Raw genomic sequence first — 115,343 nt, forward strand, 5'->3', positions numbered from 1 at the left:
CCGCGGCGCGCACGTACGCGCGGTCGCTGCCGGTGGTGCCGGTCCGGGCCCGCGGTATGACCGTCGAGGGCGCCGACGGCCGCCGCTACCTGGACTGCCTGTCAGGTGCCGGCACCCTGGCGCTCGGCCACAACCACCCGGTCGTCCTGGAGGCCGTGCGGCGCGTGCTGGACTCCGGGGCGCCGCTGCACGTGCTGGACCTCGCGACGCCCGTGAAGGACGACTTCACCACCGCGCTGTTCGACACGCTGCCGCCCGGGCTCGCCGACCGCGGCCGCATCCAGTTCTGCGGCCCCGCCGGCACCGACGCGGTCGAGGCGGCCATCAAGCTCGTCCGGATCGCCACCGGCCGCAGCGGCCTGGTCGCCTTCTCCGGCGCCTACCACGGCATGACCGCGGCGGCCCTCGCGGCGACCGGCGACACCGCCGCACGGGCCACCGTCGAGGCCGACACCCGCGTCACCCGGCTGCCCTACCCGTACGACTACCGCTGCCCGTTCGGGACCGGCGGCGAGCAGGGCGCGGAGCTGTCCGCGCGGCTGACCGCCAGCCTCCTCGACGACCCCAAGGGCGGCGTACGGCAGCCCGCGGCAATGCTGCTGGAGCCGGTGCAGGGCGAGGGCGGCGTCATCCCCGCTCCAGGCAGCTGGCTGCGCCGGATGCGGGAGATCACCGCGGACCGCGGCATCCCGCTGATCGCCGACGAGGTGCAGACCGGAGTCGGCCGCACCGGGACGTTCTGGGCGGTCGAGCGCAGCGGGATCGTGCCCGACGTCATGGTGCTGTCCAAAGCCATCGGCGGCAGCCTCCCGCTCGCGGTGATCGTCTACCGCGAGGAGCTGGATGCCTGGCACCCTGGTGCCCATGCCGGCACCTTCCGCGGCAACCAACTCGCCATGGCGGCAGGCGCCGCCACGATCCGCTACGTGGCGCGCAACGCGCTGCACCGGCGCGCCGAGGAGGTCGGGTCCCTGATGCTGCGTCGACTGCGCGCGCTGGCCGGCGACCACGCCTGCATCGGCGACGTACGCGGCCGCGGCCTGATGATCGGCGTCGAACTCGTCGACACCGCAGCCGAACCCGACGACCGCGGAACGCTTCCGGCCGCGCCGCGCCTGGCCGCCCGCGTCCAGCAGGAGGCCCTGCGTCGCGGTCTGATCATCGAACTGGGCGGGCGGCACTCCAGCGTCGTCCGCCTCCTCCCACCGCTGACGATCACCGACGAGCAGGCCGACGCCGTACTGGACCGGCTCGCCGACGCCATCGCCGCGGCCGACCAGGCCGAAGGAAGCGGCCCCGCCGGGACCCGCCCTGCCGGGACCCGCGGCTCCGACCGAGGCGCCCGCACCGCCCGCGCCGACGCCTGGACGGCGGGTGCCTCGTGAGAGCCGGCCCCGGCGCCTGCCCGACGCGCCACCGAGCCGCCCCGGCGCGCGCCGCCGCGGTGCCGGAGCACCCCGACAGACCGGCGCGCACCCCCACCGCCGTACTTCCCCGCCGTACCGCCGCAGCGCCGTACCGACAAGTGAGGCCCCAGGCATGACCGCACCCGTGGACCCCGCCGGCATCGACCGCCACGACACCGCCACCTCAGTGCCCCAGCAGCGGGCACGCACCCCCTGGAACCCGACCGGTACCGACCCGCTGGCACGCGACGAGCCGTACGCCGTGGCCGACGCGGCCGGCACCGAGGCGCTGCTGCGCTGCTGGACCCGTGAGAAGGGCCTGCCACAACCGTCCGACGGGATGCTGCGCGTGCCGCTGCCCGCGGCCGGCACCGCCGTCGGCGCGGTCGTCCACCACTGGTCCGCCACCGGCCACCACCGCTTCGGGCCCGCCCGGCTCGCCGCCGCCGACCACCGGCCGCTGACCGCCGTCGAACTCGCCGCGCTGCTGACCCGGGAGAGCGGCGCGGACCCCGAGGAGGGCGCCGACCTGGTCGCCAGGGTGGCCGACTCGGTACGGCGCACCGCCGTCTTCGTCGCCGACCGGCGCCGGCACCCCGGCAGCAGCGAGCCCGAACTGCCCTTCCTCGACTCCGAGCAGGCGCTGATCCTCGGGCACCCGCTGCACCCCACGCCCAAGAGCCGCGACGGCCTCGGTGACGCGGAGGCGGCCGCCTACTCACCCGAACTGCGCGGCTCCTTCCCGCTGCACTGGTTCGCGGTCGACCGGTCGCTGCTCGCCACCGACTCGGCGTGGACCGAGCGCGGCCGGCCGGTGCCGGCACCCGACCTGCTCACGGCGCTGGCCGGCCCCGACCTGGCGCTGCCCGCCGGGACCGCGCCGCTGCCGCTGCACCCGTGGCAGGCCCGGGAGGTGGGCCACCGGCCCGCCGTGCGGGCGCTGTTCGAGGCGGGCCTGCTGCACGACCTCGGCCCCGTCGGCGAGCAGTGGCACCCCACCTCCTCGGTACGCACCGTCTACCGGCCGGGTACGCAGATCATGCTCAAGCTGTCCCTGGCGCTGCGCATCACCAACTCCCGCCGGGAGAACCTCCGCAAGGAACTGCAGCGCGGTGCCGAGGTGCACCGGCTGCTGCGCAGCGGGCTGGCCACCCGCTGGTACGAGGCGCACCCCCGCTTCGACATCGTCCGCGACCCCGCCTGGCTCGCCGTGGACGACCCGGACGGCCGCCCGGTGGCCGGCCTGGACGTCGCCTTGCGGCACAGCCCGTTCGGCCCCGGGGCGCAGGCGCACTGCGTCGCCGGGCTGACTTCGCCCCGGCCCTGGCCCGGCATGCCCGCACCCGCCCTCGCCTCCCGGCTCGCGGTCATCGTCGGCCGCCTCGCCGAGCGCACCGGCCGGCCCGCGACCGCGGTCGCCACCGAATGGTTCCTGCGCTACCTCGACGAGGTGGTCCGGCCCGTGCTGTGGCTGGACGGCGAGGCCGGCATCGCCCTCGAAGCGCACCAGCAGAACACGCTCGTGCTGCTCGACGCCGACGGCTGGCCGAACGGCGGACACTACCGCGACAACCAGGGCTACTACTTCCGCGAGTCGCACCGGGACGCGCTGGAGCGCCAACTGCCCGGCATCGGCGCCCAGAGCGACACCTTCGTCACCGACGAGGTGGCCGACGAGCGCTTCGCCTACTACCTCGGCATCAACAACGTCCTCGGCCTGATCGGCGCGTTCGGCGCCCAGCGGCTCGCCGACGAGGAGGTCCTGCTCGCCGCCTTCCGCCGCTTCCTCACCGACTCCGCCGGCGGCTCCAGCAGCCTGCCCGAGCGCCTGCTGCACAGTCCGCACCTGCGCTGCAAGGCCAACCTGCTGACCCGGCTGCACGGCATGGACGAACTCGTCGGGCCGGTGGACACCCAGTCCGTGTACGTCACCCTGCCCAATCCGCTGGCCCGCTGACCGGCGGCGCCCCGACCCCTCCTACCGCCCGCCATGTCCCGGCCGCGCGCCCGTCTCGCGTCCGGTCGGGACAGGAAGGAGCACCGTTGCCGAACGCCGACTCCAGCACCGAGGACACCCTCGACCTGAAACTGCCCCCGGAAGTCCTCGCGCTGTTCGCGGAAGGAGCGGCGACGGCAGCGCCGCCCGGCGGGGAGGCGGGGGCGGCAGGCGGCGGCGCGAGCGGGCTGCTCGACCGCATCGCGACCTGGCGGGCGGCCGAGACGGCAGTGGGCACCTTCCGACTGGTCCCGGTCGACCTCGAGCGGGACCTCGCGACCCTCACCGTGTGGATGAACGATCCGGCAGTCGCGGAGTTCTGGGAGCTGGCCGGCGACCAGCAGGTCACCGCAGACCACGTGCGGGCCCAACTCGACGCCGACGGCCGCAGCGTGCCCTGCCTCGGCGTCCTCGACGGCACCCCGATGAGCTACTGGGAGATCTACCGCGCCGACCTCGACCCGGTCGCGCGCTACTACCCGGCCCGGCCGCACGACACCGGGGTCCACCTGCTCATCGGCGGTGTCGCCGACCGGGCCCGCGGCCTGGGCGGCACCCTGCTGCGCGCCGTCTCCGACCTCGTCCTCGACCACCGTCCCGCCTGCGGCCGGGTGATCGCCGAACCCGATCTGCGCAACACCCCGTCCGTGGCGGCCTTCCTCGCCGCCGGCTTCCGACTGTCCGAGGAGGTGGACCTGCCGGACAAACGTGCCGCCCTGATGATCCGTGACCGAGCCCTGCGCCATCGCATCTGACACAGTGGCCGGCCGCGCCCGACCGCGGCCGGCCACCTGCCATGTGCACGTGGCCGCGCCGGCCGTCCGACCGGTGACGGCCGCCTCGCCAGCAGCCCTCTTGTCCCTCCCGTCCGCAGGAGCACCCCGTGACGATCACACCCCTGACCGAGTCCGGCGCCGCCTGGGAGCGCGCGGCCCGGCGGTTGCTCGCCAAGATGCTCGCCGAGTTCGCCTACGAAGACGTGATCGCGCCCCTACCCGACCCGGCGTCGGGCCCCGACACCTACCGGGTCGACCTCACCCCCGACGTGACCTACCGCTTCCGAGCGCGCCGCGGCTCGTACGGCAGCTGGTACGTGGACGCGGGCAGCATCACCCCGACCGGTGACCCGATGCACTTCCTGGCGCACGGCCACGACAGCGTGCTCGGCCTCAGCGGCGACACCACCGGCCACCTGATCAGAGAACTGCTCACCACGCTCCGCGCCGACCTGCGGCTGGACGCCACCGCGCTGCCGGTCGCCGAACTCGCCGACCTCGGCTACGCGGAACTCGAAGGGCACCAGACCGGGCACCCCTGGCTCGTGGCCAACAAGGGCCGTATCGGGTTCTCGGACGCCGACGCGGCGCACTGGGCGCCCGAGGCCCGCAGACGCCACCTGCTGCCCTGGATCGCGGTCCACCGCGACCTCGCCGAATACCGCGGCACCGGCACCCTGACCACCTCCGACCAGCTCTACGCCGAGGAACTCGCCCCCGACGTCCTCGACACCTTCCACCGCACCCTCGCCGAGCACGGCCGCGAACCCGCCGACTACCTGCTGCTGCCCGTGCACCCCTGGCAGTGGGAACAGGTCGTCGCCCCGCTCTTCGCACCCGCGATCGCCGACGGGTCCATCATCCACCTCACCACTGACAACGACCTCCGGCTGCCGCAGCAGTCCGTCCGCACCTTCCTCAACACCAGTCGCCCGCACCGGCGAACGGTCAAGCTCCCGCTGGCAGTGCTCAACACCCTGGTCTGGCGCGGTCTGCCCACCGAACGCACGCTGGCCGCCCCCGCCGTCACCGCCTGGGTGCACACCCTGCGCGACCACGACCGCTTCCTGCGCGACGAGACCCGGGTGATCCTCCTCGGCGAGGTGGCATCCGTCACCGTCGCCCACCCCCAGTACGACAAGATGCCGCAGGTGCCGTACCAGTACCGCGAACTGCTCGGCTGCATCTGGCGTGAGCCGCTGACGGCGTACCTCGCACCCGGGGAGCGCGCCCGCACCCTCGCCGCGCTTCTGCACACCGACCCCGACGGCCGCGCCTTCACCGCCGAGCTGGTCGCCCGTTCCGGGCTTTCCCCCCGCGTGTGGCTGCGGCACCTGTTCGCCGCGCTTCTCCCGCCCCTGCTGCATTTCCTCTACCGGTACGGCACGGTCTTCTCCCCGCACGGGGAGAACGCGATCGTCGTCTACGACGAGCACGACGTTCCGGTGCGGCTGGCGGTCAAGGACTTCGTCGACGACGTGAACGTCTCCGCGCACCGGCTGCCGGAACACGCCACCATGCCGGCGGACGTCCGCGCCGTGCTGCTCACCGAGGCGCCGGAATTCCTCACCCAGTTCATCCACTCCGGTCTGTTCATCGGAGTGTTCCGCTATCTCGCGCCGCTGTGCGAACAGCAGCTCGGTGTGCCCGAGAACGAGTTCTGGACCCTGGTGCGCGACGAGATCATCCGCCACCAGGACCGCTTCCCGGAACTCAAGGAGCGGTTCGCGCTGTTCGACCTGTTCACCCCGCGGATCGCCCGGCTGTGCCTGAACCGCAACCGCCTGCACCTCGACGGCTACCGCGACCGGCCCAGCCGCCCCCACGCGGCCGTGCACGGAACCGTGGCCAACCCGCTCTGCGGACCCTGACCGCACCGCTACGATCGGTCCGACGAGGGCCGCACCGGCGAACGGCCCGACGGCGGGAGTGGGATGGGCGAGGAGACTGGCGGCGGCAGGTGCCCGGCGTGCGGCACCACCGGCGCCCAGCCCGGGCAACTCGTCTGCCAGGGCTGCTACGTGCCCTTCGCACTCATGGCGGCCCCCGCCGGGCCGGACGCCATGGCGCCGGCCGGCGCGGTCGACGCCATGGCGTCCGCGCAGCCCGCGGACGCCCGTCCGGCCGCCGACCCGCACACCGAGCACACCCGTGTCATCGGCCGAAGGGGCGACGCCGGTGCGGGCAGCGACAGCACCCGCAGGGACGCGCCGGCGCTCGCGCTGCGGCTGGGCTTCCCGGGCGGACAGGTCGTCGCGGTCGAGCCCGGCCGGCACATCCGGCTCGGCCGCGAGCGGCGCCTGTGCCCCGCCGTGGCCTTCCTCGCCGCCCACGACAACCTGTCGCGGCTGCACGCCACCGTCGCGGTGGAGCCGGACGGATCGGCGTCCATCACCGACGAGGGCTCCATGAACGGCACCTTCCTGCACGGCTACCGGCTCCCGCCCAACGAGCCGGCGGTCCTCAACCCGGGCGACGTGGTCCGGCTCGCCGCGGACGTCACGGTCCGGGTACTGCCCTGACCGCCGCATAGGAGGCCACACACCTGGCGAGCGGGTGCTCGGCACCCAGGGTGGCGGACGTCTCGCGCGCCAGCTCCGCCAGACGCGTGGCGGCCGTCGGCGCGCCGCCCAGCCCCTCCAGCGCCCGCGCCCGCCCGAACCGGGCGGCGAAGGCCGCCGGTGCCCGGTCGGCGTCCTGCCGGGCCAGGTGCTGGAGCACCTGCCAGTACCGGCGGTCCGCGTCGGCGAAGTGCCCCGCCGTCAGGAGCCCTTCGCCCTCCTCCAGCAGGGTCCACACCACGTGCTGCGTCCCCCGGTCCAACGAGGTCGGCGTCCGCGGCACACGCCGCGGGCGCCGCATGGCCCGCAGCCGGGAGGCCACCAACTCCGCGGTCGGGGGCCGGTCGGCGGGGTCCTTGGCGAGGAGCTCGTGCACCAGGTGCGCCAGCTCGGGCGGCACCTCCGGCCGGCGCCGCTCGATCCGCTCGGGCGTCTCGTGCACATGCGCGTAGGCGTACCCGATGACATTGCCCGCGGAGAAGGGCGGGCCCTCCGCGAGGAGCGCGTACAGCACGCAGCCCAGGGAGTACAGGTCGGACCGGGCGGTGACCTCCCGTCCGTGCGCCTGCTCGGGCGAGAAGTACGGCGGGGAGCCCAGCACCGCCTGCGGGTCGGTGTGGCGCACGCGCCGCGGGTCGCTCTGCACCACGAGGCCGAAGTCGCAGATCTTGACGGTGCCGTCCGGCAGCAGCATCAGGTTCTCCGGCTTGATGTCGCGGTGCACGAGCCCGTGTTCGTGGGCGTGCTGGAGGCCCGCGGCGATCTGGGCGCCGTAGCCGAGGACATCGTCGACCGGCAGGCCGCCCCGGTCCAGCAGCACCGCGCCGAAGTCCTGGCCGGTCAGCAGCTCCATCACCAGGAAGGGGCGGCCGTCGTGCTCGCCAGCGTCATGGACGGTCGCCACGTTCGGATGGCCGAGCGCCGCGGCGGCGACGGCCTCCCGGCGGAAACGGCCCTGCCGCTCCTTGCGCTCGTCCTCGGCCCACTCGGCACGCAAGGTCAGCACCTTTACCGCCACCCGGCGTCCCAAACCCTGGTCGACGGCCGCGTAGACCTGGCCGAAGCCGCCCCCGCCCAGCCGGTCCGCCAGCAGGAAGCGCCCACCGAGCAGCGTCCCGGCGCCGATCCCGTCCGGCGGCCCGCCACTCCCGCCGACCATGTTCCCGCTCACCCGCGCGCCCTCCCGTGCGTACACCGCCGCTGCCCGGCGCTCACCCCTGCGGGGGCGGTTCGCCGGCCAACCGCCACAGGTCCGACGGCAGGCCGACCATCGTCGGTTCCGCGGCCGCGGCGGCCTGCTGCGCTCCGACCGTACCGTCGGTGGCGTCGTCCTCGAACACGAACTGGCGGCCGCTGGGCAGCAGTTCCAGCCGCTCGTGCAGCACGACCGCGTCCCCGCGGCGCAACTGCCAGCGCGTGCCGTGGAACAGCGGCAGCATCTCGTCACCGGACGGGCGGCGGCGCCGGATACGGGTGCCGTTGGCACTGCGCTCGTCGACGACGGTCAGCCCGGTCCCGTCGTACTCCAGCACCACATGGGTGCGGCTGACGGAGTCCACCGCCTTGTCGTCGATCCAGGCGCCCAGGGCGACCCCGCCACCCGCCGGTGCCCGCCCGACCGTCAGCGGCTGCCCGGCCGTCACCATGAAGCGGCCGCGCACGGTGCCGTCCATGAGCACCTTCATCTGGGCGCGGCGCGGCCGCGGCCCGGCATCCTCCAGCGGCACCCCGTGGGTCGGGCACAGCACCCGCCTGCCCCGCCGGCGGGGGAGCGCGGCGCTCGGGTGCTCGCCCGCCCCGAACAGCGGGCAGTCCGCCTCCGGGCAGCGCCACTCCCGGCTGAGCACATCGCGGTGCGCCGACGGCGCCCAGCGCCTGAGCACCCCCGCCTCCAGCAGCAGGCCCTCCTCCTCCTTGCGCGAGATCTGCCACTCCGGGGGCACCGGCATGATCCGGGGGCGCACCACCAGCACCCCGTCCGGCCCGAGCAGCGGGCGCAGGAAGTGGTCCCGGTCACCGGGTATCCAGGGATAGGCGCGGTGGAAGTCCAGGAAGTTGTCCGCGCTGACCACGTGCAGTTCGAGGGTGTCGGCGAGCTCCAGGATGCGGTCGTCGGCGCGGGGCAGGACCTCCAGCAGCCGGTCGCGGTACCAGCGGTCGAGCCGGGCGCGCTCCTGCGGGGTGAGCCGTCCGTCGGTCAGCAGCGAGCGGTCGGTGATCGGATAGACCTGCACCGCCGGGTCGCGGGCGAACTCCGCCAGAGCGTCCAGCAGCGCCTCGAAGCGGCCGAGGTCCGCGGCCCGGTCCCCGCCCAGGGCCGGCGCCCGTACGACGTTCGCCACGTCGATCACATATTCCGCGGCCGAGGCATCAAGCGTCATACGGCTCTCGCACTGCATGTGACCAGAAGCTAGCACCGCCTGACCGGGACGGTGCGGCGAAGGCCCGCGCGGTGACCGGACCGGTCTCACCCGGACGGCGTTGTCGGTGCGGCGCCGTAGGCTGGCCCTCCTATGACTGCCACCACCCCACCCGCTCTCACCGACCTGCTGCACGCCGCCGTCACCGCCGTCGGCGGCGTGGAGCGGGAAGGCCAGGTCGCCATGGCGCAGGCCGTACACGACGCCGTGGAAGACCAGTCCCATCTGCTCGTCCAGGCCGGCACCGGCACCGGCAAGTCGCTCGGCTACCTGGTGCCCGCCCTGGCGCACGGCGAGCCCGTGGTGGTGGCCACTGCCACCCTCGCCCTCCAGCGGCAGCTGGTGGAGCGGGACCTGCCGCGCACGGTCCAGGCGCTGAAGCCGCTGCTGCGCCGCGAGCCGCAGTTCGCGATGCTCAAGGGCCGGTCCAACTACCTGTGCCTGCACCGCCTGCACGAAGGAGTGCCGCAGGACGAGGAGGACGGCCTCTTCGACCCCTTCGAGGCCGCCGCGCCCACGAGCAAGCTCGGCAAGGACCTGCTGCGGCTGCGGGACTGGGCCGACGAGACCGAGACCGGGGACCGGGACGGGCTCAGCCCCGGCGTCTCCGACCGCGCCTGGAGCCAGGTCTCGGTCACCTCCCGCGAGTGCCTGGGCGCCTCCAAGTGCGCCTACGGTGCCGAGTGCTTCGCCGAGGCGGCCCGCGAGCGCGCCAAGGTCGCCGAGGTCGTCGTGACCAACCACGCCCTGCTGGCCATCGACGCCATCGAGGGCGCCCCGGTGCTGCCCAGCCATGAGGTGCTGATCGTCGACGAGGCGCACGAACTGGTCTCGCGGGTGACCGGTGTCGCCACCGGCGAGCTGAGCCCCCTCGGGGTCAACCGCGCCGTCAAGCGCGCCGCCAGACTCGTCAACGAGAAGGCGGCGGACGCCCTGATGAGCGCGGGGGAGGGCTTCGAGCGGGTGATGGAGCTCGCCCAGCCCGGGCGGCTGGAGGAGATCCCGGAGGACCTCGCGTACGCGCTCGCGGCGCTCCGGGACGCCTGCCGCCTGGTGATCACCGCGCTCGGCGAGACCCGCGACCGCTCCGTGCAGGACGAGGATGTCGTCCGCAAGCAGGCCCTCGCCTCCGTCGAGCACGTCCACGAGGTCGCCGAACGCCTGGTGCAGGGCTCGGAGTACGACGTGGTGTGGTGCGAGCGGCACGACCGGTTCGGCGCGTCGCTGCGGGTCGCGCCGCTGAGCGTGTCGGGCCTGCTGCGCGAGAAGCTCTTCACCGACCGCTCGGTGGTGCTCACCTCCGCCACGCTCAAGCTGGGCGGCGACTTCAACGGTGTCGCCGCCTCGCTGGGCCTGTCGCCCGAGGGCGTGACGGCCGCGGAGGGCGAGGACGAGGTGCCGCAGTGGAAGGGCGTCGATGTCGGCTCGCCCTTCGACTACCGCCGCCAGGGCATCCTGTACGTCGCCCGCCATCTCGCGCAGCCCGGCCGCGACTCGGGCCGCGAGGACATGCTCGACGAACTGGCCGAGCTGATCGAAGCAGCCGGCGGGCGCACCCTCGGGCTCTTCTCGTCGATGCGCGGCGCCCAGGCGGCCGCGGAGGCGCTGCGCGGAAGGCTGGAGCACCCGGTGCTGCTCCAGGGCGAGGAGACGCTGGGCGAGCTGATCCGCACCTTCTCCGAGGACGCCAGGACCTGCCTGTTCGGCACGCTGTCGCTGTGGCAGGGCGTGGATGTGCCGGGCGCGAACTGCCAGTTGGTGGTGATGGACCGCATCCCCTTCCCCCGGCCGGACGATCCGCTGATGAGCGCGCGCCAGAAGTCGGTGGAGGAGCACGGGGGGAACGGCTTCATGGCGGTGGCCGCCACCCATGCGGCACTGCTGATGGCCCAGGGTGCCGGGCGGCTGATCCGGGCCACCGGCGACCGGGGTGTCGTGGCGGTGCTCGACCCGCGCCTGGCCACCGCCCGCTACGGGGGCTTCCTGCGGTCCTCGATGCCCGAGTTCTGGTACACCAACGACCGCAACCAGGTGCGGAAGTCCCTGGCGGCGATCGACGCGGCCGCCGGGGCGGCGGAGACGGCCGCAGCAGACGCGTAGCGGGCCCGTCACGGCCGTGTGCGGGCCCTGGGAGCCCGTACGGGCGGCCGCTGCTACAAGGTGCCCGAGGCGTGGGAAAGGCCCGGAGAACCGCGGTGGCGGTCTCCCGGGCCTTGGTCGCGTCCCAGGTCGGCCGATGTCCGGCCGTGCCCCGTGGTCGGGGACCCTGCGTCAGATCCGGCGCAGCACGGCGACGACCTTGCCGAGGATCGTGGCCTCGTCGCCGGGGATGGGCTGGTAGGCGGCGTTGTGCGGCAGCAGCCAGACGTGGCCGTTGTCCCGCTTGAAGCGCTTGACGGTCGCCTCTCCGTCCAGCATCGCCGCCACGATGTCGCCGTTCTCGGCGACGGGCTGGCGTCGTACGGTGACCCAGTCGCCGTCACAGATCGCCGCCTCGATCATCGAGTCGCCGACCACCTTGAGCACGAACAGCTCGCCGTCCCCGACGAGTTGGCGCGGCAGCGGGAAGACGTCCTCGACCGACTCCTCGGCGAGGATGGGGCCGCCGGCCGCGATCCGGCCGACCAGCGGCACATAGGACGCGGACGGCTTGCCGGTGGTGTCGGTGGGCTGCGCGTGGCCGGCGTCGGACGCGCGGACCTCGTAGGCGCGCGGCCGGTGCGGGTCGCGGCGCAGGAAGCCCTTGCGCTCCAGCGCCATGAGCTGGTGGGCGACCGAGGACGTGCTCGACAGGCCGACGGCCTGGCCGATCTCGCGCATGGACGGCGGATAACCGCGGCGCTGCACCGAGTCCCTGATCACCTCGATGACGCGGCGCTGACGCTCGGTCAACCCCGAGCTGTCGGCGCGAATTCCCGGGGGCCGTCCGGGCAGCGCGCGTGCCGGCTTGGGGCTGCTGTCTTCGTTCGCGACGTCCAACGGGCCGATTCCGTCCGGGGAGCGGTCATGGGCGGGCAATGTGCCGGTGGCGCTCTCTGCGGTGGTGGTCACGGCGGCCCCTTTCGAGTTGTTCTCCACCGCATGGACTGCGGTCGGCCCGTCTCCGCGTGCGGGCAGTTAGTACAACGGTAGTGGGTTTCGAAAGGTTGCGCCAAACACACGTTCGAGTGAATTAGCAAAAATCCGCTGACGTGATCAAGGTACCGGGTGTATTGATCGAATGGAAGTTCGAATCCGACTCCGCTGCCGCCATGCCGACTCGAAGGCTCGCGAGATCTGGCCGAGACGACGACCGAACGTCGTTCGATAGCGGGTCGGGTCCGCGGATTCCGGCCGGCCCAGTCTCGCACCGTGTCCTGGAAAGCGCCCCGCGGATTCGTCCCCCGTACGCTCCGGCGCGCCGCGAACGCCCTCCGTGGCCGCCGGCCCCGGCGCGACACGCGGATGGCACCCCTTGGTGCGGTGCCACCAGATCTAGTGGTTGGATAGGGCCCGGCCACCACAAGTTGTGGTTTCCAAGCAGGCCCCGTGGCTCCCATGCCACCGCCATCGCCTATGCTTGAGGCTGCTCTCGCAGGTTCCGGCAGGAACCCGTCGGAGCTTGTTCGCCATGCGCTCACCGCGGGTGAGGGAGGGAGTGGAAGACCGTGCACTGCCCCTTCTGCAGACACCCCGACAGCCGCGTCGTCGACAGCCGGACCACCGATGACGGTGCCGCGATCCGACGCCGGCGTCAGTGTCCCGACTGCGGGAGGCGCTTCACCACCGTCGAGTCGGCCTCGCTGATGGTGATCAAGCGCAGCGGCGTCACGGAGCCCTTCAGTCGCACCAAGGTGATCGCGGGCGTGCGCAAGGCGTGCCAGGGCCGCCCGGTGACCGAGGACGCCCTCGCGCTGCTCGGCCAGCGGGTCGAGGAGGCGGTCCGGGCCACCGGCAGCGCCGAGCTGTCGACGCACGACGTGGGACTGGCCATACTCGGCCCGCTCCAGGAGCTCGATCTCGTCGCCTACCTGCGCTTCGCGAGCGTCTACCGGGCCTTCGACTCGCTCGACGACTTCGAGCGGGCCATCACGGAGCTGCGCGAGCAGCTCCCACCCACCACTCCCGGCGGGCTTGACGAGGACCTCGGGGTCCCCGCGCCCGCGGCCGCCGACTGACCGGCGCCGGGACACGGATTTGCCGAGGCGCCGCCAGCGCGCCGAGGCGGCAGACAACACACGGTGCTGCGGGGAAGAACCGCGCACATCAGGGCGTTTGCCCATATTGGGAGGCGGAATGACAGAGACGACGAGCGGCCCGGCACGCGGTTCACGCACCAAGGGGTCGAAGGCGAGCAAGGGCCTGCGTATCGAGCGCATCCACACCACCCCCGGCGTGCACCCGTACGACGAGGTGGTGTGGGAGCACCGTGACGTCGTCATGACGAACTGGCGCGACGGATCGATCAACTTCGAGCAGCGCGGTGTCGAGTTCCCCGACTTCTGGTCGGTGAACGCGGTGAACATCGTGACGAGCAAGTACTTCCGCGGCGCGGTGGGCAGCCCGAAGCGCGAGAAGAGCCTCAAGCAGCTGATCGACCGGGTCGTGCTCACCTACCGCAAGGCGGGCGAGGAGCACGGCTACTTCACCGGCCCCGCGGACGCGGAGATCTTCGAGCACGAACTGACGTACGCGCTGCTGCACCAGGTGTTCAGCTTCAACTCCCCGGTGTGGTTCAACGTGGGCACCGCCCAGCCGCAGCAGGTCTCCGCCTGCTTCATCCTGTCCGTCGACGACTCGATGGACTCGATCCTCGACTGGTACAAGGAAGAGGGGATGATCTTCAAGGGCGGCTCCGGCGCCGGCCTGAACCTCTCCCGCATCCGCTCCTCCAAGGAACTGCTCTCCTCCGGCGGCAACGCCTCGGGGCCGGTCTCCTTCATGCGCGGCGCCGACGCGTCCGCCGGCACCATCAAGTCGGGCGGCGCCACCCGCCGCGCCGCCAAGATGGTGGTCCTGGACGTCGACCACCCCGACGTCGAGGCGTTCATCGAGACCAAGGTCAAGGAAGAGCAGAAGATCCGCGCGCTGCGCGACGCCGGCTTCGACATGGACCTCGGCGGGGACGACATCACCTCCGTCCAGTATCAGAACGCGAACAACTCCGTCCGCGTCAACGACGAGTTCATGAAGGCCGTCGAGGAGGGCGGGCAGTTCGGCCTGCGCGCCCGGATGACCGGTGAGGTCATCGAGCAGGTCGACGCCAAGTCGCTGTTCCGGAAGATGGCCGAGGCCGCATGGGCCTGCGCCGACCCCGGCATCCAGTACGACGACACGATCAACCACTGGCACACCTCGCCCGAGAGCGGCCGCATCACCGCGTCCAACCCGTGCAGCGAGTACATGCACCTGGACAACTCGAGCTGCAACCTCGCCTCGCTCAACCTGCTGAAGTTCCTGCGCCACGACGACGAGGGCCGCCAGACCTTCGACGCGGAGCGCTTCGCCAAGGTCGTCGAGCTGGTCATCACCGCGATGGACATCTCGATCTGCTTCGCGGACTTCCCGACGGAGAAGATCGGCGAGACCACCCGCGCCTTCCGCCAGCTCGGCATCGGCTACGCGAACCTGGGCGCGCTGCTCATGGCGACCGGCCACGCGTACGACTCGGACGGCGGCCGCGCGCTCGCCGGAGCGATCACCTCGCTGATGACCGGCACCTCCTACAAGCGGTCCGCCGAACTGGCCGCGGTCGTGGGCCCGTACGAGGGCTACGCCCGGAACTCCGACGCCCACAAGCGCGTCATGAAGCAGCACTCCGACGCCAACTCCGTCGCCAAGCGCATGGACGACCTCGACACCCCGGTGTGGGCCGCGGCGACCGAGGCGTGGCAGGACGTCATCCGCCTCGGCGAGAAGAACGGTTTCCGCAACGCCCAGGCCTCGGTGCTCGCCCCCACCGGCACCATCGGCCTGATGATGGACTGCGACACCACGGGCGTGGAGCCCGACCTGGCGCTGGTGAAGTTCAAGAAGCTGGTCGGCGGCGGCTCGATGCAGATCGTGAACAACACCGTCCCGGTCGCGCTCAAGCGCCTGGGGTACCAGGAAGAGCAGATCGAGGCGATCGTCGCCCACATCTCCGAGCACGGCAACGTGATCGACGCGCCCGGCCTGAAGACCGAGCACTACGAGGTCTTCGACTGCGCCATGGGCGACCGCGCGATCTCGGCCATGGGCCACGTCCGGATGATGGCCGCGGCGCAGCCCTTCCTGTCGGGTGCCATCTCCAAGACGGTCAACCTGCCGGAGTCCGCGACCGTCGAGGAGGTCGAGGAGGTCTACTACGAAGGCTGGAAGCTCGGCCTGAAGGCGCTGGCGATCTACCGCGACAACTGCAAGGTCGGCCAGCCGCTGTCGGCGAAGAAGAAGCCGGACACCACGGCCGACGCCGGCACCGAGGAAGCACTTCCCGCGCAGATCGAGAAGGTCGTCGAGTACCGCCCGGTCCGCAAGCGCCTGCCCAAGGGCCGCCCGGGGATCACCACCTCCTTCACCGTCGGCGGCGCCGAGGGTTACATGACGGCCAACTCCTACCCGGACGACGGGCTCGGCGAGGTCTTCCTGAAGATGTCCAAGCAGGGCTCGACCCTCGCGGGCATGATGGACGCCTTCTCCATCGCCGTCTCCGTCGGCATGCAGTACGGCGTCCCGCTGGAGACCTACGTCTCGAAGTTCACCAACATGCGCTTCGAGCCGGCCGGCCTGACCGACGACCCGGACGTGCGGATGGCGCAGTCCATCGTGGACTACATCTTCCGCCGCCTGGCGCTGGACTTCCTGCCCTTCGAGACCCGCTCGGCGCTCGGCATCCACTCGGCCGAGGAGCGTCAGCGGCACCTGGACACCGGCTCCTACGAAGCCGGTGAGGACGACGTCGACGTCGAGGGCCTGGCGCAGTCCGCGCCGCGCCACGTGGAGGCCCCCAAGCCCTTGTCGGCGGCCAAGCCCGCGGCTCCCGCGGCGGCCCCGGCGCCCAAGGAGGCGCACAACTCCACGGAGCTGCTGGAGATCCAGCTCGGTCTGAACGCCGACGCTCCGCTGTGCTTCTCCTGCGGCACCAAGATGCGCCGCGCCGGCAGCTGCTACCTCTGCGAGGGCTGCGGCTCCACCAGCGGCTGCAGCTGAGCTGGAAGGCGGATCTGCCGATCTGCCGGGACCTCCCGTAGGGACGGCTGAGCCGCGCTGAGAGCAGCGCGAAGGGGCGCCGACATTCCGTCGGCGCCCCTTCGCGTGTCGTTCGCGGCCCCGGGGGCGGACCAGCAGGGACACCGCCGGCATGTACGCAGCCGGAATACGACGGCTGGGGCGCCCGGCGCGACTACGATGGCGCGGTGTTGGTCAAGTGGATACGCTGCGGGGTCGTCGATCGGCCCGGATTCGACCGGGGGCAACGGCGGTGGGCGGCGCTGCGGCAGCAGCCCGGGTTCCTCGGCCAGGGCGGCGGCTGGAGCCGTGCCCAGCCGGGAGTGGCGCACATCTTCGGGTTCTGGGACGGCCGGAGCGCGTACGACGCCTTCATGGCCGGCCCGCACGGCGGCTTCGTCGCCGGGCAGCAGGGCACGTACGAAATGCTCGCGGTGCGGCTGTTCGAACACCAGCTGGATGTGAAGGTCGGTTTCGAGCCGCTCTTCGCCGACACCGATCTGCTCAGGGTCGCGCTGTGCAAGGTGCGGCCGGAGCGGGTCGAGCACTTCACGCAGATGCAGGAGCGGGTGTGGAACCCGGCCATGGCCGGATCACCCGGGATGCTGCGCGGCGCCTTCGGCCGGGGGGAGTCGGACGACTTCCTGGTGCTGTCGATGTGGGATTCGGCCACGGAGCACGGCAAGTACCGGGAAGGGGCCGTCGAGCGGCTGTCCGAGCGCGCCGGGCTGGACGCCGACGTGCTGTCCGTGGCCGGCGACGTGGTGGACGTGGTGCCGGAGTGGACGGTCTGAGCGCGAGGGCCCGCTCGGACCGGTCCGGGCGGTCCGGGCGGTCCGGGGGGCGGAAAGGCGCCGGGCCGGCGGGCGCAATAGGCTGGCCGGTATGGGACGTCCTCAACGCATCGTGCTCATCCGGCACGGAGAGTCCCAGGGCAACGCGGACGACAGCATCTACGAACGGGTGCCCGACCACGCCCTGGAGCTGACCGCCAACGGCCGCCGGCAGGCCGCGCGGGCCGGCGCCCGTCTGCGCGAGGTGTTCGGCGGGGAGCGGGTGCAGGCGTTCGTCTCCCCGTACCGGCGCACCTGGCACACCTACGAGGAGCTGGGCCTGGACCCGGCGCTGGCGCAGGCGCGCGAGGAGCCGCGGCTGCGCGAACAGGACTGGGGCAACTGGCAGGACCAGGAGGACATCCAGCGCCAGCGCAAGGCCCGCGACGCCTACGGCCACTTCTTCTACCGTTTCGCGATGGGGGAGAGCGGCGCCGACGTCCACGACCGGGTGGGAGCGTTCCTGGAGACCCTCTACCGGGCCTTCGACAAGCCGGACTTCCCGCCGAACGTACTGCTGGTCACGCACGGGCTGACGATGCGGCTGTTCTGCATGCGCTGGTTCCACTGGACGGTCGAGGAGTTCGAGACCCTGTCCAACCCGTCCAACGCCGAGACCCGGATGCTCCTGCGGCAGCCCTCGGGCCGCTACATCCTGGACCGGCCGTTCGAGCGCTGGGGCACCCCCTGCCCGCCCGGCGGCGGCCTGCAGTGACGGCGGCGGCGAAGACCGCCTCCGCCCCGCGCCCTGTGTGCCTGGGCGCCACCACCCGGAGCTGCTTCGTGCCGCACCCTGGCGTCGGACGGGCACACCAGTACCATGCCTCGGATGACTCCCAAGGCTCCAGCACGATGATGCCCGATTCCACCCCCGAGCAGGACCCGCCCGCTTCCGATTCCGGCCCGGCTGCCGCCTCCTACGCGGGCATGGACGCCGAACGCCTGGCACGGGCGAGTGCCGGCCTGCGCGGCCTCGCGGTCGGCGACGCGCTCGGCTCGCAGTTCTTCGTACCGGCCAACCGCCCCGCCCTCCAAAGCGGCGAACTGCCACCCGGACCCTGGGCATGGACGGACGACACCGAGATGGCCTGCTCGGTGCTGGCCGTGCTCATGGCGCACGGCCGGATCGACCAGGATGCGCTCGCCCGGTCCTTCGCCGAGCACCACGACTTCGACCGGGGCTACGGCCCGGCCGTGAACCGGATGCTGCGGCTGATCCGGCAGGAGAACGGCGACTGGCGCGAACTCGCCGCCGGGCTGTTCGACGGGCAGGGCTCCTGGGGAAACGGAGCGGCGATGCGGATAGCGCCCCTGGGCGCCTGGTACGCCGACGACCCCGAGCAGGCGGCCCGGCAGGCCGCGGCCTCCGCCGTCACCACCCATCGGCACCAGGAGGCCGTGGCCGGCGCCGTGGCCGTGGCCGTCGCCGCCGCACTGGCCGCGGGACCGGCGGGTCCCGGCACCCCGGACGCGTTCCTGGGCGCGGTGCTCGACCTGCTGCCCCGCAGCGCCGTGCGCGCAGGGGTGGAACGCGCCCGCACCATGCTGGACTACGACGACGCGGCGACCGTCGCCGCGGTCCTCGGCTGCGGCCGCCGCACCAGCGCCCCCGACACGGTGCCCTTCGCCCTGTGGGCCGCCGCGCGCCATTTCGACGACTACGAGCGGGCGTTCTGGACCACCGCGCGGGTGGGCGGCGACGTGGACACCAACTGCGCGATCGTCGGCGGCATCGTCGCCGCCCGCCCCGGTGGTGCGCCGCCCGCGACCTGGACACGGCGTACCGAACCGCTACCGCAGTGGGCCGGAGTGTCCTGAGGGATACGTGGGACCATGCGTTCATTGCCGGCCGATCACCCCTCTATGGGCGGGACGTTGCCGAGAGGTACGCTGACTGCGTCATGCCGTACGTACCACCCACCCACACCGTCGAGCGTTCGATGCGCGCCACCCTCGGCGTACGCACCGTCGCAGGTGTGGACGAGGTGGGCCGCGGCGCCTGGGCCGGACCCGTCACCGTGTGCGCGGCGGTCACCGGACTGCGGCGGCCGCCCGAGGGGCTGACCGACTCCAAGCTGATCACGCCCAAGCGCCGGACCAAGCTCGCGGCTCTGCTCGCCGACTGGGTGACGTCCTACGCGCTCGGCCAGGCGTCCCCCGAGGAGATCGACGGCCTCGGGATGACGGCGGCACTGCGGCTGGCGGCGGAACGCGCCCTGGAGGCGCTACCCGAGCGGCCGGAGGCGGTCATCCTGGACGGCAAGCACAACTACCTGGGCGGGTCCTGGAAGGTGCGGACCGTCATCAAAGGCGACCAGTCATGTGTCGCGGTGGCGGCCGCGTCCGTGATCGCCAAGGTGCGGCGTGACACCGCGATGGCCGAACTCGGCGTGGAATACACCCCGTTCGCGTTCGCGGACAACGCCGGTTATCCGTCACCGGTGCACCGTGCGGCACTGGAGGAACTGGGCCCGACCTCCCAGCACCGGCTGTCCTGGTCGTACCTGGACACGATGCCGCGCTGGCAGCACCTCAAGAAGGTGCGGAACGACGCCGACACAGGGGAACAACTCGGTTTCGATTTCTGATTCGGGCGCCACCCCCCGCTGCGCATCCACAGCGCGTTTGATAGACATCAACTCATGCCTCTCACCCCCGAGGAGCCTCAGATTCACGAGAGCGTCCCGGGTCCCCGCACTGCTCCGGCCGCCGGCCGGAGTGCGTCGACCCCCCGTCCAGTCCCCGGCCCGCCGCGACCCGCGGCTCCGCGCCCCACGCCGTCCAGGGAATCCGCGGCCGCGGGTGTCGGTCCGGGCCGTCCCGGACCCAACCGGCCCGCGGGCAAGAGCGGACCGGTGACCCCGGCCGCGCCGCCCGCCGCCCCCTCCGCACAACAGCCCGCCGCCAAGAGCGCGTCCGCCCAGATCCAGCTCATCCCCGCGCCGGAGTCCGGTGCGGTCGACGCGGCCGACGAAACGGTTGACCTGCTGCTGGACACCGGGCGTCCGCCCGGCGAGATCCTGGTGCTGACCGCGGGCGAGCAGCACCCGTGGGCCGCGCACGAGCTGTCCTTCGGCGAGGCGTCCTACTGGGCGCAGCACGAAGCAGCCGACGACGTGTTCTACGCCGACATCCGCGCCGACCGGGCCACCGGTCGCCCCGTCGTGGTCGTCGCGCTCAACGGCGGTGACGACGAGGGCATGTCGCGTGCGCTGGCGGGGGCACTGGCCCGCGCCGGTGTGCTGCTGATCGTGTGCGGCGACCCCGCCCGGATCAACGGACTGCTCGGCGCCAGCGCCTGAACGGGCGCTCGGCCGGGCCGCGGTGGGAAGGCCCCGCGCCTTTCCGGCCGGGTCCCTGCCGCGGTCTCGCCCTGTCGCGGGAGCTTTCCGCCGGGCTCAGCGCACGGCCGCCCGGCGCCCGGCCATCGGCGCGTCCTGCGGCAGCGGGGCGTGCGCCGGCGGGTTCGCCGACCGGGCGGGTGCGGAGTGGGCGTTGGGGGTACGGCCGGCGCGGCTCTCGCCGATGACGTTCCAGCCGTCGTCGGTGAGGGTGACGTACGACCCGCAGCGCAGCCCGTGCAGCGTGCAGGCGTCGCGCAGCCCCCACATCCAGGCGCCGTCCTCCGCGGTCCACCCGGGACCGCCCTCCCGGCACACCATGAGGACCGCGACCCGTACGGGGTGGCGGAGCCGCAGGTCGTGCGGGATGACCCGGCGCAGGTGGGAGAGCAGGGCGTTGCGGCGCTCCCACCCGTCGAGCACCCCGTCGCGGCCGGTGAACGAGGCGCTGGCCCTGATCCTGCCGTCCGGGTCGTAGACCGCGACGACCGCGGTCGACGGCGTGGGCAGGTGTCTGGCGTGCAGGTCCTTGATGACATCGCGCGGGCTCGCCAGCATCGGCACACCGCTGCCGGCCCACTCGGCCGGCTCCATGCTGCGCGACACCCGGGGGGAACCGGCGGACGAGGTCTCAGGAACGAACCCGATGGTCACGGTCCTCCCTTCGCGGATGCACCCGTGGACCGGGCGCGGGCGCACGCCGGTCAAGGGGCTCGGAGAGCCGATCGGGAATCCACGGCCAATTCTTCCTCTCGTACTGCCGTGCGGCAACGGGCAATTGGCGGCAACGACCGGTATGGCAACGTCCGCCGGATAGATCCCACCCGGATGATCGACTCGGCCGCGCACTGCCGGGACCAGCGGGAACGCGGCGGAAACCGGGGGCGGCACCCCCGTCGCCCGCCGTGGCCGCCTCCGGACCCGCGGTGTCGGACGGTCCGTCCCTGGGGGTGGGGATTGGGACGATGACAGTGCTGTGGGGTTGCATGGGGGCATGAGCAACCAGGAGCTGCGCGCGGAGGCCGATCTGATCCTTGCCGAGCTGGTGGGCGCCGCGGAGGGCGCCGCGCGGCTGCGGGAGGACCAGTGGCAGGCGGTGGCCGCGCTGGTGCAGGAGCGCCGGCGCGCGCTCGTGGTCCAGCGCACCGGCTGGGGCAAGTCGGCGGTGTACTTCGTCGCCACGGCGCTGCTGCGGCGACGCGGCGCCGGTCCCACGGTGATCATCTCCCCGCTGCTGGCTCTGATGCGCAACCAGGTCGAGGCGGCGGCCCGCGCCGGCATCCGGGCGCGGACGATCAACTCGGCCAACCCGGAGGAGTGGGAGACGATCTACGGGGAGGTGGAGCGGGGGGAGACGGACGTGCTGCTGGTCAGCCCCGAACGCCTCAACTCCGTCGACTTCCGCGACCAGGTGCTGCCCGAGCTCGCGGCCACGACCGGTCTGCTGGTGGTCGACGAGGCGCACTGCATCTCCGACTGGGGCCACGACTTCCGGCCCGACTACCGCCGGCTGCGGGCGATGCTCGCCGAGCTGCCGACCGGCGTACCGGTGCTGGCCACCACCGCGACCGCCAACGCGCGCGTCACCGCCGACGTGGCCGAGCAACTGGGCACCGGTGCCGGCGAGGCGCTGGTGCTCAGGGGCACGCTCGAACGGGAGAGCCTGCGGCTGGGCGTGATCCGGCTCCCCGACGCCGCGCACCGCCTGGCCTGGCTCGCGGAGCACCTCGAGGAGCTGCCGGGCTCCGGGATCGTCTACACCCTCACGGTCGCCGCGGCCGAGGAGGCGACCGCGTTCCTGCGCCAGCGCGGTTTCGAGGTGGCCTCGTACACCGGGAAGACGGAGAACGCCGAGCGGCTGCAGGCCGAGATGGACCTGCAGGAGAACCGGGTCAAGGCGCTGGTCGCGACATCGGCACTGGGCATGGGGTACGACAAGCCGGACCTGGGCTTCGTGGTCCACCTCGGCTCTCCGTCCTCGCCGATCGCCTACTACCAGCAGGTGGGCCGTGCCGGGCGCGGTGTCGCGCACGCCGACGTGCTGCTGCTGCCCGGCAGGGAGGACGAGGCGATCTGGCGCTACTTCGCCGACACCGCCTTCCCCCCCGAAGGACAGGTCCGGCAGACCCTCGCGACCCTCGCCGACGCGGGCCGGCCGCTGTCCGTACCTGCTCTGGAGGCGGCGGTGGACCTCCGGCGCGGCCGGCTGGAGACGATGCTGAAGGTGCTGGACGTCGACGGCGCGGTCCGGCGCGTGAAGGGCGGCTGGGCGTCGACTGGCGCCGAGTGGGTCTACGACGCGGAGCGCTACGCCTGGGTGGCCCGGCAGCGCGCGGCCGAGCAGCAGGCCATGCGCGACTACGTCGGCACCACCCAGTGCCGGATGGAGTTCCTGCGGCAGCAGCTCGACGACGAGGGCGCGGTTCCCTGCGGCCGCTGCGACAACTGCGCGGGCGCGTGGATCGAGTCGGCCGTCTCGGCGGGCGCGTTGACCGGTGCGGCCAAAGAACTGGACCGGCCCGGAGTGGAGGTCGAGCCGCGGCGGATGTGGCCCACCGGGATGGCCGCGCTCGGCATCGACCTCAAGGGCCGCATCCCGGCCCAGGAGCAGTGTTCGACGGGGCGGGCCCTGGGCAGGCTGTCGGACATCGGGTGGGGCAACCGGCTGCGGCCGCTGCTGGCCGAGGACGCGCCCGACGGCGCGGTGCCCGACGAGGTCCTGCGTGCCGCCGTGGCGGTGCTGGCCGACTGGGCCCGCTCCGCCGGGGGATGGTCATCCGGTGCGCCGGACGCCCCGGCGCGGCCGGTCGGCGTCGTCGCCGTTCCGTCCCTCACCCGCCCCCAGCTGGTCGGTTCACTGGCCCAGGGGATCGCGTCGGTCGGCCGCATGCCGTTCCTGGGCAGCCTGACGTACACCGGCGGGAACGGGGCGCACGCCGCACGCCGGAGCAACTCCGCGCAGCGGCTGAAGGCACTGTCCGGAGCGTTCACGGTCTCCGAGGAGTTGGCGGGCGCCTTGGCGGCGTCGCCGGGTTCCGTCCTGCTGGTGGACGACTCGACCGACTCCGGGTGGACCCTCGCGGTCTGCGCGCGGCTGCTGCGGCAGGCGGGCAGCGGGCCGGTCCTTCCGCTGGTCCTCGCCGCGGCGGGCTGATCGCCGGGCCCGAAGGACGGATGGTCCGGGCGCCGGGCGGACGTCCTGCCCGGAAGTTGTCCACAGCCGAACGGGTGGTCGGCCGCGGGAAGGCCGGGCGATGCGTCATCGTCGAGTCATGACACAGAGCGACGAAATTCAGCACGGAGAGTCATCGGATCGCCCGACGGAGGTCAAGGTCACGCTGCGCGGCCCCGGAGAACTGGCGGACGCGCTGCCCTATCTGCTCGGTTTCCAACCGACCGACAGCCTGGTCCTCGTGGCCCTGCACGGCGAGCACGGCCGCTTCGGCGGGAGGCTGCGGGTGGCCCTGCCCGAGGGGCCGGAGGAGTGGCCGGTCTGCGCCGGCCGCCTCGCCGAGTGCCTGGTGCGGAACAGCACCCGCCGGACCGGGCGCCCCGACGCGGCCGTGGTCTTCCTCTGCCAGGACCCGGCCGAGGGCGAGCGGCCGTCGGACGTGGTGGAGCGGCTGCGCCCGCTCGCCCAGCGGCTGCGGGTCGCCTGCGGGGAACTGGACGTGCCGGTGATCGAGGCGCTGTGCGTGTCGGCCGGCCGCTGGTGGTCCTACTGCCTGCCAGACCGCACGCCGTCGCCCGCCGAGGGCACCGCCCTCCCACCGCCGGGCAGCACCGAAATGGCCGTCACCGCCGCGTCCGTCGGGCTGCCGGTGCCCGGCCCGCTGCGGGACATCGAGGCGCGGCTGCGGCCGTCGGCGGCCGACGACCACCACAAGCAGGAGGTCGCGCTCGACATCGCGTGCGCCGAACTGCTGCCGCGGATGCTGACCGGCGACCGCGTCGAGGAAGCCCGCCGCCGCACACTCGGGCTGGCCCGTGCGGCGCTGGAGAGGTTCCGGGCCGCGCCGCGGCTCGACGAACCGGTCCGGGCCGACGAGCAGGACGACGCTCTCCTCGATGAGGACGAGGCGGCGGTCATGATCCTCGGCCTCCAGGACAAGGCCGTCCGCGACCGTGCCGCGGAGTGGGCGGAGCCCGGGCAGGCCGACGCGGCGGTGCGGCTGTGGCGTGCGCTGGCCCGGCGCTGCGTCGGCCCCTACCAGGACCATGCGGCCACTCCGCTCACCCTCGCCGGCTGGGTCGCCTGGTCCACCGGGGACGAGACCGAGGCCCGGGTCGCCCTGCGGATGGCGCTGGACCTCGACCCGGACTACACCTTCGCCCGGCTGCTGCACACCTCCGTCAACGAGGGCCTGGACCCCGAGCTGCTGCGGCGCAGCATGCGCCAGGAGCGGCGCAAACGGGTGCTCGGAAGGGCCGCGCTGCACCGCGGCCCGATCGGTCCGGCCGGCCGCGGCCCCGCCCACCGCGCGCCCAAGGGCCGCCGCAGCAGGACCCGCCGGTGAGCAGCCGCACAGCGCGTGTGCTTCCGGCGGGCTCGCGGCGCGCGGACACCGCGCCGCACGCCACCGGGAAGCCGTCGGGCGCAGGCGGCGGCGGGCGGAGCGGGGGAGGCGCGACGGGCGGCGGACGGGAATCTCCGCCGGCCGGCTGTCAAGATCGCCGATCCGGCTGTTTATCGTCAGGGAGACGACTAGGATCGCGTCATGTCGCCCTACGACCCGTCGGCCTTCCCGCCCTTTGCCGTCACCGTCGACCTGGTGGTGCTCACGGTTCGGCATCACGCGCTGTGCGCGCTCACGGTGCGCAGGGGAGAGGCTCCGTTCCAGGGCCGATGGGCGCTGCCGGGTGGTTTCGTCCGCGACGAGGAGGACCTCTCGCAGGCGGCGGCCCGCGAGTTGGCCGAGGAGACGGGTCTGCGGGCTCAAAGCGGCGCCCACCTGGAGCAACTCGCCACGTACGGCGATCCGCAGCGCGACCCGCGGATGCGGGTGGTCAGCGTCGCGCATCTGGTGCTGGCCCCGGACCTGCCGGCGCCCCGTGCCGGTGGCGACGCGCGCAGCGCCCGCTGGGCGCCGGTCGACACGCTCCTGACGGACAACGGCCAGGACCTGGGAGAGGCGGCGCCGCTCGCTTTCGACCATGGGCGCATCCTCGCCGACGGGGTGGAGCGGGCCCGGTCGAAGATCGAGTACTCCTCGCTGGCCACGGCGTTCTGCCCGCCGGAGTTCACCGTCGGCGAGCTGCGGCGGGTCTACGAGGCGGTCTGGGGCGTGGCGCTCGACCCGCGCAACTTCCACCGGAAGGTGACGGGGACGGTCGGGTTCCTGGTGCCGACCGGGGGCACGACGACACGTCAGGGTGGGCGCCCGGCGCAGCTGTTCAGGGCCGGTGGGGCCGCGCTGCTGAATCCGCCGATGCTCCGACCAGAGGTGTAGTTTCGGGGGTTTTGTCCATTTTGATGGTCATTTCGGCGCTATGGTGCTGGGGTGATCCAGGCCATCGGACTGACCAGCTTGTCCCGCCGCAACACCCCGCCCGCCGTCGCCGACCTGACCTTCGAGGTGCGGGAGGGCGAGGTGACCGGCCTGCTCGGACCGGCAGGTGCGGGCAAGTCCACCGCGCTCCGGCTCCTGCTCGGGGTGCAGCAGGGCCGTGGCGCCACTCTCGTCGACGGCCGCCCCCTGCACGAACTGGCCCGCCCCACCGACGAGATCGGCGCGGTGCTGGGGGACGTCCCCGGCCACCCCCGCCGCAGCGCCCGCGGACACCTGCGCATGCTCTGCTCCGCCTACGGGCTGCCGCTCTCGCGCGCCGACGAGGTCCTGGAACTGGTCGGGTTGGACGCGGTCGCGGACGAACGGCTCGACACGCAGTCGCTCGCCATGGACCGCCGGCTCGGCTTCGCCGTCGCGCTGCTCTCCCGCCCGAGGGCCCTGATCCTGGACGACCCCGCGCACGAGTTGCCGCCGCGCGAGGCCGCCTGGGTCCACCAACTGGTGCGCGGGCACGCGGCCGAAGGCGGCGCCGTGCTGCTCGCGGGCCGGGACGCGGGCGCGCTGGCCCGCACGGCGGACCGCGTACTCGCGCTGGACGGCGGCCGGCTCGTCGCCGACGAGGCGGCGGCGCAGTTCGCGCGCAGCCGCATGCGGCCGTACGTGGCGGTCCGGTCGCCGTACGCCCAGCGGCTGGCGGCACTGCTCAGCGACGACGGCGCCGAAGTGGTCAGCGCGAGCGGCAGCCGTATCGCCGTGTACGGCACGACCTCCGCGGCGGTGGGCGAGACTGCCTACCGGCACGGCATCCTGCTGCACGAGTTGGCCGACACCTCGGCGGACCGGCTCGACCGGACCCGGGCCGAGGCCGAGCCGCCGCAGCCCGCGGTGCCGCAGTCCGCCCTGCCGCGGCAGCGCGGCGAGCGCCGCAGGCCCCGGCGGGTCGGGCGCCGCCCGGGTCCGGTCCGGCCGATCCGCTACGAGGTCCGGCGCGCGTTCGGGGTGCGCACGCCCTGGCCCACCGTGTTCGGCGCGCTGCTGTGCTCGGCGCTCGCCGGCGTGCTGATCGCCCGGGCCGGTGTGGCGCACACCTCGGTGCTGCGGGTGCTGTCGGGCTGGGCCCCCGAACTGCCGCTGCCTGCCGGGGCGATCGGGTCCGGACTGCTCGGTGCGCTCAGCTACGGCCAGGAGTTCCGCTATCCCGCTCTCGCGCCCGGTCATGGTCCCGAGCCGCGCAGTTCCCGGTTGCTCGGCGCCAAACTTGTCGTAGGGGCGGCGTCCGCCCTGCTGCTCACCGCCGCGGCCACGGCCGTCGACGTCGGCGTACTGAGGCTGCTCACCGCCCGCGGCCGCGTGCCCGACCCCTGGGCCCATCCCGCCGCGCTGGCCGGGAGCGCCGCGCTGGCGGTCGGGTGCTGCTGGGCCGGTGTGCTGGCCGCTGCGGTCTTCCGTACTACCGCGCTCGGTGTGTCCGCGGTACTCGCGGTGCCGCTGCTCGCCGTACCGGCCGTACGCGCGCTGCTCGGTGGGCCGCAGCTGAAGGAACTCGGCGACGCCGGCGGGGCGTTGTGGTCGGTGGTGTGCGGAGTGTCGCAGGGCGGCGGTGGGGGCGTGGCCAAGGCGCTGCGCTTCGCCGGGCAACCCCTCTTCCTGGGGTTGGTGTTGCTGCTGGTGGTGCTTGTTGCGGCCTTCGCGGCAAGCGCGTTGCGCGGGCGGCGGCAAGGGCGGCGGTCAACTGCGGTGCCCACCGGAGGAAGTGCGCCGCTTCCCGGGGACGAGGGGTGATTCCTCCAGAAAAGACGTCAATGATCAGGTGATGAGTGCTCACCCTTTCGTGTGCTTTTCAGCAAAGCCCTCAAGGCCGGGTTCGGCATCGCCGACAAAGGATGCGTGAGTACCCTTGCGCATTCCATGATGACCGCGGCCCGTTCTGCCGACTCCGGCATTGCCGGTTCGGGCGAGCTCGATCGCTATCCGTACCCCGAAGCCCCCGGTGGAGACCGTCCCGGGCTCAACGCCTGGGAAGGGGTCGAGCCCGACATGGGCCGGGTCGGCCGCCGTGCCGGAGGCAGCCGCGGCCGGGGTCTGCACGGCCAACTCGTCCAGCAACTCGGTCAGATGATCGTCTCCGGTGACCTGGGCGCCGATCGCCCGCTGGTCCCCGAGGAGATCGGCCAGCGTTTCGAGGTCTCCCGCACTGTGGTGCGCGAGTCCTTGCGCGTGCTGGAGGCCAAGGGCCTGGTCAGCGCCCGGCCGAACGTCGGCACCCGGGTCCGTCCGGTCAGCGACTGGAACCTGCTCGACCCCGACATCATCGAATGGCGCGCCTTCGGACCCCATCGGGACGACCAGCGCCGCGAACTGCTCGAACTGCGCGCGACCATCGAGCCGGTCGCCGCCCGGCTCGCGGCCGGCCACGGCCGGGAGGACGTGCAGCAGCGGCTCGCCGACATGGCCGAGATCATGGCGCACGCCAGCTCCCAGGGTGACGCTCTCACCTTCTCCCGTGCCGACGCCGAGTTCCACACCCTGGTGCTCCAGGTCGCCGGCAACCGGATGCTGGAGCACCTGTCCGGCATCGTGTCCGCCGCCCTGCACGTCTCCGGCGGCCTCGCCACCGGGTGCGAGCGTCCGGGGGACACCTCGGTCGGTCTGCACCAGCGGATCGTCGAGGCGCTCGCGGAGGGCGACGGGGGCACCGCCGAGGCGGCGATGCGCGAACTGCTGGCCGCCTCGACCGAGCCGGCCCCGGCGCCCGCCGCCGACCATGTCGTCCCGGCGCCGCGAGAGAAGAACTGACCTGCATCTGGCGCCGCCGCGGACCCCGATCCGGGAGTCGGCGGCGGCTCCACGTGTATGTGATGTCCCACTCTGGTATGTATAAGCGTGTTATGGGGTGTGACTCGGGCCACGTAAGCTTGGCGTAACGCTTGGCGAGGCAGTGCGATGACTTAAGAGGTGGCCGCCGCACACGCAATGTTCAACCGAATATTCGGCATCAGGACTGACGCCGAGTCGCTGTGCGGTACCACTCAGTCGTTCCCATCGTTCCGAGAGGTTGTTCGTGTCGGCCAGCACATCCCGTACGCTCCCGTCCGAGATCGCCGAATCCGAGTCTCTGATGGCGCTCATCGAGCAGGGTAAGGCCCAGGGCCAGATCGCCGGCGACGATGTGCGTCGGGCGTTCGAAGCGGACCAGATTCCGGCAACCCAGTGGAAGAACGTTCTGCGCAGCCTCAACCAGGTCCTCGACGAGGAGGGGGTGACGCTCATGGTGACCGCGGCAGAGGCGCCCAAGCGCACCCGCAAGAGCGTCGCAGCCAAGAGTCCGGCGAAGCGTACTGCCACCAAGACGGTCGCCACCAAGACGGCGGCCCCTGTCAAGAAGACCGTAGCGCCCAAGGCCCCCGCCCCGGAGGCGGTGACCGAGGCCGAGACCACGGTGGAGCCATCGGTGGAGGCGGAGAACCCAGCCAAGAAGGCGCCCGCGAAGAAGACCGCGGCGAAGAAGACGGCTGCCAAGAAGGCACCGGCCAAGAAGGCGACGGCGAAGAAGTCCGCCGGGTCCGGTGACGAGGCGGTCGAGCCGGACGAGGCACTCGAGGACGTCGCGCCCGGCAAGGGCGACGAGGACGCCGAGAAGCCGGAGTCCGAGAGCTTCGTGCTCTCCGACGACGACGAGGACGACGCGCCTGCCCAGCAGGTCGCGGTCGCCGGCGCCACCGCCGACCCGGTCAAGGACTACCTGAAGCAGATCGGCAAGGTCCCGCTGCTCAACGCCGAGCAGGAGGTCGAGCTCGCCAAGCGGATCGAGGCCGGCCTCTTCGCCGAGGACAAGCTCGCGGCCGCCGACAAGCTCGCGCCCAAGCTCAAGCGCGAGCTGGAGATCATCGCCGAGGACGGCCGCTGGGCGAAGAACCACCTGCTGGAGGCCAACCTCCGCCTCGTGGTCTCGCTGGCCAAGCGCTACACCGGCCGCGGCATGCTCTTCCTCGACCTGATCCAGGAGGGCAACCTCGGTCTGATCCGGGCGGTCGAGAAGTTCGACTACACCAAGGGCTTCAAGTTCTCCACGTACGCGACCTGGTGGATCCGGCAGGCGATCACCCGCGCCATGGCCGACCAGGCCCGCACCATCCGCATCCCGGTGCACATGGTCGAGGTCATCAACAAGCTGGCCCGCGTCCAGCGCCAGATGCTCCAGGACCTGGGCCGCGAGCCCACCCCGGAGGAGCTGGCCAAGGAACTCGACATGACCCCCGAGAAGGTCATCGAGGTCCAGAAGTACGGCCGTGAGCCCATCTCGCTGCACACCCCGCTCGGCGAGGACGGCGACAGCGAGTTCGGTGACCTGATCGAGGACTCCGAGGCGGTCGTGCCGGCCGACGCGGTGAGCTTCACCCTCCTCCAGGAGCAGCTCCACTCCGTCCTGGACACCCTGTCGGAGCGCGAGGCGGGCGTGGTCTCCATGCGCTTCGGCCTCACCGATGGGCAGCCCAAGACGCTGGACGAGATCGGCAAGGTCTACGGGGTGACGCGTGAGCGCATCCGCCAGATCGAGTCGAAGACGATGTCCAAGCTGCGCCACCCGTCGCGCTCGCAGGTGCTGCGCGACTACCTGGACTGATCACCACATCACCACCCAGCCGCGGGGGCGAGCCGACCTTCGGCCCGCCCCCGCGGCTGTTCTCTGCGGATGCGGCCTCCCGACCTGTCCATGACTCTGGGTGTGCAGAGTGATTCACAGCGTCAGGAGGCCGTATGCGTTTCCGTGTTCGTACCGTCATCGCGTCGATAGTCGCGCTGCTGCCGGCTTTGGCGGTGCCCCTCGCACTGCCCGCCACGTCGGCGGCGGCCCATGAAGTCGTCGTGGGCGGTACTCCGACCACGACCCAGCAGGAGCCCTGGGTGGTCGCGCTGTCCAGCCGTTCGCGCTTCGGCAGTGACCGTTCCGGCCAGTTCTGCGGCGGCGTCGCGGTCGGCCCACGCACCGTGGTGACCGCCGCGCACTGCTTCGGCGAGGAAGCGCTCGGCGTGTCCGACTGGCAGCAGCTGCCGGACCTCCGGGTCATCGCGGACCGCACCGACCTGACCAGCGACAGTGGCGAGGAGCTACAGCTGTCCAAGGTGTGGGTGAACCCGGATTTCGACCAGGCCACCAACGCCAACGATGTCGCGGTGATCACCCTGGCCGAGCCGCTGCCGAGCGGGGCGGCCATCCCGATGGCGGATTCCTCCGACACGGATTCCTACCGCCCCGGCACCCAGGCCGAGGTCTATGGCTGGGGCGACACCACCGGAGACGGCGACTACGCGACCACACTGCGTACCGCCGACATCTCGGTCCTTGACGACTCGGCGTGCGAACAGGCGTATCCCGGCGGGAGCGTCGGCACCTACGTGCCCGCGTCGATGATGTGCGCGGGGGAGAAGCAGGGCGGGCGGGACGCCTGCCAGGGCGACAGCGGTGGACCGCTGGTGGTCGCCGGCCGGCTGGTCGGCCTGGTGTCGTGGGGGAACGGCTGCGCGCTGGCGAACTACCCGGGCGTGTACACGCGGGTCTCCGCGATGGAAGCGCTGATCGCGCAGCACATGTGAGTCGTGACGTGGAGTGATCCACGGCAGGAGCGCGCCGCTGTCACGGGCCGCAGTGCAGGACACCGTCGGCCTGGTGGGGCGGTCGGCGCGGGGGAGCGATGGTACAGAACAGCCGACGGGGCCTGGAGATCGGTGAAAATCCGCGGGCGGACACCCCCTCAAGGGGTCTGTCCGCCCGCGGCTCCGATTCGTCGCTGGTGCGAAGGCTCAGCGCTCGTCGTCTCCCGATGACGCCGGGGTCTCGGTCAGCCGACCGGTCTCGTCCTGTATCTCGGCTGCGATCTTCTTCAGTTCAGGCTCGAACTTGCGGCCGTGATGGGCGCAGAAGAGCAGCTCTCCACCGCTGATGAGTGTGACGCGCAGGTAGGCCTGAGCGCCGCAGCGGTCGCAGCGGTCGCCCGCTGTCAGCGGACTCGCGGGGGTCAGAACAGTAGTCACGTCGCCTCTTCTCTAGCTCGACGAGCTGTCGTACCAGGGTCAACATCCAACCAGGCCGAAAACGTTCCCGCTGACGGCATTTTCTCGGAACCGTCCTCGGTGTGACCGGGTGTTACCGATTGGCGGCGAATAGGAGTCAGTTGCGTCGGATGTCGGGTGTGGAGCTGTTGTCCGGATCGTCCCCCGGCTGGCAACCGGGTTGTTGGAGAGGACGTGCCCGGAGCCTAAATGGTTCATGCCTCTTTGGGAACGTGACATGTGTATCACTCGTGCGGGTTATCGAACGCGCGATCGAAAACGGCTAAGATGGATCATCCGGATACCGGGTCGCGTCGGTGCCCGCCCACCCCGCATCGGTACCCTCTCACCGACACGCCTGAATATCTTGACCGAGGAGCTGCCCGCGTGACCGCCGAAACCTCCGTGCCGCCCGCCTCGATGCTGACGGGCGCAGATCGTGACGGTTCCAACTACACCGCGCGGCACCTCCTCGTCCTCGAAGGCCTCGAAGCGGTTCGCAAGCGGCCCGGTATGTACATCGGGTCCACGGACAGCCGCGGCCTCATGCACTGCATCTGGGAGATCATCGACAACGCCGTCGACGAGGCGCTGGCCGGCCACGGCGACCGGATCGAGGTGGTCCTCGGCGCCGACGGGTCCATCGAGGTCCGCGACAACGCCCGCGGCATCCCGGTGGACGTGGAGCCGAAGACGGGCCTGTCCGGCGTCGAGGTCGTCATGACGAAGCTGCACGCCGGCGGCAAGTTCGGAGGCGGCTCCTATGCCGCCTCCGGCGGTCTGCACGGCGTCGGCGCCTCGGTGGTCAACGCCCTCTCCTCGCGCCTTGACGTCGAGGTGGACCGCGGCGGCCACACGCACACCATCAGCTTCCGCCGCGGTGTGCCCGGGATCTTCACCGAGTCCGGCCCCGACGCTCCCTTCGAGCCGGCCAGCGGCGTGGTCCGCACCAAGAAGATCCCCCGCACCCGCACCGGCACCCGCGTGCGGTACTGGGCGGACCGGCAGATCTTCCTCAAGGACGCCAAGCTCTCCCTGGACACCCTCCACCAGCGTGCCCGGCAGACCGCGTTCCTCGTCCCCGGCCTCACCATCGTGGTGCGCGACGAGCGCGGCATCGAGGAGGACAAGCCGGTCGAGGACGTCTTCCACTTCGACGGCGGGATCAGCGAGTTCTGCGAGTACCTCGCCCCCGACAAGCCGATCAGCGACGTGCAGCGGCTCACCGGCAGCGGCACCTTCAAGGAGACCGTCCCCGTACTCGACGACCGCGGCCACATGACCCCCACCGAGGTCACCCGCGAACTCGGCGTCGACATCGCGCTGCGCTGGGGCACCGGATACGACACGACGCTCAAGTCCTTCGTCAACATCATCGCCACGCCCAAGGGCGGCACCCATGTGACCGGCTTCGAGCGGTCGGTCGCCAAGACGGTCAACGAGGTGCTGCGCGCCACCAAGTTGCTGCGCGTCGCCGAGGACGACATCGTCAAGGACGACGCGATGGAGGGGCTGACGGCGGTGGTCACCGTCCGGCTGGCCGAGCCGCAGTTCGAGGGGCAGACCAAGGAGGTGCTGGGCACCTCCGCCGCCAACCGGATCGTGGCCGCCGTGGTGGCCAAGGAGCTCAAGGAGTTCCTGACCTCCACCCGGCGGGACACCAAGGGCCAGGCCCGGGCGGTCCTGGAGAAGGCCGTCGCGGCCGCCAGGACCCGGATCGCCGCCCGGCAGCACAAGGAGGCCCAGCGCAGGAAGACCGCGCTGGAGACCTCCTCGCTGCCCGCGAAGCTCGCCGACTGCCGCAGCGACAACGTGGAGCGCAGCGAACTGTTCATCGTCGAGGGCGACTCGGCGCTCGGCACCGCCAAGCTGGCCCGCAACTCCGAGTTCCAGGCCCTGCTGCCGATCCGCGGCAAGATCCTCAACGTGCAGAAGTCCTCCGTCTCGGACATGCTCAAGAACGCCGAGTGCGGTGCGATCATCCAGGTCATAGGGGCCGGCTCCGGGCGCACCTTCGACATCGACCAGGCGCGCTACGGCAAGGTGATCTTCCTCGCCGACGCCGATGTCGACGGCGCCCACATCCGCTGCCTCCTGCTGACCCTCTTCCAGCGCTACATGCGCGCCATGGTCGAGGAGGGCCGGGTCTTCTCCGCGGTCCCGCCGCTGCACCGGATCGAGCTCGTCCAGCCCAAGAAGGGCCAGGACAAGTACCTGTACACCTACTCCGACGCCGAGCTGCGCCAGACCCTCCAGGACCTCAACCGGCGCAACGTCCGCTACAAGGACAGCATCCAGCGGTACAAGGGCCTCGGCGAGATGGACGCCAACCAGCTGGCCGAGACGACCATGGACCCGCGCCACCGCACCCTGCGACGGATCAACATCAGCGACCTCGAAGCCGCGGAGCAGGCGTTCGACCTCCTGATGGGCAACGAGGTGGCGCCGCGCAAGGAGTTCATCTCCAGTTCCGCCTCCACCCTGGACCGCGCGCGGATCGACGTCTGACCGGCGGCCGGCCACCAGCTGTACCCGACTCAACCCGGCTTCGCCGGTCTCCGCCCGTCTCGAACGGGCCGAAACGCTCTCCACCTCCGGGTGGAGAGCGTTTTTCCACCCCTGGCTTGATCAATTGACCAGCGATTTTCCGTAGATTCGAGGCATAGCAACATCGTCGAATCGTCTACGGAGGCACGTGCCATGTCCGGTCCGGTCCATGCGTCGGTGGTTGTCGCAGCCGTCGCGTCTGTCGCGTCCGTCGCCGGCCCCGCGATGTCCCCGATAAGCGGGCGGGCGCTCTTCGGGCGGGGCCGGCCCCGCACACCGTTGCGGCGCACGGTCTCATGAGCACCTGGACGGCCTGGCCGTCACGCGAGGCGCTCTCCCGCGACCTGCGGCCGCAGGCGCGGCGGCAGGTCGGTCGGGGCATCAGGGTCGCGCTGATGGCCGCGGCGCTGTGGGCCGTGGTCGCCAAAGGCGGGCTGCGCCCGTGGGCCGCCGTGGGCGCGTGCCTCGGTTTGCTGGTGCTGTACGGGGTGGTGTGGGCCTACTTCCGGACCACGCTGCGGCACCGCCTGTGGCCCGCGCTCGGTATGGCCGCGCTGCTGCTCGCGGGGGGCGCCATCGCGACGGCGGTGGACGCGCCGCTGCCCGCGGTGCTGCTGTGGTGCGGGTCCGCGGTGCTGGCACTGGAGCGGCTGCCCCTGGCAGCGGGGATACCGGTGGCAGCGGCCTCGCTCACCCTGTTCGTGGTGCTCGACCGGGCGGACAGTTGGTTGGTGACGATGCTGACCGCGCTCGGGGTGGCACTCGTGGGCTACACCGTGCGGCTGGACGCGGAAGCACGGGGGCACACCCAGCGGCTGCTGGCCCAGGAGCGGGCCGCGCGGAAGGCCGAGGCGGAGACGGCCGCGCTCGCCGAACGGGCCAGGATCGCCCGGGAGATCCACGACGTGCTCGCACACAGCCTGTCCGCGCAGACCGTCCATCTGGAGGCGACCCGGCTGCTGATCGAGCGGGGCGAGGACCGGGAGGTGGTGCTGGAGCGGGTGGTGGCGGCCCGGCGGATGGCCCGGGAGGGGCTGGCGGAGACCCGGCAGGCACTGTCCGCGCTGCGCGGGGAGATGGCGCCGGTGGAGGAGTTCCTGCGGGAGTTGGTGGCGTCGGAGGGAGCGCGGTTGGAGGTGGACGGGCAGCCGCGGCGGCTGCCGGCCGAGGCGGGGCTGACGGTGCGGCGGGTCGCCCAGGAGGCGATGACGAACGTGCGGAAACACGCGCCGGGTGCGGACGTCGTGCTGCGGCTGGAGTACCGGCCGGACGAGGTGGAGTTGGAGTTCCGGGACTTCGGCGGCAGATCGCCTGTGGATAACTCTCTGGGCGTTTCCGGATCGGGCTACGGTCTTCGTGGAATGAGGGAGCGCGCCGAACTGCTGGGCGGCGCGCTGGATGCCGGACCGGTGGAGGAGGGCTTCGTGGTGCGCTTGCGGGTGCCCGCATGACGCGGGTGGTGGTCGCGGACGACCAGACGGTGGTGCGCGAGGGGATCGTGATGCTGCTGGGGCTGCTGCCCGGGATCGAGGTGGTGGGAGCGGCGGGCGACGGGGAGGAGGCGGTGCGGCTGGTGGCGCAGCAGCATCCGGACGTGGTGCTGATGGATCTGCGGATGCCGCGGTGCGACGGAGTCGAGGCGACCCGGAGGATTCGGGTCGGGTATCCGGGCACGCAGGTGGTGGTGCTGACGACGTACGCGGACGACGACTCGTTGTTCCCGGCGCTGCGGGCCGGAGCACGGGGCTATCTGACGAAGGATGCGGGCGGTGAGGAGATCGCGAGGGTGATTGCCGATGTGACGGCAGGGCGGGCGGGATTGTCGTCGTCGGTGCAGCGCCGGGTGCTGGATGTGCTCGCACAGGGTGAGCCCGCGGCGGCGAGGCTGGTGCGGCGTGAGGGAGAGGAGTTGCCTGACGGGCTGACGATACGGGAGGCAGAAGTGTTGGCGCTGGTTGCCGAGGGGCTGTCCAACGCGGAGATCGCCGAGCGGTTGCACGTCAGCATGGCCACCGTGAAGACGCACATCAACAACCTGTTTGCCAAGACCGGGGCACGCGATCGGGCTCAGGCCGTGGGATACGCCTACCGGCACGGGATCACCTGATGGTGTGAAGGTTTGGGCATGTTGGTTCTGGATCTTCCCGGTCTGCCCATGATGGGCCGCACGACCGACCGGTCGGCGGATCGAGGAGATTTCGGTGGACGAGCACGGCGGGGGAGACCCGGGGACGCTGGGGGTGGACAGCCCGTGGCGACAGGCCGCGGTGGCACGGCAGTGGACGCCGGAGCCGGATACGGATGCGGGGTCGGGCGCGGTCAGAGAGCAGGTGACACCGCCTGTGGTGCTGCCGAGGGCGCGTTCGGCGGACGAGGCGGACGCGCGGGCGGCGGTGTACCTGGAGGTGCAGCACAGCGCGGCGTTCAGCCAGGTGCGGGACCGCTACCGGGGGTTCGCGTTTCCGGCGGCGGCGGCGTTCGTCACCTGGTACCTGGTCTACGTGGTGGCAGCGACCACCGCACCGGGTGTGATGGCCCGCCGGGTGGTGGGCGAGTTGAACGTGGCGCTGGTTGCGGGGCTGGCGCAGTTCGCGACGACCTTCCTGCTGACCTGGGCGTATGCGCGGCATGCGCGGCTGCGGCGGGACCAGGCGGCGCTTGACCTTCGGTGGACGCTGGCCACCAGGACCGGGCAGGAGCGGGTGCGGTGACAGGGCAGTTGACGGGGCAGTTGGCGGGGCAGCTGGTGGGGCAGCGGGCCGAGGTGGCGTACCTGGCCGATACGACCGGGGACCACCAGGGGCTGGCGATCGTCCTGTTCACGGTGTTCGTGTCGGTGACGCTGGCGATCACGGCGTGGGCCGGGCGGCGGCGCAGTTCGTCGGAGGAGTTCTTCGCCGGCGGGCGGCTGTTCACCCCGGCGGAGAACGGGTTCGCGATCGCCGGGGACTACATGTCGGCGGCGTCGTTCCTCGGGATCTCCGGGCTGATCGCGCTGTTCGGCTATGACGGGCTGCTGTACTCGGTCGGGTTCTTCGTGGCGTGGCTGATCGTGCTGATGCTCGTCGCCGAACTGGTGCGGAACGTCGGCCGGTACACGCTGGCCGATGTGCTGTCGGCGCGGCTGCGGCACCGGCCGGTGCGGATCGCGGCGGGGACGGCGTCGGTGACGGTGTCGATCCTGTACCTGGTGGCGCAGATGGTCGGGGCGGGCAGCCTGGTCGGGCTACTGCTCGGCGGTACCGGGGCGGCCAGGACCTGGACGGTCATCGGGGTCGGGGCGCTGATGGTGGTCTACGTGTCGTTCGGCGGGATGCGGGCGACCACGTGGATCCAGATCGTCAAGACCGTGCTGCTGATGGGCGGGACGGTGGCGCTGACGGTGATGGTGCTGGTCAAGTACCACGGCAACGTGGACGGGTTGCTGCGCTCGGCGGTGACGGGGAGCGGGCAGGGCGACGCGTTCCTGGCGCCGGGGCTGAAGTACGGGATCAGCGGGACGTCGCGGCTGGACTTCATCAGCCTGGGACTGGCGCTGGTGCTGGGCACGGCCGGGCTGCCGCACATCCTGTCGCGGTTCTACACGGTGCCGACGGCGCGTTCGGCGCGGCGCTCGGTGGTGTGGGCGATCGGGCTGATCGGGGCGTTCTACCTGATGACGATCGTGCTGGGCTTCGGGGCGGCGGCGATGGTCGGTTCGGACACCGTGCGGGCGTCGAACGAGGCGGGCAACACCGCGGTGCCGCTGCTGGCGGAGGCCCTGGGCGGTGGGTCGGGCACGACCGGCGGCGCGGTGCTCTTCGCGGTGGTCGGGTCGGTGGCGTTCGCGACGATCCTGGCGGTGGTGGCGGGGATCACCCTCGCGTCCTCCGCCTCGGTGGCGCACGACCTGTATGCGACGGTGCGGCGCGCACCGCGCCATGCCGCGGCCCGGAGCGACGCCGGGAACCCGGGCGGCCGGATGGAGGAGGACGAGGTACGGGTGGCGCGGTTCTCGGCGGTCGGCATCGGTGCGGTGGCGATCGCGCTGAGTCTGCTGGCGCAGGATCAGAACATCGCGTTCCTGGTGGGGCTGGCGTTCGCGGTGGCGGCGTCGGCGAACCTGCCGTCGTTGCTCTACTCGCTGTTCTGGCGGCGGTTCACCACCAAGGGCGCCGTGTGGTCGATCTACGGCGGGCTGCTTCCGGCGCTGACCTTGGTGGTGCTGTCGCCGGTGACGTCCGGACGGGCCGACTCGCTCTTCCCGGGGGTGGACTTCCACCTCTTCCCGCTGGAGAACCCCGGGTTGGTGTCGATCCCGCTCGGGTTCTTCGCCGGCTGGCTGGGCACGGTGCTGACCCGGGAGCCGGCGGACGAGGCCGCGTTCGCGGAGACCGAGGTGCGGTCGCTGACGGGAGCGGGCGCGGTGTAGGGCGCCCACGGGGTTACGGGGCCGGCGTTCCCGGGGCGGTCTGCTCGATGGACTCGACGTCCATCCGGGCGGGCGTGCCGAGGGCGGCCCCGCAGCTTTCGGGGCGCGGGGGAGTGGCGGCGTGCTGGGCGACCAGCGCCCGCCACTCCCGTCCGTCGGTGTGCCGCACGTGCACCGACCAGGCGGCGGACTCCGCTGCCGGGTTGCCCGGGTTGCCCGGGTTGCCCGGGCGGACAGCGTGGACCGGATCGGCGGAGTGCACCGCCAGCGCATCCGCGCTGTCCTCGCCGATGAGCGCGCGCACCGCCAGGTCAGCGGCCTGCCCCGGCCGGGACCAGCTGGAGCGGCCTCGGCATCCTTCGAGGGCGATACGGCCGGAGTGCGCGGCGGTCAGCGCGGCCTTGGCGGTGGCGGCGTCCAGGCGACCATAGGCATAGCCGTGCGGGAGGACCAGCATGGTCGGGGCGAAGCGGTGGCCGCCGAGATGGGTGGTCTCCCACACGTCGAGGCTGCTGTCGGCGGCGAGTTCGGCGGCGAGCGGGCGGCCTTGGACGGCGCAGCAGCGGTCGCGGGTGCCGTTGGTGCAGACGAGGGCGATCGGCGGGTGCCCGGGACCGTCGGCGGGGGCGCCGAAGCCGGCGGGCAGGCCCGCGCCGAGCGCCTGGAAGTCCAGGGCGGCCAGGTCGGCGGGGTCGGCCAGTTCGGTGCTGCGCACCCAGGAGCGCCCGGGCGCGGTGTGCGCGGCGATGACCCGGTGGCGCGGCCGGCGGGTGTCGGCGTGCCGGCCGGGACGGCGGATGAGGCCGAGCCGGACCCCGGTGCCGTCGGCGAGCCGCTCCAGCTCGCGGCCCAGTGCCGGGTCGAGGTGGCTGGCCCGGAGTGCCTTGGCGCCCCAGGGCCCCGGCTGCTCGATCAGCAGCCAGGTCCGTGCGGTTGCCGCGGTGGCGGCCGTCGGTTCGGCCAGTTCGATCGAGGCACTGGTGCAAAGACTCACCCGGCCGAGCCTAGTGGGCGCCGCCGCCGCGCCCGTGCGGCTCCCTGTGCCCGGGGTTGGCTCGGCCCCGGGCACAGGGTCCGGATCACGCCGGGCCTGCGACCGCCGCCACCGGCTTCGCCAGGGGCACCCCGGAGCCGTCGCGGCGCGGGTCCTTCGGGGGCAGTTCGGCGGGCGCCCCCGTGGAGGTCGCCGCGCGGGCGGGCGCGGGACCGGCCCAGGCCAGCAGCAACCCGTTCTCGCCGCGCAGGAACCGCTGGCAGCGCACTCCGCCGGTGGCCCGCCCCTTGCGCGGGTACTGGTCGAACGGCGTCAGTTTCGCGGTGCCCTCGCCCCCGCCGTCGAGGGTGCCCTCGGAACGGGCCACGGTGAACACGACCGCCTCCACGGCCGGATCGACCGCCGTGAAGGAGATCACCCGGGCGCCGTCGGCGAGCTTGATGCCCGCCATACCGCCCGCCGGGCGGCCCTGCGGCCGGACCTGCCCGGCCGGATAGCGCAGCAGTTGGGCGTCGTCGGTGATGAAGACCAGGTCCTCCTCACCGGTGCGCAGCTCCACCGCGCCCACGAGGGTGTCGCCCTCCTTGAGGGTGATGACCTCCAGGTCGTCCTTGTTCGCCGGATAGTCCGGCACGACCCGCTTGACCACGCCCTGCGCGGTGCCGAGCGCCAGCCCGGGGGAGGACTCGTCGAGCGTGGTCAGGCACAGCGCCCGTTCCCCGTCGTCCAGGGCCACGAACTCCGACAGCGGCGCCCCGCCGGCCAGCGAGGGCGCGCCCGCGGTGTCCGGCAGCATCGGCAGGTCGATGACGGTCAGCCGCAGCAGCCGGCCGGTCGAGGTCACCACGCCGAGGTCGGAGCGCGCGGTGGTCGACACCGCGGACAGGATCACGTCGTGCTTGGCGCGCTTGGCCGAGGCGTCCTGCTCCGGTCCGCCGGCCGCGGTGCGCGCCAGCAGGCCGGTGGAGGACAGCAGCACCCGGCACGGGTCGTCGGCGACCTCCAGCGGCACCGCGGCGGCCGGCGTGCCCGCCGACTCCAGCAGCACGGTGCGCCGCTCGGTGCCGTACTTCTTCGCGACCGCGGCCAGCTCCGCCGAGACCAGCTTGCGCAGCTCGGCGTCCGACTCCAGGATGCGGGTCAGTTCGGCGATCTCCTCGTTGAGCCGGTCGCGTTCGGCCTCCAGCTCGATCCGGTCGAAGCGGGTCAGCCGGCGCAGCGGGGTGTCGAGGATGTACTGCGTCTGGATGTCGGACAGGCCGAACCGCGCCATCAGCCGTTCCTTGGCCTGCGCCGCGTTCTCGCTGGAGCGGATGATGGAGATGACCTCGTCGATGTCGACGAGCGCCACCAGCAGGCCGTCCACCAGGTGCAGCCGGTCGCGGCGCTTGGTGCGGCGGAACTCGCAGCGGCGCCGGACCACGGTGAAGCGGTGGTCGACGTAGACCTCCAGCAGCTCCTTGAGGCCCAGCGTGAGCGGCTGGCCGTCCACCAGGGCCACGTTGTTGATGCCGAAGGAGTCCTCCATCGGCGTCAGCTTGTAGAGCTGTTCGAGGACGGCCTCGGGGTTGAAGCCGTTCTTGATCTCGATGACCAGCCGCAGCCCGTGCTCGCGGTCGGTGAGGTCCTTGACGTCGGCGATGCCCTGGAGCTTCTTGGCGCCGACCATGTCCTTGATCTTGGCGATGACCTTCTCGGGCCCGACGGTGAAGGGCAGTTCGGTGACGACCAGGCCCTTGCGGCGCGGGGTGACGTCCTCGACGGCCACGGTGGCGCGGATCTTGAAGGTGCCGCGGCCGCTCTCGTACGCGTCGCGGATACCGGACAGCCCGATGATCCGGCCGCCGGTGGGCAGGTCGGGCCCGGGGACGTGGCGCATCAGCGCGTCGAGGTCGGCGTTCGGGTGGCGGATCAGGTGCCGGGCGGCGGCGACGACCTCGCCCAGGTTGTGCGGCGGCATGTTCGTGGCCATGCCGACCGCGATCCCGGACGAGCCGTTGACCAGCAGGTTCGGGTAGGCGGCCGGCAGGACCTCGGGCTCCTGCTCCTGGCCGTCGTAGTTGGGCGCGAAGTCGACGGTGTCCTCGTCGATCGACTCGACCATGAGCTGGGCCGGGCCCGACATGCGGGCCTCGGTGTAGCGCATCGCGGCGGGCAGGTCGTCGAGCGAACCGAAGTTGCCGTGCCCGTCGACCAGCGGCAGCCGCTGGGAGAAGGGCTGTGCCATCCGCACCATCGCGTCGTAGATCGACGCGTCGCCGTGCGGGTGCAGCTTGCCCATCACCTCGCCGACCACGCGGGCGCACTTGACGAAGCCGCGCTCGGGGCGCAGGCCCATCTCGTTCATCTGGTAGACGATGCGGCGGTGCACCGGCTTCATGCCGTCACGGGCGTCGGGCAGCGCGCGGGCGTAGATCACCGAGTAGGCGTACTCAAGGTAGGAGCCCTTCATCTCGTCCACGACGTCGATGTCGAGGATGCGCTCCTCGAAGTCGTCGTCCGGAGCCGGGCTCTTCGTCGTGCGGCGGGCCATCTCGGCGGCGCTCCTTTGCCTTGCGTGGTGCCTACAGGTGCGTGGTGCTGGTGCGGGCGGTACTTCGTTCGGGTGCTGCGGCAGGCGTACGCCGCGGTGCGGCGCGGTCCATTGTGGACCGCGGCACCGACAGCGCGGACCGCGACCCGGCACGGAGGACGTTCCGAGCGGGAACTTCGCGCAGCGCGGGCACGCTTGCCTAGAGTGGCAGCACTCTACGCAGTCACGCAGCAGCGACCGGAAGGACAGCTTGCCCATGGGTCACACGGCCACCCCGGAGGCACACTCCAGCGGCCTGACAGCCACCGAGCACCGCCTGGCGAACGGCCTGCGCGTGGTGCTCTCCGAGGACCACCTCACCCCGGTCGCCGCGGTATGCCTCTGGTACGACGTCGGTTCGCGCCATGAGGTCAAGGGCCGCACCGGCCTCGCCCACCTCTTCGAGCACCTGATGTTCCAGGGCTCGGCCAACGTCAAGGGGAACGGGCACTTCGAGCTCGTCCAGGGCGCGGGCGGTTCGCTCAACGGCACCACCAGCTTCGAGCGCACCAACTACTTCGAGACGATGCCCGCCCACCAGCTCGAACTCGCCCTGTGGCTGGAGGCCGACCGCATGGGCAGCCTGCTGACCGCGCTGGACCAGGAGAGCCTGGACAACCAGCGGGACGTGGTGAAGAACGAGCGCCGCCAGCGGTACGACAACGTGCCCTACGGCACCGCCTTCGAACGCCTCAGCGCGCTCTCCTTCCCGGACGGGCACCCCTACCACCACACGCCGATCGGCTCGATGGCCGACCTCGACGCGGCCTCGCTTGAGGACGCCCGCGCCTTCTTCCGCACGTACTACGCGCCCGGCAACGCGGTGCTGTCGGTGGTCGGCGACATCGACCCGGAGCAGACGCTCGCCTGGATCGAGAAGTACTTCGGCACCATCCCGGCGCACGACGGCAAGCCCGCGCCGCGCGACGGCTCGCTGCCCGACCTGGTCGGCGAGGGCGTCCGCGAGGTCGTCGAGGAGGACGTCCCCTCGCGCGCCCTGATGGCCGTCTACCGGCTGCCGCACGACGGCACCCGGGAGAGTGACGCCGCCGACCTGGCGTTGACGGTGCTGGGCGGCGGCGAGTCCTCCCGCCTGCACAACCGGCTGGTACGCCGGGACCGCTCCGCCGTCACCGCCGGGTTCGGCCTGCTCCGGCTGGCCGGGGCGCCCTCGCTCGGCTGGCTGGACGTCAAGGCGTCCAGCGGCGTCGAACTGCCCGTCATCGAGGCGGCCGTCGACGAGGAGCTGGCCCGCTTCGCCGAAGAGGGGCCCACCGCCGAGGAGATGGAGCGCGCGCAGGCCCAGCTGGAGCGCGAGTGGCTGGACCGGCTGGCCACGGTGGCCGGCCGCGCCGATGAACTGTGCCGGTTCGCCGTGCTGTTCGGCGACCCGCAGCTCGCCCTCACCGCGGTGCAGCGGGTGCTGGACGTGACGGCCGATGAGGTCAGGGCGGTCGCCGCCGCGCGGCTGCGCCCCGACAACCGGGCCGTCCTCGTCTACGAGCCCACCGCGGGCAGCGCCGAGCAGCAGGACGACCAGGACGAGCAGGGAGAGGGTGCCGAGGCATGAGCGACACCGCCGCCACCATGACGTTCCACCCGCAGCCGCAGGCCGGCGAGCCCAGGCCGTGGGCCTTTCCCGCCCCCGAGCGCAGCACCCTGGCCAACGGCCTGACGGTGCTCACCAGCCACCGACCCGGCCAGCAGGTCGTCGCGGTCGAGGTGCTGCTCGCCGCCCCGCTGGCCGCCGAACCCGAGGGCCTGGACGGGGTCGGCACCATCATGGCCAGGGCGCTGTCGGAGGGTACCGACCAGCACTCCGCGGAGGAGTTCGCCGCCGAACTGGAGCGCTGCGGCGCGACGCTGGGCGCGCACGCGGACCACCCGGGGGTGCGGGTCTCCCTCGAAGTGCCCGCGTCCCGGCTGGACAAGGCGCTCGACCTGCTCGCCGAGGCACTGCGGGCCCCGGCCTTCGCGGACGACGAGGTCAAGCGGCTGGTCGCCAACCGGCTCGACGAGATCCCGCACGAGCTGGCCAACCCCGGCCGCCGGGCCGCGATGGCGCTGTCCAAGGAGCTGTTCCCGCCCGAGGCGCGCAACTCCCGGCCCCGGCAGGGCACCGAGGAGACCGTGCGGCGGATCGACGCGGCCGCCGTGCGCGCCTTCTACACCGCGCACGTGCGGCCGGTCACGGCCACCGTCGTGGTGGTCGGCGACCTGACCGGGATCGCGCTGCCCGCGCTGCTGGAGAGCACCCTGGGCCGCTGGACCGGCACCAAGGCCGAGCCGCCGGCCCGCCCGGCGATCACCGCCGACGACACCGCCCGCGTGGTGATCGTGGACCGGCCCGGCTCGGTGCAGACCCAGATGCTCATCGGCCGGACCGGACCGGACCGCCAGGACCCGGTGTGGGCCGCGCAGGTGCTCGGCACCTACTGCCTCGGCGGCACCCTCACCTCCCGGCTGGACCGGGTGCTGCGCGAGGAGAAGGGCTACACCTACGGGGTGCGCGCCTCCGCCCAGGTGCTGCTGTCCTCCGCGGACGGCACGGGCGCCGCGATGCTGGCCATCAGCGGCTCGGTCGCCACCGAGGTGACCGGCCCGGCGCTGGCCGACACCTGGCGGGTGATCCGCGAGCTGGGCGAGGGCGGGCTGACCGACGCCGAGCGCGACGTGGCCGTGCAGAACCTCGTCGGGGTGGCGCCGCTGCGCTACGAGACCGCCGCCGCGGTGGCGGACACCTTCGCCGACCAGGTCGAGCAGGAGCTGCCCGACGACTTCCAGGCCGCGCTGTACGCCCGGCTGACCGAGACCGGCACCGTGGAGGCGACGGCCGCGGTCGTCAACGCCTTCCCGCTCGACCGCCTCGTGGTGGTCCTGGTCGGCGACGCGGCCGCGATCACGGAGCCGGTACGGGAGCTGGGCATCGGCCCGGTGACCGTCGTCTCCTGACCGCTGTCCGACTGCTGTCCGATCGCCGTTTGACCGCCGTTCGGCCGCCGTGTCGTGAACGGCGCCCGCCGCCGCACGCACGCCCTACCGGAACCCCGGCCCGCCCACCCCGGCGCGCCGGGGTTCCGGCGTCACCGCCTTTGCGCCTTCTCGCCCCCGCTGTCCGAAAACGAACCGGACTTTCCGGTAATTCGGGGGCTGCTTTCCCAACCGCCCCCTGCTGCAATAGAGTCGCGGCAGAACGCTTACGGGGAGAGAGCGGAGTTCGTGTGATGCGGAAACGGATGTGAACGGCGCGGGGGGCACCGATCGGCGTATCTCGGCCCAGGTGGTGTGTACGGCGATCCGCGACGACATCGTGGGCGGATTCTTCCCGCCCGGCAGCCGCCTGACCGAGGAACTGCTCGCGCAGCGGTACGGGGTGTCGCGGGTGCCGGTGCGCGAGGCGCTGCGCACCCTGGAGTCCGAGGGGTTCGTCCGCACCCGGCGGCACGCCGGCGCGTCGGTGGCCGAGCCGACCGAGCAGGAGGCCGCGGACCTGCTGGAGCTGCGCGGCCTGCTGGAGCCGCTGGGCGCGGCGAGAGCGGCGCAGCGGCGCGGCGAGGCGCACCTGAAGGTGCTGCGCGGCCTGGTCAGACTGGGCCAGGAGCGGGCGGTGCAGGGCCAGCTGTCGGACCTGCCGGCCCTCGGCGGCTGGTTCCACGAGACACTGGCGCAGGCGTCCGGCAGCCCCACGCTGGCCGCGCTGCTCACCCAGCTGCGGCACAAGATCGCCTGGGTGTACGGCGGGGGCAGCGCCGACCGCGCCGCGCAGGCGTGGGAGGAGCACGCGGCGATCGTGGACGCGGTGGCCCGCGGCGACGCCGACCGGGCCCGCCGGCTGGCCGCGCTGCATGTGGAGCGCGCCACCGCGGTGAGAACCCCGAAACACGCCGTACACGTGGGGCGCCGCCGCGCTTAACAATGGCGCCGTATACAAGAACGTGAATTGCTCTCCCCGGTCGCGCCGGAAAACCGGGCCGGTCGGCATCCCAGTGTTTTCCCGGTGGTGGCCGGGTGCGGATTGCGGGCGCTCTTTCCGACCGGATATGCGAGGGCCGGTGAATTCCGCCGCGCCGGGGGAATTCCGTGCGCCCGCGGCCCGGCCGCGGCCCGCCCGGGGAGCGGGGCGCTCAGACCGTCTCGGGCAGCTCCTCCAGGCCCTCGGCGACGAGCTTCACCAGCCGGTCCAGCGCCGCCTCGGCGCCCTCGGCCGGCGAGTCGAGCACGACCTCCTCGCCGCCCTGCACCCCCAGGCCCAGCACCGCCAGCATCGAGCGGGCGTTGACCGGTTCGCCGCCGGCCCGGGCGATCGTCACCGGCACCCCGGCGGCCGTCGCCGCGCGCACGAAGATGGATGCGGGGCGGGCGTGCAGGCCGTCCGCCCAGCCGACGTTGACGTGCCGCTCAGCCATGGTGAAGCCCTTCGGGTCGGTGCGGTCCGCACAGGTGGTCCAGCAGGTCCCGGCCGCCCCGGCAGGCCCCCGGCGCTGCGTGCGCCGGCCGGCCCGCGCGGGAAACGGCCTCCCCCAGACTGCCTCCTGCGCGTCGGCGGCGCGAGCAGACACCCCACGCGCTCCGGCGCATACGCTGGGGACATGAGCGACCAGCCGTACCCCGTCCACTGGGAGGCCGACGTGGTGCTGCGCGACGGCAGCATCGCCCGCATCCGGCCGATCGGCCCGGAGGACGCCGGACGGCTGGTCCACTTCTACGAACAGGTCTCCGACGAGTCGAAGTACTACCGGTTCTTCGCGCCCTACCCGCGGCTGTCCGACCGGGACGTGCACCGCTTCACCCACCACGACTACAACGACCGGGTCGGCCTGGCCGCCACCGTCGGGGGCGAGTTCATCGCCACCGTCCGCTACGACCGCACCGACGACCAGGGCCGCGCCGCCTCCGGCCCGGCCGCCACCCGCGCCGAGGTCGCCTTCCTCGTCCAGGACGCGCACCAGGGCCGCGGCGTCGCCTCCGCGCTGCTCGAGCACATCGCCGCGGTCGCCCGGGAGCGCGGCATCCTGCACTTCACCGCCGAAGTCCTGCCCGCCAACCGCAAGATGGTCAAGGTCTTCACCGACGCCGGCTACACCCAGCAGCGCAGCTTCGCCGACGGCGTGGTCCACCTCGACCTCGACCTGGAACCCACCGACGAGTCGGTACGCGTGATGCGCGCCCGCGAGCACCGCGCCGAGGCCCGCTCGGTCCAGCGGCTGCTGCGGCCGGAGTCCGTCGCGGTGGTCGGCACCGGACGCCGCCCGGGCGGCATCGGCCGCACGCTGCTGCGCAACATCGCGGCCGGCGGCTTCACCGGGCGGCTCTACGCGGTCAACCACGCCTTCCCCGAGGGCGGCACCGACCTCGGCGGGGTGCCCGGGCACCGCTCGGTCCGCCGGATCGCGGACAGCGGCGCGAGCGTCGACCTCGCGGTGGTGGCGGTGCCCGCCCAGCGGGTGCCCGAGGCCGTCGCCGACTGCGGCGCCGCCGGGGTACGGGGCCTGGTCGTGGTCAGCGCGGGCTACTCCGAGACCGGCCCCGAGGGCCGGGCCCGGCAGCGCGAACTGGTCCGGCAGGCCCGCTCCCACGGCATGCGGGTGATCGGGCCGAACGCGTTCGGGGTGATCAACACCGCGCCCGACTCCCGGCTGAACGCCTCGCTGTCGCCCGACATGCCGCGCCGCGGCAAGCTCGGGCTGTTCACCCAGTCCGGCTCCATCGGCATCGCCCTGCTGTCCGGGCTGCACCGCCGCGGGCTGGGCCCGTCCGCCTTCGTCTCGGCGGGCAACCGCGCCGACGTCTCCGGCAACGACATGCTCCAGTACTGGCAGGACGACCCGGACACCGGCGCGGTGCTGATGTACCTGGAGTCGTTCGGCAACCCGCGCAAGTTCACCCGGCTCGCCCGCCGCGCCGCCGCCGACAAGCCCGTGGTCGTGGTGAAGGGCGCCCTGCACTCCGGCGCGGTGCCCGCAGGACACGAGGTGCCGTCCCCCCGCATCCCGGACTCCACGGTGTCCGCGCTGTTCCGGCAGGCCGGGGTGATGCGGGTGGACACCGTCACCGAACTCCTGGACGCCGGGCTGTTCCTGGCCCTCCAGCCGCTCCCGGCCGGCGACCGCGTCGCCATCCTCGGCAACTCCGAGTCACTGGGCCTGCTCACCTACGACTCGGCGCTCACCGCCGGGCTGCGCCCCGCCGCCCCGGCCGACCTCACCACCGCGGCCGGCCCGGACGACTTCGCCGCCGCGCTCACCGCCGCCCTCGCCGACCCCGGCAGCGACGCGGTGGTGGTCACCGCGATCCCGCGGGTCGGCACCGACCTGCTGACCGCCGACCCGAGCGACCCCAGTGACGCGGCCACGCTCCCCACCCCGCCGAGCCCCGCGCGCGAGGCGGGCGCCACCCCGGCCGGCACCCCCGATCCGGGCGCCGCCCCGGCCACCGGACCCGGTCCTGACCCCGGCTCCGCATCCGACCCTGAGGCCGGCGACGACCCGGAACTGGCCGCCGCCCTGCGCGCCGCCGCCGCCGGCGCGGCCAAGCCCGTCGTCGTGGTCCACCTCGCCCTGGACGCCATGGCCGACCGGCTCGGCGCCCCCGCCGACGACAGTGGCCCGCCCGCCGCCCGCATCCCCGCCTACCGCGCCCCGGACCGCGCCGTCCGCTCGCTCGCCGAGGCCACCGCCTACGCCGCCTGGCGCGCCGGCGAGGCCGACCCCGGCCGCGTGCCGGAACTGGACGGCATCGACGAGGACGGCGCGGCCGCCGACGTCCGCCGGCTGCTGCCCCCGGGCACGCCCCCCGACGAGGGCGTCACCCTCACCGACGCCGACACCGCGGCCCTGCTCGGCCGCTACGGCATCGAGGTCCGGCTGGCCCGGCCCGCGCCCGACCCGGACGCCGCCGCCGAGGCCGCCGCCGCGCTCGGCTACCCGGTGGCGCTGAAGACCACCGCGCCCCACCTGCGCCACCGGGCCGACCTCGGCGGCGTACGGCTCGACCTCGCCGACGAGGACGACCTGCGGCGGGCCTACGGCGAGCTGACCACGCGGCTGGGCGGCCCCGCCGAACTGCGCCCGGTGGTCCAGGCGATGGCCCCGCGCGGGGTCGACACGGTGGTACGGGCCGGGGTGGACCCCGCGGCCGGGGCGGTGCTCTCCTTCGGGCTGGCCGGGGCACCCTCCGAACTGCTGGGCGACGTGGCGCACCGGCTGGTTCCGGCCACCGACCGCGACGCCGCGGAACTGGTGCGCTCCATCAAGTCCGCGCCCATGCTCTTCGGGTGGCGCGGCGCCGAACCGGTGGACACCGCGGCCCTGGAGGAACTGCTGCTGCGGGTGTCGATGCTCGCCGATGACCTGCCGGAAGTGGTCGCGGTCGACCTGGAGCCCGTGGTGGTCGCCCCGCGCGGCCTGAGCGTGCTCGGCGCGCGGGTCCGGCTGGCAACCCCGCCGGCCCGTACGGACCTGGGCCCGCGCGCCCTGACGACGTACTGAACGCCCTGGCGCGCGCATAGGATGGACGGCATGGCGAAGACCGGTACGACGACGCAGGGACTGCGCACGGCCATCGAGCGCAGCGGCTACTACCCGGCCCTGGTGGCCGAGGCCGTAGAGGCGGCCGTGGGGCGCGAGCCGGTCACGTCGTACCTGGTCCACCAGGAGACCACCTTCGACGCCAATGAGGTGCGGCGGCACGTGACGGTGCTGGTGCTCACCGGCAGCCGCTTCATCGTCAGCCACACCGACGAGCAGGCCGCCGACGACACCTCGCCGAGCCCGTACGCGACCACCTCCACCGAATCGGTGAAGATCGGCCGGATCTCCTCGGTGGTGGTCAGCCGGGTGGTGGCCAACCCCGAGTCCTACACGCCCGGCACCCCCGGCCAGCCGGGCACCCTGCCGCGCGAGGTGGTGCTCACCATCGGCTGGGGCGCCGTCTCCCGGATCGACCTGGAGCCGGCCGCCTGCGGCGACCCCAACTGCGAGGCCGACCACGGCTACACCGGTTCCTCCACCGTGGACGACCTCTCGCTGCGGGTGAGCGAGGCCGGGGACGGCCCCGACACCGTGCGGCAGGCCCTCGCCTTCGCGCAGGCCCTCTCCGAGGCGACAGCGGCCACGGACTGATGGCCGGAGCACCGCCCGACACCCACGACCCCGAGCCGCTCGACCCGCGCACCGCCCCGGTCCCCGCCTACGGCACCGCCGCGCTGTGCGACGTGATCCCCGCCGCGGTCGCCGGGTTCGGCGTCCCCGGTATGCCGGCCACCGGACTGGTCCTCGAACCGGCCGACCGGGTCTGCGTGTTCCTGGTGGACGGGCTCGGCTGGGAGCTGATCCTGCGCCACCCCGACGAGGCGCCCTACCTCACCTCGCTGCTGGGCACCTCGCTCGGCGGCAGCGGCCGCCCGCTCACCGCCGGCTTCCCGTCCACCACCGCCACCTCGCTCGCCTCCGTCGGAACCGGCCTGCCGCCGGGCGCACACGGCCTGGCCGGGTACACCGCGCTCAACCCCGCCACCGGCGAGCTGATGAACCAGCTGCGCTGGCAGCCGTGGACCGCGCCGGGCGCCTGGCAGCCGCACCCGACCGTCTTCCGGCTCGCCGACGCGGCCGGTATCGCCACCTGCCAGGTCTCCTCGCCGGCCTTCGCGCAGACCCCGCTGACGAAGGTCGCGCTGTCCGGCGGCACCTTCCACGGGCGGCTGTCCGGCGAGGAGCGGATGGACCTGGCCGCCGACCGGCTCGCCGCCGCCGACCGCGCGCTGGTCTACACGTACTACAGCGAACTGGACGGCATGGGCCACCGCTACGGCGTCGACTCCGACGCCTGGCGCGGGCAGTTGGCCATGGTCGACCGGCTGGCGCAGCGCCTGGCCGAGCAACTGCCGCCGCGCAGCGCCCTGTACGTCACCGCCGACCACGGCATGATCGACATCCCGTTCGACGAGGAGTCCAGGATCGACTTCGACGAGGACTGGGAGCTGCGCGCGGGGGTCGCGGTGCTGGGCGGCGAGGGCCGGGCCCGGCACGTGTACGCGGTGCCCGGCGCCGAGGCCGATGTGCTCGCGGTGTGGCGCGAGGTGCTCGGCGACCGGATGTGGGTGGCCGGCCGCGCGGAGGCGGTGGCCGCGGGCTGGTTCGGGCCGCAGTGCGAGCCGCGGGTGCTGGGCCGGATCGGGGACGTGGTGGCCGTGGCGCGCGACGACATCGCGATCGTGGCGGGCCGCGGCGAACCCGGGGAGTCGAAGATGGTGGGCCTGCACGGCTCCATGGCCCCCGTCGAGCAGCTCGTGCCGCTGCTCGAAGTACGCTCCTGAGGGCGTCCGCCGCGCCGCCGTCCGTGTCCTGCCCGCCTGACCCCTGCCCGCCCGTGCCCTGACCGTCCTTGCCGCCGCGTCCCGTCCGCCCCCTCCGCCGCACCGAAAGGCCGTCGTCCCTCCCATGTCCGAGCTGGTCTTCTTCTCCGGAACGATGGACTGCGGCAAGAGCACCCTCGCGTTGCAGATCGTCCACAACCGCACCGCCCGCGGCCTCCAGGCGGTGATCTTCACCCGGGACGACCGCGCCGGACAGGGCAAGCTCTCCTCCCGGCTCGGCCTGGTCACCGACGCGGTGGAGGTGGCCGACGGCATGGACCTGTACGGCCACCTGGTCGGGGTGATCAGCCGCGGCGGCCGGGTGGACTACGCGGTCGTCGACGAGGCGCAGTTCCTCGCGCCGGAGCAGATCGACCAGCTGGCCCGGGTGGTGGACGAACTCGACCTGGACGTCTACGCGTTCGGCATCACCACCGACTTCCGCACCCGGCTCTTCCCCGGTTCGCGGCGGCTGATGGAACTGGCCGACCGGATAGAGACGCTCCAGGTGGAGGCGCTGTGCTGGTGCGGAGCCCGCGCCACCCACAACGCGCGCACGATCGGCGGCGTCATGGTGGTCGAGGGCGCCCAGGTGGTGATCGGCGACGTGGACCGCGCCGCCGAGGTCGGCTACGAAGTGCTCTGCCGCCGCCACCACCGGCGCCGGATGACGAGCGCGTCGGCCGCGGCGGGCACGCTCTCGCCGGACGTGCTGCCGGTCAACCACCCGGGCTGAACCGCCGGACCGCCGGGCTGCCGCGCCCGGACCGCGGCGCCGGCCCCGGCCGCCGCCCACAATGGGGGCATGGAACCCATCATCACCGCGGCAGAACTGGCCGCGGCGCCCGCCGCCACCGCCGTGCTCGACGTCCGCTACCGGATGGGCGGGCCGCCCGGGCACGGCGAGTACGCGGCCGGCCACATCCCCGGCGCCCGGTACGTCGACCTGGATGCCGCCCTCGCCGCGGCGCCCGGCCCGCGCGGCCGCCACCCGCTGCCGGACGTCGAGGTGTTCGGCGCGGCGATGCGCGCGGCGGGCGTCGGCGCGGACACCGACGTGGTGCTCTACGACGACTGGAACGGCTGGGGGCCGGCCCGCGCGTGGTGGCTGCTGCGCTGGGCGGGCCACGAGCGGGTGCGGGTGCTGGACGGCGGGCTGGCGGCGTGGAAGGCGGCGGGGCTGCCGCTGAGCACCGAGGAACCGCCGCCGGGCGACGGGGACTTCGTGCCGCGGCCCGGCGCGCTGCCGGTGCTCGACGCGGCCGGCGCCGCCGAACTCGCCCGCCGCGGGCTGCTGCTGGACGCCCGGGCGGGGGAGCGGTACCGCGGCGAGAGCGAGCCGATCGACCCCGTCGCCGGCCACATCCCGGGCGCGGTGAGCGCCCCCACGACGCAGAACGTCACCGAGGACGGCCGCTTCCGCACCGCGGCCGAACTCGCGGCGCGCTTCCGCGCCCTGGGCGCGACCCCCGGCGCGGAGGTGGGCGTCTACTGCGGCTCGGGCGTCTCCGCCGCGCACGAGATCCTCGCGCTGGCCGTGGCGGGCGTCCCCGCGGCGCTGTACGTCGGCTCCTGGAGCGAGTGGGGCGCCGACCCGTCCCGCCCGGTGGCCACGGGCGACCAGCCGGGCTGAGCCGCGCATAGGCCCCGGGACCGTACGCGTAAGGGGCAGCCACCATGGTGGCTGCCCCTTACGGCCGTCGGCTCCCGGTCTGGTGTCCCGATTCCCCGCAAGGGGCCGGTCTACTCCTGCTTCTTGCGGCGGCTGCCGAAGACGATCTCGTCCCAACTCGGCACCGTGGCGCGCCGGCCCGGCCGGACACCGTCCGCCTCGGCCTGGCGGTCGGTGGTGCCCTTGAGGCGGTCCCGGTGGCCCGCCACGGCGCGCGGCATCAGCACGTCCGCATACGCCGACCCCGCGCCGGCGCTGGCCGCCGGAGCGGCCTCCTCCGACTCCTCCTGCGGCACCTCCACCGCCGGAGCGGCGTCCGGCGGCACCGGGGGAGCCGGCACCACCATGTCGCCGCGGAAGCTCGGCACCGCTTCGAGCAGGCTGGTGAGCGAGTCGCGCTCCTCCGGCTGCTCCTCGGCGCGCGCCTCGCGGTCCTGCCGGTCGCGTTCGATCCGCTCGGGCCGCTCGGGCCGTTCCTGGCCGGGGCGGTCCAGCGGGCGGTCCCTGGGCAGCCGGGCGATCCGGGGCACGAACGGGAAGCTCGGCTCCTGGCCCTGGGTCTGCGCGGTCTCGCCGATCAGCGCCCGTGCCTCGTCGTCGACCGCCTGCACCAGGCGGCGCGGCGGGTCGTACGTCCAGCACGCCGAGTGCGGTTCGCCGGCGACCTGGTAGACGAGCAGGACCTCCCAGGTGCCGTCGTCACGGCGCCAGGAGTCCCACAGCACGGTGTCCTTCTCCGCGCCGCGCAGCAGCAGGCGTTCGGCGACCGCCTCGCCCAACTGCGGCCCGGTGGTCTCGCCCTGGCGGCGGACCGGGGTCTTCCTGGCGCGCTCGGCCATGAAGGCCCGCTCCGCCAGCACCGGCCCCTCGAACCGCCGGACCCGCTCCACCGGGATGCCGCCGAGCTGGGCGACCTCCTCGGCCGAAGCGCCGGCTCGTATCCGGGCCTGGATGTCCCGCGGCCGCAGATGGCTCTCGACCTCGATCTCGATCTGCCCGAGCCGCGCGCGGTCGTTGCGCACGGCGGCGCGCAGCCGCTCGTCGATCGGGAGGGTGTACTCCGTGCTGTCGGCAGCTTTGAGCACCAGTCGGGTGCCGTCGTTGCTGACGGCCACGACCCGCAGTTCGGGCACGGTTACCTCCCGGGTGGTGCCTGCCGACGTCACGTGCGTCGCTGCTCCCGTTGAACGAGTGTGGCCTGCCCGGGTGCAGCGTGCCACAACCTTGCCGAGTTATCCGGCGTGTCGGGACGAGATGGTGACACGCCGTCATGGGACGGTGGTCAGTTGGCCACCGTGTGTGACCAATGATGGCACCCCGGGACGAGTGCTCCCGACTCCCCGCCACGCGTCCTGGGCGCCGGCCGGGCACCGGCAGCCAGGATTCGTCACGGTACTCCATTCGGGCCACCGCGGGGCGGCTGCCGCGCCAGCGAATGTCGTGCGGGGAGCGGGAGTTGGGTGACCCGTCTCACACGGGACCGCGTCGTTCATCACCCAAAAGGGGACGTACGGAGCGATGTCGCCGTCACCCGTCACGTACGGGGCCCCAGCACCCGGCGCAGGTAGTCGTTGTCGAAGACCCCTTCGGGGTCGAGCCGGTCGCGTAGCGCGGTGAACTCGTCGAACCGCGGGTAGGCCGCGCGCAGGTACGCCGCGTCCCGGGTGTGCATCTTGCCCCAGTGCGGCCGCCCGCCGGCCGCCACCATGATCCGCTCGACCGCGGTGAAGTACTCCTGGTAGCGGCTGCCGCGGTACATGTGCACCGCGACATAGGCGCTGTCCCGGCCCGACGCGGTGGACAGCGCGATGTCGTCGGCCGGCGCCACCCGCACCTCCACCGGGAAGCTGACCCGCAGGTCCGAGCGCTCCACCATGGCCTTCAACTCCCGCAGCACCGGCACCGCGGCCTCGCGCGGCACCGCGTACTCCATCTCCACGAACCGCACCCGGCGCGGGCTGGTGAAGACCTTGTAGGGGATGTCGGTGTACGTCCGGGCGGACAGCGCGCGGCTGGAGAGCCTCGCGATCCCGGGGATCGCCGCGGGGGCGACCCGCCCCAGCGCGCAGGCGGCCTGGAACACGCCGTTGGACAGCAGTTCGTCGTCGATCCAGCCGCGCAGCGCGGGCACCGGGGCGGCCGGGCCGGCGGTGCGGTTGTTGCGCTTGGTGGTGCAGCCCTCGGTGTGCGGGAACCAGTAGAACTCGAAGTGCTCGTTCTCCGCGACGAGCCGGTCGAAGTCCGCGGTGACCCGGTCGAAGGTCATCGGCTCCTCGCGGGCGGTGAGGAGGAACAGCGGCTCGACGGCGAAGGTGAGGGCGCTGACCACGCCGAGCGCGCCCAGCCCGACCCGGGCGGCGGCGAAGACCTCCGGGTGCTGGCCGGCCGAGCAGCGCAGCACCGACCCGTCGGCGGTGACCAGTTCCAGCGCGGTCAGCTGCGCGGCGATCGAGCCGGAGTCGCGGCCGGTGCCGTGGGTGCCGGTGCTGGTGGCGCCGGCCACCGTCTGCGCCATGATGTCGCCCATGTTCCGCAGCGACAGCCCGGCGCCGGCCAGCGCCGCGTTGAGCTGCCGCAGTTGCACCCCCGACTCCACCGTCACGGTGCCGGCCGCGGCGTCGATCGACCGGATCGCGGTCAGGCCTTCGGGCCGCACCAGCAGCCCGTCGGTGGCCGCGGCCGCGGTGAAGGAGTGGCCGGAGCCGACCGCCTTCACCCGCAGCCCGTCGGCGGCGGCCTTCCGCACGGCCGCGGCGAGTTCGTCGACGGAGGCGGGCGCGGCGACCCGCCCGGGGCGCGCGCGGACGTTGCCCGCCCAGTTACGCCACTCCCTCGCCCTCGCGGGCGCCGTCCTGCCGTCGCTGGTCCTCAGTGCGCTTGCGGTCCGGCCCATCGTGGTCGTGCTCCTCCCGATCCGGTGCCGGCCGCAGCCGGCGGTAGCCGAGGAACGCCACCGCCGCCGCGAAGACCGCGGCGGAGGTGCTCACCCAGTAGGCGGCCGAGGCACCGTGCGTGTCGATCACCCGACCGGCGAGCGCGGCGCCCGCGGCGACGCCGACCGCGAGACCCGTGCTGGTCCACGTGATGCCCTCGGTCAACCGCCCCCGGGGTACCAGCTGTTCGACCAGGCCCATCGCGTTCACCATCGTGGGGGCGATGGTCAGGCCGGAGACGAACAGCGCCAAGGCCAGGAAGTGGAGACTCCCGACCAGTAGTGGCGGGATCATACTCACCGCCATCAGCGCGATGCCCGCCCGGAACCGGCCGGCGACGGTCCCGCGCGGCCGACTCAGCCCGAACACCAGCCCCGCGACGCACGAACCGAGCGCGTAGGTGGCCAGCACCACGCTCGCCAGCGCCTTGTGGCCGCGCTCGTCGGCGAACGCGACGGTGACCACCTCCACCGCGCCGAACATCGCGCCGGTGCCGACGAAGACCCCGACCAGCACCGCGAGCCCCGGCGCGGCCAGCACCGAGCCGCCGGCCCGGTGCGCGTCGGGGTGCGGTACCGGCTCGGTGCCGCGCAGCGCGGTCAGCGCCAGCACCCCCGCGGCCAGGAACACCGCCGCCAGCAGCGGCCCGGCCTCGGCGAACCAGCCGGTGCTCAGGCCCACCGACAGGATCGGGCCGACGATGAAGACGATCTCGTCGACGACCGCCTCGACCGAGTACGCGGTGTGCAGTTGCTCCGGGGTGTCGCGCAGCAGCTCCGACCAGCGGGCCCGCACCATCGCGCCGGTGCTCGGGGTGGTGCCGGCGCCCAGCACGCACACGAAGTACGCCCAGTCCGGCGCGCCCGCCCAGGTGCAGGCCAGCAGCCCGGCCACCGACACCACCGTCACCGCGCAGACCGGGCGCAGCACCCTCCGCTGCCCGTGGCGGTCGACCAGCCGGGAGATGCGCGGCCCGGTCACGGCGCCGGACAGCGCCAGGGTGGCCGACAGCGCGCCGGCCAGGCCGTACCGCCCGGTCACCTGGGAGACCATCGTCACGATGCCGATGCCGAGCATCGACAGGGGCATCCGGCCGACCAGCCCGGCCACACTGAACGCCATGGCGCCCGGGGTCCGGTAGATCGCGCGGTAGGGGCTGGTCACGTGGCGCTCCCCGGCGTCGTCGCCGTCGGGACAGGCAGGACGGTAGGGGGTCCCGCGTAAGGAACAGAGCTGGCGAGTACAGCTTACGGAGCGCGGCAAGTCGTTTTTCTGCGGAGTTCCACGGAGTTCCACGGAGTTCCACGGAGTTCCACGGAGTTCCACGGAGTTCCGCGGAGCCCGGGCGCCGGGCGGGGCGGGGCGAGGTGGCAGGATCGGAGGCATGCCTGATCAGCGTGACCCGAACGCCGCGCCGGACCGACCCGCGGCGCCGAACGGACCGGACACCGGCCCCTACGACGCCCTGCTGCTGCTCTCCTTCGGCGGGCCGGAGGGCCCGGACGACGTGGTGCCGTTCCTGGAGAACGTCACCCGGGGGCGCGGCATCCCGCGCGAGCGGTTGAAGGAGGTCGGCAAGCACTACTTCCTGTTCGGCGGGGTCAGCCCGATCAACGAGCAGAACCGCGAGCTGCTGGCCGCGCTCCGCAAGGAGTTCGCCGACCAGGGCGTCGACCTGCCCGTCTACTGGGGCAACCGGAACTGGGCGCCCTACCTGACCGACGCGCTGCGCGAGATCGCCGACGCCGGGCACCGCCGGGTGCTGGTGCTGGCCACCAGCGCCTACGCGTCGTACTCCGGCTGCCGCCAGTACCGGGAGAACCTCGCCGCCTCGCTGGCCGTCCTCGCCGAGGAGGGCCGCCCGGCGCTGCGGGTGGACAAGCTGCGGCACTACTTCAACCACCCGGGCTTCGTGGAGCCGATGGTCGACAACACCCTCGCCGCGCTCGCCGCGCTCCCCGCCGACGTCCGCGACCGCGCGCGCCTGGCCTTCACCACGCACTCCATCCCCACCGCCGCGGCCGACACCTCCGGACCGGTCGCCGCCCACGGCGACGGCGGCGCGTACGTCGCGCAGCACCTGGAGACGGCCCGGCTGGTCGCCGACCGCGTCCGGCAGGCCACCGGCACCGACCGCGACTGGCAGCTGGTCTACCAGTCGCGCTCCGGCGCCCCGCACATCCCGTGGCTGGAGCCGGACATCTGCGACCACCTGGAGAGCGAGCACGCCGACGGCGCGCCCGCGGTGGTCATGGTGCCGATCGGCTTCGTCTCGGACCACATGGAAGTCAAGTACGACCTCGACACTGAGGCCGCGGCCAAGGCAGCCGAGCTCGGGCTGCCGGTCAGCCGCGCCGCCACCGTGGGCGCCGACCCGCGCTTCGCCGCCGCGGTGCGCGAGCTGGTGCTGGAGCGCGCGGCGACCGAGCGGGGCCTGGCGCCGGTCCGCTGCGCGCTCGGGCGGCTGGGCCCGAGCCACGACGTGTGCCCCGCGGGCTGCTGCCCGGCCGCCGACCGGGGCCGGCCGAGCCGGCCCGCCGCCGCAGGAACCGACTGAGGAGACCGGAATGAGCACATCTGCCAACGGCGCGGCGGAGCAGGACGCGCCCGCCGCCGGTCCCGCCGCCACCGGTGAGGACGCCGAATTGCTGGCGATCGCGCTGGAGGCGGCCCGCAGGGCCGGCGCGCTGCTGCGTGACGGCCGTCCCGCGGACCTGGGCGTGGCCGCCACCAAGTCCAGCCCGATCGACGTCGTGACCGAGATGGACATCGCCGCCGAGAAGCTGATCACCGCGTACATCGGGCGGCTGCGCCCCGACGACGGCTTCCTGGGCGAGGAGGGCGCGAGCAGCCCGGGCACCAGCGGGGTGCGCTGGGTGATCGACCCGCTCGACGGCACCGTGAACTACCTCTACGGCCTGCCCTCCTGGTCGGTGAGCATCGCCGCGGAGCGCGACGGGCAGACCGTCGTGGGCGTCGTGGAGGCGCCGATGCGCCGCGAGACCTACCAGGCGGTGCGCGGCGGCGGCGCGTACGTGGCCGGGGTGCGGGCGCACTGCCGCCCGGCGCCGGACTTCGAGCACGCGCTCGTCGCCACCGGCTTCAGCTACCTGCGCGAGCGCCGGGTCGCGATGGCCGAGGTGATCAAGGGGCTGCTGCCGCAGGTCCGCGACATCCGCCGGGCCGGTTCGGCGGCCATCGACCTCGCGGACGTCGGCTGCGGCCGCCTGGACGCGTACTACGAGCGGGGCCTGAACCCCTGGGACCTGGCGGCCGGCGACCTCTTCGCCCGGGAGGCCGGGGCGCTGACCGGCGGGCGGCCGGGCGAGCCGCCGTCCGGTGAGCTGGCCGTGGCCGCCCCGCCCGGGCTCTTCGAGCCGCTCCAGCGCCGCCTGGACGAGCTGGGCGCCTGGCACGACTGATCGGTCCCGGACCGGGCGGCGGGCCCGCACACGGGCGTACAGACCCCCTGGTACGCCCCTGAGCGGGCCCTTCGCCGTCCCCGTTCGCCGAGCGCGGCGGGTCCGGCCGGGCATGCGAACGCCCCGGCGCCTTCCTGGCGGCCGGGGCGTGCGGCTTGGGGAGCCGGAGGTTCAGGCGACCTTGGGCCGTACGTCCACCCCGTGCTCGGCGGCCAGGCGGCGCAGGTCGTCCAGCTCACCCTGCTCGACCTCGGCGAGGAAGTCGTCGCCCGTCTCCCGGGCCCGGCGCAGATCGGACTCCGTGCTGTGTATGCGCTGGAGGATGCCATTCGTGAACGCGTCCATGGTGCGCCCCCTCGTCGTCTCCGTTGACACGCGAGTGTCAAGCCCGTCGCCCTCGCGCGGGAAGCGCGGGGCAAGGCGTGGTGGGTGGGTGTAAAGCCGTCCTCCCCACCCCGCCGGACCCGGAAACCTCACCCGCGGAAACGAATTTCCACCCCTTCGCGGCGTCCCGTCCACCGGTCCGCGGCGTCCCACCCCTCGGGCCCGCGGGCCCTCCCCCTTACCGCCGATTTACGGGGGCCCGGTGCAGGATGGATGAAGATTCCCACAGCTCACGGAAGGACAGCGCCTTGCGCGTACTGGTCGTCGAGGACGAGCAACTGCTCGCCGATGCGGTTGCCACCGGCCTGCGGCGCGAAGCCATGGCCGTCGACGTGGTCTACGACGGCGGTGCCGCCCTGGAGCGGATCGGCGTCAACGACTACGACGTGGTGGTGCTCGACCGCGACCTGCCGGTGGTGCACGGTGACGAGGTGTGCCGCCAGATCGTCGGCCTCGGCATGCCGACCCGGGTGCTCATGCTCACCGCGGCGGGCGATGTGAGCGACCGGGTCGAGGGCCTGGAGCTGGGCGCCGACGACTACCTGCCCAAGCCGTTCGCCTTCACCGAGCTGACCGCCCGGGTGCGCGCGCTCGGGCGGCGGACCACGACGGCCCTGCCGCCGGTGCTGGAGCGCTCCGGCATCCGGCTGGACCCCAACCGCCGGGAGGCGTTCCGCGACGGCAGGGAGGTCCACCTCGCGCCCAAGGAGTTCGCCGTCCTGGAGGTCCTGATGCGCAGCGAGGGCTCGGTGGTCTCCGCCGAGCAGCTGCTGGAGAAGGCGTGGGACGAGAACACCGACCCGTTCACCAACGTGGTGCGGGTGACCGTGATGACCCTGCGCCGCAAGCTCGGCGAGCCGCCGGTGATCGTCACGGTGCCCGGCTCCGGCTACCGGATCTGATCCGCCATGGCCCACCCCTCCTCCCCGGGCCCCGTGGGGCCGACGCCGACCCGGCCGTCCGCGCCGCCGCGCCCGACCTGGGACCCCGCGCCCGCCGAGAACCGGCCGCCCTGGCTGCGGCCCACGATCCGGATACGCCTCACCGTGCTGTACGGGGGGATGTTCCTGATCGCCGGCGTCGTGCTGCTGTGGATCATCTACCTGCTGGCGGCACAGGCGATCCACAAGGGCGCCGAGCTGCCGTTCGAGATCGCCGGCATCCAGATCCGCTCGGTCGCGGGCAGCTGTGTGCAGGTCACCCCGCAGACCACCAACGACCAGGTGATCAACGCGATCAACGCCTGTATGCAGCACCAGCGCGACGAGGCGCTGGGCACCCTGCTCAAGCGGTCGCTGCTGGCCCTGATCGGCCTGGCCGTGGTCGCCTTCGCCTTCGGCTACGTGATGGCCGGCCGGGTGCTGGCGCCGCTCGGCCGGATCACCCGCACCGCGCGCGGCGTGGTCGGCTCCGACCTCAAGCGCCGCATCGAGCTGGACGGGCCCGACGACGAGCTGAAGGAGCTGGCCGACACCTTCGACGGCATGCTGGACCGGCTGGAGCGCTCCTTCACCGCCCAGCGCCGCTTCGTCGCCAACGCCTCGCACGAGCTGCGCACCCCGCTGGCGATCAACCGCACCCTGCTGGAGGTGCAGCTCGCCGACCCGAACGCCTCGCCGGACCTCCAGCAGCTGGGCAAGACGCTGCTGGCCACCAACGAGCGCAGCGAGCAGCTGGTCGAGGGCCTGCTGCTGCTGGCCCGCAGCGAGAACGAGATCGTGGACCGCAAGCCCGTCGACCTGGCCGAGGCGGCCTCCAGAGCGCTGGAGCAAAGCCGCGGGGAGGCCGCGGACAAGGGCGTGGCGCTGCGCGAGTCGCTGGCTCCCGCGGTCGTGCAGGGCAACGGCGTGCTGCTGGAGCGGATCGCGCTGAACCTGGTGCAGAACGCCGTGCGCTACAACGTGTCCGAGGGCGGCTGGGTCGATGTGACCACCAGCGCGGAGCACGGCCAGGCGCTGCTGGTGGTGGCGAACACCGGACCGGTGGTGCCCGCGTACGAGGTGGACAACATGTTCGAGCCCTTCCGCCGGCTGCGCACCGAGCGCACGGGCAGCGACAAGGGCGTCGGGCTGGGGCTGTCCATCGTCCGCTCGGTCGCCAGAGCCCACGGCGGGGTGATCGCCGCCGAGCCGCGTGAGGGAGGCGGCCTGGTCATGCGGGTCGCGATCCCGATGTGAGCTGTGAAGCGCGTCACGCCCGGGCGGGCAGCGCCACGCCGGGCCGGCCGGGATGCTGTTCGCTTTGCGAGTAATCGACACTTCTGGCGCGGCCGTGCCGCACCTGTGATCGATTGCACACGGATCTCTTGCAGTGTGTACGCTCGGTGAGCACAGATCTGGGAGAAACGGCGGCAAATTCCATGTTTCCGCAGGTCATGATCACGGGAAGTACACGGAGAGGCATCCCTGGCGGAGGGCTTTCAGGCCGCCGCGGACCATGATCGGCCACCTCGGTGATCACCTCTTCGGGGGCGTCATTGGGTGTCGATTGAGTAACGAGCCTTGATGTGAGGCAAAATCTCCGCCTCGGGTCGGGCACAAGTCCGGCCTCCCGCGCGTTACGTGCGCTGGAGACACCACAGACACCCACAGGGGGAGAGCGAAATGGCTACGGATTACGACACCCCACGCAAGACCGACGATGACGTCAATGAGGACAGCATCGAGGAGCTGAAGGCCCGGCGGAACGAGAAGTCGACCTCCGCGGTCGACGTCGACGAGTTCGACCAGGCCGAGTCCCTGGAGCTGCCCGGCGCCGACCTCTCCAACGAGGAGCTGTCGGTCCGCGTGCTGCCCCGGCAGGCCGACGAGTTCACCTGCATGAGCTGCTTCCTGGTGCACCACCGGAGCCAGCTCGCCGCGGAGAAGAACGGCAACCCCATCTGCCGCGACTGCGCGGCCTGACCGGTCGGCGCCGTGACCGGCACACCGGAGGAGAAGAGAGGGAACGTCGAGCGGGGCCGTGCGGCCTCGCTCGCGGCCGCGACCGCCCGCGGGGTCACACGGGGCGTCGGCGGTGGAGCACGCGCGAGCGGCCGGCTGGCCAGGGCCGGGATGACGTCGGTCGCCGAGCGGCTCATCGAGACCGCTCCGCGCATCCCGGTGCGCGAACTGGCCACCCTGCGCGCCCAGTTCCCCGGGCTGGGCCCGGACGAGATCGCCGACCGGCTGATCGCGGCCGCGGTGAAGGGCACCATGACGGTGGGCGCCGGTGTGGGCGCTGCCGCCATGCTGCCGGTGCCGCCCGCCATGCCGACCGAACTGGCCACCGAGACCCTGGGCGTGGCCGCCGTGGAGTACAAGCTCATCGCCGAGCTGCACGAGGTCTACGGCCTGCGCGCGCCCGGCACCGTCCGCCAGCGGGCCACCGCGTACCTGTGGTCGTGGACCGAGCAGCGCGGTATCGACGCGCTGCGGCCCTCGACCCTCAACGTGGCCCTCGGCAGCGGCATGAAGCGCGAGATGCGCCAGCGGCTGATGCGCCGCAGCCTGCGGCACATGCCCGCCCTGACCCCGTTCATGATCGGCGCCGCCGTCGGCGCGGTGATGAACCGGCGCGACACCCGCAAACTCGCCCACCGGGTCCGCAAGGACCTGCGCGCGCACCAGCTTCCGTGGCCGCCGCTCACGGACGCCCCCGCGCCCACCGGCACCGGCGGCTAGACCGCCCCCGGCGAGCGCGCCACAGGGCCCTGTGAGCCCCTCGGCGCCCGCCCGCGAGCCCCGCTCGCCTAGACCGCCCGCCCGGCCGTCCTGAGGCTGTTCAGCGCCTCCGCGAGCCGCTTCGGCGAACGCGTCGACAAGTAGACGTACGGCGTCGGGTCCGCCGGATCGGTCACCTCGACCTTCACCGCCGTCGGCACGTACGACCGCAGCAGCATGAACGCCCGCGGGTCCGCCTTGTACGACCGCCAGGCCACCGCCTCCGCCGGGTCGAGCACCAGCGCGTCGCCCAGCGCCTCCAGCGGGATGCGGGCCTTGCCGGCGACCAGCGACCCGGCCACCACGCGGATGCGCGCGGACCCGTACGAGCTGACCGTCATCATCGCCAGCGCGCCGCCCACCACCAACCCGCCGAGCATCGCGAGCACACCGAAGGGGAAGAACACCAGCGCCAGGCCGACCCCGGCGCCGACGGCCATGAACCACCAGGAGCGCGGCACGGTGAGGCGTTCGTCGTAAGGCTGCGAAACGGACATGGCACAAGCGTCCCACGCCCGCCCGCGGACGCGGGCCCGGGTACGGGCGAGGCGGGGTCGCCGCGAACCGGGGGCGCTCACACCTTCGCGCGATAAGGTCTGCGGCGTGAGTGCAGCCACAACACCCCCCAACCCGGGCCGATCGAGTCTGGTGCCGCCCCCCGGCGCCGTCGCGCCCGTACGCCACCCCGAGGCGCCCGCGCCCGGCGAACTGCTCGGCGCGCACTACGAGCACTGCTTCGGCTGCGGTGAAAGCCAGCCGTACGGGCTGCACCTGGCGGCCAGGGCCGGCGAAGGCGTCAGCGTCACCGCGGAGTTCACCGTCCAGCCCGCCCACCAGGGTGCGCCCGGCCTCGCGCACGGCGGGGTGCTCGCCACCGCGCTGGACGAGACGCTCGGCTCGCTGAGCTGGATACTCCGGGTCATCGCGGTGACCGGGCGGCTGGAGTCGGACTTCGTCCGGCCGGTCCCGGTCGGCGCGACGCTGCACCTGTCCGCGCGCTGCACCGCGGTGGACGGCCGCAAGATCTACAGCAGCGCCGTCGGCCGGATCGGCGGGCCCGACGGCCCGGTCGCCGTCCGCGCCGACGCGCTCTTCGTCGAGGTCAAGATCGACCACTTCACCAGCAACGGCCGCCCCGACGAGATCCAGGCCGCACTGTCCGACCCCGACCAGGTCAAGGTCGCCCGCGCCTTCGAGGTGAACCCATGAGCAAGCCGCCCGTCGACGTGCTGCTGCGCCGGCTCGACCCGTCGGTGCCCGTCCCCGCCTACGCGCACCCCGGAGACGCCGGCGCCGACCTGATCACCACCGAGGCCGCCGAACTCGCGCCCGGCGAGCGGGCGGTGCTGCCCACCGGCATCTCCCTCGCACTGCCGGACGGCTACGCGGCCTTCGTCCACCCCCGCTCGGGCCTCGCCGCGCGCTGCGGGGTCGCGATGGTGAATGCCCCGGGAACGGTCGATGCCGGGTACCGTGGGGAGATCAAGGTGATCGTGGTCAATCTCGACCCGCGCGAGACCGTCAGGTTCCAGCCGGGCGACCGGATCGCCCAACTGGTCGTCCAGCAGGTCGAACGGGTCCGCTTCCACGAGGTCGCGGAACTGCCGGGATCTGCCAGGGCCGCGGGGGGCTTCGGCTCCACGGGGGGTCACGCCGCGGTGCAGACACCGTCGGCGGGCACGTCCAGCAACGGATACGCATCGGTCGGCAGCGACCGGGAAGGACAGTGACCGTGTTCCGTCGTCGCAAGGAGCGCGAAGACGCCATCGACGAGCTCGACGAGGCCGAGGGCCCGGAGGACTCGGCCGAGGACGCCGCGGAGCCGGACGACTCCGAGGAGTCGCCCGGGTACAACCTCCCGCCCGCCCCGCGGCCCGACGGCCCCTGGGACATCAGCGAGGTCCAGGAGCCCGGCGAGGGCCGGGTCGACCTCGGCGGCCTGTTCGTGCCCGGCGTCGAGGGCATGGAACTGCGGGTCGAGGTGGCCGGCGAGTCCATCGTCGCCGCGACCGTGGTCCTGCGCGACAGCGCCGTCCAGCTCCAGGCGTTCGCCGCCCCGAAGTCCGAGGGCATCTGGGGCGAGGTGCGCGAGGAGATCGCCTCGGGCATCACCCAGCAGGGCGGCGTCGTCGACGAGGTCGAAGGTCCGCTCGGCTGGGAGCTGCGCGCGCAGGTGCCGGTCCAGCTGCCCGACGGCACCAACGGGGTGCAGCTCGTGCGCTTCGTCGGCTGCGACGGCCCGCGCTGGTTCCTGCGCGGTGTCATCTCCGGCCAGGGCGCGGTGCAGCCGGCCGCGGCCGGCGTGCTGGAGTCGGTCTTCCGCGACACCGTCGTGCTGCGCGGCGAGGCCCCGATGGCGCCCCGCGACCCGATCGTGCTCAAACTCCCCAACGACGCGCAGATGGTGCCCGACGGCGCCGCGGCCGAGCAGGGCGAGCCGTCGAAGTTCGGCGACGGCATCGACCCGATGCGGCGCGGCCCGGAGATCACCGAGCTGCACTGAACCGCCGCGCTCAGCCCCGCGCACCCGGCCGCCGTCGCGTACGGCAGCCGGGTGCGTCGTTTCCGCGGGCCCTTCGGGATCGTTATCGGCCGCCCGGCTGGATTCGGCCCGCGCGCGGCGTACGGTACGGGATACGCGGCGGCCGGGGGCTGCCGGCACAGCGTGGCGCGGCGCGACCAGGGGGCGGGCCGGCACCGGGGGAGGAGCACCGATGAGCGAGCAGTCCACCGACCGCGACCGGGCGGCAGCAGCCGCGACCGGGTCCGCCGTCGCCGTGGCGGAGCCGGCGGCGGCCGACGGGGACATGGTCGTCGTCGAGGACCTGCGCCGCACCTACGGCTCGGGCGACACCGCGGTGGCGGCGCTGCGCGGGGTGTCCTTCCGGGTGCCGCGCGGTGAACTGGTCGCGCTCAAGGGCCGTTCCGGGTCCGGCAAGACCACGATCCTCAACCTGGTCGGCGGCCTGGACACGCCCGACGGCGGGCGGATCACCGTCGACGGCACGGACCTGGCCGGGCTCGGCGACGACGAGCTGCTGGCGCTGCGCCGCGACCGGATCGGCTTCGTCTTCCAGTCCTTCGGGCTGATCCCGATCCTGACCGCGGCCGAGAACGTCGGGGTGCCGATGCGGCTGCGCAGGACCCCGGCCCGCGAGCGCGAGGAGCGGGTCGCGCTGCTGCTGGGCCTGGTGGGGCTGGCCGAGCACGCCGCGCAGCGGCCGGGGGAGCTGTCCGGCGGCCAGCAGCAGCGCGTGGCGATCGCCCGCGCCCTCGCCAACCGCCCGGTGCTGCTGATCGCCGACGAGCCCACCGGCCAGCTCGACGCGGACACCGGGCTCGCGGTGATGGAGCTGCTGCGCGCGGTGGTCCGCAGCGAGGGAGTGACCGCGCTGGTCGCCACGCACGACACGCAGCTGCTGGCGCTGGCCGACCGGGTGCTGGAACTGCGCGACGGGCGGATCGTCGACGCCGGTCAGGACACCGCCCCGGGCGCGGATGCCGACGAGGGCGCGGACGCCGCCCCGGGCGAGGGGACGGGGAAGCCGTAGCCGCGGTGCCCGGCCCCGGCCGTACGCAGGCGGGTTCCGGGCTCTGGTCCCGCGCGGACATCCCGGTACCCTTGGCGGCATGAGTGGTGGCATCCGTCCCGATCGGCCCGCGGGCCGCTTTCGCCGCATGCTCGACCGGCTGTCCTCCTCGCAGGAGGAACTGCACTCCGAGGAACTGCGGCAGCAGGCCCTCGAGGTCGGCTGCACGCGGATCTCCGACTGCTCGGACCGGCAGATCGTGTCGGTGACCGGTACGCTGCGTACGGTCACGCTCCGTCCCCGGGCCGGCGTGCCCGCACTGGAAGCCGAGCTGTTCGACGGTTCGGCCGCACTCGACGTGGTGTGGCTGGGGCGCCGCAGCATCGTCGGCATAGAACCCGGACGCATGATCATCGCGTCCGGACGGATCTCGATGAACCGGGGCCGTCCGGTGCTGTTCAACCCCAAGTACGAACTGCGTCCGGTCGGACAGGAGTGAACCAGGTGACGTCGATCGACAACACGGACCAGACGGTGGGCGCCGACCAGCCGCCGGGCACCGACGAGGCGGCCCGCGCGGTCACCGAGGCGGCGCTCTTCGAGGCGTTCGGCGGCGTGCGCGGCATGGTGGAGACCACCGTGCCCGGGCTGGTCTTCGTGGCGATCTACACGGTCGACCACGACATCAAGATCTCCGCCGTCGCCTCGCTCGCGCTGTCCGTCGTGATGGGCGCCGCCCGGCTGCTGCGGCGCGACACCCTCAAGCACGCCTTCAGCGGGGTGTTCGGGGTCGCCTTCGGCGCGGTCTTCGCGATGATGTCGGGCAACGCGAAGAACTTCTACCTGCCGGGCATGCTCTACACGCTCGGCCTCGCCGTCGCCTACATCGTCACCGCCGCCGCCAAGGTGCCGCTCCTCGGCCTGATCCTCGGGCCGATCTTCAAGGAGAACCTCTCCTGGCGCACCCGCAACCCGGGCCGGCTGCGCGCCTACACCAAGGCGAGCTGGGCGTGGGGGCTGATCCTGCTCGCGAAGTCCGCGATCCTCTTCCCGCTGTACTGGTGGGGCAACGCCACCCAGCTCGGCTGGGTCAAGGTGGCGCTGGGCATCCCGCCGTTCCTGCTGTCGGTCTACCTCACCTGGATCTTCCTGGTGAAGGCGCCGCCGCCGATCGACGTGATCGCGGAGATGGAGGCGGCCGAGAAGGCGGAGAAGGCCGAGAAGGAGCGCCAGGCGTCCGCGTCGTCCTGACCGCGCGCCCGGCGCCCCCTCGGGCCGGGCGCTACTCCTTGTCGGCGTCCTGGACCGACAGCAGGTCCTCCAGCTGCTCCTCGCGGTGCGGTGCGGCGACGAACAGCAGCTCGTCGCCCGCCTCCAGGGCGTCGTCCCTGGCGGGGGTGAGCACCCGGTTGCCGCGGATGATCGTCACCAGCGAGGTGTCGGTCGGCCACTCCACGTCACCGACCCGGGTGCCCACCAGCGCGGCCTCCTCCGGCAGCGTCAACTCCACGAGGTTCGCGTCACCCTGGCTGAATCGCAGCAGCCGGACCAGGTCGCCGACGCTCACCGCCTCCTCGACCAGCGCCGACATCAGGCGCGGCGTGGACACGGCGACATCCACCCCCCAGGACTCGTTGAAGAGCCACTCGTTCTTGGGGTTGTTGACGCGCGCGACCACCCGCGGGACGCCGTACTCGGTCTTGGCCAGCAGCGAGACGACCAGGTTGACCTTGTCGTCGCCGGTGGCGGCGATCACCACGTTGCAGCGCTGGAGCGCGGCCTCGTCCAGCGAGGTGATCTCGCAGGCGTCGGCGAGCAGCCACTCCGCCTGCGGCACCCGCTCCACGGAGATCGAGGTCGGGTTCTTGTCGACCAGCAGCACTTCGTGGCCGTTCTCCAGCAGTTCCCCGGCGATGGAGCGGCCGACCGCACCGGCTCCCGCGATGGCGACCCTCATGACTGCTCTCCCTCGGGTCCCGCGGCGAACGCCGCCTCCACCGCGGCCACTCCGTCGGTGCGCATCATGACGTGCACGAGGTCGCCCTCCTGGAGCACCGTCTCGGAGGTCGGCAGCATGGCCTCGCCGAGGCGCGTGATGAAGGCCACACGGACTCCGGTCTCCTCCTGGAGCCGGCTCACCTTGTGGCCGATCCACGCGGTGGAGGTGTGCACCTCGGCGAGCTGCACCCCGCCGCTGGGGTCGCGCCACAGCGGCTCCGCGCCCGAGGGGAGCAGCCGGCGCAGCATCTGGTCGGCGGTCCAGCGCACCGTGGCGACGGTCGGGATGCCCAGGCGCTGGTAGACCTCGGCGCGCTTGGGGTCGTAGATCCGGGCCGCCACGTTCTCGATGCCGAACATCTCGCGGGCCACCCGGGCCGCGATGATGTTGGAGTTGTCGCCGCTGCTCACGGCCGCGAAGGCGCCCGCTTCCTCGATACCGGCCTCGCGCAGCGTGTCCTGGTCGAACCCGACTCCGGTCACCCGGCGCCCGCCGAACCCGGACCCCAGGCGGCGGAAAGCCGTCGGGTCCTGGTCGACCACCGCGACCGTATGACCATGCTGTTCGAGGGAGTGCGCGAGAGCGGAACCCACTCGCCCGCATCCCATAATCACGACGTGCACGACCGTCCTTCCGGCTGCCAACACAATTTGGTCCAAGACTCTCAGACCGTGCCTCGAAGTCTCGGACCGCGCCCAAAGCTACACAGGGCCGCGGGCCCGCAGAAGTTCCGTGCGGGCGCCGGACGCAGGTTCTTCACACTCGGTGCGGCACTCGGACGCACGGGGGCCGGGGACATCCCTTAACATCGCGGGGTGTCCAAACTGACCGACCTGCCGAAACGGATTCTGATCGGCCGGGCGTTGCGCAGCGACAGGCTGGGCGAGACGCTGCTGCCCAAGCGGCTCGCGCTCCCCGTCTTCGCCTCCGACCCGCTCTCCTCGGTCGCCTATGCGCCCGGCGAGGTGCTCCTCGTCCTCTCGATCGCCGGCGTCTCCGCCTACCACTTCAGCCCGTGGATCGCGGTCGCGGTGGTCGTACTGATGTTCACGGTGGTCGCGTCCTACCGGCAGAACGTCCACGCCTACCCCTCCGGGGGCGGCGACTACGAGGTCGCCACCACCAACCTGGGCCCGAAGGCGGGACTGACCGTCGCCAGCGCGCTGATGGTCGACTACGTGCTCACCGTCGCGGTGTCGGTCGCCTCCGGGATCGAGAACCTCGGCTCCGCGGTCCCGTTCTTCGTCACGCACAAGGTGCTCGGCGCGGTCGGCATGATCGTGGTGCTGATGCTGATGAACCTGCGCGGGGTGCGGGAGTCCGGCTCGATCTTCGCCATCCCGACCTACGCGTTCGTCTTCGGCGTGTTCTGCATGATCGCGTGGGGCATCGTCAAGATCGCCACCGGGCATGACATGAGCGCGCCCAGCGCGCACTACACGATCCACGCCGAGTCCCCAGGGCTCGGCGGCTTCGCGCTGATCTTCCTGCTGCTGCGCGCCTTCTCCTCCGGGTGCGCCGCGCTCACCGGCGTGGAGGCGATCAGCAACGGCGTGCCGGCGTTCCGCAAGCCCAAGTCGAAGAACGCCGCCACCACGCTGGCCGCCATGGGCCTGCTCGCGGTCACCATGTTCTGCGGGATCATCGCGCTGGCGATGAACACCCACGTGCGGATGGCCGAGAACCCGGCCACCGACCTGCTCAGCCACGGCAAGCCGATCGGTACCGGCTACACCCAGGACCCGGTGATCGCCCAGGTCGCCGGGGCGGTCTTCGGACACAACTCGATCCCCTTCGTCTTCCTGGCCGCGGTCACCGCGCTGGTGCTCTTCCTGGCCGCGAACACCGCCTACAACGGCTTCCCGGTGCTCGGCTCGATCCTCGCCCAGGACCGCTACCTGCCCCGGCAACTGCACACCCGCGGCGACCGGCTCGCCTTCTCCAACGGCATCGTGCTGCTGGCCGGCTTCGCCGCGGTGCTGGTCTACATCTACGGTGCGAACTCCACCCGGCTGATCCAGCTCTACATCGTCGGCGTGTTCGTCTCCTTCACGCTCAGCCAGACCGGCATGGTCCGGCACTGGAACCGGCACCTGCGCACCGAGACCGACCCGGCCAAGCGGCGCCACATGCACCGCTCCCGCGCGATCAACACCTTCGGCGCCTTCCTCACCGGCCTGGTGCTGGTGATCGTGCTGCTGACCAAGTTCACCCACGGCGCCTGGGTCGCGGTGCTCGGCATGGTGGTCTTCTACGCCACCATGACCGCCATCCGCCGCCACTACACCCGCGTCGCGGAGGAGATCGCCGCCGAGGAAGAGCCTGGCGACGACTACGTCCGCCCCTCCCGGGTGCACTCCATCGTGCTGGTCTCCAAGCTGCACAAGCCCACCCTGCGCGCCCTGTCGTACGCCAAGCTGATGCGCTCCGACAGCCTGGAGGCGCTGAGCATCAACGTCGACCCGGAGGACACCAAGGCGCTCCAGGCCGAGTGGCAGAGCCGCGGCATCGACGTGCCGTTGAAGATCCTCGACTCGCCCTATCGCGAGATCACCCGGCCGATCATCGACTACGTCAAGGGCCTGCGCCGCGACAGCCCGCGCGACGTGGTCAGCGTGTACATCCCCGAGTACGTCGTCGGCCACTGGTACGAGCACCTGCTGCACAACCAGAGCGCGCTGCGGCTCAAGGGGCGGCTGCTGTTCAGCCCCGGTGTGATGGTCACCTCGGTGCCCTGGCAGCTGGACTCCTCCGAGGCGGCCCGGGTACGGGCCCGCCGCCGGGCGGACTGGAGCGCGCCCGGGTCGATCCGCCGCGGGCCGGTCGGACCGCCGCGCTCCGACCAGCGCGAGCACACGACACCGGGGGCCGGGGCGCCGTAGGGCGGGCCGGAGCCGCTCGGAGGGGCTCCGAGCGGCTCGGAGGGCCGCCGGAGGGGCTGGAACACGGCCCCCGGGGCGCCGGGGCGCGGGCGGTCGGGCGCGGCCGCGCACGCACGTAGACTGGGCGGTCGCCGTCCGGCCCGTGATCCGCCCCGCCGTCCACCCCAGGAGCAGCGCCGCCATGCAGACCGATTCCGTCCCCTCGCTGGTCGGCCACGAGTTCGAGGTCGAGGTCGGGCCGGTCGCGCACGGCGGCCACTGCGTGGCCCGTACCGAGGCCGGGCAGGTGCTCTTCGTCCGGCACACGCTGCCCGGCGAGCGGGTCGTCGCCCGCGTCACCGAGGGCGACCGCGACGCCCGCTTCCTGCGCGCCGACGCCGTGGCCGTGCTCCAGCCGGCCAAGGACCGGGTCGAGCCGCCCTGCCCCTTCTCCGGGCCGGGCCGCTGCGGCGGCTGCGACTGGCAGCACGCCACGCCAGGCGCCCAGCGCCGGCTGAAGGCCGCGGTGCTCACCGAGCAGCTCGCCCGGCTGGCCGGGCTGACCCCCCAGGAGGCGGGCTGGGACGGCACTGTGGCGCCCGCGCCCGGGGACAAGGTGAGCCAGGCCGAGCTGGACGCCGGCGCGTCCCCGGTGCCCGCCTGGCGCACCCGCGTGCAGTACGCGATCGACCCCGAGGGCCGGGCCGGACTGCGCCGCCACCGCTCGCACGACGTCGAGGTGATCGACCACTGCCTGATCGCGGCGCCCGGCGTCAGCGAACTCGGCATCGAGGCCCGCACCTGGCCGCAGATCGCCTCCGTGGAGGCGATCGCCGCCACCGGCTCGAACGACCGGCAGGTGGTGCTCACGCCGCGGCCCGGCGGCCGACTGCCGATCGTCGAACTCGACCGGCCGGTGTCGGTGCAGCGGATCGGCGAGCGCGACCACGCCGTGCACCGGGTGCACGGCCGCCCCTTCGTCCGCGAGCGGGCCGCCGGCCGCACCTGGCGGGTCGGCGACGGCGGCTTCTGGCAGGTGCACCCGAAGGCCGCCGACGTGCTGGTGGAAGCGGTGATGCAGGGGCTGATGCCGCGCAAGGGCGACATGGCGCTCGACCTGTACTGCGGGGTCGGGCTCTTCGCCGGTGCGCTGGCCGAACGCGTCGGCGAGCGCGGCGCGGTGCTCGGCGTGGAGTCCGCCAAGCGCGCGGTCGAGGACGCCCGGCACAACCTCCAGGACCTGGAGCGGGTCAGGATCGAGCAGGGCAAGGTCGAGCAGGTGCTGCCCCGTACCGGCATCACCGAGGCCGACCTGGTCGTCCTCGACCCCCCGCGGGCCGGGGCCGGCCACGACACCGTGCGGCAGATCGCGGCGCTCGGCGCCCGCCGCGTCGCCTACGTCGCCTGCGACCCGGCCGCCCTGGCGCGGGACCTCGCCTGGTTCGCCGAGGAGGGCTACCGCCCACTCCGCCTGCTCGCCTTCGACCTCTTCCCCTTCACCCACCACATGGAGTGCGTGGCCATCCTCGAACCGGCCCCGCGCAGCGCGTGACGTGATCGCCCGCGCGGTCAACGGCACCGACCGCAGCGTGCGCGACATGGGGCTGCTGGTGTCGGCGGTCGAGCGGCCCCGGACCAGCGTGTTCGGCGTCGAGCCGTATCCCACGCCCCACGAGAAGACGGCGGTGCTGATGCATTCCGTCGCGCGCAACCACGCGCTGATCGACGGCAACAAGCGGACCGCGTGGCTCGCGATGCGCGTCTTCCTGCGCTTCAACGGGGCCGCCGCCCGTACCGCCCCGCCGCCCGTCTCGGTCGCCGGCCCGTTCGTCGAGGACGTCGCGCAGGACACCGTCGACGTACCGCTCATCGCCAAGCGCCTGTCGGGCTGGTTCCCCCTGTCCTGACGTCCGGCCCGGAGGCGCGCCCTGCTGCGCCGCCCCGCTGGTCGGCATGCCCCCAAGGGATCGCCGGGCGGGGCGGCGGGGCTCTTGACGGGGGTGCGGGGCGCTCATAGGGTCCCTGGACGACAGACATCAGATGTCTTTCGTCAGTCGTCATATGTCTGGCGGGAGTTGGTGCCCGCGCAGCGCCCCCCCGCCTCCCGTTCGCCGATCCGGCACCCCCATCCCGAGGAGCACCCTGTGACCGGAAGACCCCCGAACGCTCCGCACCCCTCCCGCGTCCACCTCCCGCGCCGGAGGACCTCGCCGCCGCGGCTGGTGCTGCTGCTGGTCGCCGTACTGGCCGTGCTCGTCGCGCCGCTGGCCACCGCGGCGCCCGGCAGCGCCGCCACCGGCACGCAGGCGGCGGTCGCCAGTCAGGACTGCAACAGCAGCCGGATCAGGCTGGAACTGCTCAACCCGACCGCGGCGGCGACCACGTTCACCGTGGCCTACGGCGGCAGCACCTGGACGCCCTCGGTCGCGGCCGGCGACCGCACCGACCTGTACTTCACCCGGACCAGCGGCACCGCCTACTCCTTCCACGTCACCACCCCGCAGGGCCTGGACACCACCGCGGCCGGCACCCTCGACTGCAGCGCGGCGCTGGGTGCGCAGGTGAGCCTGGACTGCCCGGGCAACGTCCTGCGGATGACGCTGGTCAACCACTCGTCCGCCGCCCAGGACTTCACCGTCGCCTGGCCCGGCCGCAGCGGCAGCGCCTGGACCCGTACGGTCGCGGCAGGCGCCTCGGACGACTCGCTGCTGTGGACGGTCGCGAGCGGCACCGCTTACTCCTTCACCACCACCACGGCGAGCGGCTTCAGCCGCACCGAGTCCGGCACCGCCACCTGCGGACTGGCCAGCGGCACCCCGGGGATGAACGCGCAGACGCTCTTCAGCACCTCGACCGCGATCCAGGGCCTCAACCGGCTGTCGTCCGACGGCTCGACGTACGAGACGTACACCGGCACGGCGACCTCGGTCCGCATCCCCGCGATGGCCGTGACCAACACCGGCACGATCCTGGCGGTGGCCGATGCGCGGGTGGACAGCTCCGCCGACCTCGGCGGCGGTGACAACAACATCCAGACGGTGATGCGGCGCAGCACCGACGGCGGCGCGACCTGGTCCGCGGCGAAGGTGGTGCTGCACGCCCCGACCACCAGCGAGGGGTACGGCGACCCGAGCCTGGTGGTGGACCGCACGGCGGGCGGCCAGGGCACGATCTACCTGTTCGACAACTACTCGCCGGCCCCCGGCGTCGGCTACTACGGCTCCGCCGCGGGCTCCGACTCCGCCACCGACACCACCGCCATGCACATCCGCTACATCACCTCGACCGACGGCGGCGCGACCTGGAGTGCCCCGGTCGACCTCAACCCGCAGGTGAAGGACGTGGCCTGGGCGGGGATGTTCGCCTCCTCCGGGCACGGCATCCAGTTGGCGAGCGGCCGCCTGGTGCAGCCGATCGTCTACCGGCAGGACGGCGTCGACCACGCGGCCGACATCTACTCCGACGACCACGGCGCCACCTGGCACGCCGGCCCCGCGGCCGCCACCGGCGTCAACGAGAGCAAGGTGCTCCAGCGCGGCGACGGCAAGGTGGTGCAGAACCTCCGCTCCAACAGCGGCGGCAACCGCTGGTACGCCACCGCAGGCGACGCCTCGCCCTCCGGCGCGACCGACGTGGCCGGCGCCTTCGGTCCGGCCTGGAACTCCGGGCTGGTCGACCCGGGCTGCAACGCGGACGAGATCGCGTACCTGGCACCCACCCAGGTGGGTGCGGGCGGCGCGCCGCAGACGACCTCGGTCGCGGTGATGAGCAACAACGCCTCCGCCTCCAGTCGTTCGGAGCTCACCGTGCGGGTCAGCTCCGACGACGGGGCGAGCTGGCCCCGCCAGGCACTCGTCAAGTCCGGTGCCGCGGGCTACTCGACGCTCGCCGTACTCGGCGGCGGGGCGGTCGCCGACCTGTACGAGATCGGCGACACAGGCGGCATCGTCTTCGCCGACTTCACCCTCGACTGGGCGCAGCAGGACCGCTGAGCACCGGTGTGGGAGCGGCCGGGCCCGTGCCCAGCCGCTCCCGCACCCACGCCAGCTGCCGGGCCCGGTGGAACTCGCCGCCGCCCTCGTGGCCGTTGTAGTGGTAGACCGCCACCTCCTTGGGGCCGGCGTACTCGTGGTAGGCCGCGAAACAGGTGGAGGGCGGGCAGATCTGGTCCATCATCGCCACCGAGAAGAGCGCCGGGGCGGTGGCGCGCGGCGCGAAGTGCAGGCCGTCGAAGTGGTCCAGCTCGGCGAACAGGGCTTCGGCGCGCTCCCGGTGCAGTGCGAGGTAGGCGGCGATCTCGGTGTACGGCGGCAGCGCGGCGCGCTCGGCGCCGCGCCGTATGTGGCACAGGAACGGGACGTCCGGCATGGCGCCGGCGAGCCCCGGCACCAGGCCCGCCACCGCCAGCGCGATGCCGCCGCCCTGGCTGAAGCCGGTGACCACGACGCGGTCGGGGTCGACCTCGGGATGGCTGCGGGCGGCGGCCACGCAGCGCACCGCGTCGGTGAGCAGCCGCCGGTAGTAGTGGTCGTCGAGGCGGCCGGTGCCGCGGGTGAGGAAGCCCGGCACCGGGCCGTCGCCGCTGCCGCCGCTGTCGGGGGTCGCGCCCGGCGCCGCGGACCAGCCCTGGCCGCGGGTGTCCATGACCAGGTGGGCGTAGCCGGCCGCGGCCCAGGTGAGGTTCTCGTGCGGCAGGCCGCGGCCGCGGCCGTAGCCGAGGTACTCCACCACGCAGCCGAGCGCCCCGGCCGGGGCGGCGGGCAGCCGCAGCCAGCCGCGGACCGGCTCGCCGCCGTGCCCGGAGAAGGTGACGTCCAGGACGCGCACGGCGGCGAGCCCGGCGTCCACCGGGTCGAAGCGCGGTGGCCGGGCGGCCTGTTCGGCCGCCTGGAGGGTCCGGGCCCAGAACGCGTCGAATCCGGCGGGCGCGGGTTGCCGGGCGCGGTAGTCCAGGCACTCCGCCAGGGTGAGGTCGGTCAGGGGCATGCCGGCTCCTCGCGAGGAAGATGGCGGGACATCTGATGTCTGATGTCCCTGTCCGGCGGGAATCTAGGCGGAGCCTTCGGCGGCGTCAAGCCGGTGCTTGGTGCGCCGGGGCGCGACGAGCGGGGTCTCGCGGGAGGCGGGGGCCTTCCGGCGTGGGGTTCCCTCCTGCGGTGCGGCCTGTTCGGCCCCGGCCTCCCGGGTTGCGCCGTCCTGCGTTCCGCCCCGCATTCCGCCGTCCTGCGCACCGGCCGTCCGCGCGTCCGCGATCCGGCGGCGGACCGGCGTGTAGTGGTCGGAGACGGCCGTGGCGAAGGCCGCCGCGTCCCGGGCGCGGGCGGCCTCGACGATGCGGCGGTGGTGGTGCACGGTCTCGACCTCGTCGGCCCGGCTGATCCCGTTCAGGTGCGGGGCGACGATGATGTACACGTCCCAGAACGCGGCCGAGAGCTGGCCGATCAGTTCGTTGCCGAGCGGGGCGACCAGGAGCGCGTGGAAGGTGCGGTCGGCCTCCACGAAACCGGTCCCGTCGCCGCTGCCGGATGCCTCCATGTCGCTGACCAGGCCGTCGAGGGTGTCCAGGTCCGCGGTGTCGAGCGCGGCGACGATCCGGTCGGCCATGCCGCGCTCGAACAGCTCCCGCATGTCCGCCAGGTCCAGCATCAGCTGCATGTCGTCGTCGCGGTCCAGCAGGCCGCGGAAGGTCAGGTTCTCCACCAGCGCCGACAGCCCGAGCCGCCCCACGTAGGTGCCGTGGCCGCGGCGCACCTCGACGATGTCGAGGACATCCAGGGTCTTGACGGCCTCGCGAATGCTGGAGCGGCTCGCGTCCAGTGCCTCGCACAGCTCGTTCTCGGTCGGCAGAGGGTCGCCGGGACGGAGCCCGTTGTCCAAGATGTAACGTTTGATGCCTTCGCTGACCTCGTGCATCAGCAGACGGCGCCCCCGCCCGCTGCCGGAGTTGCGACTTGCGTCCACCCCTTGACCCCTCTCGTCCTGACGACTACGGTCCACCCTACCAGGCATCAGACATCTGATGTCCTATGTTGCGCAGGGTGTTCTCGATGTTCGGCTCACCCGCGCCGGAAAGCCACCCGGCGGCCGTCCAGCGGCCGTGCGGCGGCTCCGCCCGGCCGCCCGGCCACCGCCCGTCCCTGCTGCTTCGCCTTGCCGTCCCTTCCTGTTCCGGAGGTTCCTGTGTCTTCTCGACGGACGCCCGCCAGAGTCGATCGCCGCGCATTCCTGCGGTATTCCGGGGCGGTCGGTGCGGCCGCCGCCTTCACGGGCACCCTCGCCGCCTGCGGCGGCCCCGCCTCGACCACGCGAAGCGGCGCCGCCACCGACGGCGGCGCGGGCGGCGACACGATCACCGCGGGCATCTCGTACGCGCTCTCCACCGGCTTCGACCCGATGACCTCCTCCGGCGCCACCCCGGTCGCGGCCAACTGGCACATCTTCGAGGGACTGGTGGACCTCAACCCGGTCGACCTGTCGGCGCGCCCGGCGCTGGCCACCGCGATGCCGGCCAAGGTGAACGCGACGACGTACCGCGCCACGCTGCGCGAGGGCGCGACCTTCCACGACGGCTCCGCGGTCACCGCCGACGACGTCGTCTTCAGCGTCGAGCGCATCCTCGACCCGAAGAACGCCTCGCTGATGGCGCAGTTCCTGCCCTTCCTCGACGCCGCCCGCGCGGTCGACACGCACACCGTCGAGTTCACGCTGAAGTACCCCTTCGCGCTGTTCCCGTCGCGGATATCGGTGGTCAAGGTCGTCCCGAAGAAGATCGTGCAGGCCGACGAGAAGGCGTTCGACGCCGAACCGGTCGGCTCGGGTCCGTACGCGCTGGTGTCGGCGACCCGTGAGGACAAGATTGTCTTCAGGAAGTACGCCAAGTACAACGGACGTTACCCGGCCAAGGCCGCCTCGATGACCTGGAACCTGCTCTCCGACGCCTCCGCCCGGGTCAGCGCGATGGAGTCCGGCCGCGTCGAGGCCATCGAGGACGTGCCGTACATCGACATGGCCGGCCTGAAGCGCACCTCCACGGTCGAGTCGGCCGCCTCCTTCGGCAACCTCTTCCTGATGTTCAACTGCGCCAAGAAGCCGTTCGACGACCCCCGGGTGCGCCAGGCCCTGCACTACGCGCTGGACACCGAGAAGATCATCGCCACCGCGATGTCCGGGCAGGCCACCGCGGCCAGCGGCTACCTCCAGCCCAGCCACCCCGACTACGCCAAGGCGAGCACGGTCTACGGCCACGACCCCGCCAGGGCCAGGGAACTGCTGAAGGCCGCCGGCGTCAGCGCCCTGAAGGTGACCGCGCTGACCACCGACACCTCCTGGGTGCAGGACATCGCGCCGCTGGTGAAGGAGAGCTGGGACGCGGCCGGCGTCAGGACCACGCTCGACATCGGCCAGTCCTCGGCCCAGTACGCGAAGGTCGACACCGGCGACTACGACCTGCTGGTCGCACCCGGCGACCCTTCGGTGTTCGGCAACGACGTGGACCTGCTGATGCGCTGGTTCTACGTCGGTACCTGGCCGCAGACCCGCTACCACTGGTCGGGCACCGCCAAGGGCAAGCAGGTCGTCTCGCTGCTCGACCAGGCCGCGCGCAGCGCCGACACCGCCGCGCGCACCGCCCTGTGGGCCCAGGTCAACGACATCGTCGCCGACCAGGTGCCGCTCTACCCGATCCTGCACCGCAAGCTGCCCACCGCCTGGAACAAGTCCGCGCTGGCCGGGTTCAGCCCGGTGCCGACGACCGGGCTGTCGTTCCTCGGTGTGTCCCCGTCCTGACCCGCGGGGCCGGCTCCTGCCGCACCAGCCGCCGGCCCGGCACCGTTCGTCGTCCAGGACCTACCGCTAGGAACACCCGATGTTCGCATTCCTCCGGCTCGCGCTGCGCCGCGTGGCGATCATGCCGGCGATGATCCTCGGCATCACCCTGCTCGTCTTCGTCGTGCTCCAGTTCTCTCCCGCGGACCCCGCCTACAACGCGTTGGGGGAGAACTCGACCGCCGCCGCCCGCGCCGCGTTCGCCCGGGCGAACGGGCTCGACGACCCGCTGCCCGTCCGCTACTACCACTTCATCGTCCAACTGCTGCACGGCAACCTCGGTGTGACGGTGCCGCCCAGCCAGCCGGTCGCCCACCGCATCGCCGTCGCCTTCCCGCTCACCTTGCAACTGACGCTGCTGGGGCTGGCGCTGGCGATCGTGCTGGCCGTCGTGCTCGGCGTCGTCGGCGCGGTGTACCGGGACCGCTGGCCCGACCACGTTATCCGGGTGCTGTCGATGGCCGGAGTCGCGGTGCCGTCGTTCTGGCTGGGCGTGCTGCTGATCCAGCGGTTCGCGCTGGACAGCCCGCTCTTCCCGACCGGGGGATACGTCAACCCCGGCGACTCCTTCACCGGCTGGCTGAAGTGCATGACACTGCCGTCGATCTCGCTCGCGGTACCGGTCGCGGCCTCGCTGGCCCGGCTGATCCGCACCTCGATGGTCACCGAACTCGACCGCGACTACGTCCGCACCGCCACCGGCAACGGCCTGCCGCCGCTGCTGGTCGTGCGCTCCGTGCTGCGCAACGCGCTCGTCACGCCGCTGACCGTGCTGGGAGTCAAGGTCGGCTACCTGCTCAGCGGCGCGGTCGTCATCGAGACGATCTTCGACCTGCCGGGCATGGGCAAGCTCATCCTGGAGGGCGTCACCGGCGGCGATGTCGCCCTGGTGCAGGGCACCGTCCTGACGATCGCGCTCGCCTTCCTGGTCGTCAACGTCGTCGTCGACCTGCTCTACCTGCTGGTCAACCCGCGCATCAGGACGGTGTGAGATGTTCCTGTTCACTGGCCCGCGACGCATCGTGGCCACACTCTCGCGCCCGGGCATCCGCCTGCGCGCCCTGCCCACGGCCTCGCGGATCGCGCTCGCCGTGCTGGTGGTCGTGGCGCTCGCCGCGATCTGCGCACCCCTGATCGCGGACAACCCGCTGACCACCGGTGTGCCGGTCGACGCGCCGAGCGTCCACCACCTGTTCGGCACCGACCGGCTCGGCCGCGACATCTTCGCCCGGGTCGTCTACGGCGCGCGCTACTCCCTGGTGATCGGCCTGGGTTCGACGGCCGTGGCCGTCCTGGCGGGCGCGCTCCTCGGGTCGCTCGCCGCGACCTCGCCCAAGTGGGGCGACGAGACGGTCATGCGGGTGCTGGACGTGGTGATGTCCTTCCCGCCGATCGCGCTGGCAGCCGTCCTGGTCACCGTCTTCGGCTCCAGCGTGCCCGTCCTCATCCTCACCATCGCCTTCGTGTACGTGCCCTCGCTCGCCCGGGTGGTGCGCGCCAACGTGCTCGCGCAGTACGGCGAGGACTACGTGGCCGCGGAGAAGGTCATCGGCGCGCGGCGCGGGTACATCGTGGTGCGGCACGTGGCGGTCAACTGCGCCGCGCCCGTCATGGTGTTCGCGACGGTGCTGGTCGCCGAGGCGATCATCTTCGAGGCGAGCCTGTCGTTCATCGGCGCCGGGGTGCAGGACCCCGAGCCGAGCTGGGGCAACGTCCTGTCGTACGGCCGGCAGATCCTGCTGTCGGGCGGCTGGTGGGCGACCTTCTTCCCCGGGCTGGTGCTGCTGGTCACGGTGCTGGCGCTGAACGTGCTGTCGGAAGGGCTGACGGACGCGTCGGCGTCGCCGGGGGCCGGGGCCGAGGCGGGCGCCGCTGCGGGGGGCGGCAGCGTGCAGGCCGCCTCCGGGGGCGGTTCCGCGAAGGGCGGCGCTGCCGAGGCCACCGCGGTGGAAGGCGGCGACGCCCGCGCGGCCGTCGAGCGCAGTCTCGTCCTGCTCGCCGAGCGGATGACCGAGCGCCCGCCGGCGATCCGCCCGGTCGCGGCCGACGCGCCGGACCTGCTGGCCATCCGCGACCTGGCGATCCGCTTCCCCGACCGGTACGGCGACGTGCCGGTGGTCGACGGCATCTCGCTGACCGTCCGCGAGGGCGAGACGCTCGGTCTGGTGGGGGAGTCCGGCTGCGGCAAGAGCATCACCAGCCTCGCCGTGATGGGCCTGCTGGCCCGCAACGCCGAGGCGAGCGGCTCCATCGCGTACCGCGGCCGGGAACTGCTCGGCATGGCTCCCCGGCAGCGCCGCGCTCTGGCCGGCAGCGAGATCGCGATGGTCTACCAGGACGCGATGTCCTCGCTCAACCCGTCCGTGCTGGTCGGGCGCCAACTGCGCCAGCTCACCGCACGCGGCGGCACGCGCACCCCGGCCGAACTCCTCGAACTGGTCGGCCTGTCGCCGGACCGCACCCTGCGCAGCTACCCGCACGAGCTGTCCGGCGGCCAGCGCCAGCGGGTGCTGATCGCGATGGCGCTGTCCCGCAGCCCGCGGCTGCTCATCGCCGACGAACCGACCACCGCGCTCGACGTCACCGTGCAGGCCCAGATCGTCGAACTGCTGGTCCGGCTGCGGGACGAGCTGGGCTTCGCGATGATCCTGGTCTCCCACGACCTCGCGCTGGTCAGCGGGCTCGCCCACCGGGTCGCGGTGATGTACGCCGGGCAGGTCGCCGAGACCGGCGACACCCGCGCGCTGCTCACCGACCCCGCCCACCACTACACGCGCGGGCTGCTCGGCTCCGTCACCTCGCTGGAGTCGGGGGCGGCCCGGCTGCACCAGGTGCGCGGTGTGGTGCCGGCGCCCCAGCACTTCGGCGCCGGCTGCCGGTTCGCGTCCAGGTGTGACGCGGCGACGGAGCTGTGCCGCACGGCGGCGCCGGTGCTGGGCGGCCGCGCGGCCGGTGAACCGGCGTCGGCACCGGCCCCGGCGGGCCCGCACGGCTTCGCCTGCCACCACCCGGCCGAACCCGTACTGCTGCAAAGGAGCGGACGATGATCCGGCTCGAAAACGTCCATGTCCAGCACCGGGCCCGGGGCGGCGGCCTGTTCGGGCACGACCACGTCCACGCCCTGACCGGGGCCGAACTGACCGTGGACCGCGGTGAGATCGTCGGACTGGTCGGGGAGTCCGGGTGCGGCAAGTCCACGCTGGCCCGGGTCCTGACGGGCTTGCAGCGGCCCACGGAGGGCAGGGTGCTCTTCCGCGGTGAGGACCTGTGGAGTCTGCCCGCCGCCCGGCGCCGTACCGAGTTCGGCGCGTCGGTCGGGGTGGTCTTCCAGGACGCCTCGACCGCGCTGAACCCGCGCATGCCGGTGGGCCGTATCCTGCGCGACCCGCTGGACGTGCACCGGCGCGGCACGGTCCGCGACCGGGAGCGCCGGGTCGTCGAACTCCTCGACCTGGTCGGGCTGCCCGCCCACACGGTGCAGGCGCTGCCCGGCCGGCTCTCGGGCGGGCAGCGCCAGCGGGTCGCCATCGCCCGGGCACTGGCGCTGGAGCCGGAGCTGATCGTCGCCGACGAGCCCACCAGCGCGCTGGACGTGTCGGTCCGCGCCCAGGTGCTCAACCTGCTGATGGACCTGCGCGCCGAACTGGGCCTGGGCATGGTCTTCATCTCGCACGACATCCAGACCGTCCGGCACCTCTCCGACCGGCTCGCGGTGCTCTACCTCGGCCGGATCGTGGAGGAGGGCCCGGCGGCGGAGGTCTCCAGGACACCCGCCCACCCCTACACCGAGTCGCTCTTCTCCGCGACGCCCAGCCTGCTGGAGACCGTCGACCGGATCGTGCTCAACGGGCCGGTCCCGTCCGCCATCCGCCCGCCGAGCGGCTGCCCGTTCCGTACCCGCTGCTGGAAGGCGGACGACGCGTGCGCCGACGTCTTCCCGGCGCCGACCGAGGACGGCGCGCACCGCTGGCACTGCGTCCACCCGCAGAACTCCGCGCCGGCCGCCGCATCGGCCGCCGCGCCGGTCGGCGCACCTGATGCCGCGCCGAGTCCCTCCGCTCGTCCCGTATCCCACCCCGCATCCCACCCCGCATCCCGTCCCGCGTCGGCGGACACCGACCCCGCCACGCGGCCCGCCACAAGGAGCAGTTCGTGAAGCCCCGCACCGCCCCCTTCTCGGGAGTCATCCCGCCCGTCGTCACACCGCTCACCGCCGACGGCACCGTCGACACCGTGTCGTTGGAGCGGGTGGTCCGGCACCTCGTCGACGGCGGTGTCGACGCCCTCTTCGCGCTGGGCAGCTCCGGCGAGGTCGCCTACCTGACCGACGACCAGCAGGACACGGTCCTCGACGTGGTGGTCAAGACCGCGGCGGGCCAGGTGCCGGTGCTGGCGGGCGCCATCGAGACCACCACCAACAAGGTGATCGAGCGCGCCCGGTCGGCGGCCGCGAAGGGCGTCGAGGCGATCGTGGCGACGGCCCCCTTCTACACCCGCACCCACCCCACGGAGATCGACCGGCACTTCCGGCAGATCGCCGCGGCCTGCGAACTGCCGCTGCTCGCCTACGACATACCGGTGTGCGTGCACAGCAAGCTCTCGCGCGAGCTGGTGCTGGCGCTGGCCGCCGACGGCGTCCTGGCGGGCGTGAAGGACTCCAGCGGCGACGACGTGTCCTTCCGCCAACTCGCCCTCGACCTGCGCGGGCAGTCCGGGTTCGCGCTGCTGACCGGGCACGAGGTCGTCGTCGACGCGATGCTGCTGGGCGGCGCCGACGGCTCGGTGCCGGGCCTGGGCAACGTCGACCCGCGCGGGTACCGGCGGCTGCACGACGCGGCCGCGCGCGGCGACTGGGACGCCGCCCGCGCCGAACAGGACCGGCTGGCCCGGCTCTTCCGCATCGTCGAGGCGGCCGACCCGGCGGACGCCTCCGGGACCGCTGCCGGACTGGGCGCCTTCAAGACCGCACTCGCCCTCCTCGGGGTGATCGCCGCCAACACCGTCAGCCCGCCGATGCGCCCGCTGACCGCGGAGGAGACCGGCCGCATCGCCGCCATCCTCGAAGAGACGGGGCTGCAGTGACCCTGCTCGCCGGTGTCGACATCGGCGGCACTAAGACGGCCGCCGCCCTGATCACGCCCGACGGCACGCTGCTCGACCGCACCTCGCTCGCCACCCCCGCCGCCCAGGGGCCTGCCGCCGTCCTCGACGCGGCGGCCCGGGCGGTGGCCCGGCTCGGCCGACCGGTGGCCGCCGTCGGCGTCGGCAGCGCGGGCGTCATCGACCCGCACACCGGCCGCGTCCGCTCGGCCACCTCCGCGCTGCCCGGATGGGGCGGCACCGACCTGCGCGGGCAGCTCGCCGCCCGGCTCCAGGTCCCGGTCGCCGTGGACAACGACGTCAACGCCCACGCGCTCGGCGAACACTGGCTCGGCCGCGCCGCCGGCCACACCTGCGTCCTGCTCCTCACCGTCGGCACCGGGGTGGGCGGGTGCGTCCTGATCGGCGGCCGCGTCCACCACGGGACCGGCGGCGCGGCCGGCGAGGCGGGCCACCTGCCGGTGCCGGCCGCGGCCGGACTGCCCTGCCCCTGCGGCGGCCGCGGCCACGCGGAGGCCGCAGCCTCCGGACCGGCGATGACCGCCGCCTACCGGGAACTCGCCGGCGCCTCGGACGCGACCCTTCCGGACATCAACTCCCTTGCCGAGGAGGGCGATCCGGTCGCCCGCACCGTCCTGCGCACCGGTGCCACCGCGCTCGGCGAGGCCATCGGCGGCCTGGTCAACCTCCTCGCCCCCGACCTCGTCATCCTCGGCGGCGGCGTCAGCCGCTCCGGCCCCTTCTGGTGGGACCCGCTGCGGACGACCGTGGCTGCCCACCTCCTCCCCGCGGTGGCCGCCACCCCGGTGCTCGCCGGCGCCCTCGGCGACGACGCGGCGCTCTACGGTGCCGCTTTCCTCGGACGGGAGGTGCTGGTGTGAGCGGCACCGACGGCCTCCTGCCGGGCCCCGGAAGCACGGGTGGAGGGCACCGGTCACGTGACGGCGTCCTGGAACGCCTGCGCGGTCAGCTGATCGTCTCCTGCCAGGCGTACCCGGGGGAGCCGCTGCGCGATCCGCTCATCATGCGTCAGATGTCGCTCGCCGTACTGGCCGGCGGCGCGGCCGGCCTGCGCGCTCAGGGCCTGGACGACCTGCGCGCCATCCGCGCGGTGACCGATGTCCCGCTCATCGGCCTCTGGAAGGACGGCACTTCGGGCGTCTACATCACCCCGACCGTGCGGCACGCCCGCGAGGTCGCGGCGACCGGTGCGGACATCGTGGCCGCCGACGCGACCTTCCGCCCGCGGCCCGGTGGCGAGAGGCTGGAGCAGACCGTCGCCGCCGTCCACCAGGACGACCGCCTGTTCATGGCGGACGTCTCCAGCTACGAGGAGGGCGTGCGGGCTGCTGAACTCGGGGCCGACCTGGTCGGCACCACTCTTTCCGGGCACGTCGGTGACGCGCCCCACCCGGAGGGGCCCGACCTCGAACTCGTCGCCCGGTTGGCGGCGGTGCTGTCCGTCCCGGTCGTGGCCGAGGGCCGCATCCACACTCCCGCGCAGGCCCGCGCCGCCCTTGACGCGGGTGCCTTCGCGGTGGTCGTGGGCACGGCCATCACCCACCCGACCAGCCTCACCCGCTGGTTCGCCGAGGGGATGGGGCAGCCCGCCGGATAGGCGAAGTGTGCGGGTGGGGACGGGGACGCCTGCCTACTCGCCGCTCAACTCGACGAGTTTGAGCACCGTGTTCCAGTTGCGCGCGGTCGCGGCCAGGCCGAGCCAGCGGTCCGAGAAGCGGGCGGCCAGCTTGGAGTTGCGGATCGAGTCCGGGAAGTGGGCGTAGATCTCGCGCTCACCGGCCCGGAACTCGTCGGGGGCGTAGACGGCCGGGTCCAGGGAGGCCAGCTTGTCCTGGGGCGGCGGCCCGGACAGGAAGATCACCAGGAACCGCGAACCGTTCACACCCTCCATCGGGAACGGGTTGGCGTCCACCACGCGGCGCAGGTCCGTCGCCGCCCGGACCATGCACGTGATGGTGAGCCCCAGCTCGTTCGCGATGCGCTGCTCCAACTCCGCTGCCAGACGCCGCGGTTCCTCCTCCTTTCCGTGGGTGAAGACGGCATTGCCGCTTTGCAGGTAAGTGCGCACCGCGGTGCCGCCCATGTCGGTGAGCAGGCCGCGCAGTGTCTCCATGGGGACGCGTCCGTGGCCCCCGACGTTGATGCCGCGCAGCAGCGCGACGTAGCGCGTGGCGGACGGGTCCGCGGTGCCCGCGAGGTCTGCGGTGCTCGCGGGGTCCGCGGGGTCCGCGGTCTTCGGTGAGTGCGGCGTCCTGGGTTTCGTCACCTCCGTAAAGGTAGTCGCGAGGGTGCGTGGCGGTGGTGTTCCGCGCTGCGCAAGGGCGTTGCGGGTGCGCGGAGGGGAGCGCGGGCCGGTGCGCGGATGCGGGTGCGCCCGGGCGCGCGGGTGCGCGTACAAGAGGAGTGCTGCGCGTGTGGGGGTGCGGCCCGGGGGCGGGGGTGATTCGGGCACCATCGCGATCCGATCCGCTGTAGGTCTGTTTTTCCTGAATCCATGCGGACTATGCCGGATGTCCCTCTTTCGAGGTAGGGCACGTACGCCGGAACGGTTCGGCGCGGCCGGCGGTCGTTAGCTTCGCGGCCATGAGCAGCAGCCCCCAGCGCCCGATGATCACCGAACTCCGGCTGTCGGCCTTCAAATCGCACCGCGGTGCCACTTTCCCGCTCGACCCGGTCACGCTTTTTTCCGGGCCGAGCGGCACGGGCAAGTCGAGCGTCCTCGAAGGCCTGGCCGTACTCGGCCGCCTCGCCTCGGGGGCCGATCTGCAAGGGGTGTTCGAGGTGTCGCGCACCGGCAGGTCGTTCATCCGCGGGGGAGCGGCGGCCTGTGTGCCGCAGGACGCGAGTCCCGACGCGCAGGGGCGGCGCGGCTTCCGTATCGGCTGCACCGCCGACGGTGTGCTCGGACCGGTCCGGCTCGACCTGGCCGTGCAGGTCGAGCCGACCTTGCGGATCGTCGGCGAACGGCTGAGCGGCCTCGGCGAGACCCTTCTGACCACGGCGCTGCGCAACCCCGCCCGCCCCACTGTCCAGGCGGCCTGGCACACCGGCGACACCGTAGCGGTCATCCGCGCGCCTCTCCCCGACGACCGGCTCGCCACGCCGATGCTGCCGCTGCGCGTGTCCGGCAGCACCGAGGGGCAGCAGAAGGTGCTGGCGGCGGCCGAGCAGATGGTCGTCGCGCTGCGCGGCGTCTTCCCGGTCGTGCCGCGTCCGGAGGTGATGCGCGGTCCGGTGCGGGTGGGTGACGGGCGGCTGCGCGGTTCGTGCGACAACCTGTCCGCGGTGCTGGCCAGGACCGAGCACGAGTGCAGCATCCGGCACGGGCTGCTGGTGGGTGCGGTGCGCGAGGTGTGCAGCGGGCCGGTGCACGGCCTGACCGCGCTGCCCGCGCTGATGACCGGGGGCGCCCGTGAACCGCTGGTCGAGGCGGTGATCGCCGCGGTGGACCGCGGCGGGCTCGGCATGGTTCCGGTCGACCGGCTCGGTGACGGCGAACTGCGTTTCCTGGCGCTGGCGCTGGTGCTGCTGACCGGGCCCGGCGTGCTCGACGTGGACACCAGCACCGAGCATCTGCCGGCCGGTCAGGTGCTGACGGTGGTGGCCGACGGGCTGGACGTCGGCGTCGACCGGCGACAGGCCCGGGAACTGCTCCGGCTGGCCGGGCTCGCCTCCGCCCGCGGTCACATCCGGCTGCTGGGCACCGTGCAGGACCCCTCTCACCTGGAGGACGCCGAAACCATCGACGGGGCCCTGCTCGTGGAGCTGGGGGCAGGGTCGGAGGTGGCGCGGATGACGCGGAAGAGGAAGAGGGCGGTGGAGGAGGAAGCAGCGTGCGGGGAGGAGGGCGCTGACACGGCCGTGGACGGTGCGGGGGAGGCGGGAGCGGCCGGGCCGACGGATGCCGAGGATGCCGGGAACGTAGGGGCGGTCGGGGAGGCCGGGGAGGCGGTTGCGGGGCCCACCGGTTCCGCGGGCGGCGCTGATCGGAAGGGGCCCGCGCCCGCGGGAACCGTCAGGGAGGAGCGGGTGCCCGCGCAAGCCGGTCCGGACCGGCGGACGTCGTCGGCGGGCGCGCCCACCATGAGGCCGCCGACGGAGCCCTCTCCTTCTCCTTACGGCGGGCCGCCGTTCGACCGGGCCGGGCACGACGACTTCGGGTACTCCGGTTTCGGGAGCGACGAGTCCTGCGGCTACGGCGATGCCGGCTACGACGACTCCGGGTACGGCGACGCCGGGTACGAAGGGCCCGACGACCGCGGCTTCGAACCCGGCGACTACGTCCACACCGAAACCGTCGACGACGTGCCCGGCCACGCGGAGCCGGGATGGCTCGACTCGGCGTTCGTCCCCGCCCCCGCTGGACAACTCCCCGCTGGACAACTCCCCGTTGAGCAACTTCCGGTTGGGCAACTTCCCGCGGCGATCGGCGCCGGACGGGAGAACGGCGCGGACAGCGGATCGGCGGCGCGGTACGAGGGGGAAGGCGACGGACGCGGTGACGATGAGGTAGACCGGTCCGTGTGACCGACCGACACGATCTCACCGAACTCCAGCAGCGCCTGGTGGACTTCGCGGCCAGGCGCCGCTGGGAGCCCTTCCACACGCCGAAGAACCTCGCCGCCGCGCTGAGCGTCGAAGCCGCCGAACTGCTGGAGATCTTCCAGTGGCTGACCCCCGAGCAGTCGGCGGCGGTGATGTCCGGGGAGGGGGACGGAGGCGGCGGTGGAGCGTCGGCGGCCCGCGTACTGGACGAGGTCGCGGATGTCCTGGCGTATCTGCTGCAGTTCTGCGCGGTGCTCGACATCGACGTGCTGGCCGCGCTCTCCGCGAAGATCGACCGCAACGAGCTGCGCTTTCCGGTGCCGGAGCAGGTACCGGAGCTGGCGCCGGAGCAGGTACCGGAACCGGCGCCGGCCGAGAGCGGTGGACAGAAGCCCGCTGATCCCTCGGACGAGTGACCGAGTTATCCACAAGCCAGAAGCTTTCCACAGTTCCGAATTTTCCTCTTTCCAGGCACTTGCGCCGTGTCACTCTGAGTGACATGAGACGGCGGCGCGGAGTCGTCGTGCGAGTGCGCGAGAAGGGAAGAGGACATGGACGCTGCACGGCTCGTGGCGGAGGCGGAGCGGGCGATGAGCCGCGATCCGCAGCCTGAGGACGTCATCGCCGAGGCATGGCAGGCGTACGAGTTGACCGAGGCGATCGGACGGCTGCTCGCGGAGATGTGGGGACGCGCGGCCGAGGGCGCGACCGGGCCCATGCGGCCCGGGGAGCGCGCGGCGACGCGCGACCCAGGGCGTACGGTCTCGCGGGCCGGGCCCGTGCCGGTCGTCTCGGCCACGCGGGTCGGCCCGCCCAGAGCCGCGCGGTTGAGCACGATCCGCGAACCGGCCGACACCCTGCGGGCGCTGCGCACCCTCCTCGGCGAGATCGGGCTCGCTTTGGTCGCGCTGATCTCCTCGGCGTGCGACGAGGAGACCTACTGGGAGTGCGTCGAAGCGCTGGACGCGGTCGACGAGGCGAAGGACCGGGTCCATGTGCTCGCGCGTGCCGACTCGGGGTGACGTGCACGGCCGCGGACCTGATGCAGGATGGGGGAATGGATCTACGCATCTTCACTGAGCCCCAGCAGGGGGCGAGCTACGACACGCTGCTGTCGGTCGCCAAGGCAACCGAGGAACTCGGCTTCGACGCCTTTTTCCGCTCGGACCACTACCTGACCATGGGTGGGGACGGGCTGCCGGGACCGACGGACGCCTGGATCACGCTGGCCGGTCTCGCGCGGGAGACCAGCCGGATCAAGCTCGGCACGCTGATGACCGCGGGCACCTTCCGGCTGCCCGGCGTCCTGGCCATCCAGGTGGCCCAGGTCGACCAGATGTCGGGCGGCCGCGTCGAGTTCGGGCTCGGCGCGGGCTGGTACGAGGCGGAGCACACCGCGTACGGCATCCCCTTCCCGAAGGAGAAGTTCGGCCGGCTGGAGGAGCAGCTGGCCGTCATCACCGGACTGTGGGGGACGCCGGTCGGCCAGACCTTCGACTACGACGGCACGTTCTACCAGGTCAAGGACTCGCCGGCGCTGGCGAAGCCCGCGCAGTCGTCGCTTCCGGTGATCATCGGCGGCATGGGCGCCAAGCGGACCCCTGAGCTGGCGGCGCGCTACGCGGCGGAGTTCAACATCCCCTTCGCCTCGGTCGAGGACAGCGGGCGGCAGTTCGAGCGGGTTCGGGAGGCGCTGCGGTCGGCCGGCCGGGCGGCGGACGACATCGTCCTGTCCAACGCGCTGGTCGTCGCGGTCGGCAAGGACGACGCCGAGGTCCGTCGGCGCGCGGCGGCGATCGGCCGGGAGGTCGACGAGCTGAAGGCCAACGGGCTCGCCGGGTCGCCCGCGGAGGTCGTCGACAAGATCGGGCGGTACGCGGAGCTGGGCGCCACCCGGTTCTACCTCCAGGTCCTGGACCTGAAGGATCTGGACCACCTGGAGCTGATCTCCGCGCAGGTCCAGTCGCAGCTCGGATGAGGGCGCGGTGACCCCGCCCGTGCCCGCGGCGGAGCCCGGCCCCGCCCGCGGGCCGGGCGGACCGCCCGCCGCGGAAGAGCCCGCAGGACCGGCCATGCGCGAGACGCACAAGTCCCGCGAGACGCACGAGAAGACGCGAGAGGAAGAGAAAGGAGGTGAGGCGATCGGAACGAAGCCGGTCAGGCGGGCCGCGCCCGGTACGCCCGGCACACCGGCCGGGCGGGTGCTGCCGGACGAAGGGGCGCTGGTGCTCGACGGCGGGCTGTCCAACCAACTCGTCGACCAGGGCTGCGACTTGACGGACCCGCTGTGGACGGCGCGGTTGCTGGCGGAGGAGCCCGAGCAGGTCTTCGCGGCGCACACCGCGTACCTGGAGGCGGGTGCGCAGGTGGTCACCACGGCCAGTTATCAGGCGACGTTCGAGGGGTTCGCACGGCGCGGGGTCGGCCGTGCGGAGGCTGCGCGGCTGCTGGAGCGCAGCGTCGAGTTGGCCCGGCGGGCGGCGGGCCGGACCGGGGTGCGGGTGGCGGCGTCGGTCGGGCCGTACGGGGCGATGCTGGCGGACGGCAGCGAGTACCGGGGACGGTACGGGCTGAGCGTGCGGGAGTTGGCCAAGTTCCACCGACCGCGGATCGAGGTACTGGCAGCGGCGGGGCCGGATGTCCTCGCGTTGGAGACGGTGCCGGATGTGGACGAAGCGGAGGCGATGCTGAAGGCGGTTGAGGGTACCGGGGTGCCGGTGTGGCTGTCGTACACGGTCGAGGGCGGCCGGACGCGGGCCGGGCAGCGGCTGGCGGAGGCGTTCTCGCTGGTGGCGGGCCGGGACGAGGTGGTCGCGGTGGGCGTGAACTGCTGCGCTCCGGGCGAGGTGGCCGACGCGGTGCGGCTGGCCGCGGAGGTCTCGGGGAAGCCGGTGGTGGCCTATCCCAACAGCGGTGAGCACTGGGACGCCGAGGGGCGGCGCTGGGCGGGCGAGACGGAGTTCGACCCGGCGCTGGTCACCGGGTGGTGCCAGGCGGGCGCGCGGCTGGTGGGTGGTTGCTGCCGGGTGGGGCCGCCGGGGATCGCCGGGATCGCGGCGGCGCTCCGGGGCGGCGGTCGGGCGGCTTGAGCGGCTGAGTGGCTGAGTGGCTTGTGCGGCTGAGTGGCTCGGGTGGTCGGCTGGTGGGTTGCGGGGCTGAGTTCCGGGTTCGGGTTCGGGTCGGGCTCCGGATTCGGTCCCGGGTCCGGCTCCGGGCTCGGCTCCGGCTCCGGGGCGGGGGCGGAGGCGGGGCTTAAATCCGGTGTCGGCCGGGGCTCCGTTGCCGAATACTCGCGTACGTGTTCATGACGATCACTGCCACCGGCAGCACCGAAGTTCCGGCTACCGACCTGGGGTTCCTGCTCCACAAGCATCCGGATCGGGCGCAGGCGTTCTCGACCGCCTACGGCCAGGCGCATGTGTTCTACCCCGAGGCGACCGCCGAGTCGACCACGGCCGCGCTGCTGCTGGAGGTGGATGCGCCCGCGCTGGTGCGACGCGGGAAGGGTCGGGGTCGCGGGGGCGCGCCCGATGCCGCGCTGGCGCAGTACGTGAACGACCGGCCGTACGCCGCGTCGTCGCTGCTGGCGGTGGCGCTGCGGACGGTGTTCGCCACCGCGCTGCGCGGGGAGTGCCGGACGCTTCCGGAGCGGGCGGCGGCGCCGATGCCGTTGCGGGTGGAGGTGCCGGTGCTGCCCGCGCGGGGCGGCCCGGAGCTGGTGGCGAAGCTGTTCGAGCCGCTGGGGTGGCGGGTGGCGGCGGAGCCGATCGCGTTGGACCCGCGGTTCCCGGAGTGGGGCGAGTCGCGGTATGTGGCACTGACGTTGGAAGGGGAGATGCGACTGGCGGAGGCGTTGCGGCACCTGTACGTGCTGTTGCCGGTGCTGGACGACGCCAAGCACTACTGGGTGTCGGCCGACGAGGTGGACAAGCTGCTCAGGTTCGGCGAGGGGTGGCTGCCGCGGCACCCGGAGCAGAAGCTGATCACCAGCCGCTACCTGTCCCGGCGCTGGTCGCTGACACGGCAGGCGCTGGAGCGGATGGAGCTGGTCCGGCTGGCCGACGCGGACGACATCGAGGTCGAGGCGATCGACAACGCGGTGGAGCCGGAGGTGCCCGAGGAGGTGGCGGAGCGGCCGGCGCCGCTGGCGGTGCAGCGCAGGGAGTCGATCCTCGGCGAGTTGCGCGCGGCGGGTGCGGCGCGGGTGCTGGACCTGGGCTGCGGCCAGGGCCAGTTGGTGGCGGCGATGCTGAAGGAGGCCCGGTTCACCGAGGTCGTCGGCGTCGACGTGTCGGCGCGGGCCCTGGACATCGCCGCGCGGCGGCTGCGGCTGGACCGGATGGGGGAGCGGCAGGCGGGACGGGTCGCGCTGCTCCAGGGTTCGCTGGCGTACACCGACAAGCGGCTGGCGGGGTACGACGCTGCGGTGCTCAGCGAGGTGGTCGAGCACCTGGACCTGCCCCGGCTCCCGGCGCTGGAGTACGCCGTGTTCGGGGCCGCCCGCCCGCGGACGGTGGTCGTGACGACGCCGAACGCCGAGTACAACGTGCGGTGGGAGTCGCTGCCCGCCGGGCATGTGCGGCACGCGGACCACCGGTTCGAGTGGAGCCGGGCGGAGTTCGGCCGGTGGGCGGCCGGGGTGGCCGAGCAGTACGGCTACCGGGTGCGGTTCGCCGGCGTGGGGCCGGACGACCCCGAGGTGGGCCCGCCCACGCAGATGGCCGTCTTCGGCCACGCAGCGGACGAGCAGGACCAGCAGGCCGAGCAGGACCAGCAGGACGGGAAGAGCGAGCAGGGCGAGATGGACGAGAGCGGCGAGAAGAGCGCGAAGGAGGCAGTCGCATGACCGAGCACCGCAGCAGCATGGACGCGGGCACCCCGAAGGCCCCGGAAGTCCAGGAGCACCCCGAGGCGGCGGCCCCCGAGACCGCGCCCGGCCCGGGCGCGCTGGCCGTCACCGACCTGTCGCTGGTCGTGCTGATCGGGGCGACCGGCGCGGGCAAGTCCACCTTCGCCGCACGCCACTTCAAGCCGACCGAGGTGATCTCCTCGGACTTCTGCCGCGGTCTGGTCGGCGACGACGAGAACGACCAGAGCGTGACGCGCGACGCGTTCGACGTCCTGCACTACATCGCCGGCAAGCGGCTCGCCGCCGGGCGCCGCACCGTCATCGACGCCACGAACGTGCAGCGCGAGGCACGCCAGCCGCTGATCCGGCTCGCCCGCGAGCACGACGTCCTGCCGATCGCGATCGTGCTGGACGTGCCGGAGCGGGTGTGCGCCGACCGCAACGCCGCCCGCCCCGACCGGGCCGGCATGCCCCGCCACGTCATCCAGCGCCACCAGCGCGAACTGCGCCGCTCGCTGCGCGGCCTGGAGCGCGAGGGCTTCCGCAAGGTGCACGTGCTGCGCGGGACCGAGGAGGTGGAGGGCGCGCGGGTCGTCACCGAGCGCCGGTACAACGACCTGACCCACCTCACCGGCCCGTTCGACATCATCGGCGACGTGCACGGATGCAGCTCGGAGCTGGAGACGCTGCTGGCCCGGCTCGGCTACCGGGACGGCGCCCACCCCGAGGGCCGCACCGCCGTGTTCGTCGGCGACCTGGTCGACCGCGGCCCCGACAGCCCGGGCGTACTGCGCCGTGTGATGGGCATGGTCGAGGCGGGCACCGCCCTGTGCGTGCCGGGCAACCACGAGAACAAGCTCGGCCGCTACCTCAAGGGCCGCAAGGTCCAGCACACCCATGGCCTCGCCGAGACCATCGAGCAGTTCGAGCGGGAGGACGCCCGCGACCCGGACTTCCGCGCCCGGGTCCGGACCTTCGTCGAGGGCCTGGTCAGCCACTACGTCCTGGACGGCGGCAAGCTCGTGGTCTGCCACGCCGGGCTGCCCGAGAAGTACCACGGCCGCACCTCCGGCCGGGTCCGCTCGCACGCCCTGTACGGCGACACCACCGGCGAGACCGACGAGTTCGGCCTGCCCGTGCGCTACCCGTGGGCCGAGGACTACCGCGGCCGCGCCGCCGTGGTCTACGGCCACACCCCCGTGCCGACCACGTCCTGGGTCAACAACACGCTCTGCCTCGACACCGGCGCCGTCTTCGGCGGCCGGATGACCGCGCTGCGCTGGCCGGAACGGGAGATCGTCGACGTGCCGGCCGAGCGGGTCTGGTACGAGCCGGCCAAGCCGCTCGCCGCGCCCGCGCCCGGCGCGAAGGACGGCCGGCCGCTCGACCTCGCCGACGTCGTGGGCCGTCGCACCGTGGAGACCTCCCGGATGGGCTGGCTCGCCGTGCGCGAGGAGAACGCGGCCGCCGCCCTGGAGGTGATGAGCCGCTTCGCGGTCGACCCGCGCCTGCTCGGCTACCTGCCGCCGACCATGGCGCCGTGCGCCACCTCCACCCAGGACGGCTACCTGGAGCACCCGGCCGAGGCGTTCGACGCCTACCGGCAGGACGGCGTCGCCCGGGTGGTGTGCGAGGAGAAGCACATGGGCTCGCGCGCGGTCGCCCTGGTCTGCCGCGACGAGGCGGTCTCCCGCGAGCGCTTCGGGACGACCGCGCCCGGCGTCACCGGCGCCGTGCACACCCGCACCGGGCGGCCGTTCTTCGACGACCCCGCCGTCACCGAGGAGGTGCTCGCCCGGCTGCGCGCGGCCGTCACCGCCGCCGGACTGTGGGAGGAGCTGGACACCGACTGGCTGCTGCTCGACGCCGAGTTGCTGCCCTGGTCGCTGAAGGCGTCCGGCCTGCTGCGCAAGCAGTACGCGGCGGTGGGCGCCGCGTCCGGTGCCGCGTTCCCCGCCGCCCTGACCGCGCTCGGAGCCGCCGTCGCCCGGGGCACCGACGTCGCCGCATTGCTGGCCCGGCAGGAGGAACGGGCGGCGGACGCGGCCGCGTTCACCGAGGCGTACCGCCGCTACTGCTGGAGCACCGACGGGCTCCAGGGGGTGCGGCTGGCACCGTTCCAGCTGCTGGCCGTGCGGGGCCGCAGCCTCGCCGACCTGCCGCACGACCGGCAGCTCGCCCTCATCGACCGCCTCGTCGAAGCCGACACCGGCGGCCTGCTCCAGGCCACCCGCCGGCTGTACGTCGACACCGGCGACGAGGAGTCGGTGGCCGCCGGGGTGCGCTGGTGGCTGGAGCTGACCGGGGCGGGCGGCGAGGGCATGGTGGTCAAGCCGCTGGCCGCGCTGGTGCGCACCGAATCCGGGCGGCTGGTCCAGCCCGGCGTGAAGTGCCGCGGCCGGGAGTATCTGCGGATCATCTACGGTCCGGAGTACACCCGCCCCGAGCACCTCGCCCGGCTGCGCGGCCGCACCCTCGGCCACAAGCGGTCCCTCGCGCTGCGCGAGTACGCCCTCGGCCTGGAGGCCCTGGACCGGCTCGCCGCCGGTGAGCCGCTGTGGCGGGTGCACGAGGCGGTCTTCGCGGTGCTCGCGCTGGAGTCCGAGCCGGTCGACCCCCGGCTCTGACCCGGCCCCGCACGGCAGGGCCCGCCCGCCGGCCCCGTACGGCTCGGCCCCCCGTACGGCTCGGCCCACCCCCGTACGGCAGGACCAACACGGCACCGCGCCCCACCCACGGGCGCGGTGCCGTGTTGAGCCGTCCTGCACATGGGAAGCTCTTCTTCCATGGCTTCCATGGCGGACAACGGCTTCCACGTCGACTCCGAGACCGGCCGGCTGCGCCGCGTCATCCTGCACCGCCCCGACCTCGAACTGAAGCGGCTGACCCCGACCAACAAGGACGCGCTGCTCTTCGACGACCTGCTGTGGGTGCGCCGGGCCCGCGCCGAGCACGACGGGTTCGCCGACGTGCTGCGGGACCGCGGCGTCGAGGTGCACCTCTTCGGCGACCTGCTCCAGGAGTCGCTGGAGGTGCCCGCGGCCAAGCGGCTCGTGCTGGACCGGGTCTTCGACGAGAAGGAGTACGGCCCGCTGGCCACCGGGCACCTGCGGGCGGCGTTCGACGAGCTGCCCACCCCTGACCTGACCGAGGCGCTGGTCGGGGGCATGACCAAACGCGAGTTCCTGGAGCGCTTCGCCGAGCCGGTCTCGGTCCGGTTCCACGCCATGGACCTGGACGACTTCCTGCTCAGCCCGCTCCCCAACCACCTCTTCACCCGCGACACCTCCGCCTGGGTCTACGACGGGGTGAGCATCAACGCGATGCGCTGGCCGGCCCGGCAGCGCGAGACCGTGCACTTCGAGGCGATCTACCGGCACCACCCGCTCTTCGCCCAGGGCGGTTTCCACGTCTGGTCCGAGGGCCAGCACGCCTACCCGTCGACGATCGAGGGCGGCGACGTGCTGGTGATCGGCCGCGGCGCGGTGCTGATCGGGATGAGCGAGCGCACCACCCCGCAGGCCGTCGAGATGCTGGCGCGCGGACTGTTCGCGGCCGGCTCGGCCCGCACCATCGTGGCGCTCGACATGCCCAAGGGCCGCGCGTTCATGCACCTGGACACCGTGATGACCATGGTCGACGGTGACACCTTCACGCAGTACGCGGGCCTGGGGATGCTGCGCTCGTACACCATCGAGCCGGGCGGGGAGGAGGGCGAGCTGAAGGTCACCGACCACGCGCCGGAGCACATGCACCGTGCGATCGCCGCCGCGCTCGGCCTCGACGCGATCACCGTGCTCACCGCCACCCAGGACGTGCACGCGGCCGAGCGCGAGCAGTGGGACGACGGCTGCAACGTGCTCGCGGTGGAGCCGCGCGTCGTGGTGGCGTACGAGCGGAACGCGACCACCAACACGTTCCTGCGCAAGCGCGGCATCGAGGTGATCGAGATCCCCGGCAGCGAGCTGGGCCGGGGCCGGGGCGGGCCGCGCTGCATGAGCTGCCCGATCGAGCGCGACGCGGTGTGACGAGCGGCCCACTCCCCAGGACTGTATAAGAATGCCGATCATCGTATAGGGTTCCATTGCTCGATGACACCGCACGCTAGGAGTTCCGCATGCCCGTCGACCTCAAGGGCCGGCACTTCCTCAAGGAACTGGACTTCACTCCTGAGGAGTTCCGCCACCTCGTCGCTCTGGCCGCGGAGCTGAAGGCCGCCAAGAAGGCGGGCGCCGAGCAGCAGCGGCTGCGCGGCCGGAACATCGCGCTCGTCTTCGAGAAGACCTCCACCCGCACCCGCAGCGCCTTCGAGGTGGCGGCCGCCGATCAGGGCGCCTCCACCACCTACCTCGACCCGACCGGCTCGCAGATCGGCCACAAGGAGTCGATCAAGGACACCGCCCGGGTGCTGGGCCGGATGTTCGACGGCATCCAGTACCGCGGGCACGGCCAGGCCGCCGTCGAGGAACTGGCCGCGTACGCCGGGGTGCCGGTGTGGAACGGCCTCACCGACGAGTGGCACCCCACCCAGATGCTCGCCGACGTGCTCACCATGACCGAGCACAACCCCAAGCCGCTGCCGGAGATCTCCTACGCCTACCTCGGCGACGCCCGCTACAACATGGGCAACTCGCTGCTGGTCACCGGCGCGCTGCTCGGCATGGACGTGCGGATCGCCGCGCCCGTGTCGATGTGGCCGCACACCGAGATCGTCGCGCAGGCCCGCGCGCTGGCCGACCGGACCGGGGCGCGGATCACCCTCACCGAGAGCGTCGAGGAGGGCGTGCGCGGTGTCGACCACGTGCACACCGACGTGTGGGTGTCGATGGGCGAGCCCAAGGAGGTCTGGGACGAGCGCATCCACCTGCTCTCCCCGTACGCCGTCACCGCCGACGTGATGCGCGCCACCGGCAACCCGGCCGCCACCTTCCTGCACTGCCTGCCCGCCTTCCACGACCTGGGCACCGCCGTCGGCCGCGAGATCCACGCCCGGTACGGCCTGGATCACCTCGAGGTCTCCGACGAGGTCTTCGAGTCCGCGCAGTCCGTCGTCTTCGACCAGGCCGAGAACCGGATGCACACCATCAAGGCGATCCTCGTCTCCACCCTCGGCTGAACCCCTCGACCCGGCCCCCGGTCGACCCGGCCCCGGCCGAACCGCCCCCGGCCGGACCGGCTCCGGCCTGCGGGCGAGCGGGCGAACTCGGCTAGGGTACGGACGAGTTCCGGTCGCGCCGCGGCCGGAAGCGGGCCGGCCGGCAGGGGGAGGCGGGAAGGCATGGCGAACGGCGAGAGCGCGCCGACCACCGGCGCGGCGGAGCGCGCGCCGGACCCGGTGCGTTCCGAACTGACGGCGGTCGTGGTGTACGCGCGGGGCGCGGTGTGCACCCGCCGCGCCACGGTCGCCCTGCCCGTACCCGGCGGAGCGCCCGGCGACGCGCCCGGCGACCCTTCCGGCCACGTCTCCGGAAGCCCGTCCGCCGGCGGTACGGTCCAGGTCCGTGTCGGCGGGCTCCCGCCGACACTGAACGCCGGTTCACTGCGCGGCAGCGTCCGTTCCGGCCCGCCCGGGCTGCGGGTCGCGGACGTCCGTGTCGACGTCACCGCCACCCTGCGGCGCGGCGAACAGGCCCCCGGCCTGCGGCTGGACCTGGAGGACGCGGAGGACCGCCTCGCCCGGCTGCGGGACCGCCGCGACCGGCTGGCGGCCGAGATCGGCGAGGTGGCCGGTTTCCGCGCCGAACCGCCACCGCAGCGGCGCGGTGACCCGCCCCGCTGGGCCCCGGTGGAGTCCATCCTCGCGCTCGCCGGGTTCGTGGACACCCGGCTGGCCGCGCTGCACACCCGGCTGCGCACCACCGAGGACGAGTTGGCGCAGGCCGAACACGACGCCGACGTGCTGCGGCACCGTATCGACGAGGCGTCCGGCGCGCTGCCCACCGACCGGGTGGAGCCGTCGGCGCACGCGGTGGTGACGCTGGTCGCCGACGGCGCCGCACCCGGCGCCGAAGTCCCGGACGCCCCCGGCGGCCAGGGGCCGGCCTGGCCCGAACAAGGCCCGGCGGAAGCCGAACTGGAGCTGGAGTACCACGTACCCGGCGCCACCTGGACCCCCTCCTACCAGCTGCGCCTCGACGGCCGCAGCGGCGCCGCCACCCTGGTGCTGCGCGCCGGCGTCGTCCAGCGCACCGGCGAGGACTGGACCGGCGTACGGCTCGGCCTGTCCACCGCCGACCTGCTGCGCCGCACGAGCCTGCCCGAGCTGCGCAGCCTGCGGATCGGCCGCAGCCAGCCGGCGCCCTCGGGCCCGGGCTGGCGCGAACCCCCGCCCGGGCTCGACGAGTTGTTCACCGGGTACGACTCCGCGCGGCTCGCCGAGCGCGAACCGGCGCCCGGCGGCGCGATACCGGGCGGCGGCCCGGCCGGGCCGCCGCCGTTCGGCCCGCTCGCCGGGGGTTACGGCGCCGCGGCTGAGGCGACCACCGCCGTCGGCTACGGCGCCGCGCCCGAACTCGCCGAGCACACCGCCGGGTTCGGAGCGCCCCCCGCGCCCGGCGCCCCGCCCCTGCCGGCACCCGCGGCCGCGCTGCCCGCGCCTGCCGCGCCCCGGCACGCCGCCCGCCGCTCGGTGACCGCCGCCATGGCCGATACCGCCGCGGGCGCCGGAGCCGCCCGCCCCGCGCCCGCCCCCGAACTCCTCGACTACGCCCGCCTGGTGCTCGCGGGCCCGCAGGAGCACGACGGCCGCGGCACCCTGCGCGCCGCCGACGAGGACACCGACGCGGTCGTCGCGGAGTACCGCGGCCGCGCCGAGGCCGCCGCCGAACTCCCGCTGCCCGCCCACGCGGTGGACGTCCGCCGCTCGGCCGGCTCCTTCGACTACCGCTTCGACACCGCGGCGCCCGTGGACGTGGCGGCGGACGGCCGCCGGCACACCGTGCCGGTCGGCGAGATCCCGGTCCGCACCGCGTTCGAGTACGTCTGCGTGCCCGCGCAGGACACCGCCGTGTTCGGCACGGTCCTGGTCACCAACACCTCCGCGCACCCGCTGCTCGCCGGCCCCGCCGACGTCATGGTCGACGGCGACTTCGTGCGCACCGCCGCGCTGCCCACCCTCGCCCCCGGGCAGCGGCAGGCGGTCGGCCTCGGAGTGGCCGAGAGCGTCCAGGTCGCCCGCCGCGCCCACATGCGCGAGTCCACCGCGGGGCTGCGCGGCGGCACCACGGTCCTCGACCACACCGTGGAGGTGGAGGTCGCCAACCGGCTGCCGTACCCGGCGCTGGTGGAGGTGCGCGAGCGGATACCGACCTCGGCCGACAAGGACGTACGGATCGAGGAGCACCGCGCAGAGCCCCGCTGGAGCGACCCCGGCGCGCCGCTGGACGGCCAGGAGGAGACCTACGTGCCCGGGGCGCGGGTGTGGCGCGTCACGCTGGAACCGGGCCGGACCGTGACGCTGACCGGCGGGTTCGAGATCCGGCTGCCGGTGGGCAAGTCGGTCGTCGGCGGAAACCGGAGGAACTGACCCATGACTGCCGCCCCCGACCCGCGAACGACCACCCCTGATCCGCGGACCCCCGCCCCCGACCCGCAGCAGGCCGCCACCCGGCTGCCGATCACCGCGGTGACCTGCCTGGAGGACCGCGCCCAGGTCGAACGCACCGGCACCGTCACCCTCGCCGCGGGCACGCAGCGGCTGCGGATTGGCCCGGTCACCCCGTTGGCCGTCGACCGCTCGCTGCGCGCCGAGGTCTCCGCGCTCCGGTCCGACGGCGCCCACCCGCCCGCCGGGACCGGAGATCCCGCCGGGACCGGGGACCCCGCCGGCCCCGCCGCCCGCGTTCTCGACGCCCGCGTGATCCGCTCCTACACCCCCGCGCCGCCCGGCGAACCCGGCCGCGACGCCTCGCAGTTGCGCCGCGACGTCCACGACCTGGAGCGGGAGCTGTACGACGCGCGGCAGGTGCAGCAGCGGCAGGAGAACGCCCTCGCGGTGGTCGACCAGGCCAGGACCGACCTGCACCGCGACATCGTGCAGGGCGCGGGCGCGGGTGCCGCCGACCCGGAGCGCTGGGCCGACCGGCTGGACCGCGTCGACCAGGAGGCCGAGACCCGGATCGGCGAACTGCACCGGCTGCGGCGCCGGTTGCACGACATCGACGAGGAACTGCGCGAGGCCCGCGCGGCACTGGCGGCCACCGAGTACGAACCGCAGGTGCTGACCGCGCACCTGGAACTCGTCGTGGAGGCCGAGGAAGCCGGACCGGCCGGGCTGAAGGTCGCCCACCTGGTGCCCTGCGCGCTGTGGCGGCCCGCCTACCGGGCAACCCTGGGCTCCGGCGAGGGGACTTCGGAGCGCGGCACGGTCCGGCTGGAGACCGACGCGTTCGTCTGGCAGGCCACCGGCGAGGACTGGCACGGCGTCACGCTGTCGCTCTCCACCGCCCGCCCCACCCTGGCCGCGAATCCGCCCCCGCTCACCGAGGACGTCCTCACCCTGCGCGAGCGGTCGGCCGAGGAGCGGCGCACCGTGGAGGTGAACCTGCGGGAGGAGGAGATCCGCAGCGTCGGCGCCGACACCGCGGACGGTACGGACGGCGGGGGAGCGGCCGGCGGCGCCGCCCGGGTGCCGGGGCTCGACGACGGCGGCGCGGTGCGCACCCTGGCCGCCCCGCACCCGGTCGACATCCCCTCCGACGGGCGCCCGCACCGCGTGCACCTGTCCGCTTTCACTGCCCCCTGCCGCGCGGAGCGCAGCTGCGCCCCCGAGCTGTCGCCGCTGCCGGTGACCACCGCGCACTTCGCCAACACCGCCGGGCACGTCCTGCTGGCCGGACCGGTGGACCTGGTGCGGGGCAGCGGCTTCGTCGGGCGCGGCGAGCTGGCCTTCACCGGCGTGGGGGCGCAGGTCCGGCTCGCGTTCGGCAGCGAGGACACCTTCCGCGTGGTCCGCCAGGTCGAGGAGAGCCGCGACACCGCGGGCCTGACCGCCATCAACCAGCGCACCGTCATCACCCGCCGGGTGCGGCTGTTCGTCTCCCGGCTCGACGCCCAAGCAGGCGCTCCCGCACAGGAGTTGGTGATCCGCGAGCGGGTCCCGGTCTCGGAGGTCTCCGCGGTCGAGGTGAGGGTCCGCACCGACGCCTCGTCCCCGGCACCCGACGAGGCCGACGCCGAGGGCATCGTCCGCTACACCCTCGCCCTCGGCCCCGGCGAGCACCGCGAGATCACCCTCGTCCACGAACTCACCGCGTCCAGCGCCGTGACGGGCCTGTAGGACCCGCGCCCGCCCCCATACGCCGGCCCCCCGTACGCCGCCCGCCCCCGTCGCCGCCGGCCTCGTACGCCCGTACACCCGTACGCCCGTCAGGCGATCAGCCGCAGGGTGTGGGAGAGCACGAGCCCGGCGGCGCCGAGTTCCGTGACGTGGTCGCCGGCCTCGGCGAAGACGATCTGCGGCGGGCCCGCCGCGGGCTGGAGGATGCGGGACTGCACATGGGCCTCGATCCGGCGGCGGAAGGTGTCGCCGCCGGCGATGGCGTTGCCGTGCAGGATGAACAGGCCGGGCGCCAGGATCTGCTGGAGGTTGATGATGCCCACCGAGATGTTGCGGGCGAACCGGTCGAGCAGGTCGGCGGCCCCGGGGTGGTTGCGGGCGGCCAGCCGCGCGAGCGAACCGGTCGTCATGCTCGGGGCGGCGGGCAGTCCCAGGCGCACGGCCTCGTCGCGCAGCCACCGGTCGGTGGCGATCGTCTCCCAGCAGCCGCGCTGGCCGCACTCGCACACCCGGCCGTCCAACTCCACGACGGTGTGGCCGATCTCGCCGCCCGCCCCGGCCTGGCCGCGCTGCACGGCGCCGTCGATGACGAGGCCGACGCCCAGCGCGTCGGCGAGGTAGAGCGAGGCGAACGACTGGACGCCGCGCGCCTGGCCGAACCACCGGTCGCCCAGCGCCTGGACGCGCGGGTGGTGGTCGAGGTAGACGGGCAGGTCGAGGCGGCGTGAGAGCAGCCGGCCCAGCGGCAGCCCGTCCAGCACGGGTGCGAGGTTGACCTTCATCACCGTGCCGGTATCGGTGTCCACGATGCCGCCGACCGCGATGCCCACCCCCATCGGGGGCGTGCCGCCGGTGGGCAGCACCCGCGCGAGGCAGCCCAGCAGGGTCTCGATCACCTCGTCCGGGTCGGGGCCGTCCGGGCGGAAGCGGCCGTTCGCGGTGGCCAGGATCTCGCCGGCGGCGCTGACCAGCGCGACGTCGACCAGTCCGGGCAGCAGGTGCACCGCGGCGATGGACGGCCCGGCGGGGGAGAACCACAGCGGCCGGGCCGGTTTGCCGCCGGCCGCGCCGCTGGAGCGCGGGTCGCCCTCGGCGAGGATGCCGCTGTCGATCATCGGCTGGACGATCGTGCCGATCGCGGCCCGGGTGGTGCCGGTGAGCCGGGCCAGGTCCGAGCGGGAGAGCGGACCGATGTCGTAGAGCGACTGGAGCACCCGGGCGCGGTTGACCTGGTTGGCCAGGCTCGGGGAGATCAGCGGGGTGGCGGCGCGGGCGGGCTGCGGCCCCACCTGGGGGCGGCCGGGCGGCGGCCCTGCCGGGGTGCGGGCGTCCCGGCGGTCGTGGTCGGACCTCAAGGCGGCTCCATCGGTTGGTGTGAGTAGCCGTTCCAGTACAGCAATGGGCTACGCATCATACAAACCCAGGTGATCGACTGCGTGAGTCATACATCGAGCGACGGTTACACGGGGGAGACTTGCCCGAAATGAGGCACGTCACCTGCGGTGGAGAGTGCAGATCACGGGTGAACGCAAACCCTTGACCTCCTATGTTCGCATGGATAACTTACAAACCCTCGCCTCGGCGGTGACGAGACGAAGCCGCCCCCTCGTGCGGGGCGGGCGCACCCACGGAGCCTCCGCTCCCCGAACAGTCGTGTCAGGAGTCTTGATGGTGAACGTCGGCATAGTCGGCGCCGGAATCCGCGGGCGGATGTACGCGCAGTCGCTCGACGGCTTCCCGGACGCCCGGGTGAAGGCGGTCTGCGACCTGGACCCGAAAGCGGCCGCAAAGGTGGCGGACGAGTTCTCCCTCGCGGCCTTCACCGACCACCGGGCCATGCTGGCGGCCGGCGGCCTCGACGCGGTGATCGTCGCGACGCCCGACTTCGCCCACCGCGAGGTCGCCGTCGACGCCGCCCGCAGCGGCGCCCACCTGCTGCTGGAGAAGCCGCTGGCCATGACCGCCGAGGACTGCCGCGCGATCGGCGACGCGGTGCGCGAGGCGGGGGTGCAGTGCATGGTCGGGTTCGAGAACCGCTGGAACCCGGCCGTCCGCCGCATCCACGACCTGTCGGCCGCCGGCGAGCTGGGGCAGGTGCTGACCCAGAACATCCTGCTCAGCAACACCTACTACGTGCCGACCCGGATGCTGCCGTGGGCGGCGAAGTCCTCGCCGGCGTGGTTCCTGATGAGCCACACCGTCGACGCCGCCCTGTGGGTCGCGGACCAGCCGGTGACCTCGGTCTTCGCCCGCGGCTCGCGCGGCCGGCTCGCCGAGCTCGGCGTGGACACCTGGGACGTCGTGCACGCCCTGCTGACCTTCGCCGACGGCACCACCGCCAACCTGACCTCCACCTGGGTGCTGCCGGACTCCACGCCCTCGATCGTGGACTTCCAGTACAAGGTCGTCGGCAGCAGGTCCGCGGTCGACGTCGACCTCCAGGACCAGAGCTTCCGCCACGCGAGCAGCGCCTACACCTGGCCGGGCATGCTCGGCGGCGAGATCGACGGGCGCCTCCAGGGCCCGCCCACATGGATGGTGCAGTCCTTCGTCGCCAACCTCGCCGCGGGCCGGCCGGTCGGCCCCGGCCTCGACCAGGGCAGTCTGGTCACCGACGTCGTCCTGGCCGTCCTCGCGTCCCTGCGGACCGGCGAGGCCGTGCCCCTCGCCGCGCCGTCCACCGACTGACGCCCCTCGGACCCGGTCCGATGGAGAGATGGCTCACATCACCATTTGTCGCCCGTATCCGTCCGATCGGTGGAGACTCAACCCCAATCCGTCGGGTACCTCCCAGCCCCCAGCGCCGTCCTGAGCGCCACCCCTATGGAGCAGCCACCATGGCCCACCCCTCGCAGCACCCGCAGTCCTCGCACTCGCTGCCGAGCCGCCGCTCGGCGCTCGCCCTCGGCGGCGGCCTGATCGCCGCCGCCGGACTCACGGCCTGCTCGGGGAGCGGCAGCACCGTGAGCAGCGCCTCCGCGAGCCCGCTGGCCCCCGGCTCCACCGCCGGCGGCAGCATCCGCATTCTCGACGACAACACCAACAAGATCTTCGGCTCGGGCGTCGTCGCGCAGTTCGAGAAGGACACCGGGATCAAGGTCGAGAAGTACGAGCAGGCCAACTTCAACGACCTGCACGACCGGCTCGCCACCCTCTTCTCCGCGCAGGACTCCTCTTACGACGTGGTGATGACCTGGGCCGCCTGGTCGGCCGAGTTCGGCCGGGCCGGCTGGCTCCAGCCGCTGGCGAAGTCCGCCGTCCCCTCGGGCGTGCTGCCGGCCGCGCTGGACGCCGTCTCCTACGGCGGCACCGTCTACGGCCTGCCGAAGTTCGCCAGCGCCCAGACGATGTTCTGGAACAAGGACCTCTTCGACAAGGCCGGCCTCGCACCGGACACCGCCCCCGCGAACTGGGCCGACTTCGTCTCGGCCGCCAAGGAGCTGACCGGCGGCGGCGTCTACGGCTACGCGGCCGACATGGGCAACACCGACGGCGCCTACCAGAACTTCCTGCGGGTGCTGCTGCTGAACGGCGGCACGATGTACGGCACGGACGACAAGCCGGCCTTCAACAGCGACAAGGGCGTCGACGCCCTCGACCGGCTGGTCCGCCTGCTGCGCACCGACAAGGTGATGAGCCCCTCCAGCCTCCAGATCACCAACTCCAGCGACCTGAACACCCTGTTCGCAGGCGGCAAGGCCGCGATCGTCTTCAACTGGCCCTCGCAGTACCCGGTCGCCGCCGCGAAGACCGCACTCGGCGCCGCCGCCGTCGGCAGCGGGATACTCCCCGGCATCTCGGTCAGATCCGCCTCGATCGACGGCTCCGAGGGCTTCGCGATCAACAACTACTCCAAGAACAAGGCCGCCGCGCTGAAGTGGCTCCAGTACGTCACGACCCCGGCGGTGCAGCGGGAGATGGTGCAGAAGGAGGGCTGGTTCCCGGTCACCTCCTCGCTGCTCCAGGAGAAGGCGGTCACCGCCGAACTGCCGATCGTCAGCACCTACCTGAAGGAGTCGCGCTACCAGATCAAGCGCTTCGGGGCGCCCTGGTACAGCGACGTGGTCCAGCAGCTCTCCACCAGCATCACCAAGGCGATGCTCGGCCAGACCACCCCCAAGAAGGCCCTCGACACGGCGGCCGACCAGGCGTCGACGATCATCGCCAAGTACAAGTAGGTCACCCATGCCGGCAACCACGCTGACCCCGCCCAGCCGACCGCACGCCGCGCCCCGCCCCGGCGCGGGCCGCGCCGAACGCGGCAACCGGCGGTTCAACCTCCTGCTGATGGCGCCCGCCGTGCTGGTCGTCCTCGCGCTCTTCGCCTACCCGATCGGCTACGCCGGGTGGCTGTCGCTGCACCAGTGGAACGACAAGATCAGCCCCGTGCACCCGTACGTCGGGGTGGACAACTACCACCAGCTATTCTCGGACCCCGCCTACCACGAGGCGCTGAACCGCACCGTGTACTTCTCGGTGATCACCGTGCTGGCCGGCGTCGCGCTCGCGATCGGCCTGGCGGTGCTGCTCACCCAGCAGTTCCGCTTCCGGGCCCTGGCACGGGTGCTGCTCCTCGTCCCCTGGGCGGTGCCGCCCGTGGTCAACGGGATCATGTGGCACCTCATCTTCGACGGGGACACCGGCATCGCCAACACGGTCCTGCGGCACCTGGGCGTCATCGACACCAACAAGCAGTGGCTCTCCTCGCCGACCTCGGCGATGAACGTGCTGATCTTCGCCGAGATGTGGAAGCTCCTGCCGTTCCTGACCCTGCTGTTCATCGCGGCGCTGCAGAGCGTGCCGGCCAACCTCTACCGCGCGGCCAGCATCGACGGCGCCGGCGCGATCCGCCGGTTCGCCTTCATCACCCTGCCCAGCATCCGCACCACGATCCTGTTCGCGCTGATCGTGCAGAGCATGTGGTCGCTGAAGGTGTTCGACACGATCTACGTGCTGACCGGCGGCTCCGGCGGACCGGCCGGCGGCACCACCACCATCAACTTCTTCGCCTACCTGACGACCTTCAGCAACCTCGACCGCGGCTACGGCGCGGCCATCGCCATCAGCATCATGGCGCTGGTGCTGCTGATCGCCGTCTTCTGGATGCTGCTCTTCCGCGCGCCGTCGTGGTTCGTCGCCCGGGGCATGAGGAGGAAGACCGCGTGAACACCTCCCGCACCGCCCCCGCACCCGGTGCCGCGCCCGGCACCGCCCCGGCCCCGTCGGCGCCCGCACCCGCGCCCCGTACCCGCCGCGGCCTGTCCCGGCGGGCGAAGAAGCGGGCCGTCACGGTGCTGCACCGCTTCCTGCTCGTCGTCGCCCTGCTGTACTTCGTCGCGCCCTTCCTGTGGATGCTGGTGTACAGCGTCTTCCCGGCGGCCGACCTGCAACGGGAGAACCCGCGGCTGCACCCGGGCGACCTCACCTTCTCCTCCTACTCCCGCCTGCTCAGCCAGAGCAGCTTCCTCCAGCCGATGCTCAACTCGGCGGTGGTGGGCCTGCTCACCACCCTGATCTGCCTGGCGCTGGGCTCGGTGGCCGCCTACGGACTGGCCCGGCTGCGCTTCCGCGGCAAGCAGGTGCTGCTGCTGGCGATGATGTCGACCCAGGCGATCCCGGTGATCGTGCTCGCGGTGCCGCTGTTCATCGTCGTCCGGATGCTCGGCCTGTTCGACACCCCGGCCGCCCTGGTCATCACCTACACCGCGTTCATCCTGCCGCTGGTGATCTGGATGATGGTGGGCTTCTTCGAGGACATCCCGCTCAGCCTGGAGAAGGCCGCGCGGATCGACGGCTGCAACCGGTGGCAGATCCTGTGGCGGATCGCGGCGCCGCTGGCCGCCCCGGGCCTGGCGGCCACCGGCGTCTTCGCCTTCATCACCGCCTGGAGCGACTTCTTCCTCGCGAAGATCCTCACCGCGAGCAACGCCACGACGCTCCCGGTCAAGACGGCGTCGTTCCAGGGGCTGTTCGCCAACGACTACACCTCGGCGGCCACCGCCGGCGTGATCACCACACTGCCGGTCATGTTGCTGGCGCTCGCCGCACAACGCTGGATCGTGCGCGGCCTTACCGAAGGAGCTGTGAAGGGCTGATGGGAGAAATCGTTCTGGACCGGGTCCACAAGTCCTACGACGGCAGAACCTCCGCGGTGGAGGAGATCTCCTACACCGTCGAGCGCGGCCACTTCGTGACGCTGCTGGGACCGTCGGGCTGCGGCAAGTCCACCACGCTCAACATGATCGCCGGCCTGGAGGACATCTCCGGCGGCACCATCACCATCGACGGCAGCCGGGTCGACGAACTCCCCCCGGACAAGCGGGACCTGGCGTTCGTCTTCCAGGACTACGCGCTGTACCCGCACATGACCGTCTACGAGAACATGGCGTTCGGCCTGCGCATGCGCAAGACCCCGAAGGCGGACATCGACCAGCGGGTCCGGGACGCGGCCGAGCGGCTGTCCCTCGAACCGTTCCTGGACCGCAAGCCCAAGGACCTGTCCGGCGGCCAGCGCCAGCGCGTCGCGCTCGGCCGGGCCATCGCCCGCCGCCCCGCGGTGTTCCTCTTCGACGAGCCGCTGTCCAACCTCGACGCGCTGCTGCGCGACCGCACCCGCACCGAACTCAAGCAGCTGCACCAGGAACTGGGCGCCACCAGCGTCTACGTCACCCACGATCAGGAGGAGGCCCTCACCCTGTCCGACAAGATCGCCGTGATGAGCCGCGGCCGGCTGGAGCAGTACGGCACCCCCGAGGAGATCTACCACAGCCCCGCGACGGAGTTCGTGGCCGTCTTCGTCGGCAAGCCGTCCATCAACCTCTTCGACGCCGTGCTCGACGGCGGCCGGCTGGCCGTCCCCGGCACCGGGATCACCGTCCCCGGCGACGGCATCACCGAGCCGTCGGTACGGCTGGGGCTGCGGCCGGACGAACTCGTCGTGCACCAGCAGCCGGCGGACGGCGACGTGCGCGCGAACGTCAAGCTCATCCAGCCGCTCGGGCACGCCACCGACGTGGCGGTGACCGTCGCCGGCGTCGAACTGCTCGCCCGCGCCCCGGGCTTCCTCGACGTCCGGCCCGGCCAGGAGGTCGGCGTGGACATCACCGGCGCCCGCCGGCACGTCTTCACCGCCGACGGCACCCGGCGGCTGTCCGACTGAGGCCGGGCCGCCGCCGGGTGCAGGCTGCCGGCGGCCCGGCGGCCCGGCGGCCCGGCGGCCCGGGGGTCCGGCGGCCCCGGGCGGTCACAGCCGGCGGGCGACCCGCAGCCCCTCGGCGTAGAAGCCGCTGCCGTCCAGCCGGGCGACGCCGGCCAGATCGCCCATCGTGGGGCCGTTGGCCTGGGAGCGGCTGGAGTAGAACCGAGGGTGGCCCTGGTCGTCCAGGCCCAGGTAGAGCCCGCAGTGGTCGATGGCCAGCGGCTTGCCGATGTTGATCGCGAAGAACACCAGGTCGCCGGGTTGCAGCATGCTCAGGTCGGTGGGCTGCTGCTTGGTGTCCGGGATGAGCAGCACCCCCGGCGCGTAGGCGGCGATCGCGTAGGCGCGGCGGGGCAGGCCGATGCCCGGGGTGTTGGTGGTGTGCAGCGGGTAGCCGCTGCGGTAGCCCCACACCAGGCGCATGAAGCCGGAGCAGTCCACGTCGCCGTAGCGCGCCTTCTCCGGGGTCATCCGGGTGCCGTCGGGGAAGGTCCACGGGATGCCGAGGTAGTCGTAGAAGTCGGACTTCTCGTCGCGGTAGTGGAAGGACGTCTGCGACTCGCCGGGCACCTTGGGGCCGAAGGCCGCGTCACCGGCGTAGCGCAGGCCGTCCGCGTTGTGGCGGACCGGCGCTCCGTCGCCGTACTCGAAGGCGGTGGCGATGACGTCCGCGCCGCGGTCGGCGAGGGTCTTCGGGAACCACGTCCGGAACCAGGCGGTCTTCTCCCGGCCGTGGCTCCACTCCTTGTCCATCAGCCGCACCCAGGCGTCGCTGCGCACCACCGCGGTGGTGGTGCGCGGCTCGCTCCAGGTGCGGGTGGGGCCGGTGAGCACCGCGGTGCGGGCGCCGTCGGTGAAGGTGGCCAGTACCCCGCCGTCGGCGGCGCGCACCACGGTGCGGGCGGGCTTGGACAGCCGCTCGTACCGGTACCCGCCGGTGGGCACGGCCGTCGGCGACGCGCCGTCCTTCGCCGGGGCGGCGGCCTGTGCGCCGTCGCCGCCACCGCTGCCGCCGCGGGAGGCGGCGTACCCGCCGACCGCGCCGGCCGCGGCCACCCCCGCGATGGCACCCAGGACACCCCGGCGGCCGAACTTCCGCGCCGGGGCGCCGTGCTGCGACGGATCGGGACTCATGACACGGTCTCCTCGGGGTTTCGGCGGCGGTTGCGGTCGGGTGGGAGGTGGGATCAGGTGGTGGGCAGCACACCGAGCAGCAGCCCGGCGGCCAGCACGACGTACGCGGCCAGTGTCACCGCGGTGGTGGAGATCGCGGTGGCCGCCATCGGCTGGCGCACCATCTGGTAGGCGATCAGCCCCGGCACGATGAAGCCGAGCGTCTGCGTGGTGTACAGCAGCGGGTACTCGTGCTGGAGGCTGAGCATCACCGTGGCCTGGAGCAGCACCGCCACCAGCACCACGGCCGCGAACAGCCGCTTGCCGTAGAGGATCACGTTGCGCTGGAGGAGCTTGGTCACGCCGAAGGTCAGGACCGTCACGCCGACCATCAGCCCGGCCCGGCCGGCGTCGGTGATCAGCGTCAGCGCCAGCCAGCCCGGGGTGATCATCCCGCCCGGCGACAGGTTGGTGGTGAGGTAGCAGACCAGTGAGAAGACCAGGCCGAGACCGATGCCCAGGGCGGCGATCTGCGGGGTGACGTCGGCGGGGATCACAGCGGCTTCCTCATCATGGGGGCGCGGTCGTCGGAGTCGTAGGGGTACGCCTGGTCCCCACGCGCCTGCGGCACGGGTGCGGGCAGGGCGGGGTAGGGGCTGTGCGGCGTGTGGTTGTCCAGCGCGGCCACCCACTGGAAGGGCTCCGGCTCCGGCGGGCGGGCCACCGCGATCTGGAGGGTGTCCTCGGGGTTGCCCTCGGGGACGTACATCACCGGCTCGTCGGTGTCGTCCAGCGGCAGTTCCGCCAGGCACTCCAGGAACAGCTCGCCCTGGCCGTGGATGTTGCCGATCGCCACCAGGGAGGAGTTCGGGGCGAGTTCGGCGAGCATGTCCCGGGTCAGCAGGTGCGGGTCGCGGCGGTCGCCGCCCAGGTCGACGACGCGGCCGGTCCACTCGGCGGGGATGCCGTCGCGGGCGCTCTTGACCGGGTTGCCGATGAGGAAGACCGCGTCCGGGGCGAGGTCGGGGATGATCGCGCCCATCTGGGCGTTGCGCTCCACCCGGTCCGGGCGGCAGTTGATCACCACGTTCAGCGGGCGGCGGATCGCGCCGAGGTCCTCGAGCTGGCGGACGTTCATCAGCGTGGACTCGGGGTCGTTGGCGGCGAAGACATTGGCGAACCGCACCCGCTTGCCCTCGGCGGTGACATACCGCTCGACGGAGAGCACACCCGGGTCCGGCGGCGCGTCCCACATGCCGCGCAGCGCGGTCTGCCGGTCCACGCCCAGCAGGTCGGCGACGGCCAGCGCGATCGCGACGTTCTCCTTGAAGGTGAACCAGCTGAAGCCGCGCAGCTCCGCGTCGGTCACCGTCTCCGGATCGACCGCGATCAGCCGGCAGTCGCGCTTGGCGGCCTCCTCCTTGAGGATGTGCAGCCGGTCGCGTTCGGCGGTGACGCAGATGCCGCCGACCGGCATGGACCGCGACAGCGAGCGGGCGACGTCGTCCAGGGTCGGCCCCATCTCGGCGAGGTGGTCCTCGCGGACGTTGCACAGCACGCCGATGGTGGAGCGGATCAGCTTCTCCTGGTTGATCTCCTGGAGCGCCGGCATCACCGCCATGCACTCGATCACCAGCGCGTCCGGCTGGTAGGTCGCCGCCCGCCGGACGATGCCGATCTGCTCGACCACGTTGGCCAGGCCGAACTTGCGGTACACCGGCTCCTCGGTGGCGTCCGGGTGGATGAACCGGGCCGCGGTACCGGTGGTCTTGGCCACGGTGACCAGGCCGCCGCCGCGCAGCGCGCCCGCGCACAGCCGGGTGATCGAGCTCTTGCCGCGGATGCCGTTGACCAGTACCCGGGTGGGTATCTGGTCCAGCGAGGCGTTGTGGCGGCGCTGTTCGACCACACCGGCGACCAGCAGCACGGTGCAGCACGTCAGCAGCACGAGATAGAGGAACAGCACGTCGTTTCGTTTCTGCTAAGACCGTGGCGCGGTGTCGCGGGCGGCCGACGGTACGGGGACGCGGGCACCCGGGCCGGACGGGCGGTCGCTCGCCGCCAGCGCCTGCCGGAGCAGTTCGAGGCTGCGGGTCACCGAGCCGGTCTCGTCGTGGTTGACAGGGTAGAGGACGGTGCGCCGGTCGCCGCCGGCCAGCAGCTCGGCGAGCGTGGCCAGCGACCGCAGCGGCCGGACCGTGACGATGTGCAGCCAGCCCAGGCAGGCGACGCCGACGCTCAGCGCGAGCAGCCCGGCGAGCATGGTGCGCCACTGCACCTGGTAGGCGGTCAGCCGCAGCGAGGCGGCCGGCCGCGAGGAGACCACCCGCCAGTCCAGCCCGGCGGCCGGGCCCGACTGCGCCAGCGGTGTCGCGGCGGCCACCGACGGCTTGCCGATCGGCGCGGCGCCGGAGTCGAGCACCTGCGACCGGGGACTGCCCGTGGTGCCGGCCGCGCCCTCGGTGCGGGCGGCGAGCTTGGTCAGCCGGTCGTCGGGCAGCGACTGGAACGCGCGGAACCCGACGTTCGCGGCGAGTACCCGGTGCCGCTGGTCGGTGAGCCAGACATGGCCGAGGCTGGGCCGGGACAGGGTGCGGTCCAGCGCGTGCACGTCGATCTCGCCGAAGAGCACCACCGGTTCGTGCGCGGTCACCACGGCGCCCGCCGCGGCCGGCGGGATCTGCACGTAGGCGGCGATCGAGGGGATACGGCCGGAGGTGTTGACGGTGGTGATGCCGCTGCCGGTCGGGGTGTGGGTGATGGTGCGCAGCGGCTTCGCGCCGACCCGCTCCAGGATGGCCCCGCTGCGGTCGAGCACGTACAGCGCCCGGTACTGCGGGTGCGCGTCCAGCACCTGCCGCATCGGGGTGCGGTCGCCCGCGGCGCTGCGGCCCGCGAGGGTGCCGGCCAGCGCGGTCAGGTCGGTGTAGCGCTGGCCGAGCGACTGCCGGACCCGGTC

General features: G+C 73.0%; 92 protein-coding genes and 3 pseudogenes (2 of these 95 cut by a window edge). 72 read left to right on the top strand and 23 right to left on the bottom strand.

The features are described from left to right. The 5 genes from WA788_RS19250 to WA788_RS19270 all read left to right on the top strand — a co-directional run. Positions 1-1,385, top strand: partial view of a diaminobutyrate--2-oxoglutarate transaminase family protein gene (locus tag WA788_RS19250; protein WP_435176925.1) — the 3' portion only. It extends 94 nt beyond the left edge of the window; only the last 1,385 of its 1,479 coding nucleotides appear in the window; its start codon lies beyond the left edge, outside the window; it ends in the stop codon at positions 1,383-1,385. Between the two features lie 154 nt (positions 1,386-1,539). Continuing rightward, positions 1,540-3,363 (top strand): IucA/IucC family protein, encoded by a 1,824-nt coding sequence (locus tag WA788_RS19255; RefSeq protein ID WP_335978922.1) that lies wholly within the window; start codon positions 1,540-1,542, stop codon positions 3,361-3,363. After that, entirely contained in the window at positions 3,360-4,157 is a 798-nt protein-coding gene (locus tag WA788_RS19260; protein WP_435136830.1) for a GNAT family N-acetyltransferase, read from the top strand. Before WA788_RS19255 ends, WA788_RS19260 begins: the two co-directional genes overlap by 4 nt. Positions 4,158-4,285: 128 nt before the next feature. Then, a complete protein-coding gene (locus tag WA788_RS19265; RefSeq protein WP_443034065.1) occupies positions 4,286-6,049 on the top strand; it encodes an IucA/IucC family protein in 1,764 nt (587 codons plus the stop codon). A gap of 63 nt (positions 6,050-6,112) precedes the next feature. Then, positions 6,113-6,700, top strand: coding sequence for an FHA domain-containing protein (locus WA788_RS19270; RefSeq protein ID WP_335978925.1), 588 nt, complete (start codon positions 6,113-6,115; stop codon positions 6,698-6,700). Here the strand turns inward: WA788_RS19270 and WA788_RS19275 are convergent. Both WA788_RS19275 and WA788_RS19280 read right to left on the bottom strand, forming a co-directional pair. Then, the gene (locus WA788_RS19275; RefSeq protein ID WP_335978927.1) at positions 6,678-7,910 is read right to left on the bottom strand and encodes a serine/threonine-protein kinase; all 1,233 of its coding nucleotides are present in this window, start codon (positions 7,908-7,910) and stop codon (positions 6,678-6,680) included. The two genes, WA788_RS19270 and WA788_RS19275, sit on opposite strands and share 23 nt — an antisense overlap. Positions 7,911-7,950: 40 nt before the next feature. Continuing rightward, complete coding sequence (locus WA788_RS19280) at positions 7,951-9,120, bottom strand: FHA domain-containing protein (RefSeq protein WP_335978930.1); 1,170 nt, start codon at positions 9,118-9,120, stop codon at positions 7,951-7,953. Positions 9,121-9,252: 132 nt separating this feature from the next. On the opposite strand from WA788_RS19280, the gene WA788_RS19285 reads away from it, so the two are divergent. Continuing rightward, positions 9,253-11,259, top strand: coding sequence for an ATP-dependent DNA helicase (locus WA788_RS19285; protein WP_335978932.1), 2,007 nt, complete (start codon positions 9,253-9,255; stop codon positions 11,257-11,259). 171 nt (positions 11,260-11,430) lie between these two features. Here WA788_RS19285 and lexA read toward each other — a convergent pair whose 3' ends face one another. Beyond that, a complete protein-coding gene (gene lexA / locus WA788_RS19290; protein WP_335978934.1) occupies positions 11,431-12,210 on the bottom strand; it encodes a transcriptional repressor LexA in 780 nt (259 codons plus the stop codon). 596 nt (positions 12,211-12,806) lie between these two features. Between lexA and nrdR the strand changes: the two genes are divergently transcribed. The 7 genes from nrdR (at position 12,807) to WA788_RS19325 (ending at position 20,479) form a co-directional block, all read left to right on the top strand. Further along, positions 12,807-13,316 carry a transcriptional regulator NrdR gene (gene nrdR / locus WA788_RS19295; protein WP_335978935.1) on the top strand — a complete coding sequence of 170 codons (510 nt, stop codon included), beginning with the start codon at positions 12,807-12,809 and terminating at the stop codon, positions 13,314-13,316. Between the two features lie 118 nt (positions 13,317-13,434). Continuing rightward, positions 13,435-16,326 carry a vitamin B12-dependent ribonucleotide reductase gene (locus WA788_RS19300; protein ID WP_335978936.1) on the top strand — a complete coding sequence of 964 codons (2,892 nt, stop codon included), beginning with the start codon at positions 13,435-13,437 and terminating at the stop codon, positions 16,324-16,326. Between the two features lie 206 nt (positions 16,327-16,532). Continuing rightward, positions 16,533-17,138 carry a YdbC family protein gene (locus WA788_RS19305; RefSeq protein ID WP_335978939.1) on the top strand — a complete coding sequence of 202 codons (606 nt, stop codon included), beginning with the start codon at positions 16,533-16,535 and terminating at the stop codon, positions 17,136-17,138. Between the two features lie 91 nt (positions 17,139-17,229). Next, the gene (locus WA788_RS19310) at positions 17,230-17,892 is read left to right on the top strand and encodes a phosphoglycerate mutase family protein (RefSeq protein WP_335978941.1); all 663 of its coding nucleotides are present in this window, start codon (positions 17,230-17,232) and stop codon (positions 17,890-17,892) included. A gap of 212 nt (positions 17,893-18,104) precedes the next feature. Beyond that, positions 18,105-18,995 (top strand): ADP-ribosylglycohydrolase family protein, encoded by an 891-nt coding sequence (locus tag WA788_RS19315; RefSeq protein WP_335979111.1) that lies wholly within the window; start codon positions 18,105-18,107, stop codon positions 18,993-18,995. Positions 18,996-19,078: 83 nt separating this feature from the next. Further along, entirely contained in the window at positions 19,079-19,765 is a 687-nt protein-coding gene (locus WA788_RS19320) for a ribonuclease HII (RefSeq protein WP_335978943.1), read from the top strand. Positions 19,766-19,819: 54 nt separating this feature from the next. Further along, positions 19,820-20,479, top strand: coding sequence for a hypothetical protein (locus WA788_RS19325; RefSeq protein WP_335978944.1), 660 nt, complete (start codon positions 19,820-19,822; stop codon positions 20,477-20,479). A gap of 96 nt (positions 20,480-20,575) precedes the next feature. Here WA788_RS19325 and WA788_RS19330 read toward each other — a convergent pair whose 3' ends face one another. Further along, positions 20,576-21,172 carry a hypothetical protein gene (locus WA788_RS19330; RefSeq protein WP_435130226.1) on the bottom strand — a complete coding sequence of 199 codons (597 nt, stop codon included), beginning with the start codon at positions 21,170-21,172 and terminating at the stop codon, positions 20,576-20,578. A gap of 340 nt (positions 21,173-21,512) precedes the next feature. Here WA788_RS19330 and WA788_RS19335 point away from each other — a divergent pair, with 340 nt between their 5' ends. The 7 genes from WA788_RS19335 (at position 21,513) to WA788_RS19365 (ending at position 31,623) form a co-directional block, all read left to right on the top strand. Beyond that, positions 21,513-23,672, top strand: coding sequence for a RecQ family ATP-dependent DNA helicase (locus WA788_RS19335; protein WP_335978946.1), 2,160 nt, complete (start codon positions 21,513-21,515; stop codon positions 23,670-23,672). 118 nt (positions 23,673-23,790) lie between these two features. Continuing rightward, positions 23,791-25,035, top strand: coding sequence for a DUF4192 domain-containing protein (locus tag WA788_RS19340; protein WP_335978948.1), 1,245 nt, complete (start codon positions 23,791-23,793; stop codon positions 25,033-25,035). 201 nt (positions 25,036-25,236) lie between these two features. Beyond that, positions 25,237-25,968: an NUDIX hydrolase gene (locus WA788_RS19345; protein WP_335978950.1), complete on the top strand. Its 732-nt coding sequence runs from the start codon at positions 25,237-25,239 to the stop codon at positions 25,966-25,968. A gap of 51 nt (positions 25,969-26,019) precedes the next feature. Continuing rightward, entirely contained in the window at positions 26,020-27,810 is a 1,791-nt protein-coding gene (locus WA788_RS19350; protein WP_335978951.1) for an ATP-binding cassette domain-containing protein, read from the top strand. A gap of 51 nt (positions 27,811-27,861) precedes the next feature. Next, complete coding sequence (locus WA788_RS19355) at positions 27,862-28,824, top strand: FadR/GntR family transcriptional regulator (RefSeq protein ID WP_335978952.1); 963 nt, start codon at positions 27,862-27,864, stop codon at positions 28,822-28,824. Between the two features lie 265 nt (positions 28,825-29,089). Further along, positions 29,090-30,652, top strand: coding sequence for an RNA polymerase sigma factor (locus tag WA788_RS19360; RefSeq protein WP_335978954.1), 1,563 nt, complete (start codon positions 29,090-29,092; stop codon positions 30,650-30,652). 134 nt (positions 30,653-30,786) lie between these two features. Continuing rightward, on the top strand, positions 30,787-31,623 hold the full coding sequence (locus tag WA788_RS19365) for a S1 family peptidase (protein ID WP_335978956.1): 837 nt from the start codon (positions 30,787-30,789) through the stop codon (positions 31,621-31,623). A 207-nt stretch (positions 31,624-31,830) separates the two neighbouring features. Here WA788_RS19365 and WA788_RS19370 read toward each other — a convergent pair whose 3' ends face one another. Beyond that, positions 31,831-32,061 carry a DUF7455 domain-containing protein gene (locus WA788_RS19370; RefSeq protein WP_335978958.1) on the bottom strand — a complete coding sequence of 77 codons (231 nt, stop codon included), beginning with the start codon at positions 32,059-32,061 and terminating at the stop codon, positions 31,831-31,833. 405 nt (positions 32,062-32,466) lie between these two features. Here WA788_RS19370 and WA788_RS19375 point away from each other — a divergent pair, with 405 nt between their 5' ends. The 5 genes from WA788_RS19375 to WA788_RS19395 all read left to right on the top strand — a co-directional run bounded on the left by WA788_RS19375 (position 32,467) and on the right by WA788_RS19395 (position 39,037). After that, complete coding sequence (locus WA788_RS19375) at positions 32,467-34,587, top strand: DNA gyrase/topoisomerase IV subunit B (protein ID WP_335978959.1); 2,121 nt, start codon at positions 32,467-32,469, stop codon at positions 34,585-34,587. A 335-nt stretch (positions 34,588-34,922) separates the two neighbouring features. Continuing rightward, positions 34,923-36,077, top strand: coding sequence for a sensor histidine kinase (locus WA788_RS19380; RefSeq protein WP_335978961.1), 1,155 nt, complete (start codon positions 34,923-34,925; stop codon positions 36,075-36,077). Beyond that, on the top strand, positions 36,074-36,733 hold the full coding sequence (locus tag WA788_RS19385; protein ID WP_335978963.1) for a response regulator transcription factor: 660 nt from the start codon (positions 36,074-36,076) through the stop codon (positions 36,731-36,733). The genes WA788_RS19380 and WA788_RS19385 overlap by 4 nt, the downstream gene beginning before the upstream one ends. Positions 36,734-36,827: 94 nt before the next feature. Continuing rightward, positions 36,828-37,337 (top strand): DUF485 domain-containing protein, encoded by a 510-nt coding sequence (locus tag WA788_RS19390; protein ID WP_335978965.1) that lies wholly within the window; start codon positions 36,828-36,830, stop codon positions 37,335-37,337. Positions 37,338-37,399: 62 nt separating this feature from the next. Next, positions 37,400-39,037: a solute symporter family protein gene (locus WA788_RS19395; protein WP_335979115.1), complete on the top strand. Its 1,638-nt coding sequence runs from the start codon at positions 37,400-37,402 to the stop codon at positions 39,035-39,037. A gap of 13 nt (positions 39,038-39,050) precedes the next feature. Here WA788_RS19395 and WA788_RS19400 read toward each other — a convergent pair whose 3' ends face one another. After that, on the bottom strand, positions 39,051-40,031 hold the full coding sequence (locus tag WA788_RS19400) for a sucrase ferredoxin (protein ID WP_335978968.1): 981 nt from the start codon (positions 40,029-40,031) through the stop codon (positions 39,051-39,053). 85 nt (positions 40,032-40,116) lie between these two features. Next, positions 40,117-42,564: a DNA gyrase/topoisomerase IV subunit A gene (locus WA788_RS19405; protein ID WP_335978970.1), complete on the bottom strand. Its 2,448-nt coding sequence runs from the start codon at positions 42,562-42,564 to the stop codon at positions 40,117-40,119. Between the two features lie 256 nt (positions 42,565-42,820). Between WA788_RS19405 and WA788_RS19410 the strand changes: the two genes are divergently transcribed. The 3 genes from WA788_RS19410 to WA788_RS19420 all read left to right on the top strand — a co-directional run bounded on the left by WA788_RS19410 (position 42,821) and on the right by WA788_RS19420 (position 46,516). Next, positions 42,821-44,173: a M16 family metallopeptidase gene (locus tag WA788_RS19410; RefSeq protein ID WP_335978972.1), complete on the top strand. Its 1,353-nt coding sequence runs from the start codon at positions 42,821-42,823 to the stop codon at positions 44,171-44,173. Continuing rightward, positions 44,170-45,555: a M16 family metallopeptidase gene (locus WA788_RS19415; protein ID WP_335978974.1), complete on the top strand. Its 1,386-nt coding sequence runs from the start codon at positions 44,170-44,172 to the stop codon at positions 45,553-45,555. The genes WA788_RS19410 and WA788_RS19415 overlap by 4 nt, the downstream gene beginning before the upstream one ends. Positions 45,556-45,883: 328 nt before the next feature. Next, positions 45,884-46,516 (top strand): GntR family transcriptional regulator, encoded by a 633-nt coding sequence (locus WA788_RS19420; protein ID WP_335978975.1) that lies wholly within the window; start codon positions 45,884-45,886, stop codon positions 46,514-46,516. A 211-nt stretch (positions 46,517-46,727) separates the two neighbouring features. On the opposite strand, the gene WA788_RS19425 is transcribed toward WA788_RS19420, so the two are convergent. Next, the gene (locus tag WA788_RS19425) at positions 46,728-47,009 is read right to left on the bottom strand and encodes an HPr family phosphocarrier protein (RefSeq protein ID WP_335978977.1); all 282 of its coding nucleotides are present in this window, start codon (positions 47,007-47,009) and stop codon (positions 46,728-46,730) included. A 183-nt stretch (positions 47,010-47,192) separates the two neighbouring features. Between WA788_RS19425 and WA788_RS19430 the strand changes: the two genes are divergently transcribed. The 5 genes from WA788_RS19430 to WA788_RS19450 all read left to right on the top strand — a co-directional run bounded on the left by WA788_RS19430 (position 47,193) and on the right by WA788_RS19450 (position 53,588). Continuing rightward, positions 47,193-50,090 (top strand): bifunctional acetate--CoA ligase family protein/GNAT family N-acetyltransferase, encoded by a 2,898-nt coding sequence (locus tag WA788_RS19430; protein WP_335978980.1) that lies wholly within the window; start codon positions 47,193-47,195, stop codon positions 50,088-50,090. A gap of 30 nt (positions 50,091-50,120) precedes the next feature. Beyond that, entirely contained in the window at positions 50,121-50,723 is a 603-nt protein-coding gene (locus WA788_RS19435; protein ID WP_335978983.1) for a DUF5998 family protein, read from the top strand. Continuing rightward, the gene (locus tag WA788_RS19440; protein WP_335978985.1) at positions 50,723-51,916 is read left to right on the top strand and encodes an alkaline phosphatase family protein; all 1,194 of its coding nucleotides are present in this window, start codon (positions 50,723-50,725) and stop codon (positions 51,914-51,916) included. Before WA788_RS19435 ends, WA788_RS19440 begins: the two co-directional genes overlap by 1 nt. Before the next feature lie 124 nt (positions 51,917-52,040). Continuing rightward, positions 52,041-52,691, top strand: a complete 651-nt coding sequence (locus tag WA788_RS19445) for a thymidine kinase (RefSeq protein WP_335978986.1) — start codon at positions 52,041-52,043, stop codon at positions 52,689-52,691. A 69-nt stretch (positions 52,692-52,760) separates the two neighbouring features. Then, positions 52,761-53,588: a sulfurtransferase gene (locus tag WA788_RS19450; protein ID WP_335978988.1), complete on the top strand. Its 828-nt coding sequence runs from the start codon at positions 52,761-52,763 to the stop codon at positions 53,586-53,588. Between the two features lie 110 nt (positions 53,589-53,698). On the opposite strand, the gene sepH is transcribed toward WA788_RS19450, so the two are convergent. The 3 genes from sepH to WA788_RS19465 form a co-directional block, all read right to left on the bottom strand. Then, the gene (sepH, locus tag WA788_RS19455; protein WP_443034066.1) at positions 53,699-54,760 is read right to left on the bottom strand and encodes a septation protein SepH; all 1,062 of its coding nucleotides are present in this window, start codon (positions 54,758-54,760) and stop codon (positions 53,699-53,701) included. 401 nt (positions 54,761-55,161) lie between these two features. Then, complete coding sequence (locus WA788_RS19460; RefSeq protein WP_335978993.1) at positions 55,162-56,520, bottom strand: D-arabinono-1,4-lactone oxidase; 1,359 nt, start codon at positions 56,518-56,520, stop codon at positions 55,162-55,164. After that, positions 56,447-57,946 (bottom strand): MFS transporter, encoded by a 1,500-nt coding sequence (locus WA788_RS19465; protein ID WP_335978995.1) that lies wholly within the window; start codon positions 57,944-57,946, stop codon positions 56,447-56,449. The genes WA788_RS19460 and WA788_RS19465 overlap by 74 nt, the downstream gene beginning before the upstream one ends. On the opposite strand from WA788_RS19465, the gene WA788_RS19470 reads away from it, so the two are divergent. Continuing rightward, positions 57,945-59,117, top strand: a complete 1,173-nt coding sequence (locus WA788_RS19470; protein WP_335978997.1) for a ferrochelatase — start codon at positions 57,945-57,947, stop codon at positions 59,115-59,117. The two genes, WA788_RS19465 and WA788_RS19470, sit on opposite strands and share 2 nt — an antisense overlap. 10 nt (positions 59,118-59,127) lie before the next feature. Further along, on the top strand, positions 59,128-59,982 hold the full coding sequence (locus WA788_RS19475; RefSeq protein WP_335978999.1) for an inositol monophosphatase family protein: 855 nt from the start codon (positions 59,128-59,130) through the stop codon (positions 59,980-59,982). A gap of 171 nt (positions 59,983-60,153) precedes the next feature. Here WA788_RS19475 and WA788_RS19480 read toward each other — a convergent pair whose 3' ends face one another. Then, on the bottom strand, positions 60,154-60,327 hold the full coding sequence (locus WA788_RS19480; protein ID WP_335979001.1) for a hypothetical protein: 174 nt from the start codon (positions 60,325-60,327) through the stop codon (positions 60,154-60,156). Between the two features lie 287 nt (positions 60,328-60,614). Here WA788_RS19480 and WA788_RS19485 point away from each other — a divergent pair, with 287 nt between their 5' ends. The 4 genes from WA788_RS19485 to WA788_RS19500 all read left to right on the top strand — a co-directional run bounded on the left by WA788_RS19485 (position 60,615) and on the right by WA788_RS19500 (position 64,028). After that, a complete protein-coding gene (locus tag WA788_RS19485) occupies positions 60,615-61,268 on the top strand; it encodes a response regulator transcription factor (RefSeq protein WP_335979003.1) in 654 nt (217 codons plus the stop codon). Positions 61,269-61,274: 6 nt separating this feature from the next. Beyond that, positions 61,275-62,543 (top strand): sensor histidine kinase, encoded by a 1,269-nt coding sequence (locus WA788_RS19490; RefSeq protein WP_335979005.1) that lies wholly within the window; start codon positions 61,275-61,277, stop codon positions 62,541-62,543. A gap of 426 nt (positions 62,544-62,969) precedes the next feature. After that, positions 62,970-63,269, top strand: a complete 300-nt coding sequence (locus WA788_RS19495) for a DUF4193 domain-containing protein (protein WP_103884889.1) — start codon at positions 62,970-62,972, stop codon at positions 63,267-63,269. A 12-nt stretch (positions 63,270-63,281) separates the two neighbouring features. Continuing rightward, complete coding sequence (locus WA788_RS19500) at positions 63,282-64,028, top strand: hypothetical protein (RefSeq protein ID WP_335979009.1); 747 nt, start codon at positions 63,282-63,284, stop codon at positions 64,026-64,028. A gap of 68 nt (positions 64,029-64,096) precedes the next feature. On the opposite strand, the gene WA788_RS19505 is transcribed toward WA788_RS19500, so the two are convergent. Then, a complete protein-coding gene (locus WA788_RS19505) occupies positions 64,097-64,564 on the bottom strand; it encodes a DUF3093 domain-containing protein (protein ID WP_335979011.1) in 468 nt (155 codons plus the stop codon). Positions 64,565-64,670: 106 nt separating this feature from the next. On the opposite strand from WA788_RS19505, the gene WA788_RS19510 reads away from it, so the two are divergent. The 6 genes and pseudogenes from WA788_RS19510 (at position 64,671) to WA788_RS19535 (ending at position 68,848) form a co-directional block, all read left to right on the top strand. Continuing rightward, entirely contained in the window at positions 64,671-65,276 is a 606-nt protein-coding gene (locus tag WA788_RS19510; protein WP_335979014.1) for a PaaI family thioesterase, read from the top strand. Further along, a complete protein-coding gene (gene dut / locus WA788_RS19515; protein ID WP_335979016.1) occupies positions 65,273-65,797 on the top strand; it encodes a dUTP diphosphatase in 525 nt (174 codons plus the stop codon). Before WA788_RS19510 ends, dut begins: the two co-directional genes overlap by 4 nt. Positions 65,798-65,799: 2 nt before the next feature. After that, positions 65,800-66,570: a DUF3710 domain-containing protein gene (locus WA788_RS19520; protein WP_335979019.1), complete on the top strand. Its 771-nt coding sequence runs from the start codon at positions 65,800-65,802 to the stop codon at positions 66,568-66,570. Between the two features lie 211 nt (positions 66,571-66,781). Continuing rightward, positions 66,782-67,537 (top strand): annotated as a pseudogene (locus WA788_RS19525) (ABC transporter ATP-binding protein); the annotation flags it as partial. Positions 67,538-67,697: 160 nt separating this feature from the next. Beyond that, the gene (locus WA788_RS19530; RefSeq protein WP_335979021.1) at positions 67,698-68,096 is read left to right on the top strand and encodes an OB-fold nucleic acid binding domain-containing protein; all 399 of its coding nucleotides are present in this window, start codon (positions 67,698-67,700) and stop codon (positions 68,094-68,096) included. Between the two features lie 5 nt (positions 68,097-68,101). Next, the gene (locus WA788_RS19535) at positions 68,102-68,848 is read left to right on the top strand and encodes a DUF3159 domain-containing protein (protein ID WP_435130144.1); all 747 of its coding nucleotides are present in this window, start codon (positions 68,102-68,104) and stop codon (positions 68,846-68,848) included. Between the two features lie 31 nt (positions 68,849-68,879). On the opposite strand, the gene WA788_RS19540 is transcribed toward WA788_RS19535, so the two are convergent. Then, the gene (locus WA788_RS19540; protein WP_335979022.1) at positions 68,880-69,554 is read right to left on the bottom strand and encodes a potassium channel family protein; all 675 of its coding nucleotides are present in this window, start codon (positions 69,552-69,554) and stop codon (positions 68,880-68,882) included. Further along, positions 69,551-70,219 carry a potassium channel family protein gene (locus WA788_RS19545; protein WP_335979024.1) on the bottom strand — a complete coding sequence of 223 codons (669 nt, stop codon included), beginning with the start codon at positions 70,217-70,219 and terminating at the stop codon, positions 69,551-69,553. Before WA788_RS19545 ends, WA788_RS19540 begins: the two co-directional genes overlap by 4 nt. A gap of 192 nt (positions 70,220-70,411) precedes the next feature. Here WA788_RS19545 and WA788_RS19550 point away from each other — a divergent pair, with 192 nt between their 5' ends. From WA788_RS19550 to WA788_RS19565, 4 genes are all read left to right on the top strand, one after another. Then, entirely contained in the window at positions 70,412-72,478 is a 2,067-nt protein-coding gene (locus WA788_RS19550; protein ID WP_335979026.1) for an APC family permease, read from the top strand. A gap of 181 nt (positions 72,479-72,659) precedes the next feature. Then, a complete protein-coding gene (locus WA788_RS19555) occupies positions 72,660-74,009 on the top strand; it encodes a class I SAM-dependent RNA methyltransferase (protein WP_335979027.1) in 1,350 nt (449 codons plus the stop codon). Position 74,010: 1 nt separating this feature from the next. After that, positions 74,011-74,364, top strand: coding sequence for a type II toxin-antitoxin system death-on-curing family toxin (locus WA788_RS19560; RefSeq protein ID WP_335979029.1), 354 nt, complete (start codon positions 74,011-74,013; stop codon positions 74,362-74,364). Between the two features lie 237 nt (positions 74,365-74,601). Further along, positions 74,602-76,449 carry a sialidase family protein gene (locus WA788_RS19565; RefSeq protein ID WP_335979030.1) on the top strand — a complete coding sequence of 616 codons (1,848 nt, stop codon included), beginning with the start codon at positions 74,602-74,604 and terminating at the stop codon, positions 76,447-76,449. Here the strand turns inward: WA788_RS19565 and WA788_RS19570 are convergent. Further along, a complete protein-coding gene (locus WA788_RS19570) occupies positions 76,418-77,443 on the bottom strand; it encodes an acetylxylan esterase (RefSeq protein WP_335979032.1) in 1,026 nt (341 codons plus the stop codon). The two genes, WA788_RS19565 and WA788_RS19570, sit on opposite strands and share 32 nt — an antisense overlap. A gap of 240 nt (positions 77,444-77,683) precedes the next feature. Beyond that, positions 77,684-78,370, bottom strand: a pseudogene (locus WA788_RS19575) (FadR/GntR family transcriptional regulator); the annotation flags it as partial. 267 nt (positions 78,371-78,637) lie between these two features. On the opposite strand from WA788_RS19575, the gene WA788_RS19580 reads away from it, so the two are divergent. The 7 genes from WA788_RS19580 (at position 78,638) to WA788_RS19610 (ending at position 86,999) form a co-directional block, all read left to right on the top strand. Beyond that, positions 78,638-80,242, top strand: coding sequence for an ABC transporter substrate-binding protein (locus WA788_RS19580; protein ID WP_335979034.1), 1,605 nt, complete (start codon positions 78,638-78,640; stop codon positions 80,240-80,242). Positions 80,243-80,321: 79 nt separating this feature from the next. Continuing rightward, positions 80,322-81,272 (top strand): ABC transporter permease, encoded by a 951-nt coding sequence (locus WA788_RS19585; protein WP_335979036.1) that lies wholly within the window; start codon positions 80,322-80,324, stop codon positions 81,270-81,272. A 1-nt stretch (position 81,273) separates the two neighbouring features. Beyond that, the gene (locus tag WA788_RS19590) at positions 81,274-83,328 is read left to right on the top strand and encodes a dipeptide/oligopeptide/nickel ABC transporter permease/ATP-binding protein (protein WP_335979038.1); all 2,055 of its coding nucleotides are present in this window, start codon (positions 81,274-81,276) and stop codon (positions 83,326-83,328) included. Beyond that, positions 83,325-84,437, top strand: coding sequence for an ABC transporter ATP-binding protein (locus tag WA788_RS19595; RefSeq protein ID WP_335979040.1), 1,113 nt, complete (start codon positions 83,325-83,327; stop codon positions 84,435-84,437). The genes WA788_RS19590 and WA788_RS19595 overlap by 4 nt, the downstream gene beginning before the upstream one ends. Next, on the top strand, positions 84,434-85,363 hold the full coding sequence (locus WA788_RS19600; protein ID WP_335979042.1) for a dihydrodipicolinate synthase family protein: 930 nt from the start codon (positions 84,434-84,436) through the stop codon (positions 85,361-85,363). The genes WA788_RS19595 and WA788_RS19600 overlap by 4 nt, the downstream gene beginning before the upstream one ends. Continuing rightward, positions 85,360-86,262, top strand: a complete 903-nt coding sequence (locus WA788_RS19605) for an ROK family protein (protein WP_335979043.1) — start codon at positions 85,360-85,362, stop codon at positions 86,260-86,262. Before WA788_RS19600 ends, WA788_RS19605 begins: the two co-directional genes overlap by 4 nt. Next, positions 86,259-86,999 carry an N-acetylmannosamine-6-phosphate 2-epimerase gene (locus WA788_RS19610; protein ID WP_443034067.1) on the top strand — a complete coding sequence of 247 codons (741 nt, stop codon included), beginning with the start codon at positions 86,259-86,261 and terminating at the stop codon, positions 86,997-86,999. Before WA788_RS19605 ends, WA788_RS19610 begins: the two co-directional genes overlap by 4 nt. Before the next feature lie 33 nt (positions 87,000-87,032). Here the strand turns inward: WA788_RS19610 and WA788_RS19615 are convergent, their stop codons facing one another. Then, the gene (locus tag WA788_RS19615; protein WP_335979045.1) at positions 87,033-87,668 is read right to left on the bottom strand and encodes a DUF1697 domain-containing protein; all 636 of its coding nucleotides are present in this window, start codon (positions 87,666-87,668) and stop codon (positions 87,033-87,035) included. A 317-nt stretch (positions 87,669-87,985) separates the two neighbouring features. On the opposite strand from WA788_RS19615, the pseudogene WA788_RS36085 reads away from it, so the two are divergent. From WA788_RS36085 to WA788_RS19670, 11 genes and pseudogenes are all read left to right on the top strand, one after another. Next, a pseudogene (locus tag WA788_RS36085) lies at positions 87,986-89,185 on the top strand (AAA family ATPase); the annotation flags it as partial. 740 nt (positions 89,186-89,925) lie between these two features. Continuing rightward, the gene (locus WA788_RS19625) at positions 89,926-90,363 is read left to right on the top strand and encodes a nucleotide pyrophosphohydrolase (protein ID WP_335979049.1); all 438 of its coding nucleotides are present in this window, start codon (positions 89,926-89,928) and stop codon (positions 90,361-90,363) included. 135 nt (positions 90,364-90,498) lie between these two features. Beyond that, positions 90,499-90,969 carry a DUF6099 family protein gene (locus tag WA788_RS19630; RefSeq protein WP_335979050.1) on the top strand — a complete coding sequence of 157 codons (471 nt, stop codon included), beginning with the start codon at positions 90,499-90,501 and terminating at the stop codon, positions 90,967-90,969. A 35-nt stretch (positions 90,970-91,004) separates the two neighbouring features. Continuing rightward, a complete protein-coding gene (locus WA788_RS19635; protein ID WP_335979052.1) occupies positions 91,005-91,925 on the top strand; it encodes an LLM class F420-dependent oxidoreductase in 921 nt (306 codons plus the stop codon). Positions 91,926-92,019: 94 nt separating this feature from the next. Beyond that, positions 92,020-93,036, top strand: coding sequence for a homocysteine S-methyltransferase (gene mmuM / locus WA788_RS19640; protein WP_335979054.1), 1,017 nt, complete (start codon positions 92,020-92,022; stop codon positions 93,034-93,036). Between the two features lie 209 nt (positions 93,037-93,245). Further along, positions 93,246-94,793, top strand: a complete 1,548-nt coding sequence (locus tag WA788_RS19645; protein ID WP_335979057.1) for a 3' terminal RNA ribose 2'-O-methyltransferase Hen1 — start codon at positions 93,246-93,248, stop codon at positions 94,791-94,793. Between the two features lie 17 nt (positions 94,794-94,810). Further along, positions 94,811-97,423, top strand: a complete 2,613-nt coding sequence (locus WA788_RS19650; protein ID WP_443034068.1) for a polynucleotide kinase-phosphatase — start codon at positions 94,811-94,813, stop codon at positions 97,421-97,423. Positions 97,424-97,582: 159 nt separating this feature from the next. Then, complete coding sequence (locus WA788_RS19655; protein ID WP_335979059.1) at positions 97,583-98,824, top strand: arginine deiminase; 1,242 nt, start codon at positions 97,583-97,585, stop codon at positions 98,822-98,824. 89 nt (positions 98,825-98,913) lie between these two features. Next, entirely contained in the window at positions 98,914-99,912 is a 999-nt protein-coding gene (argF, locus tag WA788_RS19660) for an ornithine carbamoyltransferase (protein ID WP_335979060.1), read from the top strand. Between the two features lie 162 nt (positions 99,913-100,074). Further along, on the top strand, positions 100,075-102,321 hold the full coding sequence (locus tag WA788_RS19665; protein ID WP_335979062.1) for a DUF4139 domain-containing protein: 2,247 nt from the start codon (positions 100,075-100,077) through the stop codon (positions 102,319-102,321). 3 nt (positions 102,322-102,324) lie between these two features. Continuing rightward, positions 102,325-104,073, top strand: a complete 1,749-nt coding sequence (locus WA788_RS19670; protein WP_335979064.1) for a DUF4139 domain-containing protein — start codon at positions 102,325-102,327, stop codon at positions 104,071-104,073. 89 nt (positions 104,074-104,162) lie between these two features. Here WA788_RS19670 and WA788_RS19675 read toward each other — a convergent pair whose 3' ends face one another. Then, entirely contained in the window at positions 104,163-105,428 is a 1,266-nt protein-coding gene (locus WA788_RS19675; protein ID WP_335979065.1) for an ROK family protein, read from the bottom strand. Positions 105,429-105,741: 313 nt separating this feature from the next. On the opposite strand from WA788_RS19675, the gene WA788_RS19680 reads away from it, so the two are divergent. The 5 genes from WA788_RS19680 (at position 105,742) to WA788_RS19700 (ending at position 111,232) form a co-directional block, all read left to right on the top strand. Then, positions 105,742-106,761, top strand: a complete 1,020-nt coding sequence (locus WA788_RS19680; protein ID WP_335979068.1) for a Gfo/Idh/MocA family protein — start codon at positions 105,742-105,744, stop codon at positions 106,759-106,761. 149 nt (positions 106,762-106,910) lie between these two features. Beyond that, positions 106,911-108,251, top strand: coding sequence for a sugar ABC transporter substrate-binding protein (locus WA788_RS19685; protein WP_335979070.1), 1,341 nt, complete (start codon positions 106,911-106,913; stop codon positions 108,249-108,251). A gap of 7 nt (positions 108,252-108,258) precedes the next feature. Further along, positions 108,259-109,239: a carbohydrate ABC transporter permease gene (locus WA788_RS19690; RefSeq protein WP_335979072.1), complete on the top strand. Its 981-nt coding sequence runs from the start codon at positions 108,259-108,261 to the stop codon at positions 109,237-109,239. Continuing rightward, positions 109,236-110,168, top strand: coding sequence for a carbohydrate ABC transporter permease (locus WA788_RS19695; protein ID WP_335979073.1), 933 nt, complete (start codon positions 109,236-109,238; stop codon positions 110,166-110,168). The genes WA788_RS19690 and WA788_RS19695 overlap by 4 nt, the downstream gene beginning before the upstream one ends. Beyond that, positions 110,168-111,232 (top strand): ABC transporter ATP-binding protein, encoded by a 1,065-nt coding sequence (locus tag WA788_RS19700; protein ID WP_335979075.1) that lies wholly within the window; start codon positions 110,168-110,170, stop codon positions 111,230-111,232. The genes WA788_RS19695 and WA788_RS19700 overlap by 1 nt, the downstream gene beginning before the upstream one ends. 84 nt (positions 111,233-111,316) lie before the next feature. Here the strand turns inward: WA788_RS19700 and WA788_RS19705 are convergent, their stop codons facing one another. The 4 genes in view from WA788_RS19705 to WA788_RS19720 are tightly spaced (at most 53 nt apart) and all read right to left on the bottom strand, a layout consistent with a single transcriptional unit that may run on beyond the window. Further along, a complete protein-coding gene (locus WA788_RS19705; RefSeq protein ID WP_335979076.1) occupies positions 111,317-112,405 on the bottom strand; it encodes an NlpC/P60 family protein in 1,089 nt (362 codons plus the stop codon). A 53-nt stretch (positions 112,406-112,458) separates the two neighbouring features. Next, positions 112,459-112,941 (bottom strand): poly-gamma-glutamate biosynthesis protein PgsC/CapC, encoded by a 483-nt coding sequence (locus WA788_RS19710; RefSeq protein ID WP_335979078.1) that lies wholly within the window; start codon positions 112,939-112,941, stop codon positions 112,459-112,461. Next, positions 112,938-114,350 carry a poly-gamma-glutamate synthase PgsB gene (gene pgsB, locus WA788_RS19715; RefSeq protein WP_335979081.1) on the bottom strand — a complete coding sequence of 471 codons (1,413 nt, stop codon included), beginning with the start codon at positions 114,348-114,350 and terminating at the stop codon, positions 112,938-112,940. Before pgsB ends, WA788_RS19710 begins: the two co-directional genes overlap by 4 nt. A 15-nt stretch (positions 114,351-114,365) precedes the next feature. After that, a protein-coding gene (locus WA788_RS19720; protein ID WP_335979082.1) for a cache domain-containing protein crosses the window boundary here: on the bottom strand, positions 114,366-115,343 show its end. Its footprint extends 1,320 nt past the window's final position; only the last 978 of its 2,298 coding nucleotides appear in the window; its start codon lies beyond the right edge, outside the window; its stop codon occupies positions 114,366-114,368.

This window comes from Streptomyces sp. CA2R106, assembly GCF_037034245.1.
GTDB lineage: Bacteria > Actinomycetota > Actinomycetes > Streptomycetales > Streptomycetaceae > Actinacidiphila.

What these genes read in the sequence shown, in the direction of transcription:
- WA788_RS19255 (WP_335978922.1), top strand. Translation starts at nt 1,540, where the DNA reads ATGACCGCACCCGTGGACCCCGCCGGCATCGACCGCCACGACACCGCC.
- WA788_RS19270 (WP_335978925.1), top strand. Translation starts at nt 6,113, where the DNA reads ATGGGCGAGGAGACTGGCGGCGGCAGGTGCCCGGCGTGCGGCACCACC.
- WA788_RS19280 (WP_335978930.1), bottom strand. Translation starts at nt 9,120, where the DNA reads ATGACGCTTGATGCCTCGGCCGCGGAATATGTGATCGACGTGGCGAAC.
- WA788_RS19285 (WP_335978932.1), top strand. Translation starts at nt 9,253, where the DNA reads ATGACTGCCACCACCCCACCCGCTCTCACCGACCTGCTGCACGCCGCC.
- WA788_RS19300 (WP_335978936.1), top strand. Translation starts at nt 13,435, where the DNA reads ATGACAGAGACGACGAGCGGCCCGGCACGCGGTTCACGCACCAAGGGG.
- WA788_RS19310 (WP_335978941.1), top strand. Translation starts at nt 17,230, where the DNA reads ATGGGACGTCCTCAACGCATCGTGCTCATCCGGCACGGAGAGTCCCAG.
- WA788_RS19315 (WP_335979111.1), top strand. Translation starts at nt 18,105, where the DNA reads ATGGACGCCGAACGCCTGGCACGGGCGAGTGCCGGCCTGCGCGGCCTC.
- WA788_RS19320 (WP_335978943.1), top strand. Translation starts at nt 19,079, where the DNA reads ATGCCGTACGTACCACCCACCCACACCGTCGAGCGTTCGATGCGCGCC.
- WA788_RS19325 (WP_335978944.1), top strand. Translation starts at nt 19,820, where the DNA reads ATGCCTCTCACCCCCGAGGAGCCTCAGATTCACGAGAGCGTCCCGGGT.
- WA788_RS19335 (WP_335978946.1), top strand. Translation starts at nt 21,513, where the DNA reads ATGAGCAACCAGGAGCTGCGCGCGGAGGCCGATCTGATCCTTGCCGAG.
- WA788_RS19340 (WP_335978948.1), top strand. Translation starts at nt 23,791, where the DNA reads ATGACACAGAGCGACGAAATTCAGCACGGAGAGTCATCGGATCGCCCG.
- WA788_RS19345 (WP_335978950.1), top strand. Translation starts at nt 25,237, where the DNA reads ATGTCGCCCTACGACCCGTCGGCCTTCCCGCCCTTTGCCGTCACCGTC.
- WA788_RS19365 (WP_335978956.1), top strand. Translation starts at nt 30,787, where the DNA reads ATGCGTTTCCGTGTTCGTACCGTCATCGCGTCGATAGTCGCGCTGCTG.
- WA788_RS19380 (WP_335978961.1), top strand. Translation starts at nt 34,923, where the DNA reads ATGAGCACCTGGACGGCCTGGCCGTCACGCGAGGCGCTCTCCCGCGAC.
- WA788_RS19385 (WP_335978963.1), top strand. Translation starts at nt 36,074, where the DNA reads ATGACGCGGGTGGTGGTCGCGGACGACCAGACGGTGGTGCGCGAGGGG.
- WA788_RS19405 (WP_335978970.1), bottom strand. Translation starts at nt 42,564, where the DNA reads ATGGCCCGCCGCACGACGAAGAGCCCGGCTCCGGACGACGACTTCGAG.
- WA788_RS19410 (WP_335978972.1), top strand. Translation starts at nt 42,821, where the DNA reads ATGGGTCACACGGCCACCCCGGAGGCACACTCCAGCGGCCTGACAGCC.
- WA788_RS19415 (WP_335978974.1), top strand. Translation starts at nt 44,170, where the DNA reads ATGAGCGACACCGCCGCCACCATGACGTTCCACCCGCAGCCGCAGGCC.
- WA788_RS19425 (WP_335978977.1), bottom strand. Translation starts at nt 47,009, where the DNA reads ATGGCTGAGCGGCACGTCAACGTCGGCTGGGCGGACGGCCTGCACGCC.
- WA788_RS19430 (WP_335978980.1), top strand. Translation starts at nt 47,193, where the DNA reads ATGAGCGACCAGCCGTACCCCGTCCACTGGGAGGCCGACGTGGTGCTG.
- WA788_RS19435 (WP_335978983.1), top strand. Translation starts at nt 50,121, where the DNA reads ATGGCGAAGACCGGTACGACGACGCAGGGACTGCGCACGGCCATCGAG.
- WA788_RS19440 (WP_335978985.1), top strand. Translation starts at nt 50,723, where the DNA reads ATGGCCGGAGCACCGCCCGACACCCACGACCCCGAGCCGCTCGACCCG.
- WA788_RS19445 (WP_335978986.1), top strand. Translation starts at nt 52,041, where the DNA reads ATGTCCGAGCTGGTCTTCTTCTCCGGAACGATGGACTGCGGCAAGAGC.
- WA788_RS19450 (WP_335978988.1), top strand. Translation starts at nt 52,761, where the DNA reads ATGGAACCCATCATCACCGCGGCAGAACTGGCCGCGGCGCCCGCCGCC.
- WA788_RS19460 (WP_335978993.1), bottom strand. Translation starts at nt 56,520, where the DNA reads ATGGGCCGGACCGCAAGCGCACTGAGGACCAGCGACGGCAGGACGGCG.
- WA788_RS19470 (WP_335978997.1), top strand. Translation starts at nt 57,945, where the DNA reads ATGCCTGATCAGCGTGACCCGAACGCCGCGCCGGACCGACCCGCGGCG.
- WA788_RS19465 (WP_335978995.1), bottom strand. Translation starts at nt 57,946, where the DNA reads ATGCCTCCGATCCTGCCACCTCGCCCCGCCCCGCCCGGCGCCCGGGCT.
- WA788_RS19475 (WP_335978999.1), top strand. Translation starts at nt 59,128, where the DNA reads ATGAGCACATCTGCCAACGGCGCGGCGGAGCAGGACGCGCCCGCCGCC.
- WA788_RS19480 (WP_335979001.1), bottom strand. Translation starts at nt 60,327, where the DNA reads ATGGACGCGTTCACGAATGGCATCCTCCAGCGCATACACAGCACGGAG.
- WA788_RS19490 (WP_335979005.1), top strand. Translation starts at nt 61,275, where the DNA reads ATGGCCCACCCCTCCTCCCCGGGCCCCGTGGGGCCGACGCCGACCCGG.
- WA788_RS19495 (WP_103884889.1), top strand. Translation starts at nt 62,970, where the DNA reads ATGGCTACGGATTACGACACCCCACGCAAGACCGACGATGACGTCAAT.
- WA788_RS19505 (WP_335979011.1), bottom strand. Translation starts at nt 64,564, where the DNA reads ATGTCCGTTTCGCAGCCTTACGACGAACGCCTCACCGTGCCGCGCTCC.
- dut (WP_335979016.1), top strand. Translation starts at nt 65,273, where the DNA reads ATGAGCAAGCCGCCCGTCGACGTGCTGCTGCGCCGGCTCGACCCGTCG.
- WA788_RS19530 (WP_335979021.1), top strand. Translation starts at nt 67,698, where the DNA reads ATGAGTGGTGGCATCCGTCCCGATCGGCCCGCGGGCCGCTTTCGCCGC.
- WA788_RS19540 (WP_335979022.1), bottom strand. Translation starts at nt 69,554, where the DNA reads ATGAGGGTCGCCATCGCGGGAGCCGGTGCGGTCGGCCGCTCCATCGCC.
- WA788_RS19555 (WP_335979027.1), top strand. Translation starts at nt 72,660, where the DNA reads ATGCAGACCGATTCCGTCCCCTCGCTGGTCGGCCACGAGTTCGAGGTC.
- WA788_RS19570 (WP_335979032.1), bottom strand. Translation starts at nt 77,443, where the DNA reads ATGCCCCTGACCGACCTCACCCTGGCGGAGTGCCTGGACTACCGCGCC.
- WA788_RS19585 (WP_335979036.1), top strand. Translation starts at nt 80,322, where the DNA reads ATGTTCGCATTCCTCCGGCTCGCGCTGCGCCGCGTGGCGATCATGCCG.
- WA788_RS19590 (WP_335979038.1), top strand. Translation starts at nt 81,274, where the DNA reads ATGTTCCTGTTCACTGGCCCGCGACGCATCGTGGCCACACTCTCGCGC.
- WA788_RS19595 (WP_335979040.1), top strand. Translation starts at nt 83,325, where the DNA reads ATGATCCGGCTCGAAAACGTCCATGTCCAGCACCGGGCCCGGGGCGGC.
- WA788_RS19630 (WP_335979050.1), top strand. Translation starts at nt 90,499, where the DNA reads ATGGACGCTGCACGGCTCGTGGCGGAGGCGGAGCGGGCGATGAGCCGC.
- WA788_RS19635 (WP_335979052.1), top strand. Translation starts at nt 91,005, where the DNA reads ATGGATCTACGCATCTTCACTGAGCCCCAGCAGGGGGCGAGCTACGAC.
- mmuM (WP_335979054.1), top strand. Translation starts at nt 92,020, where the DNA reads ATGCGCGAGACGCACAAGTCCCGCGAGACGCACGAGAAGACGCGAGAG.
- WA788_RS19650 (WP_443034068.1), top strand. Translation starts at nt 94,811, where the DNA reads ATGGACGCGGGCACCCCGAAGGCCCCGGAAGTCCAGGAGCACCCCGAG.
- WA788_RS19655 (WP_335979059.1), top strand. Translation starts at nt 97,583, where the DNA reads ATGGCTTCCATGGCGGACAACGGCTTCCACGTCGACTCCGAGACCGGC.
- argF (WP_335979060.1), top strand. Translation starts at nt 98,914, where the DNA reads ATGCCCGTCGACCTCAAGGGCCGGCACTTCCTCAAGGAACTGGACTTC.
- WA788_RS19665 (WP_335979062.1), top strand. Translation starts at nt 100,075, where the DNA reads ATGGCGAACGGCGAGAGCGCGCCGACCACCGGCGCGGCGGAGCGCGCG.
- WA788_RS19670 (WP_335979064.1), top strand. Translation starts at nt 102,325, where the DNA reads ATGACTGCCGCCCCCGACCCGCGAACGACCACCCCTGATCCGCGGACC.
- WA788_RS19680 (WP_335979068.1), top strand. Translation starts at nt 105,742, where the DNA reads ATGGTGAACGTCGGCATAGTCGGCGCCGGAATCCGCGGGCGGATGTAC.
- WA788_RS19685 (WP_335979070.1), top strand. Translation starts at nt 106,911, where the DNA reads ATGGCCCACCCCTCGCAGCACCCGCAGTCCTCGCACTCGCTGCCGAGC.
- WA788_RS19690 (WP_335979072.1), top strand. Translation starts at nt 108,259, where the DNA reads ATGCCGGCAACCACGCTGACCCCGCCCAGCCGACCGCACGCCGCGCCC.
- WA788_RS19700 (WP_335979075.1), top strand. Translation starts at nt 110,168, where the DNA reads ATGGGAGAAATCGTTCTGGACCGGGTCCACAAGTCCTACGACGGCAGA.
- WA788_RS19705 (WP_335979076.1), bottom strand. Translation starts at nt 112,405, where the DNA reads ATGAGTCCCGATCCGTCGCAGCACGGCGCCCCGGCGCGGAAGTTCGGC.